Source organism: Paenibacillus sp. 01T443, from assembly GCF_056398325.1.
This window is the reverse complement of record NZ_JBFTPE010000015.1, coordinates 57,672-145,098: the sequence shown is the minus strand read 5'-3', so window position 1 is coordinate 145,098 and position 87,427 is coordinate 57,672. Positions and strand designations below refer to the sequence as shown.

Annotated in this window: 77 protein-coding genes and 5 pseudogenes (1 of these 82 running past the window's edge); 61 read left to right on the top strand and 21 right to left on the bottom strand. The window is 46.3% G+C overall.

Annotated features, from left to right (window positions below; genetic code table 11):
- A partial coding sequence (locus tag AC1DLI_RS25115) for a phosphoenolpyruvate synthase (protein WP_477607203.1) occupies positions 1-1,364 on the top strand: 1,364 nt, incomplete at its 5' end.
- A gap of 94 nt (positions 1,365-1,458) precedes the next feature.
- Here the strand turns inward: AC1DLI_RS25115 and AC1DLI_RS25110 are convergent.
- Positions 1,459-1,839, bottom strand: coding sequence for a hypothetical protein (locus AC1DLI_RS25110; RefSeq protein WP_477607202.1), 381 nt, complete (start codon positions 1,837-1,839; stop codon positions 1,459-1,461).
- A gap of 247 nt (positions 1,840-2,086) precedes the next feature.
- On the opposite strand from AC1DLI_RS25110, the gene AC1DLI_RS25105 reads away from it, so the two are divergent.
- Together AC1DLI_RS25105 and AC1DLI_RS25100 are read left to right on the top strand one after the other, a co-directional pair.
- Positions 2,087-2,521, top strand: a complete 435-nt coding sequence (locus AC1DLI_RS25105) for a hypothetical protein (RefSeq protein ID WP_477607201.1) — start codon at positions 2,087-2,089, stop codon at positions 2,519-2,521.
- Between the two features lie 540 nt (positions 2,522-3,061).
- Positions 3,062-4,045, top strand: coding sequence for a phosphotransferase (locus AC1DLI_RS25100; protein WP_477607200.1), 984 nt, complete (start codon positions 3,062-3,064; stop codon positions 4,043-4,045).
- A gap of 297 nt (positions 4,046-4,342) precedes the next feature.
- Here the strand turns inward: AC1DLI_RS25100 and AC1DLI_RS25095 are convergent, their stop codons facing one another.
- The 3 genes from AC1DLI_RS25095 to AC1DLI_RS25085 are packed head-to-tail and all read right to left on the bottom strand — an operon-like array spanning position 4,343 to position 7,997.
- Positions 4,343-5,440 (bottom strand): GerAB/ArcD/ProY family transporter, encoded by a 1,098-nt coding sequence (locus AC1DLI_RS25095; RefSeq protein ID WP_477607199.1) that lies wholly within the window; start codon positions 5,438-5,440, stop codon positions 4,343-4,345.
- Positions 5,440-6,498 carry a Ger(x)C family spore germination protein gene (locus tag AC1DLI_RS25090; RefSeq protein WP_477607198.1) on the bottom strand — a complete coding sequence of 353 codons (1,059 nt, stop codon included), beginning with the start codon at positions 6,496-6,498 and terminating at the stop codon, positions 5,440-5,442. Before AC1DLI_RS25090 ends, AC1DLI_RS25095 begins: the two co-directional genes overlap by 1 nt.
- A 26-nt stretch (positions 6,499-6,524) precedes the next feature.
- Positions 6,525-7,997 carry a spore germination protein gene (locus AC1DLI_RS25085; protein WP_477607197.1) on the bottom strand — a complete coding sequence of 491 codons (1,473 nt, stop codon included), beginning with the start codon at positions 7,995-7,997 and terminating at the stop codon, positions 6,525-6,527.
- A 172-nt stretch (positions 7,998-8,169) separates the two neighbouring features.
- Between AC1DLI_RS25085 and AC1DLI_RS25080 the strand changes: the two are divergent.
- From AC1DLI_RS25080 to AC1DLI_RS24930, 31 genes and pseudogenes are all read left to right on the top strand, one after another.
- Positions 8,170-8,267 (top strand): annotated as a pseudogene (locus AC1DLI_RS25080) (CPCC family cysteine-rich protein); the annotation flags it as partial.
- A gap of 327 nt (positions 8,268-8,594) precedes the next feature.
- The gene (locus AC1DLI_RS25075; protein ID WP_477607196.1) at positions 8,595-9,305 is read left to right on the top strand and encodes a Crp/Fnr family transcriptional regulator; all 711 of its coding nucleotides are present in this window, start codon (positions 8,595-8,597) and stop codon (positions 9,303-9,305) included.
- Positions 9,306-9,448: 143 nt separating this feature from the next.
- Entirely contained in the window at positions 9,449-9,907 is a 459-nt protein-coding gene (locus AC1DLI_RS25070; protein ID WP_477607195.1) for a cupin domain-containing protein, read from the top strand.
- A 630-nt stretch (positions 9,908-10,537) separates the two neighbouring features.
- Positions 10,538-12,715: an alpha-glucan family phosphorylase gene (glgP, locus tag AC1DLI_RS25065; RefSeq protein WP_477607194.1), complete on the top strand. Its 2,178-nt coding sequence runs from the start codon at positions 10,538-10,540 to the stop codon at positions 12,713-12,715.
- Positions 12,716-13,260: 545 nt separating this feature from the next.
- Positions 13,261-13,719 carry a hypothetical protein gene (locus AC1DLI_RS25060; RefSeq protein ID WP_477607193.1) on the top strand — a complete coding sequence of 153 codons (459 nt, stop codon included), beginning with the start codon at positions 13,261-13,263 and terminating at the stop codon, positions 13,717-13,719.
- A 187-nt stretch (positions 13,720-13,906) separates the two neighbouring features.
- Positions 13,907-14,347: a GNAT family N-acetyltransferase gene (locus tag AC1DLI_RS25055; protein WP_477607192.1), complete on the top strand. Its 441-nt coding sequence runs from the start codon at positions 13,907-13,909 to the stop codon at positions 14,345-14,347.
- Positions 14,348-14,533: 186 nt separating this feature from the next.
- Entirely contained in the window at positions 14,534-15,001 is a 468-nt protein-coding gene (locus AC1DLI_RS25050; protein WP_477607191.1) for an AAA family ATPase, read from the top strand.
- A 61-nt stretch (positions 15,002-15,062) separates the two neighbouring features.
- Positions 15,063-15,161, top strand: a pseudogene (locus AC1DLI_RS25045) (WYL domain-containing protein); the annotation flags it as partial.
- Positions 15,162-15,248: 87 nt separating this feature from the next.
- Complete coding sequence (locus tag AC1DLI_RS25040; protein ID WP_477607190.1) at positions 15,249-15,638, top strand: GNAT family N-acetyltransferase; 390 nt, start codon at positions 15,249-15,251, stop codon at positions 15,636-15,638.
- Positions 15,639-15,756: 118 nt separating this feature from the next.
- Positions 15,757-16,197, top strand: a complete 441-nt coding sequence (locus AC1DLI_RS25035) for a ParB N-terminal domain-containing protein (protein WP_477607189.1) — start codon at positions 15,757-15,759, stop codon at positions 16,195-16,197.
- 529 nt (positions 16,198-16,726) lie between these two features.
- Positions 16,727-17,032 (top strand): PadR family transcriptional regulator, encoded by a 306-nt coding sequence (locus AC1DLI_RS25030; RefSeq protein WP_477607208.1) that lies wholly within the window; start codon positions 16,727-16,729, stop codon positions 17,030-17,032.
- Positions 17,032-17,379 carry a DUF1048 domain-containing protein gene (locus tag AC1DLI_RS25025; protein ID WP_477607188.1) on the top strand — a complete coding sequence of 116 codons (348 nt, stop codon included), beginning with the start codon at positions 17,032-17,034 and terminating at the stop codon, positions 17,377-17,379. Before AC1DLI_RS25030 ends, AC1DLI_RS25025 begins: the two co-directional genes overlap by 1 nt.
- A 9-nt stretch (positions 17,380-17,388) precedes the next feature.
- Positions 17,389-17,739, top strand: a complete 351-nt coding sequence (locus tag AC1DLI_RS25020) for a DUF1048 domain-containing protein (protein ID WP_477607187.1) — start codon at positions 17,389-17,391, stop codon at positions 17,737-17,739.
- A gap of 27 nt (positions 17,740-17,766) precedes the next feature.
- A pseudogene (locus tag AC1DLI_RS25015) lies at positions 17,767-18,276 on the top strand (ABC transporter ATP-binding protein); the annotation flags it as partial.
- A gap of 788 nt (positions 18,277-19,064) precedes the next feature.
- Positions 19,065-19,394, top strand: coding sequence for a PadR family transcriptional regulator (locus AC1DLI_RS25010; RefSeq protein WP_477607186.1), 330 nt, complete (start codon positions 19,065-19,067; stop codon positions 19,392-19,394).
- A gap of 14 nt (positions 19,395-19,408) precedes the next feature.
- The gene (locus AC1DLI_RS25005) at positions 19,409-20,275 is read left to right on the top strand and encodes a pentapeptide repeat-containing protein (protein WP_477607207.1); all 867 of its coding nucleotides are present in this window, start codon (positions 19,409-19,411) and stop codon (positions 20,273-20,275) included.
- Between the two features lie 13 nt (positions 20,276-20,288).
- Positions 20,289-20,498, top strand: a complete 210-nt coding sequence (locus tag AC1DLI_RS25000) for a hypothetical protein (RefSeq protein WP_477607185.1) — start codon at positions 20,289-20,291, stop codon at positions 20,496-20,498.
- Between the two features lie 329 nt (positions 20,499-20,827).
- Positions 20,828-21,940, top strand: a complete 1,113-nt coding sequence (locus AC1DLI_RS24995) for a Gfo/Idh/MocA family protein (protein ID WP_477607184.1) — start codon at positions 20,828-20,830, stop codon at positions 21,938-21,940.
- Between the two features lie 78 nt (positions 21,941-22,018).
- Positions 22,019-22,777 carry a sugar phosphate isomerase/epimerase family protein gene (locus AC1DLI_RS24990; RefSeq protein WP_477607183.1) on the top strand — a complete coding sequence of 253 codons (759 nt, stop codon included), beginning with the start codon at positions 22,019-22,021 and terminating at the stop codon, positions 22,775-22,777.
- Between the two features lie 23 nt (positions 22,778-22,800).
- Positions 22,801-23,697, top strand: coding sequence for an AraC family transcriptional regulator (locus tag AC1DLI_RS24985; protein ID WP_477607182.1), 897 nt, complete (start codon positions 22,801-22,803; stop codon positions 23,695-23,697).
- 85 nt (positions 23,698-23,782) lie between these two features.
- Positions 23,783-24,838, top strand: a complete 1,056-nt coding sequence (locus AC1DLI_RS24980; protein WP_477607181.1) for an oxidoreductase — start codon at positions 23,783-23,785, stop codon at positions 24,836-24,838.
- Between the two features lie 72 nt (positions 24,839-24,910).
- Positions 24,911-25,750, top strand: coding sequence for a sugar phosphate isomerase/epimerase family protein (locus AC1DLI_RS24975; RefSeq protein WP_477607180.1), 840 nt, complete (start codon positions 24,911-24,913; stop codon positions 25,748-25,750).
- On the top strand, positions 25,686-27,110 hold the full coding sequence (locus AC1DLI_RS24970) for an MATE family efflux transporter (RefSeq protein ID WP_477607179.1): 1,425 nt from the start codon (positions 25,686-25,688) through the stop codon (positions 27,108-27,110). The genes AC1DLI_RS24975 and AC1DLI_RS24970 overlap by 65 nt, the downstream gene beginning before the upstream one ends.
- Positions 27,111-27,543: 433 nt before the next feature.
- Complete coding sequence (locus AC1DLI_RS24965) at positions 27,544-28,248, top strand: response regulator (RefSeq protein ID WP_477607178.1); 705 nt, start codon at positions 27,544-27,546, stop codon at positions 28,246-28,248.
- Positions 28,245-29,231 (top strand): sensor histidine kinase, encoded by a 987-nt coding sequence (locus tag AC1DLI_RS24960; protein WP_477607177.1) that lies wholly within the window; start codon positions 28,245-28,247, stop codon positions 29,229-29,231. The genes AC1DLI_RS24965 and AC1DLI_RS24960 overlap by 4 nt, the downstream gene beginning before the upstream one ends.
- Before the next feature lie 135 nt (positions 29,232-29,366).
- Positions 29,367-30,125, top strand: coding sequence for an ABC transporter ATP-binding protein (locus AC1DLI_RS24955; protein WP_477607176.1), 759 nt, complete (start codon positions 29,367-29,369; stop codon positions 30,123-30,125).
- Entirely contained in the window at positions 30,112-32,022 is a 1,911-nt protein-coding gene (locus AC1DLI_RS24950) for an FtsX-like permease family protein (RefSeq protein WP_477607175.1), read from the top strand. The genes AC1DLI_RS24955 and AC1DLI_RS24950 overlap by 14 nt, the downstream gene beginning before the upstream one ends.
- 33 nt (positions 32,023-32,055) lie before the next feature.
- On the top strand, positions 32,056-32,754 hold the full coding sequence (locus AC1DLI_RS24945; protein WP_477607174.1) for a lipoprotein BA_5634 family protein: 699 nt from the start codon (positions 32,056-32,058) through the stop codon (positions 32,752-32,754).
- Between the two features lie 144 nt (positions 32,755-32,898).
- Positions 32,899-34,164 carry an acyltransferase gene (locus tag AC1DLI_RS24940; protein WP_477607173.1) on the top strand — a complete coding sequence of 422 codons (1,266 nt, stop codon included), beginning with the start codon at positions 32,899-32,901 and terminating at the stop codon, positions 34,162-34,164.
- A 155-nt stretch (positions 34,165-34,319) separates the two neighbouring features.
- Positions 34,320-34,658 (top strand): DUF4190 domain-containing protein, encoded by a 339-nt coding sequence (locus AC1DLI_RS24935; RefSeq protein WP_477607172.1) that lies wholly within the window; start codon positions 34,320-34,322, stop codon positions 34,656-34,658.
- 224 nt (positions 34,659-34,882) lie between these two features.
- Entirely contained in the window at positions 34,883-35,638 is a 756-nt protein-coding gene (locus AC1DLI_RS24930) for a class I SAM-dependent methyltransferase (protein WP_477607171.1), read from the top strand.
- Positions 35,639-35,858: 220 nt separating this feature from the next.
- On the opposite strand, the gene AC1DLI_RS24925 is transcribed toward AC1DLI_RS24930, so the two are convergent.
- A complete protein-coding gene (locus tag AC1DLI_RS24925) occupies positions 35,859-36,491 on the bottom strand; it encodes a hypothetical protein (RefSeq protein ID WP_477607170.1) in 633 nt (210 codons plus the stop codon).
- 160 nt (positions 36,492-36,651) lie between these two features.
- On the opposite strand from AC1DLI_RS24925, the gene AC1DLI_RS24920 reads away from it, so the two are divergent.
- From AC1DLI_RS24920 to AC1DLI_RS24805, 24 genes and pseudogenes are all read left to right on the top strand, one after another.
- A complete protein-coding gene (locus AC1DLI_RS24920; protein ID WP_477607169.1) occupies positions 36,652-37,545 on the top strand; it encodes a LysR family transcriptional regulator in 894 nt (297 codons plus the stop codon).
- 411 nt (positions 37,546-37,956) lie between these two features.
- Complete coding sequence (locus AC1DLI_RS24915; RefSeq protein WP_477607168.1) at positions 37,957-38,640, top strand: response regulator transcription factor; 684 nt, start codon at positions 37,957-37,959, stop codon at positions 38,638-38,640.
- Positions 38,637-40,451 carry a sensor histidine kinase gene (locus AC1DLI_RS24910; protein WP_477607167.1) on the top strand — a complete coding sequence of 605 codons (1,815 nt, stop codon included), beginning with the start codon at positions 38,637-38,639 and terminating at the stop codon, positions 40,449-40,451. Before AC1DLI_RS24915 ends, AC1DLI_RS24910 begins: the two co-directional genes overlap by 4 nt.
- A gap of 285 nt (positions 40,452-40,736) precedes the next feature.
- Positions 40,737-41,285 carry an N-acetylmuramoyl-L-alanine amidase family protein gene (locus AC1DLI_RS24905; protein ID WP_477607166.1) on the top strand — a complete coding sequence of 183 codons (549 nt, stop codon included), beginning with the start codon at positions 40,737-40,739 and terminating at the stop codon, positions 41,283-41,285.
- Between the two features lie 276 nt (positions 41,286-41,561).
- The gene (locus tag AC1DLI_RS24900; protein WP_477607165.1) at positions 41,562-42,200 is read left to right on the top strand and encodes a GOLPH3/VPS74 family protein; all 639 of its coding nucleotides are present in this window, start codon (positions 41,562-41,564) and stop codon (positions 42,198-42,200) included.
- A gap of 34 nt (positions 42,201-42,234) precedes the next feature.
- The gene (locus AC1DLI_RS24895; RefSeq protein ID WP_477607164.1) at positions 42,235-42,489 is read left to right on the top strand and encodes a MerR family transcriptional regulator; all 255 of its coding nucleotides are present in this window, start codon (positions 42,235-42,237) and stop codon (positions 42,487-42,489) included.
- A gap of 708 nt (positions 42,490-43,197) precedes the next feature.
- Positions 43,198-43,974 (top strand): Cof-type HAD-IIB family hydrolase, encoded by a 777-nt coding sequence (locus AC1DLI_RS24890; protein ID WP_477607163.1) that lies wholly within the window; start codon positions 43,198-43,200, stop codon positions 43,972-43,974.
- Between the two features lie 173 nt (positions 43,975-44,147).
- The gene (locus AC1DLI_RS24885) at positions 44,148-44,960 is read left to right on the top strand and encodes a class I SAM-dependent methyltransferase (protein WP_477607162.1); all 813 of its coding nucleotides are present in this window, start codon (positions 44,148-44,150) and stop codon (positions 44,958-44,960) included.
- An 82-nt stretch (positions 44,961-45,042) separates the two neighbouring features.
- A complete protein-coding gene (locus AC1DLI_RS24880) occupies positions 45,043-45,282 on the top strand; it encodes a hypothetical protein (RefSeq protein ID WP_477607161.1) in 240 nt (79 codons plus the stop codon).
- Positions 45,239-45,952 (top strand): ABC transporter ATP-binding protein, encoded by a 714-nt coding sequence (locus AC1DLI_RS24875; protein ID WP_477607160.1) that lies wholly within the window; start codon positions 45,239-45,241, stop codon positions 45,950-45,952. The genes AC1DLI_RS24880 and AC1DLI_RS24875 overlap by 44 nt, the downstream gene beginning before the upstream one ends.
- The gene (locus tag AC1DLI_RS24870) at positions 45,936-47,540 is read left to right on the top strand and encodes a hypothetical protein (protein ID WP_477607159.1); all 1,605 of its coding nucleotides are present in this window, start codon (positions 45,936-45,938) and stop codon (positions 47,538-47,540) included. Before AC1DLI_RS24875 ends, AC1DLI_RS24870 begins: the two co-directional genes overlap by 17 nt.
- Before the next feature lie 974 nt (positions 47,541-48,514).
- Positions 48,515-48,961 carry an SRPBCC family protein gene (locus tag AC1DLI_RS24865; protein ID WP_477607158.1) on the top strand — a complete coding sequence of 149 codons (447 nt, stop codon included), beginning with the start codon at positions 48,515-48,517 and terminating at the stop codon, positions 48,959-48,961.
- Between the two features lie 189 nt (positions 48,962-49,150).
- Positions 49,151-49,699: a VanZ family protein gene (locus AC1DLI_RS24860; protein ID WP_477607157.1), complete on the top strand. Its 549-nt coding sequence runs from the start codon at positions 49,151-49,153 to the stop codon at positions 49,697-49,699.
- 220 nt (positions 49,700-49,919) lie between these two features.
- Positions 49,920-50,234 (top strand): HAD-IA family hydrolase, encoded by a 315-nt coding sequence (locus AC1DLI_RS24855; protein ID WP_477607156.1) that lies wholly within the window; start codon positions 49,920-49,922, stop codon positions 50,232-50,234.
- A 227-nt stretch (positions 50,235-50,461) separates the two neighbouring features.
- The gene (locus tag AC1DLI_RS24850) at positions 50,462-50,980 is read left to right on the top strand and encodes a GNAT family N-acetyltransferase (RefSeq protein WP_477607155.1); all 519 of its coding nucleotides are present in this window, start codon (positions 50,462-50,464) and stop codon (positions 50,978-50,980) included.
- A 142-nt stretch (positions 50,981-51,122) separates the two neighbouring features.
- A pseudogene (locus tag AC1DLI_RS24845) lies at positions 51,123-51,322 on the top strand (cell wall hydrolase); the annotation flags it as partial.
- A 245-nt stretch (positions 51,323-51,567) separates the two neighbouring features.
- Positions 51,568-51,774, top strand: a pseudogene (locus AC1DLI_RS24840) (transposase); the annotation flags it as partial.
- 210 nt (positions 51,775-51,984) lie between these two features.
- Positions 51,985-52,347 (top strand): GntR family transcriptional regulator, encoded by a 363-nt coding sequence (locus AC1DLI_RS24835; protein WP_169086672.1) that lies wholly within the window; start codon positions 51,985-51,987, stop codon positions 52,345-52,347.
- On the top strand, positions 52,347-53,222 hold the full coding sequence (locus tag AC1DLI_RS24830; RefSeq protein ID WP_477607154.1) for an ABC transporter ATP-binding protein: 876 nt from the start codon (positions 52,347-52,349) through the stop codon (positions 53,220-53,222). The genes AC1DLI_RS24835 and AC1DLI_RS24830 overlap by 1 nt, the downstream gene beginning before the upstream one ends.
- Entirely contained in the window at positions 53,219-53,935 is a 717-nt protein-coding gene (locus AC1DLI_RS24825; protein WP_477607153.1) for a hypothetical protein, read from the top strand. Before AC1DLI_RS24830 ends, AC1DLI_RS24825 begins: the two co-directional genes overlap by 4 nt.
- 329 nt (positions 53,936-54,264) lie before the next feature.
- A complete protein-coding gene (locus tag AC1DLI_RS24820) occupies positions 54,265-55,023 on the top strand; it encodes a hypothetical protein (RefSeq protein WP_477607152.1) in 759 nt (252 codons plus the stop codon).
- A gap of 189 nt (positions 55,024-55,212) precedes the next feature.
- On the top strand, positions 55,213-55,821 hold the full coding sequence (locus tag AC1DLI_RS24815; protein ID WP_477607151.1) for a hypothetical protein: 609 nt from the start codon (positions 55,213-55,215) through the stop codon (positions 55,819-55,821).
- A 261-nt stretch (positions 55,822-56,082) separates the two neighbouring features.
- Positions 56,083-58,641, top strand: coding sequence for a rhamnogalacturonan lyase (locus AC1DLI_RS24810; protein WP_477607150.1), 2,559 nt, complete (start codon positions 56,083-56,085; stop codon positions 58,639-58,641).
- A gap of 270 nt (positions 58,642-58,911) precedes the next feature.
- Positions 58,912-59,340 (top strand): hypothetical protein, encoded by a 429-nt coding sequence (locus AC1DLI_RS24805; protein ID WP_477607149.1) that lies wholly within the window; start codon positions 58,912-58,914, stop codon positions 59,338-59,340.
- A 537-nt stretch (positions 59,341-59,877) separates the two neighbouring features.
- On the opposite strand, the gene AC1DLI_RS24800 is transcribed toward AC1DLI_RS24805, so the two are convergent.
- From AC1DLI_RS24800 to AC1DLI_RS24750, 11 genes are all read right to left on the bottom strand, one after another.
- On the bottom strand, positions 59,878-60,570 hold the full coding sequence (locus AC1DLI_RS24800; protein ID WP_477607148.1) for a hypothetical protein: 693 nt from the start codon (positions 60,568-60,570) through the stop codon (positions 59,878-59,880).
- A complete protein-coding gene (locus tag AC1DLI_RS24795; protein ID WP_477607147.1) occupies positions 60,560-61,114 on the bottom strand; it encodes a sigma-70 family RNA polymerase sigma factor in 555 nt (184 codons plus the stop codon). The genes AC1DLI_RS24800 and AC1DLI_RS24795 overlap by 11 nt, the downstream gene beginning before the upstream one ends.
- A gap of 440 nt (positions 61,115-61,554) precedes the next feature.
- Positions 61,555-62,208 (bottom strand): DUF3885 domain-containing protein, encoded by a 654-nt coding sequence (locus AC1DLI_RS24790; protein ID WP_477607146.1) that lies wholly within the window; start codon positions 62,206-62,208, stop codon positions 61,555-61,557.
- Between the two features lie 1,210 nt (positions 62,209-63,418).
- A complete protein-coding gene (locus AC1DLI_RS24785) occupies positions 63,419-64,996 on the bottom strand; it encodes a response regulator (protein ID WP_477607206.1) in 1,578 nt (525 codons plus the stop codon).
- A gap of 5 nt (positions 64,997-65,001) precedes the next feature.
- The gene (locus AC1DLI_RS24780; RefSeq protein WP_477607145.1) at positions 65,002-66,834 is read right to left on the bottom strand and encodes a cache domain-containing sensor histidine kinase; all 1,833 of its coding nucleotides are present in this window, start codon (positions 66,832-66,834) and stop codon (positions 65,002-65,004) included.
- Positions 66,835-67,005: 171 nt separating this feature from the next.
- Positions 67,006-68,556, bottom strand: a complete 1,551-nt coding sequence (locus AC1DLI_RS24775) for an extracellular solute-binding protein (protein ID WP_477607144.1) — start codon at positions 68,554-68,556, stop codon at positions 67,006-67,008.
- A 33-nt stretch (positions 68,557-68,589) separates the two neighbouring features.
- Positions 68,590-69,471: a carbohydrate ABC transporter permease gene (locus AC1DLI_RS24770; protein ID WP_477607143.1), complete on the bottom strand. Its 882-nt coding sequence runs from the start codon at positions 69,469-69,471 to the stop codon at positions 68,590-68,592.
- A 16-nt stretch (positions 69,472-69,487) separates the two neighbouring features.
- Positions 69,488-70,450 (bottom strand): ABC transporter permease, encoded by a 963-nt coding sequence (locus tag AC1DLI_RS24765; RefSeq protein WP_477607142.1) that lies wholly within the window; start codon positions 70,448-70,450, stop codon positions 69,488-69,490.
- A gap of 224 nt (positions 70,451-70,674) precedes the next feature.
- Complete coding sequence (locus tag AC1DLI_RS24760) at positions 70,675-73,839, bottom strand: beta-xylosidase family glycoside hydrolase (protein WP_477607141.1); 3,165 nt, start codon at positions 73,837-73,839, stop codon at positions 70,675-70,677.
- Positions 73,840-73,908: 69 nt separating this feature from the next.
- Entirely contained in the window at positions 73,909-75,027 is a 1,119-nt protein-coding gene (locus tag AC1DLI_RS24755; RefSeq protein WP_477607140.1) for a SurA N-terminal domain-containing protein, read from the bottom strand.
- Between the two features lie 120 nt (positions 75,028-75,147).
- Positions 75,148-76,191, bottom strand: coding sequence for a substrate-binding domain-containing protein (locus tag AC1DLI_RS24750; protein ID WP_477607139.1), 1,044 nt, complete (start codon positions 76,189-76,191; stop codon positions 75,148-75,150).
- A 149-nt stretch (positions 76,192-76,340) separates the two neighbouring features.
- On the opposite strand from AC1DLI_RS24750, the gene AC1DLI_RS24745 reads away from it, so the two are divergent.
- The 3 genes from AC1DLI_RS24745 to AC1DLI_RS24735 all read left to right on the top strand — a co-directional run bounded on the left by AC1DLI_RS24745 (position 76,341) and on the right by AC1DLI_RS24735 (position 82,022).
- Positions 76,341-77,591, top strand: coding sequence for an FAD-dependent oxidoreductase (locus AC1DLI_RS24745; RefSeq protein ID WP_477607138.1), 1,251 nt, complete (start codon positions 76,341-76,343; stop codon positions 77,589-77,591).
- Between the two features lie 1,027 nt (positions 77,592-78,618).
- Positions 78,619-80,409 carry a sensor histidine kinase gene (locus AC1DLI_RS24740; RefSeq protein ID WP_477607137.1) on the top strand — a complete coding sequence of 597 codons (1,791 nt, stop codon included), beginning with the start codon at positions 78,619-78,621 and terminating at the stop codon, positions 80,407-80,409.
- Positions 80,406-82,022, top strand: a complete 1,617-nt coding sequence (locus tag AC1DLI_RS24735; RefSeq protein WP_477607136.1) for a response regulator transcription factor — start codon at positions 80,406-80,408, stop codon at positions 82,020-82,022. The genes AC1DLI_RS24740 and AC1DLI_RS24735 overlap by 4 nt, the downstream gene beginning before the upstream one ends.
- A gap of 44 nt (positions 82,023-82,066) precedes the next feature.
- Here AC1DLI_RS24735 and AC1DLI_RS24730 read toward each other — a convergent pair whose 3' ends face one another.
- The 5 genes in view from AC1DLI_RS24730 to AC1DLI_RS24710 are tightly spaced (at most 56 nt apart) and all read right to left on the bottom strand, a layout consistent with a single transcriptional unit that may run on beyond the window.
- Positions 82,067-83,650: an extracellular solute-binding protein gene (locus tag AC1DLI_RS24730; protein WP_477607135.1), complete on the bottom strand. Its 1,584-nt coding sequence runs from the start codon at positions 83,648-83,650 to the stop codon at positions 82,067-82,069.
- Positions 83,651-83,706: 56 nt separating this feature from the next.
- On the bottom strand, positions 83,707-84,588 hold the full coding sequence (locus AC1DLI_RS24725; RefSeq protein WP_477607134.1) for a carbohydrate ABC transporter permease: 882 nt from the start codon (positions 84,586-84,588) through the stop codon (positions 83,707-83,709).
- A 9-nt stretch (positions 84,589-84,597) separates the two neighbouring features.
- Entirely contained in the window at positions 84,598-85,551 is a 954-nt protein-coding gene (locus AC1DLI_RS24720; protein WP_477607133.1) for an ABC transporter permease, read from the bottom strand.
- A 16-nt stretch (positions 85,552-85,567) separates the two neighbouring features.
- Positions 85,568-87,208, bottom strand: coding sequence for a pectate lyase family protein (locus AC1DLI_RS24715; protein ID WP_477607132.1), 1,641 nt, complete (start codon positions 87,206-87,208; stop codon positions 85,568-85,570).
- 20 nt (positions 87,209-87,228) lie between these two features.
- On the bottom strand, positions 87,229-87,427 hold the end of the coding sequence (locus tag AC1DLI_RS24710; RefSeq protein WP_477607131.1) for a glycoside hydrolase family 97 protein. The gene runs 1,670 nt beyond the window's last position; only the last 199 of its 1,869 coding nucleotides appear in the window; its start codon lies beyond the right edge, outside the window — the gene reads right to left on this strand; the stop codon is at positions 87,229-87,231.

Here is an 87,427-nt window from a genome sequence, read left to right as displayed (position 1 = left end):
GTCCAGGTAATAGCAGTAAAGGTATGTCGTCTGCAGGTTTTCAAGCACAAATCGAAAACGATCCGGCAATCGTTTCTGATTTGATTAAGAACAGTCAAACATCGATAGAAGAATTAAAACAAAACATCCAAACGAAATCAGGAGCAGATTTATTTGATTTTATTCTGGAAGATATCCAAGAATTAAAGAAGATCTTATTTGACCCACAAAGTTCAAAGGTTTTTATGACTGCTATGAATGCTTCGTCATGGATCAATGAAAAAATGTACGAGTGGTTAGGTGAAAAAAACGCAGCAGATACGCTTTCTCAATCTGTACCAAACAACATTACTTCGGAAATGGGTCTGGCGCTATTGGATGTCGCAGATGTGATTCGTCCTTATCCGGAAGTAATTGATTATTTACAACATGTAAAAGATGATAATTTTTTGGATGAACTGGTTAAGTTTGATGGTGGACAGGAAACTCAAGACGCTATCTATGCTTATCTCAACAAATACGGAATGCGATGTGCCGGTGAAATCGATATTTCGAGAACTCGTTGGAGTGAAAAACCAATTACACTTGTCCCCATGATTCTCAGTAATATCAAAAACTTTGAGCCTAATGCTGGCAATCGGAGATTTGAGCAAGGGCGACAGGAAGCTTTAGAAAAAGAACAAGAGTTATTAGATCAATTGAAGCAATTACCGGATGGTGAACAAAAAGCTGAAGAGACAAAACGAGTGATCAGCTTAATCCGGAATTTCATCGGTTATCGTGAATATCCAAAATACGGCATGATTAATCGCTACTTCGTTTATAAGCAGGCTTTACTGAAAGAAGCCGAACAACTCGTACAAGCTAGCGTTATTCTTGAAAAAGAAGATATATTCTATCTCACTTTTGAAGAACTTCACGAAGTCGTACGCACAAATAAACTGGATTATCAGATCATCAGTAAACGAAAAGACGATTACAAATTTTTTGAAAAACTAACTCCCCCACGTGTAATCACGTCTGATGGTGAAATCATTGCGGGTGAGTACAAACGAGAAAATCTGCCAGACAAAGCGATTGTAGGTATACCTGTTTCTACCGGAGTTATAGAGGGACGAGCACGTGTCATCTTAAACATGGAAGATGCTGATCTGGAAGTTGGAGATATATTAGTCACCGCCTTTACTGACCCTGGCTGGACATCATTGTTTGTATCCATTAAAGGCCTGGTCACCGAAGTTGGCGGACTGATGACCCATGGAGCCGTTATCGCTCGTGAATATGGCTTACCAGCAGTTGTCGGAGTGGAGAATGCTACCAAACTGATAAAAGATGGGCAACTTATTCGCGTGCACGGAACAGAAGGGTATGTCGAAATATTATAATGTCTGAGGCTAGCTGAAAATAACTTTCAAATTGCTAAGGATCTGTTTTGACGCAATGAAAAAACAAGCCGGCTTAGTGCCGGCTTGCCTTTGATCAGTCGTGATAAATTAATCTTGTAGGAGTACCTTTATAATTTGTTTTTTTTACGTAAAGTTCTGCTTGACCGCCTCCGTCAGTAAATCCGCTAACATCAAATACATCATTCTCACCAGGGCAGACAGAGCGCTTTCCTATATAGTCATCTGGATCATAAGGATCATATTCCCAAAGCTCATAGTTTACGCAGACTGTATTGTATGGGTCACTTGTTACTTTCCAGCTACCTCCACCAGAATCCCAACTGCTACCATACTCGTAAACAGTTTCTTCACCAATATAATCCCATGATCCGGCTCCTGCTGATGCAGATGGAACGGCAGTAGACATGGCAAAAGCGAATGTAACTGGCAAAATTAATTTTTTAAACTTGTTCATTATTCCACCTCCCCCCATTGAGAATACTTTAAGACATTTTACAAAATTTTGGAATATAGATTGCTCTTGATGAAAGAATTCTAATCCCACAGTTCACGTCCCTAAATCCCAAGCGACTTCAGTTACTAATCACCAGAACGAGGCTACCCGCATGAAACGGCAGCCTCGTTTAGCTAACGGGCAGGATTGTGCAACAATAAATCTTTATTTTCGTCTGATTAAATGAAGAAACAAGGGGGGGGATAGTTTGAGAAAATCTCTGTATTTGATGATTCCGCTCTGGCTGGCAAGCACTTTTTTTGCAATATGGCCAATTCATGCGGATTGGGCATACAATTTTGTTGTAAACGACGGTAAATCCTATATCATTTCTGACAATCGAGTGGAAAAGGAACAAATCGGTTCAATAATCGGCAAAGTTACATCATTTTCAGACAAGGAAGGCACATACTCAGGTAATTTTTCGAATCACTATCCGAAGGGCACTGAATATTACGATATCAAAGGCGTTGACAAAAATGAGGCAATTGCGATAAAGATAAAAGATGGGTCATTCATTAAAGCGAATTATGAGGGTGAATATGCCGGTTCCACATTTGATTGGGGAAAAGTTTTATGGTATATTGCCGGCTTATTCTTGCTAGTTCTTGTCATTGTCATTGTGAAAAATAATTGGAAATGAATCTAATAGATAACGGGGAACGATAGTTCAACAAATGAGGAGCAGTTTGCTGCGGCAGCTAATCCTTTCTTCGCTAAGCTAACGAGCAGGATAGCGTAATAACAAAGGAGAAATTGATTGAAAGCATCATAAAAACGAGGACCCCGCGAATTAAATCGCAGAGTCCTCTTATAGTGGGAAGCGGTTTACAAATATGCTTCTAAAACTACGTCTTACTCAAAAAGTATCGAAGCAGAAATCTCGAACTTTTTATCCTTCTTCGTGTTTTCATGGTGAATCAACAACCTTTCGGAAACTAAAATTGAGTTCCAGTTTTCGCTGTTTTTCAATACCACTTCCCACTTATCGTATGTTTACCCTTTTCCTAATGTTTTGAATCAATTAGGATATTATGGCTCTAACAAAATAAAGTTTTAGATTGACGATGCTTGATTATGCTAACGGGCAGTATAAAGTAACGATGTATATAATTAAACTATACCTTTTTCGAGAGTATGGTCTGTTATATGATTAAGATAAAAGGTTTAAGGGGTTTATATTATGTACACTCAACCGATTGCCTTACGTTCAGTCTTAGATCCAAAATACTTGGAGTACTTCCTTAGCAAACATTATGATATTGGAGAATGGGATGAGTGTTTGTACTGGTTACGTGGATTAAACGATACTTACAGGGTTCGTACATCCAGTGGTTTCTACATACTTCGTGTTTATCGCCTTTCAATTGATGAGAGTGATGTTGCTTATGAGTTATCCTTATTAACTCAATTAAAAAACGAATTGAGCTCAGTAGCTACTAAGGTATCGGAACCCATTGTCAAAAAAGACAACAGCTTATACACCACTATAGATGCACCAGAAGGGAAAAGAATTGCCGTGATTTTCCGCTATTTGAAAGGCACTGAGAACGTGCTTCAAGACGAAAAATCATGCTTTTCTTTTGGGAGATCTGCTGCCGAATTACATGCAGCGATGGACCAGATTACCTTAAACCAACCCAGGTATAATCTGGATACAGACTTTCTCATCAGTCAATCACTAGATCGTATTGTGAACTACATTGGAGAGAAAAATGGTGCAACACCTTTTCTACGTGAATTTGCGAAAGCACTAATTGATCGTATTAACATAGCAGCTAGCCATGGTTTGGATTGGGGTATTTGCCACGGAGATATGCATGGAAACAACAATGCATTCCATGAGAGTGACCATTTCACTCATTTTGATTTTGAATGGTCGGCGAAAGGTTGGCGAGCCTATGACTTGGCACAAGTTCGGGGTAGAAAACGTCAATTAGAGGATAGGAAAGAGTCGCTGTGGAATGCGTTAATCTCGGGCTATCGATCCGTCAGAGACTTCTCCGATCAAGACGAATTGGCGGTTGAATTGTTTATGAAAGCTCGTCGATTTTGGGTGATGGGTCTTGAAGTTACTTTCATCCCTAATGATTTTGGAGTTCTTGATTATTCAGAAGATTGGCTTGAACAATTTATTAAAGAATTTCAAATGTACAATAATATATAATAAGAGCTTTATAAATACTTTATTTATTCAACACCCTCGATATGATAAGGGCAACTATGAAGGAAAAGACATGGATAGTTACCGGGATGCAAAGAATTAATTGACATGATGTGTGCTTAGAACGAAAACTAGTCACTATGTTTAGTGTGATGTGACACAATTATAGCCTACCTGAACTTGTATATCGTTCAGGCAGGCTATTTTTTTGATAATCAGCCGCTCACACATTGAGCTAAAGGGCATGTATAACAAAGGTTTTTACCAACTTACATACATATATACAAAATACAATGTATATTAATTTTTAACAACATTGGATTTAGACTTTAATGCAACGCTAGTGATTATAAATAGTAACGGGATATAGACAAAGATGAAATAAAATCCTAACTCATTTATGAATTTTTCAAATGCATCGATTTTCGTTCGTTCGTTAAACGTAAGCGCGGCGATGAAAAGGGTTGCCAGTAATATAGGTAAAGAAAGTCGAGGTTTAAGCGTAGTAACTCTTTTCATAATTCTTGTACAGCACCAAATAGGGATACAAACCGTCGGGATGATAACCAAAAGCCACATAAAAATATAAAGATATTCGAACCTTGCCATGAAGGATAACTCAATGATTTTCGACATCGCCAAAGTTGGCCATAGAGTATGTTTCAGGAGTCCCTGACTAAAATATATTAGGGTTACAATAATTATTGCCGTATATTTGAATGTAGTAAAGAGTAAGGCGAAATGCGCCCATTTCACATTTTTTTCGGGTAATTTTAAGAAAGGAAAGTAAATAAGCAAAGATTCAAGTCCGAAGAAAATGAAACTGGAAGATCTAGAACCTTTAAGCAAATCAAGAAAAGAATGATTGAGAACAGGCAATAAATGATGGAGATTGCCTTGTCGAATCGGAAAGTAAAGCAAAAAGAGTAGAGGGATCAGAGCCATGTAAAAAAAGCTAAACCCGGCAACAACCCTGAACCCGCCGGATACGACATAATATATCATACAAATTAAGAGCCCTGCCATAGCCCATGTTCTAACGGTTGGAAATACCCACACTTGAATGATTTCAATATAAGCTCGTAAGTAAAATAGAGCCATTATGAAATAGTATCCAACTAATAACAGAGAAGCGGCATTGCCCATGAATTTGCCGAAAATCATTCGATGTAAGTCAATTACGTCTTTAGCTGGATTACCGAGCATCTTATAAACCATCCAGATGATGAGATGCAGGCTCAAACCCACTAGAATAATCGATATCCAAGAATCTTGACCGGCATCCCGAAGGACAAGACTTTGAAAATTTAAAATGCCAGCGGCAGCTTGGGGAACGCCGATTAAGAAAAATACAAAGTATCCGGATATCGTGTAATTTTCCTTTACCTGATTCTGCACTATTGCCCAACCCCTGAGTGTAAAATAATAATCTTCGTTTTAACTGCAAAATCCAAATTAGGATAGATTTTTCCATAAAAATCTTTCTCGCTATACTTTCTATGCTGCCACCTATATTGCTCTCCGAAGCCGATAGGATCGACGTTGTTCTTTTGTAAGCGGATTAGCATCGTTTTGATTTCCGAGGATAATTTTTCTTCGATTTTCTTCTTTACTTCATACGAATCGTCTTTATTGTGAATGTTAATTTTTTTCGGAATTTCCCTAAGCGCTATGGATAATTCAAGGGATATCGTTGTATTTCCGTTTTGCGCGATGGCTATTTTGCTCTTTCCGCGCAGAATGTAAAAAGAATACATCTCTTTTGGACCGGTCATGAAATCATATGCGCCTGTCAGTGCTTTGTCTTTAAGAAACTTTAAATATAATCCTTCTTCGTTGGTTAACCAAAGCTTTAATTCGTCTCCATTAAAGACGCCGACACCATCCATATGTAATAAGCCCTGATCTTCATTGATAACGGGTAAATAAACATCCTGGCCTTCTCCATAATACTGATTTACGAATGAATGATAATTTGTCATCGGCGTATTCCCATGGTTCATGTTTTGTTCGATAAGCTCCGACAAGAAAAAGGGTGTTTTTTTTGAGGTTTCGGATATGATCGAGCTTGCATGTTGTTTAGTTATAACAATGGTAGCATTGCTGCTTTTAATGAATTCTCGATTGATGATGTCGGCTAGCTCAGAGATGGCTTCTCTTGCGAATTTTTCGCTAATTACCAATGTGCGCATTTGTCCCAATTCGACAGGTTGAGAAGACTTGGTAGTTAGGTCTGTGAAAATCCCGTACATAATTTTCGACTCCGCGGTTATCGGGGATACGGATTGTTTATGGGAAGCTTTTATATACGTAGGATAAGAAGCGCTCATTTTAATCGTCTCTCCTTCGATGTCTACGCCCATGCTTTGGATGATATTAATCCGGTCGACTGTCCTCGCTTGCGCGCAACCGGATAATAGGCAGCAACAGAAGAGAACTAAGATATGCCCTTTCATTATTTGATCCTCCTATCTATACAAAACTATTCATTATTATAGTCGTCGCCGATATCTTTATTTTTTTGGACTGAAAATCTTTTTGTCGAGAGTGGACGAGTAAATAAAAATCGTTTAGAAAGAAGGGTAAAGGAAGAGCGAATAAAACTGTCGTTGAAACTTTTGTGGCGGAAAGGGAACAGGGGCACGATATACGGCGAACCCAACGATTTCAAACGCAATAAATGGCCTAAAATAAACATTAACCCAATCATTATGCCTAAACCGCCCCACAAGGATGCTAAGACAATCAATGGAAAACGCAAAAACCGTATCGTGTTGGACATTTTAAAGATAGGTGTGGTAAAGGAAGCCAATGCCGAAAGAGAAACGATGATGAGCAAAATATTACTGGTTAAAGCGGCTTGCACCGCTGCTTGCCCAAGTATGATACCTCCTACAATGCCCAACGTTTGACTGATTTTTGTAGGCAATCTGGACCCGGCTTCGCGCAACAGCTCGATGGTTATTTCCAAGAACAGGACTTCAAGTAATGGAGGAAAGGGAACATTCGTTCTGGATTCAATAATCGGACCTAAAAGATCCCTGGGAATGACGGTGTAATGAAAAGTAAGAATCGCAACATAAATGGAGGTAGCCAGAATTGAAAACGCAATTCCAAAATAACGAATGAGACGAAAGAACGAACCCAAAATCCATGGCAAATAGTAATCTTCAGGAGAAATGATAAAGCTAAATAAGTTGACGGGTCCCGTTATTACAATAGGAGAACCGTCGCATAGAAGGGCTATTTCCCCGTTTATCAAAGAATACATGATTCTATCCAGGCGTTCACTGGACATAAATAACGGGAAGGGAGAATTCGAGTTGTCGGTAATAAGTTGTTCCAGAAGAGAAGTTTCAAACACCACGTCAAAATCTAGATCCAAGAGCCTCTGCCTTACCGTATTTATATATTGAAGATTGGTAATACCCTCCATATAAGCGATAACGATTCTCGTTTTTGAAAGTGAACCAACGATGTGCTCCTCAAAAATAAGTTTTTCGGTTATAAGCCCTCTTCGAAGTAAAGACAAATTGGTATCTATATTTTCGACAAAACCGATTTTCGGACCGATTACGCTGTATTCATTTTCGGTATCATTATAACCGCGATGGCCCCGTTTTAAATCCGCGATGTCCACAATAAGTCCTTCATTTAGATGGGGATCCATTTGAATAAAGATTGAACCGTGAGCCAAGCTATGTAAAATTTCTTCCAGGTTTGAAATAACTTTGATTCCTTCAATGGGAATCAAGGCTTTTAAATCATGCAAATTTTTAATTTCACAATTCGAGATTTGAAAAAAAGAGAGTAAATCATGGTGAAATTGTTCATGGTTTATAAGCGTTTTATAGTAAGAAAAGTGAATATGTTTATCTTTTATATTTATGGTTGTTTGTAAAAAATCAACTGATTTTGAGATCTCTTTTAAAGCCTTATGTATATTTGGGAGCATACGACGTACCACCTGTCTAAGAAAAATAATTCGTCTTATTATGATCACTGATGAAAAAGTTATACCCTTTATATCGAGGGGGAAAGTATAAAACAATTGATATCACAATTTAAAAAAGTGCGAGCCTAAGCTAATGGGACACGATAGCAACATAATAAAGGGCCTTATAACTATGAGGAAATACACTTGTCGTGCTGTGGGTATAAAACCTTAGACGAGGAACCGCCTGGTACTTATGTCATTTGTGGAATTTGTTTTTGGGAAGATAACGGAGGAAAGGTGTATATAGTACGTGAGGATGGTTTCAAATAAGGACATACGCGACTTGAACGGATACCATTAATCTAAAGATTAACAAAAGTTAAGGGGCTTGCTTAGCGGCAGCTCCTATTTTGTTTATTAAATTAGCGGGTAGGTTTGCTTAACAAATATTGTAGGAAACAATCACTTCCTTTCCTACGTCTTATAATAGCGCAAAGTGTTTCAGCATAGGGATGATGAAACTTAAACCTATTATATGCCAATCAAAATAATTGATTGGATTCCATTAGAAAACATTTATTAATTATTAAATTGAGGAGCTGCTAAATACTAGACATGAACAAGCCATGGAGTTTGTCGAGATTTAAATTATTTGAATCACTCCCACAAGAAGATTTAGAGAAAATTGATCAAATGGCACCCATTACAAATTTTAATGCTTTGCCTAAGAGATCTTTAGTACAAACACCTGAGATTAAAAGTGATGGTTTGTTTTTTGTTATTGCAGGAAAGCTTCGTTTGTTTAAAACAAATTCGTCTGGAAAGCAATATACCGTAGGTATTTTGGGGCCAGGTAGCATGTATGGCGAAATCAGTTCATTCTCGTTTGGAACCAATGGAAATTATATGGAAACGTTGGAAGATACGCTTATCTGCTCCATTCAAAAGGACCAATTCGAGCAATTTTTGAGCAAGCGTCCAGAACTCGCTCTGAAATTCTTAAAGGAGTTGAGCAATCGATTGCTTGACCGGGACGAAGTATTGGAAACACTGGCGTTAAGTGATCTTCGTGGTAAGGTTCTTTTTTTTCTCACCAAACTATCCAAAAAATTCGGTGTTGATGTAAATGGTTACCAAAAAATTGAAATGACGCTGACTCACCAGGAATTGGCAAATATGATTGGTGCTACAAGAGAATCGGTTTCTTTAGTTTTGCAGAAGCTTTCCAATGAAGGTGTTATTATTAATGTTAGAAAAACCATCCTGGTTCAGGTAGAGAAGGCGATAGAACGACTGGAACAAATCAATAATCCCTCTTGCTTTTGAGCCGAGTTGCTGAACACGTTTAAAGTATCGAACGTAATTGTAAAATAGATTACAGAAAAAAATGAATGGTTAACCCTATAATAAGGTTGCAAGCGGAGAGTGGAAGTGGGCTGCTAAATTACAAGTTATGGAGGCTAATATTTATGTCAACATTTTTGGATGTAATGGGACCACGTATTCAACTCTTAACGGAGTTGTCGGAAAATAGGGATTATTCCATTATGAAGGCTGAAGTTCCACCAGGTGTTATTGTTCCTGTTCACAGTCATGGAGATCGCGAAACCTTTGTTGTTCTCTCAGGTGAACTCGAAGCTTTCACGGAAGACAGCTGGAAAGTTGTTAAGGCTGGTGATACTGTTGATATTCCGGAAAACGTAAAGCACGCTTGGAGAAATTCCTCTAACGAAATAGTAACATTGATAGTCGTATCGACTGTGAGAATGGGAGAATTTTTTAATGAAATTGGCCGTCCCGTTGATACTGTGCCACCGGGCCCTCCTGCGCCAGATGTTTTACAACATTTTGTTGAAGTAGCCATAGCTTATGGCTATTGGCTCGGTACCCCCGACGATAATGCTTCAATTGGAATCTCGCTGGGCTAACACTTTTTATCTGAAAAGAGCTTTTGCAAAATGCTCGACGCTGATAAGCACCTACTTTTGGTTATTATGTCAGTTGGGGTTATCAAAGAGGGCAAAGATCGCTCTCTATAGTTTCTCTGTTCAAGGCAGAGCAACAACAGATAAACATTGAACCGCTTGCAAGAGTAACCAAAACGAAGGAATCCGCTCTAAAAAGCGGGTTTCTTTTTTTGTCGTGTTCTCGATTCTCCATGTCCAATGTAAAGTCTAGCAGCACACGAAGTAGACATCGAGGTTGAAGAAAGTTTTAACCGGACGGAGCAGATATGGACACCCATTGCTTAGAGTATGGGAAGTCCATTTTTTTGTGTTTGAAATAGAAATTGATTACGATTACATTCATCGAAATGGAGAGAGAGCTCAGTTTTGATGTACTTACGCAAATCCCCCGCAAAAGAACTATATATTTCGGTTAACGCCAAAGGGAACTGTATGAAAAATGGGTTTCCTATATACCCGGCTTGCCGGGGTTTACCACACCGTGGCTCCCGCTTGCTATAGGCACGTGTACTGCAAACCGGCATATAGTATAAAGGCATCAAGTCAGGCGCTTACAAGGCGAAGCGCAATTTTTAGTGAAAATGAGGTGGAATGATGTCAAACGGCGGTGTAGCATATTTCTCGGCAGAATTTGGACTTGACGAAACTTTACCGATTTACTCGGGAGGCCTTGGCATATTGGCAGGCGACCATATCAAGGCGGCCTCAGACATGAATGTTCAGCTTACGGGCGTTGGCATATTTTACAGTAATGGTTACTTCCAGCAGCACATCGATGAGGGCGGATCGCAGCAGCATCTGTATCACAAAATCGACCCAGAGGCGAGCTCCTACCCAGTTCGTCTCGTGCGGGATGCCGAAAGGCGGCCTCTCGTCGTCGACATGATGGTGGGCGGCAGGCAGGTGTATGTGAAAGCGTGGTCCGTTCAGTTGGGCTCGGTCACTTTGTACCTGCTCAATACCGACGTTGAATCGAATAGCGACGCGGACCGCCGCTTGACCGACACACTCTATCCGAGCGACCAAGACGTTCGCATAAGCCAGGAAATGATCCTCGGCATCGGCGGAGCGAGACTGCTTGCAAAGCTGGGCATCCGGCCGGACGTCTGGCATATGAACGAAGGGCACCCAGCGTTCCTGACGCTCGAGCGCATCCGCATGCTGTCCGCCGAAGGAGTGCTGTTCGAGACGGCACTCGAAACGGTCAAGGCGAGCACTGTATTCACGACGCACACACCGGTTCCGGCTGGGCATGATGTCTTCTCTATCGACATGATGGACCGTTATTTCGGCGACTATTACTGGCAGTTCGGGACGGACAGGGAGCGAGTGCTGTCGCTCGGACGAGTGGGCGATGCGTTCAACATGACACGGCTTGCCGTCAGCACGTCGTCAAAGGTGAACGGGGTGAGCAAGCTGCACGGCGAGGTGACCCAGGACTTGTTCCACCGGTGGATGCCGCATATTCCGAGACAGGACATTCCAGTCGATTCAGTCACGAATGGCGTCCATATCGGGACGTGGCTAGCCACCGGCATGAAGGAGCTGTTCGATCGGCACCTCCCGCCTGACTGGGCCGTCCGCACTGCGGAACCGGACGTATGGGCTGCTGTTCGGGATATCCCACACATAGAGCTGTGGGAGGAGCATCAGCGGGCGAAATCTGAGATGGTCCGGGAGTTGGGCCTGCCGCTTGCCTCATCCGGTGAAGGACCGTTGATCGTCGGCTTCGCCAGGCGGTTTGCGACGTATAAGCGGGCACTGCTCATCTTCCGCGACCTAGAAAGGCTCGCGCACATTTTGGGCGATCCGCAGCGCCCCGTGTGCCTAGTTTTCGCCGGAAAAGCGCATCCCGCGGACGGACCGGGACAGGAACTTATCCGCAGAATAGTGGAGCTATCCCGGGAGGAAAGGTTCAAGGGCAGGGTTTACATTGTGGAGAACTATGCGATGGATAAGGCGAAGAAGCTGGTCCAAGGCGTCGACGTTTGGCTCAACACGCCCGTGAAGCCGATGGAAGCGAGCGGTACAAGTGGGCAAAAGGCGGCCATGAACGGCGTACTCAACTGCAGCGTACTGGACGGCTGGTGGGTGGAAGGCTACAACGGGCGGAACGGCTGGGCCATCGAAGGCGCGACGGACGGCGACTTCGAGTATCAGGTGCAGCAGGACAGCGAAGCGCTTTACCGGCTGCTCGAGGAAGAGATAATTCCGCTGTTCTACAAGCGGGGTGATGGCGCGGTTCCGACGGAATGGGTCAACCTGATGAAAGAGTCGATCTGCTCAATCGCGCCCGTCTTCAACACCCACAGAATGGTAAGCGATTACTGGCACAAGTTGTATGTACCTACGACCGTAAGGGGGAAGCGGTTCGCCGCTGATAACTTCGAGGTCGCATCAAGGGTTGCCACCTACAAGCAATTCATCCGAGACAACTGGTCCGGCGTCTGCGTCAAGAAAGCGGACATTCTGGCCGACCACAGCAGCAGGATCGGGCTGAACAAGACGGCCTTCCGTGCCGAAATTCAACTCGGCGCAATCTGGCACAAGGACGTCCGCGTGGAGGCGGTCGGCTCCGACGGCCGTCGTGGCATCTGGAAGGCAAAGCTAGAGCTGGTACAGCAGCAGGCCAAGGGACTGTACGTCTACGAGGGCGCTTTACCCGATTTCTCAATCAACATCTGGAAGGCTAACGTGAACGTGCGCGTCACTCCGATCAGCCCAGATTTCACGACCGATTTCGAGATGGAGCTGGCTGCTTGGGGATAACGGAAGAACGGCATATAAGACGGCGGAGCCTTGAAGGACACCGTCGTCTTGCATTCCCTTAAATGTACCGGATGTCGCCAGTCTCCTCTATCGGTATTTCTGATCGGCGTACCGTTGCTGGCTGCGACGTTGTACTTAGATTCTGAGCATCTCGGGCCCAGAGCCCGTGCGCCGTCCTAACCCGGAAGGAACTCATACCGGCGGAAAGTTTGCCTTCGCCATGGAAACCAATGAGGTCAGGTCTTTCCATTCAGAACGAGGCGTTCCGCCTTTCGGCTAAAGGGTCAGCGAATCAGATCTTTCAGTCCATAACTGCGGCTTTTCTATCTTCCAAGACAAAATTGTGGCAAGAACACTCACATTGGATTACGGTAGGCCATTAAACTAACGTGACACTGTAGTTTAACAATCACCAGGATGAGGCTGCCGGCATAAAACGGCAGCCTCGTTGAGCTAACGGGCAGGATAGTTTAATCACTTTTAATCCTGAAATTGAGCAACAAATTTAATAAGTTGTTCGTTAAAGTATGACGAGGTGATATGAAGTGACAAAAATGAGAAGTTACTTGTTAATATTAGTATTAGTGGTGTCTATGGTATTTGCCGGGTGTTCAACTACAAAAACATTAAATTTGTCCGAACCAATACACAAAGAAACTAATACCACTACGAGTAAACCATCAGATTCAAACAGTAATACTGTTCAATCTGATTTAGTTGGTTTCGTCACGGTAGAAGACATAGGTTCAGATACAAATGTAACTTATACTTTCAAAAATGACAGTGGAAAAAGAGTGACAGTTATTGGTGGAGCAAGTTATAAGTTGCTAAGCGACAACAATATAGTAGAAGAAGGCGGGGTCCCAATAAAAGACTACATTGATTTGGAGCCTGGTGAAAAATATACAGATACAAAGACTTTTTCTAATTTGCAGACAGGCTCATACAGTATAAATGTGACTTGGAATAAAACTATGGTAACAGCTAATTTTGTTCGGAACTAAAAATTATAAATTTTGCTTCGTTATGCTAACGAGTAACGATAATTGAATAAATAACACAATGAGTAGGCGCAGCGGTGGCCTGCTCATTTTATTAAGCTAACGGGCAAGTTAATACAGAATTATCTGTTCTATTGAATTTTAGAAGAAGGGTATGCAGAATAAAATTAAAACGATGGGATGTCTTTATGTGATTAGATTATTTGATATTAAAGATCTAGACAAATGTACAAAGTTATTTTGCGAAGTTTTTAATGGAGAACCTTGGAATGATCAATGGTTGGATCATAAAGCAAGAGAATATTTATTGGATTTTGTATACACGCCAGGGTTTATGGGTCTGGTCGCGATTCAAGAAGAAGAAATGATTGGTTTTATTTGTGGATACCGTAAGAAGTGGTGGGAAAATGATGAGTTCTTTGTAAATGAAATGTGTGTACATCCTACGTTTCAAGGACAAGGTATTGGTTCGAAAATGTTTGAAAGTCTAGAAAGAGAATTACTAGAAAGAAATATAAAAGTGATAACATTACTAACAGATAGAGATGTACCAGCAGAAAAGTTTTATAAGAAAAATGGTTTTTTCGAAATCAATAGAATCGTCTTCTTTGCTAAAAATATAAAAGAATAATGTATTGAAGCACACGGATGGCACACCAATCACTAATGGGGAACGATAGTGCAATAACAACAGGCTGCCGATAATTCGACAGCCTGTTCATCTAACGGGCAGGACAGCACAATGATTTCGCGAATACTTAAAAGAATAATAATTGCGAGCATTCTTATATTGTTTGCAGGTGAATTAGGAGGGAAAATGCTGAGAATACTGGTCACCGGAATGTCCGGAACTGGAAAGTCGACAGCCTTGGAGAAACTTGGTGAACGAGGTCACCGCGTTGTGGATACCGACAGTGACGTTTGGAGCCATTGGGTACATTTTCCAGACGGCTCCACCGACTGGGTCTGGCGTGAAGAGGCAATTATTGAACTTCTGACCAATCACCAGGAAGGTAAACTCTTCGTTGCTGGTTGCAAGTCAAATCAGGGAAAGTTCTACCCATTCTTCGAACATGTGGTTTTGCTTAGCGCGCCTGCCGATGTAATACTCGCGCGGATAGCCGGCCGGGAGAACAACAACTACGGGAAAAAACCCGAAGAGCGAGAGCTTATCTTATGTCATCTCGCTGAAGTCGAACCCCTATTAAGGGCTAGAGTAACTACTGAGGTTGACGCTTCTAGACCATTAGACGAGGTCGTTCTGCAGCTCGAATTACTGGATTAAGTCGAGGCTGAGTAAGCTGCTGTTCAACTAAACAGGGGACGATAGTTGAACAAAGCATGGCATCGATCAAGCCATCAAAGAGGGTCAGAAGATCAGCATTACGTATCGAGAAGGGGAAGAAGAATATACAGTTGTTGTTCATCCATATCGAATGTACTCTCAGTCGTCACGAGTCGCAAAGCGATCACTTGAGAAATCCATTCCAGAAGTGAATATACCTAGCTGTGTCGAGGTTTGTCATTACCCGATGGAAACAAAAGAGGAACGAGTTAAATACACCAAAGTTGAAAATCAATATCATCAAGGTGTTCTATATAGAAGCGTCAACATGCTGGAATGGATGATGGGTGGTCCAGAACTATATACCATCTCAGCGTATGAAGGCGATGAGCTAGTTGGAAGCGTTATGAGTTGGCAGACAGGTGCTGTTGAAAGATTATTCGTCGTTCCACGTTGGCGGAATAAAGGACTAGGTGAGTATCTCGTTGCTAAGGCTTTTGAATATCACCATAAAAATGGACGAACCGATGTTGAGACGTTAGTAAATGAACAAGATAAGGAAGGCAAACTTTTGTTGGAGTCTATGGGTTACAGGTTTCCTGTAAAACTTGAACTCTTGGCATTGGACTTTCAATAGTTAAGCTATCTCGAGAGTCCGGTTTCGGTTTCCTTTACTTACTGTAAATGAATATTTGCATTTGATCGTTAAGCTAACGGGAAACGATAGCACAATTAAGACAGAGGGGGATTGCCGCTTGCTGCCTTTATCATTTACAACCGAAGAGGCGATCGAATTTGCCAAGCACGGCTGCATCGAAGAGTGGGTACACCTTTTTCTGAAGACGGCGGGGGGCAACGAGCCGTTTTCTGAAGGGCTTAAGCTACAGCCGAGATTTTGGGCGGGGCCTGTGCGTTTACCGCTTCAGGAGTTTATCCGCTGCTGCGGACCGGAAGCGGAGATGGAATATTTTGTTTCGCAGGACAACTGGGACCTGCACGTAGCAGAGCTGATGGAGCTTTATCGCAAAGACTGGTCATACCCGCCATTGATCGTTCAGTTCGTGGGCGGTCAGCTGTCGATTCGTGATGGCAATCATCGTCACGAAGCTATGCGGCGTCTGAATTTCACGGAATGCTGGGTTGTTCTGTGGGCCAGCGACAGTCAGGAGAATTTGGCTCATTATGCTGAGATCTAGCCTGTACAAAAAAAGGCTGCGGAGAGATTGAACTGCAATTCTCCGTCCCCGATGATAAAGAGTTTTTATTAGATTACATAAATTATGAATCATTCAACTAACGGATACTATAGTTGAACAATCATTTGCTACTGACTGGTTATATCGGAGATACTCCTCATTGATTCTTAATGCTGTAGATCACATTATAGGAAATCGTGAATTAGAAATAACCTTTCGTTTTTCCGAGGGCTCTATCAATACAGACCGAATAACAATAGAACATTAGTTCAATGAAGGACTCTATACAAACGATGAAGGAGTTGCCGCGGCAGCTCCTTTTTTATCTTCGCAAAATAGGGTATTTGGTACAGATGTACTGCTAGGCATTATGCTAAGGGGCAGGATAGTTGAAAACGTAAAATCCGTGTCAGAATAAACACTATTGACAAACTAACTACTGCGTGATACTTTATAGAGGTAGTAAGTAATACAACATACCAGTCATACAGAATAGCAAGGAGTGATTGTGCTGGAAAACCTAACGGAAATGCTCAAAGGGGCGCTTGAGGGCTGTGTCCTTGAAATAATAAGCCGCAAAGAAACCTACGGCTACGAAATCACGCGGCGGCTGAACGCCCTTGGCTTCACAGATGTTGTGGAGGGAACGGTATACACGATCCTGATCCGGCTTGAAAAAAACAAATTAGTGGAGATCACCAAGAAGCCCTCCGAGATGGGACCGCCGCGCAAGTTTTTCGTGCTCAACGACGCGGGGCGTGAGGAGCTGCGGAAGTTCTGGGAAAAATGGGAGTTCGTATCATCAAAAATTAACGAGTTAAAGGAGAGAAAATAATGAATTTTTGGGAAAAAATCACCGGCAGTGATATGACGAAAGAAATGAAAACTTTTGAATCGCGAGCCAAAAAACTGCCGGCTGATTATCAAGCGGCATGGGAAAAAATTAATGCCAATCTTTGGCCGCACTCAGATTTTACCGGTCGCAACCTCATGCCAATTCTTGACGGTGTGCTTGGCCTGCTCGAAGAAACGGCGGCGGACGGTCAGCGTGTCCATGAGGTTTTGGGTGACGATATCAAAGGCTTCTGTTCAGCGCTGGCCGGCGAAGAAGGGGCAAAGACTTTTCGCGACAAGTGGCGTGAGCAACTTAACCATAATATCGCTAAAAAATTAGGTAAATAGGAGGATAACATGAGAATAAAAGATATCATCGAAGGCAAAAAAGAATGGCGAGCGCACATAGCGCGTGTCAAAGCGCTCCCGCAAGATTATCAGATTGTTTATAAAGAGATTCAAAAATATTTCTTTAAGGTCGGCCCTGTTGAGCTAACTGACGGGACGGGTTTGCTCTCAGGGATTGTCGATCTTTTTGAAGAAGGCGCGGCCTTGGGGAAAGGCGTGCTCGAAGTGACGGGCAGAGACGTAGCCGCTTTCTGCGACGATCTAATCAAAGATTCAAAAACTTACGCTGACATCTATCAAGAATCTGTTGACCAAGCAGGTAACAAGGCTATGAAAAAGGTTACGGATAAAAAGAAGTAAAAGGGGAAATCGGGATGGAAAAAAGCAATTGAAGTGAAAGGTCTGCGAAAGTCTTTCAAGGACACAGATGTCCTAAAAGGCGTCGATTTGGAAGTGAAGCGAGGCGAGATTTTCGCCCTGCTCGGTTCCAATGGCGCGGGCAAGACAACCGCGGTCAAAATCCTCACTACGCTGCTCAAACCAGACAGCGGATCCGTTACCGTAAATGGATTCGACGTTACTTCCAGCCCCGACCATGTGCGGCAGGCGATCAGTCTGACCGGGCAATTAGCCGCCGTGGATGAAGTTTTAACCGGACGGGAAAATCTGATCATGATTGCAAAGCTAAGATACCTTAAAAATCCGCGTCAGGTTGCAGACAACTTGCTTAAGCGCTTTGGTCTGACAGAGGCTGCCGACCGCAAGGCGTCTACTTATTCAGGTGGTATGCGCCGCAGGCTCGACATCGCCTTGAGTATCGTGGGAATACCGCAGATCGTTTTCCTTGACGAGCCGTCAACGGGACTGGACCCCGAGGAGGATCAGCAGGCTTACAAGCAGGAGGGCTGGCCGAACCTGCCCAAGTCGTACTACCGCACGGCGTATGCGTGGATTCGCAGGGCAGTCTATGTCGCCGAGTGGATCTTTGACGGCAGGATTACGAAGCTTGTCCGGCGGCGGTAAACATATATCGCATAGCGCAGGCAGCTCCCGGGAGGGGGCTGTTTCTTTTCAACCAAAATCCTCCAAACCTGATGTTGAAAGATAATTAAGTATTAGACTGAAAATGATCGAGAGCTAAACTTAAAAAAATCAAATAAAATAAAGGGTTCTACATATTACACATGACTAATATGTGGAACCCTTTATGTTTAATTATTGTTCGCCGTTAGGTTAATGATAAAACCTGGAAAGCCGATGGTAGCAATGGACAGACGATTAATCTCCATATCACGGGTGATGTCTTTCAATCTAATCATGCCCACTGATTATTAAAGAGTTCGACGAGCGTCTGTGGGCGGTGACGGTTGATACAGTCGCAGTCATGTTGGAAAGCAAGCTGGTATTCAGGTTTAAGGATTTGCTCAGCAGTTGAGGGTTAAATTGCGCGGATTACTACATTCATACCGATGCCTGCACCGATGTATAAGTCGGAGTGGACATCGGTATATTTATGTTCTTTACACTGGCTGGTTTCATGATTGGATTAAGCTCGAAAAAGAGAATGAATCCGTGAGATACCGTTATGAATTTATAACTTACATTTCAAATAAGGTACCTAACTCAAAATATTACCTTGACAATCATGGTAGTATGTCGTAATATACAAATACAGAGGTGATTATATGAGCGAGAACAAAATCACATCCGACCTGCTTCGCGGACATACTGATACGATGATTTTGCGACTCCTATCCGAAGCTGACCGCTATGGGTACGAAATTGTCAAGTTGATTGCGGAGCGCTCGGGCGGTGAGTATGAATTAAAGGAAGCCACGATGTACTCCAGCGTCAGACGTCTTGAGACAGACGGCGATATCGAGTGGTATTGGGGCGATGAATCTCAAGGCGGACGGCGCAAGTATTTTAGAATCACCGAGAAGGGCAAGGATACTTACACCCGCAACAAAAGCAACTGGGAGTATGCACAGCGAGTGTTAGAAAACTTACTATGAGGGGATTTGATATGATGAATCAGAAATTGACGAACTATTTGAACGGCGTATTTACGCCTTACGATGGGGTAAAAAGCGTCAACGAATTAAAAGAGGACCTGCTCTCCGATTTACAGGAGAGGTACCGTGAACTTAAAGCCGAGGGCAAAGACGATGAAACAGCGTTTAATATGACCATTGAGGGCATCGGCGATATCGAGGAAACGATACTGGAGGTCGCCAATCTCTCCCGCTCGTTGGAGAGGCAAGTGGTAACAAACTTTAGCGCGAGCAACTTGCCAAAGAGCGACTTTGCGGGCGTTATTGCGCATAAAGGGAATTTTACATCGAGTGCGTTACGCGGTTCCGACTTTGCGGGCGCAGACTTGACCGGCAGTTCGTTTAAGTCCAGCGACGTACGTGAAGCCAATTTTGACGGCGCGAATCTGACTGACTGTAGCCTATCAGCCCTAGACCTTTCGGATGCGAGCTTCAATGAAACGATCCTTGTACGCACCAACTTCAGCATTTCGGGGATGGACGGAGCAAAATTCACAGGCGTAAAACTGACCGACGTCACGCTAACCAAGACCGACCTTAGAAAAACAATCTTTGAAGGTTGTATCTTTGACGGTGTGAACTTTATATATTCCGACCTGAGCGGGTTGCGTCTTGACGGGCAAACCTTTATCGGCGTTAAGTTTGACAAGTCTGCATTAAACGGAGTTTCGTTTAGGGGCGCTACACTCAAGAATGTGTCTTTTCAGGCGTTTTTTTCGTTGACCAATAAGTATTACCGTTCCATCAAAACCATCTGCTTTGACGACGCAGTTATGGATAAGCTGACCTATGCTGCGCTTAAAGGCATGGGGGCCGATTTGTCCAAGGTTACTGTTCGATAAGGAGGGGGAAGTTATGCAAAATAATTCGATTCAAGTCGTTGGACTGCAAAAATCCTACAAGCAGCATCAAGTCGTAAGAGGCGTTGATCTCGAGGTGGAAAAGGGCAGTAACGCCGAAACGGATTATTTGATGGACAAAGGCGTTGCCGGCTACTGGATTAATGTCCAGAACAAATTGAAGACTCCTGCCCGAGATATTGAGGCGGAGTCTTTTTTTCGTTAGCTTTGCCGCTGAGGATGTCGGCAGCCGTTTACGCTTGTTTCATCGCGAAACGAGTCGGTGCCGCCAAAGGGCAGAACGGAAACGAGCATTGTATATGCCTCTGACGGTAGGGCGAAGCTCCAGTCGTTTCCGCATCGACAATGTCAAATATGTCGTGCTATCTCAGTAGGCAAACATAAATTAGGGATATGAAAGCGTGTCCATGGTAAGTGAGGATATCAAATTTGTCCAGTTTATATTCGGGATCATCCATTGAGATCGGAGCATTCGTACGCCATAATAGGAACATGCAAGTCCAAGTCCATTACCAGTCGGAGAGGAAGATCCATATGCGCAAAATAAAGATCGGTGTTATTGGTGCGGGAGTTATCAGCAACATTTATTTAAAAAACTGTACGGGAATGTTCGATAACATTCTGGAGGTTAAGGCGGTTGCTGATCTGGTACCGGAGCTGGCCCGGAAACGGGCGGAGGAGTATAATATCCCGCACGTATATACGGTGGACGAATTGTTGGACGATCCGGAGATTGAAATCGTGCTTAACCTGACCGCGCCGGCCGCGCACGCGCCGCTTAATTTGAGAGCGCTGCATGCCGGCAAACATGTCTATACGGAGAAGCCGTTCGCGCTGAACCGCGCGGATGCGGACGAGGTGCTTGCTTTAGCCGAGCAGAAGGGCCTGCTCGTTGGCTGCGCGCCCGACACCTTCCTTGGCGCCGGCATCCAGACGTGCATCAAGCTGATCGACGACGGCTGGATCGGTACGCCGTACGCGGCCAACGGTACAATCATTATGGGCAATGCGTCCGGCGGTATGCATCCGAACTTCCAGAACTTCCTGAAGCTTGGCGGAGATCCGATTATGGATATGGGACCTTATTATCTGACCGCGCTGGTCGCGCTTCTTGGACCGGTTCGCCGCGTTACGGGCTCCGCCCAGCAGTTGAATAAGGAAATTACAATAAAAAATCCGAAGTCGCACGCGTTCGGCCGGACGGTTCCGGTAGAGGCTCCGACAAACGTTACGGCGGTGCTGGATTTCGCAAGCGGCGCCGTTGCCAGCCTGCAGGCAGCCAAAGAAAGCTTCGGCTACACGCCTCGGCTTGAAATATACGGCACGGAAGGGAACCTAATCGTGCCCGATCCGAATTTCTTCGGAGGCACGGTATCGATTAAGTTTGCGAACGGCGAGCTGAAGGAGGTTCCGCATTCGCATCCTTACGCCGAGGAAGGCCGCGGCATGGGCGTAGCAGATATGGCATACGCGATACAGTCGGGCCGCGCGAACCGCGCAAGCGGACGTCTGGCTAGCCATATCCTCGATATTTCACTTGGTATTTTTGAAGCATCCGATAGGGAGAAGCATGTGCATCTCGAGTCGACCGTCGAACGTCCGAAGCCTCTGCCGCTTGGTCTCAAATACAACATGCTTGATTTATAACCGCTTACAGGCGAAGCATATCCATAAAAGCAGTGTCATGCAGGATCAAATAACCGAAAGGATCAGGTGAATCCGACTATGAAGCAATTTCCGGTTGCCGTGCAGCCATATACGATTCGTGAAGCGCTCTCGCAGGATTATGAAGGAGCGCTTGAAAGAGTAGCCGCGATCGGCTACAAAGGAATTGAGCTTGGCCGTCCGCCGCAAGGCATGACGGTTGGCCGTCAGAAAGCGCTGTTGGACCGCCTTGGGCTGAAGGTTGTCGGCACACATGCCGGCTTCGATAGCTTCGATTTTGACGCAAATGCAATCGCCGAATATCTCGACGAGGTGGATGGCGGACGCTTTGTCGCGATCTCTCTGCGCTTCTCTTCCCGCGAAGACGTCTTGGAGAAGGCGAAGAAAATGAATGAAACGGGCGAGATTTTCCGTAAGCGCGGCATTACGTTCCTCTACCATAACCACGACTGGGAGTTCGAGAAATTCGGCGGCGAATACGCGCTTGATATCCTGCTGCGCGAGACGGATCCGGAATTGGTACAGACTGAGCTGGACACCTACTGGATCAAAAAGGGCGGCGAGGACCCGGCCGCTTATCTCCGGAAGTTGAAAGGCCGCGCACCGATGCTTCATATCAAGGATGTGGAGAAGGGTGAAGAGCAGTTTTTTGCCGAGATCGGCGAGGGCGTGCTCGACTTTAAGGAAATCGCCGGCGTTGCAGAGGAAATCGGCGTGAAATGGCTTGTTGTGGAGCAGGACCAGAGCCGCCGCGATCCGTTCGAGAGCTTGCGTATCAGCTACGAGAATTTGACTAAGCTCGGCATTATGAAGCCGTAACTTGGAGGAGGAGATCGGTTCCAGTGCAGATCCATGATTATTTGCCTGTTATTCACGTCGCTGGCGATATCGTGAAAAAACCCGGGACCGGTCTTGGCCCCCGGGTTCTTGACGACTATGAGCTGCTGTTTTTTCCGGACGGCTCAGACAGCGTGTACAAGGTCGGAGACGAGGCCTACGTCCTGCGCGAGCCTAGCTTCATCATCACGCGACCGGGCGAGCGCCATCTCTACGAATATGACCCGAACCAGCCGGCCAGACATTTGTTCATCCATTTCGGCTTCGAGCGGAACCCGGCTATGCTGCCCGGTCTAGAACTTCTGAAGCAGGGCGGACCGCCGTGCGTGCCCGAAGGCAACGAGCTGTTGGTAGGGATGATGAAACAAATTCTATATATCATGTATTTAAAATCAGATCGGATGCATCAGAGGGCTGGGACGCTTCTGCTGGCGCTGTTACAAGAGATCAACGGCCTAGTCGAAGACGGACCCATGGCTTCGCAAGCCAGCCGGATTCCTCCGCAGTTGGTGAAAGCGCTCGATTATATCGAGAAGCATTTGGAGGAGCCGCTGTCCGTGGAAACGCTTGCGCAGACGGCCGRCTGGACGCATGAGCATTTCTCGCGTTCATTTGTGAAGCATCTTGGACGGACGCCGCGCGAGGCCATTATTCATAAGCGGGTTGACCGCGCCTGCCAGCTGCTGCTCCATGAAGAGCGGAGCGTGAAGGAAGTGGCTTACGCAGTCGGCTTTGCCGATGAGAATTACTTCAGCCGGGTATTTAAGTCGGTTAAGGGGATTACTGCAACGGAGTATCGCAAGAAGCATTCTAATCCGATCTACAAGGATCTCGTTCCGATCAGCGACGGCGATTCGCTGTATCCGTTGAACCGGATTTTATACAACATGTGGGCGCCTTGACCACTTGAGACTAGCGGTGGGAAAGAACAACGACGGGATTGAAGCAGTTCCCGCTCCAAAAGAATGCGAAGGGGGGATATAAGTTTTGGATCAAGTAATCAACGTAGGACTGATCGGCTACGGCTTCGCCGGAAGAACCTTTCACGCGCCTGTCATCGCTTCGGTGCCTGAGCTGAAGCTTACCGCCGTTGTGCAGCGTAGCGGGGACAGCGCCAAGGAAAGATACCCATGGGTGCAGATCGTCCGGGATATGGAGTCGCTCTACGCCGATCCGTCGATCGATCTGGTTGTCGTTACTACGCCAAGCACGGACCATTATTCATTCACTAAGGCTGCGCTGCTGGCGGGCAAACACGTTGTCGTCGAAAAACCTTTCACGGCGACGGCTGCCGAAGCCGATGAGCTGATCGGGCTGGCCCGCGAGAGTGGACTTGTGCTCAGTGTCTTCCATAACCGCCGCTGGGACGGCGACTTTCTCACGCTTAGTCAGGTTGTCCGGCAGGGAATTGTTGGACGGCTGACGGATGCTGAATTCCGCTGGGAACGATTTAGCCCGATTGCAAATCCGGATCGCTGGCGCGACAGCGGCGGTCCGGGAACAGGCGTGTTTTACGACCTAGGGGTACACTTCCTTGATCAGGCACTGTCGTTGTTCGGAACTCCGCTGCTGATTAAGGCGGATATTCGAACGATTCGCGACGGTGCCGTGTCCGACGATGCGTTCGACGTGACGCTGACCTATGAGAACGGCTTACGGCTGGCGCTTCGGTCGATGCTGCTTGCTAGACAGCCGGGACCACGCTATACGCTGCATGGCACGGCCGGTACATTCGTCAAATACGGCGAGGATCCTCAGGAAAATGCGCTCAAAGCAGGCCTTTCGCCCGGAACGCCCGGATGGGGCGCAGAGCCGGAGGAAAGCTGGGGTACGCTTGAGGCGGATCTGGGCGGCTTGCGCTTCAGCGGCCGGATTCAGACGCTGCCCGGCAGCTACCACTCCTATTATCGCAATGTAGCCGGAGCGATCAAAGGCACGGCGGAGCTGGCAGTGAAGCCGGAGGAGGCGCGTATGGCGGTACGGCTCATCGAGCTCGGCATACAGAGTGCGAGAGAGCAGCGCACGGTAGAGGTGACGCCTTAGCGGCGGAATTATGATATTTTCTCTTATTAGTTAATTCGAGTGCAAACTTGTAAAGAAAGAAGGCGTATCTAAATGACATTTCCATTCAAGCTGTCCCTTAACTCCTCGACGCTGTTTCCTTATAAGCTTGGCGTTGAAGAGCAAATCTCCGTCGCCGCGGAAGCCGGATATGCCGGCATCGAGCTGTGGGTGCGCGACATTGAAACGTATCTGGAAGCCGGAGGCAGGCTGTCAGAGCTGCGTCGCCGGATCGAAGGATCAGGCGTTTCCGTAGTGAACGCAATCGCCTTCTGGACGTGGGCTGACTCGGATTCGTCGGCCCGCAGCACTGGCTTCGAGCACGCTAAACGAGAGCTGGAGCTGCTCGCCGAGCTGGGCTGCGCTGCCGCAGCGGCTCCGCCGTTCGGCAGCGTCGCAAGCGTGTCACTCGACGATATGGCTGAGCAGTTCGCGAAGCTAGCAGAGCTGTCGCGCGGCATCGGCGTCGAGCCGTATCTCGAGTTCTGGGGCCGGGCAAGCAAGCTGAACCGGCTGAGCGAAGCGGTGTACGTCGCGATGCAGAGCGGCGTCAAGGACGCCAAGCTGCTGCTTGATCCGTTCCATATGTACACGGGCGGCAGCGACTTTGAAGGGATCGGTTTCCTGAACGGCGACCGAATTGGGATCGTACATGTGAACGATTATCCGGCGGAACCGGCACGCGCCGTAATCGCCGACAAAGACCGGGTTTTCCCGGGTGAGGGCATTGCCCCGTCCAGACGCATCGCACAACTGCTGCATGCCTCTGGTTATGAGGAATATTTATCGCTGGAGCTGTTCATCGAAGATTTCGGCGGACGGTCTGCGCTTGAGATTGCAAAGCTTGGACTGGAGAAGGCTAAAGCTGCTTATTCGGTCCATACTGCCGGTTAAGCCGATGGCGAAGGGAAGCAGGACGACTGCCCATTTAACTCTATTTGCGCTGACTTGGCCAATCTTCGTAGAGTCCGCGCTGCAGATGTTCCTGCGTGTCTCCGACACGTTCATGCTAAGCAGAGTGTCGGACGAGGCGGTCGCTGCCGTCGGCGTAGCGAACCAGATTATTATGTTCGGCGTGCTTCTGTTCAACGTCATCGCGGTAGGGTCGGCGGTCGTCATCACCCAATACCTTGGCGCGCGGCGCAATCAGGAGATCGGTCGTCTGGCATCGGCATCGGTGGCGATCAATTTTTTGTTCGGCATTCTCATAAGCGCGTTAATCGTCAGCTTCAGCGTTCCGCTTCTGAACATTTTTATCCTGGACCAGGAAGTGTTCGAAATCGGACAGAGCTTCCTCCAAATTGCCGGAGCGGCGCTTGTCATTCAAGGCGTGTTGACCGTCGTGACGGCCATTATCCAGTCGCACGGATTTACACGGCATACGATGGTGGTCACCATCGGCATGAATGTGCTGAATTTGCTCGGCAACTACTTGGTTATCTACGGGCCGTTCGGCTTTCCGAAGCTTGGCGTGACCGGCGTTGCTTGCTCCACTGCAATCGCCCAGCTGATCGGCTTGGCCGTCAATGTTATTATTCTGCGCAAGGTAGTCGGCGTTCATATTACCTGGGCGCATATGACGCACTGGACGAAGGAGCATGTCGATAAGGTGCTGCGCATCGGCTTGCCTTCATCGGTTAACAACTGCTCGTATTCCGCAAGCCAGTTCGTAACGACCGCGCTCATCGCAACATTGGGGACGGAGGCGCTCACAACGCGGGTCTATACGATGAATCTCGTGTTTCTTGTTATGATTCTGGCGATTTCCATCGGCCGGGGCGGGCAGATCATCATAGGACATATGATTGGGGCCGGAGAGCGGGAGGAGGCCTATCGGGCCGTCTATCGCCATCTGCGCGCAAGCATGATGATTACGCTTGGCGCCGCGGCCGTCATCGCGATATTCCGCGTGCCGCTTCTGGGGCTGTTTACGGATGATGAGTCGATCATCAAAATGGGGGCCACGCTTCTGCTGCTCGGATTGCTGCTTGAGCCGGGCCGCAACTTCAACATCATTATCGAACGGTCGCTTGCAGCCGCGGGAGATGCGAGGTTCGCCATGATCGGAGCCGTATCCGTCAGTTGGCTGTTCAGTGTTCCGATGGCGTATTTGCTCGGCATTCATTTGGGCTTCGGCCTGCTTGGCTTTTGGGCCGCGTTTATTATGGACGAATGGCTGCGCGGATTGATCCTGTTATTGCGAGTGCGCTGGCGAAGCAAAGAGATTAGTTTAATAACAGGGACTCCGAACTAATTCGGAGATGTGTAACCTATAAATACGAACTATTTAAGTTTATTTTGAGGTAAGCTTTATTGAAGTTCGTATTTAATTGATACTATACAATACAGCATCAACGATGAACCAACAATATGATCATGTACTTTGCAGGAACTTATTTTTAAAATTGCTAGGTAATCAGTTATATAATGTGTAACAATGTATAAATGTCGGAAGTCAAAAACATTGTCCCATTAAAGGTCGCGAAAATCGCGGCTTTTTTCAGTTATGTGATCAAGTTCTTGACTTCCGACATCAGCTTTAGATATAAGGGTTTTATAACTAATTAAGTAAAGCCCACCAGGGCTTGCTCTATAAGGCGAAGAGGGGCGGGCGTTTTTGATCACGTAAGTGGAGCGGGGTACAATAAACAGTAAAGAAAACCTATTAGAACAGGAGGCCTGTTTCTTTGCATAAGATCATGATCGTGGAAGACGACCCCAAAATAGCCGAGCTCCTTGGATCTCATATTGATAAGTATGGGGATGAGAACATTCTGGTGAAAGATTTCGAGAATGTTCTGGATTTGTTCAAGCAAATTGATCCCCATCTTGTTCTCATTGATATTAATCTCCCCAGTTATGACGGCTATTATTGGTGCAGGCAGATCCGTTCCGTCTCCACTTGTCCCATCATCTGCATTTCCGCGAGAAGCGGTACCATGGATCAGATAAGGGCGCTCGAACACGGGGCAGATGATTACATCACCAAACCATTTTCTTACGAAATGGTCATTGCCAAGATTCGCAGCCAACTGCGGCGGGTCTATGGAGACTATGCGCCCAAGACGGAGGAGCGGCAGGTAAAGCTGGAGGGGCTTGTACTGTATCCGGAGCGGTTGGAGCTTAGACTGGACTCCCTGAGCGTAATGCTGACCAAAAAAGAGGCCGTTTTGCTCGAATTGCTGCTTGTCCGCAGTCCGCGCCTGGTGAGCAGAGAAATTATTTTGGAGAAGCTGTGGGATGATCAGACCTATGTGGACGAGAATACGCTCAGCGTCAATATTACCCGCACACGCAAGAAGCTGCAGGAGCTGGGCATCGTCGATGCGCTGGAGACGGTTCGGGGCGCAGGCTACCGATTGTTGCCGATATGGAAGGATGAGACTAGATGAAGCTGTTTCTGCGGTCRCACTTCTTGCTCATCGGATTTTTACTTGTACAATTGGCCGTGGTCCTGATGGTATTCTGGTTTGACGGCTACAATCATCTGCGCATCGCCTTGTATGCCGCCTTTCTGGGCATCATGATTATGTCTGTCTATCTGACCGTTCAGTATTTCACGCATCGCGATTTCTATAGACGATTGTCAGCGCCGAGCGCGGATATCTTCGATACGCCGGGACAGGCTGGTTCCACAGCCTTAACCTGTGCACTGGATGAACTGCTGGATCACCACTACCGAAAGTCCCGGCAGCAGTTGAGGAACTGGGAAAGCGAGCAGGTGGAACGCCTTGAATTTATGAATCAATGGATTCACCAGATGAAGACTCCTCTGTCTGTTATTGAGCTGCTGACCCAGGAATCTGACAACGAGGAAATGGACAGTATATCTGAAGAGGCCGAACGGATAAGGAAAGGTCTGGAGATGGTCCTGTACATGTCCCGGCTGGAGACGTTTGAACAGGACTTCCATGTGGAACAAGTGGAGCTTTACAAGACGGTAGACGAAGTGGTGACGGATTATAAACGTCTGTTTATCCGAAGTCAGGTTTATCCGGAGAACCTTGTGGACGCCGGATTAACCGTGGAAACAGACGCCAAATGGCTCCGCTTCATCCTGCAGCAGCTGTTATCCAATGCCATTAAGTTTTCTGCGGGCAGCCACCAAACCGTGAGGATTTCGGCCTTCAAGTCTGACCGATCCATCGTTCTCGAGGTCAAAGACAGCGGGGTGGGAATTCCGAAACAGGATATCGGCCGGGTATTTCGGCCCTTTTTTACCGGAGAGAACGGCAGAAGCTTTAAGGAATCAACAGGAATGGGCCTCTATCTGGTCCAAAAGGTTGTGCAAAAGCTGAATCACCAAATTCATATGGAATCGGAAGCGGGAACGGGCACCACGGTGTATCTTACCTTTCCTTATGCTTCGGACTAGCGGATGAATACGATAAACGTATTCATCTTTTTTTTGTCATCTTACAAGAATGTAAGTTTAGTGAAAGACTTAACGATACTTTGCAAGAGAATACTGATATAGACTTGAGACACATCGAGAAAGGAGAATGCCTTTATGGAAGTGCTTCATGTGAAGGAGCTCAGCAAGATTTATAAGGGGAAAGTAAGCCACGAGGCTCTTACAGATATTGATCTAACGATAGGTAAGGGAGAAATTGTAGGGGTGATGGGGCCTTCAGGCAGCGGAAAGACGACGCTCTTAAACGTCATCTCGACTATTGATTCCCCGACTACGGGAAGCGTATGGATTGAAGGAGAGCAGCCGCTTCTGCTGGATGCGGAGCGACTGGCGCTGTTCCGCCGCCGCAAGCTCGGCTTTGTCTTTCAGTTCTTTAACCTACTGAATACTTTGACTGTCGCGGAGAACATGGCGCTGCCACTTGCCCTCGACGGAGTTGATCCCGATGAGATTGGAGAACGGGTCGAACAGATGGCGAAGAAGCTAGGAATTCAGTCCATCTTAAACAACCGCACCTACGAAATCTCAGGCGGGCAGGCACAACGGACGGCGGTCGGCCGTGCGCTGATCCACAGGCCGGCGCTGATTCTGGCCGACGAACCAACGGGCAACCTGGATTCCAAGGCCGCCCGGGATGTTATGGGTTTGCTGACCGAACTGAACAAAAAACAAGACACGACCATGATGCTCGTCACCCATGACGCCATGGCGGCAAGCTATTGCGATCGGGTCATTTTCATTAAAGACGGCAAGCTCTATAACGAAATTCATACGGGAGAGAACCGTACCGTATTTTATCAAAATATTATCAATGTGCTGTCGCTGTTGGGAGGACACCGGTATGACCTTTCGTAAGCTCGCCTTCCATAACGTTTTTCGCAACAAACGTTTGTATATCGGCCATTTTTTGAGCAGCGCGTTTTCGGTCATGATTTTCTTTACTTATGCCCTGCTCTTGTTTCATCCTCAGCTTCAAGGGGAACTGGCGTCAACCAGTGCAGCGATCAGCGACTTGACCAAGAAGGGCTTTACGACATCTCAGATACTCATTTTTGTATTCTCGTTTCTGTTTCTGCTTTATTCAGTCGGCTCATTTCTGAAGATGCGCAAGAAGGAATTCGGCATTCTGATGATCCATGGGCTTTCTCCCAAACAGCAAATCCGGATGGTCATTAAGGAGAATATGGTGATCGGGATTATCTCAATTGCCGCAGGTATTGCGGTCGGCCTTGTGTTCTCCAAGCTGATCCTGTTGATCAGCGCTAGCATGCTGGCCATTGAGAGTGGCTTAGACTTCTATTTTCCGTCGAAAGCTATCGGTCTGACCGCCGTTGTATATTTGTTGCTGTTTCTGCTCATTTCCTTATTCACTTCCCGTTTGGTCAAAACCAAAGAACTTGTGGAGCTGCTAAAGGCGGAGGATAAGCCGAAGCCGGAACCGAGAGCGTCCAAAGGGTTGTCGGGGCTGGCAGTTTTGCTATTAGCATCCGGTTACGGGCTTGCCTTTTACTTTTTCCTCGAGAGCGATTTTTCATTCCCTCTGCTGCTTTTGGTTGCCGCCTTATCGGTGACGGGCACTTATTTTCTGTTCACCCAGCTCAGCGTGTATGGGATTGGGGCCTTGAGGGGGAAGCGCCGGTTCTTCTTCAAAAAGACGAATATCATTACACTGTCCGAGCTGGCGTACCGGATGAAAGACAATGCGACGATGTTTTTTATGGTAACCATCATTTCGGCTGTCGCGTTTACGGGAATGGCAACCACGATAGCTTATGGCGATCCAAGCCTGTCGGAGTCGACCAACCCGTTTGCATTTCGCTACTATTCCAGTTCTGGAAACGAACGGAAGGTAGAGCGCCAGCACCTTAAACTCATTGAGGCGGAGCTGACCCAAGCAGGCTTCTCTTACCGGACCGGCAGCTATTCCAGTAAAAATACCGAGCTCGGCCTAACCGTGATTCGCCTGAGCGATTACAACAGTCTACTCAAGGCACTCGGTTATCCCGTTGCTACCTTGGACAGTGATAAGCAGGCGATCGCCGTCCCTACAACAGGTCCGACTACCGAGATCGATGTGCTGGCTGGTGATGTTGATGAAAAGCTGCAAATCGTAAAACACATGCCTCATTTGTTGGCGCCTTTTCTAGGAAGTGCCGCTATCGTGACGACCGACGCACTGTATGACCGTCTTCCTCTGCAGGACGGGGAGACAGGAGAGGGACGGCGATTCGTCTTTCAGGTAGACAATTGGCCGGATACAAGGGAGGTCGCAATCAAGCTGAAAGAAGCGTTTCCACAGCAGATTAACCAGCTAATTCTATTCTCTTTAGAGACGCCGCTTGTTCTGGAATGGCTCGAATTCAAGCAGCAGAACGGCCTTATTCTGATCATAAGCGTACTGGTGGGAATCGTGTTTTTCACCTTCGCAGCAAGCTTTCTCTATCTGCGGCTCTTTACGGATCTGGAGCGGGACCGGGCTCAGTATCAGATGATCGCCAAGGTTGGTCTGAGCCGCAAAGAGCTGGGCAGGATCGTCACCCGCCAGCTGTCGGTTTTGTTTTTCGTACCGCTGCTAATGGCCCTCACTCATAGTACGGTGGCACTTATCGCGCTGGAGCAGCGGGTGGACTTTCCCGTCTTAAAGGGAGCGGCTACCATCTTCATATCGTTCACACTCGTGCAGATCGTGTATTTTCTGGTGGCCCGCTGGCGTTATTTAAATCATATGGTGAATGGGCAGCTGAGGGAATAGTCACCATCTATAAGAAAGGGGGAGAAGATCGTTATGAAAAAAGGGACTATACTGTTGGTCGCGCTAATAAGCATTGTGCTTCTCGGGGCTTGTTCCAAGTCTGACAAAATAGATGCTCCGAGAAACGGTTTGCTGCTGGTGGGGGAGAAAAAGGAGCTTGAATCTGTGATCCAGGAGCATGGGAACGAGATCAAGGAGATGCATACGTACACCGTTAAAGAGGCAAAAGTTAAGTTAGACCGTGAAGGGGGGACACTGATTCTGAATCAGACAATTGCTGAAGAAATGGTGAGCCTGGGGCTGTTCAGAGAAGCTCGCAATACGGACGACATTTACGTTTCCGATCCGCTGCCGGCGCTGCCGAAAATCGAGAAAGGAAAGGGAATGCTCTCCGCTATTAGCAAGTACAAGGATTTATCCAGTGTCGATATCGGAGGACGGACGTTGCCAGTACACTACGAAACCAACAGCTGGCTTGGTTATACCCGTTATATAGAGCACAGATTTATTATTATCGTAGATGATGAGACCTTCGGGCAGCTTACGACAGCCCAGGATAAGACGATGACGATCGTACGGTTTAATAAGGATTATGGTCAACTTACGGATGTTGAAGATAACGGCGTCGAAGCTGTCCAGAGCAATACAGATTGGTACAGAGTAACTAAAAAGATGGAGAAACGTGTTCAATATTTATGGCCGATTTCCTTCAAAGGTAGTAAAGAAGGATAAGAGTAGGCTGTACCGAACTCTTGTTTCAAACAACTAGGGATAAGAACACCGGAAAGCGTTAATATGTGCCAATATTAATCTTCCTCTAATAATTGTCCTCTATAATCAGTTTATCTTTTGCCAACTGAGAATAGAGGTGACATCATGGAAAATATGCAAGCGGAAATGGAAGGGCAAGCGCCTCGGCCGGAGGTTCGTCAGAAAAAAGAGCGGATCGAAGAAGTGACGCTGCTTCGCGCGTTTGCCTTTTTGGCGGTGGCGCTTCAGCACTGCATTGCGGAGTATATTTATCGGCCCGACATCCTGCCGGCTGACTCGATCATGCTGGCGATGCTGTTTCATTTCACCCGGTTCGGGACACCGACGTTCGTATTTCTGTCCGGTCTGATTTTGTTTTACAATTACAGCGGGAAGCTGCATTACCGTTCGTTTATCAGAAAAAGGTTCGGCGATATTTTTATTCCTTTTATAAGCTGGACGATCATTTACTGGATAGCGGTGGAAGGGGTAATCGGCGGAAAGCTCATGCAGCCATCGGCTTGGACGAGTATCTTTCAGCAGCTGATCAAGCCGACATACGGCTACCATCTGTGGTTTATCCTTATGATTTTTCAGTTTTATTTGTTATTCCCGTTGTTTTCCCGGATGGTCGGAACAATCCGATCACGGCTGCGGCCTAATTCGGAAGATGAATTATTTCCTAAGGTTGCGGGGATATYCCTGGCGCTTGGTCTGCTGCATGGAGCGCTGATGTGGCTRTCCTACTATAAAATGCCTGACTGGGCCGCTTCCGTAGGCGGTTTTTGGGCGGAGYTGATCGCGAACCGTTCCTATTATTTTGCCATGTACTTATTTTACTTCCTGATGGGGAGCGTATGCGCCTTCGGCTTGAACCGGTTTCGGAAGTTCGTAGGAGATGTTATGGGCTGGACGATGATTGCGTTCATCGGGGCATATATTTGGCTCGGCTATGATGTTTTGCGCTTCTCATCGGAGCGGATCAATTTGAATCTTTCCACCTATTTGAAGCCTTCTACTTTTGCGATTATCGTCTCCCAGCTGCTTTTGCTGTACGGAACCGCGCTGCTGCTGCAGAAAAGGAAAGGCGCGCTTTACCGCATCCTGCTGTTTATCGGACGGCATTCGTTCGGCGGTTTTCTGGCTCACGCGTTTGTGCTCATGCTGGCGAGCGGGGTAACACGGCCCCTGCATCTCACCGGGTATCATCTGCCGGCGGCGTTGATTACATTTATATTGGTTGCAGCAGGAGCGATCGGATTAGCCAGTTTACTGGAAAAGCTGCCGTTCGGACGATGGCTGATCGGCCCAACGGGCCGACGAAAGCCGAAGGCGTCTGAGGCAAGCCGTTCTGTTATGCAAAACAAACGCCGGCTGAATTTGGAGAAATAGTCAAATGTTGAAGGGACGTCACTTCGTGATGTCCCTTTTTTGACGATATTAAATCTGTTACTTTCTTACTATTAAGTGTGATTTTTGCTGGATGCTCATCTTGTGGGAAAAGATAATGACTGGTAAAATACGGTTAGACCGAAAGGAGGACTCCAATGGATCAGATTCCGAACGAGCCGCATAATCAATATTATCAACCGATGCAGCAGCTGCCGAAAACAAATAGTAAATCGATTGTGGCGCTTGTTCTTGGTATTCTCGCTATAGTTGTGCCCTATCTTGGATTTTTTATCGGTATTGTTTCTATCGTGTATGCAAGTTTATCTTTTAAGGAAATCAAAAAAAACGGTGAACAAGGCCGCGGCTTGGCGATTGCCGGACTTGTATGCGGAATTATTGGTACTGCTTTCTATGCCATTATTTTACTAATCGCCATAATTGCTTTAATCTTTCTTGGAAGCACCGGTACAGATCTGAATTATTCATCGATCTAGCCAACTTATTAGAACGGCGGACCGGCCAGATAGACACTTTTAAAAAATGTGCCCGTCTGACCGGTCTTTTGCATTCATACGGAAGGTCCAAACGACTCGTTGAGTTGAGCGACGGTTTTAAATTTCTTCCAGTCCGCATGAGCGCTCTGTACTCTTTTCCAAAATTAGTCCCTGTCTAGGCTCAATAATCCATTTTTAATGAAATACTGGGAGAGTGACGAGAGATGAACAGTAGAGAAAGATTTTCGAACCGGGTCGATTCATATTTGAAGTACCGCCCGAGCTATCCGAAAGAGGCTGTTGATTATTTGTACGACTTCGTCGGTTTACGTTCGAACAGTAAAATAGCAGACATCGGTTCCGGTACAGGGATCTTTTCAAAGTTACTTCTGGAACGCGGAAGCAATGTGATCGCGGTCGAGCCGAATCAGGCAATGCGGGTAGCCGTCGAGCAAATGTTAGAAAGCAATCCGAACTTTCAGACTATATCAGGTTCTGCAGAATCTACTGGATTACCTGATCAGTCGGTTGAGTTTATTGTCTGCGCACAAGCGTTTCATTGGTTTGATCGCTTAGCAGCGCAAACCGAGTTCCGTAGAATTCTACAGCCGGGTGGGAGAGTAATACTAATCTGGAATTCCCGTCTTACAAACGGTACTTCATTTCGTGAAGAGTACGATCAACTGCTTCATACATACGGAACCGACTACGAAAAAGTCAATCATAAAAATATTTCTCAGACGATGCTTCTCTCTTTTTTCAAGGAAGGTACGATGCGTGAAGTGCGATTCAGAATGAGTCAGGAGTTCGATTTCGAGGGCTTGAGAGGCCGGTTGCTATCATCTTCCTACAGCCCTGAGCCCGGGCAACCGAATTACAATCCGATGATGACGGAACTGCGAAATTTATTTGATAGGAATAATCAGGATGGTTTTGTTCTATTCGATTATGAAACTGAGATATTTTGGGGAGAAGTATAGATCAAGCTTCGATTATAGAGAATCATTATTCTAACGGGTAACGTTAGTTGAATCAGCAAAGCGGCAGCCTAGGACTTTATTTACGAGTCCAAGGCTGCCGCTACTTATTTTTAGAACCTAGCGCTTGGAGTGATAATCCGTATGGGATCAACACCATGAATTTAAAGGTGAATTTCCTCATTCTGATTCATATCGATTTTAGTCAATTTCACCTGCTGCATTACGATATCTTTCGTTTCTGAAGCTGTCTTGCAGCCATTTGACCTTTTGATTCAAGGCCAAGCTTCTGACGGTTGAGCAGCGGATACTCATAAAGCGGTCCTTCATAAACAATTTGAAATTGAGGCTGCTTTAGAATATCGTTAGGCGTGACCAGCGACGATGGACGGTCCCACATCTGAATTCCGCTTAAACGCATCGTTTCTGCGACGAATTGTGAGCAAAAATAGGAATGGACGGGATGTAGGTCCAGCTCAAACAGCACCCCGATCAGACCTATTAAATTATAACGGTAAAGATGCTTATCTTTTTCAAAATTGCGAATAATACGTATCAGTTCAGCTTTCTGCTCTGCCGTTACAGCTAGCCGCAGCAGCGCGCAGCGCGTACCTGGAAAGTGGCGGAAGGTTCCATCATACACATCCTCCCTGACAAAGCCGGCAACTAATGGGTTATTTGCTTTTTTTCGACCGAAGCTAAACACATCTTGCAGCTCCTCATCCAGCACGATGGATGCGTGATTATACGGTGCGCTGGTAAATCCTTTAATCAGTCTCGTAAACAAAGTACCTGTATCAGTAAGCAAAATATAGATGCTCTCGGTCATTCCGTTATCGATATTAGACTGTCTCATGCTGTACACCTCTCATTCTCAGGGCTGATTGTATCGTTTACAGTAGCCTATCGATGACTAATACCTTGTGTAATTTGAGTATAGTGAATGCAGTAACATTGATCAATACTATTGTTTCTATTATTATAATAGCAAATGACTATTATAAGGAGACCAGTCGATGGATAGCCGCCATATTCAATATTTTTTGGCTGTATGCGAGCATCTTCACTTTACTAAAGCGGCCGAATATCTCGGTATCAGCCAGCCTACCCTAAGCCAGCAAATTCATGTGCTTGAAGGCGAACTCGGTATGCCGCTCTTCGATCGAATCGGCAAAAAAATTATGTTGACGGAAGCCGGCGAGCTGCTGCGGTTACACGGCGGGAAAATGATTCAAGCGGAAAAAGACGCTAAAAACGCGATTTTTGAACTGTTTGCGGGAGAAAGAGGCAGCATCCGCCTAGGTGTTTTTCCTTCGGATTTGGATTTCCAGCTCGTCCCGTTGTTAATTTATTTTCACCAAAAATATCCCAAAATCCAGCTTCAAGCCTTATCCACGATCCACGTTCAAGAAGAGGTTCTGAGCAACAACGTAGATATCGGCATCGGTTTAAAAAGCCCTCCCGACACAAGACTTGTGCAAGAGCCGCTCGGATCAGAGCCCTACAATTTGCTTGTTAACCGTACAAATCCTCTTGCCGACAAAACACAAATTGAGCTTCTGGATTTAGAGCATATTCCGCTTGTCATGTATCCTGTTGGCTTTCTGGGCCGGGATCTGGTGGAGGATGCTTGTAGAGAACATGGTTTTTCGCTAACTACTGTCATGGAAACAAGCACGGCAACCTCGCTGCTGCAGCTCGTTCGTGCTGGAATTGGGGGAACTGTACAGCCCGAGCACCTGATCAGAGGACTACCTGACAACTCAGACCTCGTATCCATTCCGATTGTTGGGCACACGCCATTCCGTCATCTGGTACTTGTCTACCGTTCTGACCGCTTTATTAGCCACGCACAGAAGGAGCTGGCAGCGCGGCTCGCTGCTTTCTTTCTCAAGGAGGAGGGCCATTAAACACATATGACCCGCATGAAAGGCACTTTTTGATGAATAGTCCTTCTTGCGGGTCAAAGTTAAGTAAAACGCTAAAGATTTTTATATGAGTTAACAAGGTAAATTGCTTACTTTTAATGCCAGAGAAATCTGGCTTATTTGTGTTGTTGCGATGTTGCTCCTTAGTGGCAGAATAGCGGAACAATTATAGTGGTATGCTTTTAATTGGGGTATGTTAACAGTGCATACATTTATGGTGGATATTAATAATTCATTCATTAAGAAATAAATCATATTCTCATTTTTAATTACTTCATCTCATCTTTACATCATCTAAATTTAATCTTGATATGCTTTCCGTACAATAAAGAAGGAATGAAAAGAAGCTACTAGGATTCCTCCTATAGAATACCGCGAAACAGGAGCACCAGAATGAAAACCATTTTGCTCGTAGAAGACGAAGAAATACTACGTGAAATTAGTAAAGATTACTTTTTAAGCGAAGGATATGAGGTGATTGAAGCGGCCGACGGAAAGGCGGCTCTTATGATGTTTCAAGAGCATGAAGTGGATCTAATTGTTCTCGACATTATGCTGCCGGGGTTAGATGGATGGTCGGTTTGCCGCCGAATTCGAAAAGTCTCAAACGTCCCGATCATAATGCTGACTGCACGCGTCGATGAAGATGATACGCTGCTCGGATTTGAGCTAGGAGCTGACGATTATGTGACGAAACCTTTTAGCCCGCTGGTGCTCCTTGCGAGAGCGAAGCGTCTGCTCGAAAGCCGCAACCGAATCGGCAAATTGACGAAGCCTGAGGACTCCTTAGGCATAAATGGAATCAAGGTTCATTTTCCATCGCGAACCGTCACGATTGAAGGGAATGTAGTTAATTTCACACATACCGAATTCGAAATTCTCACTTACCTCATGGAGAATCAGGGTATTGTGATTACGCGAGAGCAACTGATCACAAAAATATGGGGCTATGAGTATTCAGGAGATGATCGCACGGTGAATACTCATATCCGCAACTTGCGCACGAAGCTCGGAGATAAGGCGACAAAGATCGTCACTGTCGTTCGGACAGGCTATAAGTTCGAGGCCAATGGATGAAAAACTCCATTGTACTAAAATTGTTCATCCTGACAACAACCTTATGTATGCTCATATTAGCGACCATCTACATTGGACAGACGATTTTTTTCAAAGAGTATTATGCGAACCGGAAAGTAAACGACTTACAAGCTAAGATGGAGACCTTTAAGTCGGAATATAGGAGTGCCGGGGGTAATTCGCGCACCATTCAGACTCTCGAGCAAGATYTTTACCGGAATAACAACGCATCGATTACAAGCCTCGATCATAATGGTAACTTGAAGTATATGAATGATTTTTACGTGGAATTCAAATTGCTAAAACCTGTAACAAAAGCGGAGGAAAAGGAGCGAATTAAGGTTCCTCTCTATAACGTCATGAGCATGGAGGGAGCCACTTCAGGCCAACCGTTGCTTACGATTGGCGACGATTTATTATTTAGCGGGATAAAGAACAACTCCATGTTAATTCCAATCGCGCTGCAACAACAGTCGGGGGGTGTCATATACTCTAACGAACTATTCATGCGACAATCTTTCGTCGGCAGCGAGAAACAGTTAAAATATAAAACGAAGAAGGAATGGATCACCTCCAATAAATCGTCAGTTGTCACTCTTTTTGGAGAAATCACTGACATCCGGCTTCCAAAAAGCGGAGGATCATCGGATTTTATCTATTCCAATAAGCTGTTCCTAGAACAAATCAACTCATTTCAAGCGAAGCTGCTGTTTAATGAAATCCAAAAGACGGAATCGCTATCCATACAAGATTACGAGCTAAATAACGTGAAGTACAAGGTGTTCATACTGCCGATACATTTTGACAATGGTACAACAAACTACATCTTCGCCATGGCATCGCTGCAGCCGGTAGACGAAGCCGTACAGATGGTGAAGGACTACTACGTCTATATCGTGTTGTTTGTCATTGTGCTCATTCTGTTTGCGTCGCTCTACTTTTCCATAAAAATCGCAAGGCCATTACTAAAGATCAATCAAACAACGAAAAAAATAGCAAATCTCGATTTCTCAGAAAAGATTACTGTTCATTCTAAGGACGAAATCGGGGACCTGTCGCATAATATTAATCAATTGTCTGCTACGCTGCATTCTTACATCGGCAAGCTGCGGGAAGATATCGAAAAAGAAAAGCAGCTTGAACGCACGAGAAAAGAATTCATCTCAGGCGTATCCCACGAGTTGAAAACGCCGTTGAGTGTCATGAAGAGCTGCATTTCGATTCTTAAGGATGGTGTGGCCGTGCAGAAGAAGGACTATTACTTCGAAGCGATGGAGAAAGAAGTCGACAAGATGGACCTTCTGATTGTAGATATGCTCGAGCTTGCGAAATACGAGTCCGGCACGTACAAGATGCAGATGGACGAGTTCTATATCGACAAGTCGATCGAATCCATCTGTGGGCAGTTGGCACCCGAAATTAGCGGTAAACATTTGCGGTTAAGCGTTCAACTTATACCACTCGAAGTCATTGCAAATCAACACCGTATCGAACAAGTCATCACGAATTTCATGACGAACGCAATTCGATACACACCGGAGAACCAAGAAATCATTATCTCGACGATCGAGGAAACGAATCAAGCCGTGGTTTGTATAGAAAACAAAGGAGCTCATATCCCTGAGGAGCAACTGGATAAAGTTTGGGATCGGTTCTATCGGGGAGATATGTCACGGCAGCGATCCGATGGGGGAACTGGGCTTGGCCTCGCCATCTCCAAAAATATATTAGAGCTGCACGGAGTCGAATACGGCGTAGCCAATACGAAGGATGGCGTCGTTTTTTACTTTAGCCTGAAAAAGAAAAGATAATACGATTTTGTCTTTAACCGCTTGCTAAGAAGGTGAACTTCGCCTCCTTGACGAGTGGTTTTTTTATGGGCATAAATCTTTATCTCATCTTAATATTAGCTCCATTTCGTCTTAATAGGTTCTAATTATGATGTGCTTATGAAAAAAACAACGAAATATTTAACACTAGCAGTCGTCGGAGTCGTATTGTCAACAGGTCTTTTCCAAATTCTCTCTGAAGGAGCGACAAAAATAGGTGCGGTCCAAATAGAGACCATTATAACAAATAATGAGGTGAACTYGCCTTTGAACGGAAAAACAATCGTTCTCGATCCCGGCCATGGAGGAAAGGATGTAGGTTCCACTGGCAGTCTAGGGACGTATGAGAAAGATGTCACGCTGCTCACAGCGCTAAACGTGAGAAGAGAATTAGTCAAACAAGGTGCAACTGTTGTCATGACGAGAGAAGCCGATACTACTATCTCACTGGAAGCAAGAACGGAATTGGCGCTGGCCAAGAACGCTGATTTGTTCATTAGCATCCACTTCGATGCCTTCCAAACCAATGATGTATACGGGATGACGACTTACTATAACAAACCACAGGATCAGGAGATAGCTTGGCAGATACATGACCAATTATTCAAACAGGGCATTGATACGAAGGATAGAGGTGTAAAGCTCGGCGATTATCATGTAATTCGTGAAAACACGAAGCCCGCTATTCTGTTAGAGCTCGGATACATTTCAAATAAGAACGAAGAAGCGAGAATGCAATCCAAATTGTTTCAAGACCAAATTTCGATGGCGATCGTCAGTGGCGTTATGTCGCTGCACAATAAATGGATTATATAAAAAGGAACGTTTACTAGACAGTTTGCCTGTAAATGTTCCTTTTTTATGAATATAGATCATTTAATGATCTTCGCTGCGCTAGCAGAAAGCATTTTAAAGAAGGTTCAATTCCGCTGAAGTGAACAAAAAGTTAATACGTAATAAGATGACAAAGTATCTAAACCCTTTGACTTTTTGTATTTAGTACAATATCATAAGTAGTAAGTAGTAAGTAGTAAGTAGTAAGTAGTAAGTGGTAAGTGGTAAGTTAAAAGTCTTCGAAAGGGTGATACTACCATGTTAAAAAATTTATCAATTCCCCAAGAGTTTGTCTTACTTGCATTAGATCGTGAAACCAATAAATTAAAGTCTATTTTTCGTATGCATGTTGCCTTGTATACAATAATGGCTTGTATAGTGGAACTTTCTATAAATGGCAACGTTACATTTGAAGGCGATGATACTGTCAGAATTTCTAACTCAGCATCCACAGGTGAAAAATATCTTGACAGATTACTCGAAATTATGACTGCTGAGAAACCTAAGAAGCTAAAGGAGTGGGTTTCTTACTTTTATTATAGACAAAGAGAAATTTATAAAATGGTTGTAGAAAGCCTTGTAGATAAAGGAGTTCTAGAGATTGAAAATACGGAAGTTTTATTTGTTGTTCCAGTAAAAAAATATTCGGATGTAGCAAATACAAGGAACCACATCGTAGAGAAAATTCGAGCTGAGTTATTAGAACATGGGAATGTAGAAGAACATACATTAGCCTTAGTGTTATTTTTAAACATTAAAAATATGCTAAACGATTATTTTTCTGATTACGAACAAAAAACTTTAAAGCAAAAACTAGAGATATTGCGTAAAGAGGACATTAATAAAAAAATTAGAACGATTGATAAAGCTATCCAAAATATTGAATCTGGATTATAGCTTCAAGTGTTGCAGCAACATAAGGGAGAAAAATATGGGAAGAAAAAGAAGTTTAGATAAAATTTTATCATCAGAGTATGTGAGTATCAGTGAGTTAGTAGAACTTTCTGGAGTTCGATACAGTACCATTAAATATTACACGGAAGAGGATATGATCTCATTTGAGCAAGAGGATATAAGACTGACAAGAAGATACCCACGTGAATTAGCACTAAAGCGACTTGAGGAAATTCGTGTAATGAAAGAAGAAGAAGGATTGACTATAAAACAAATTAAAGAAAAATTATAATTAATCCCTGCTGCTGTGAGCGTCTTCCCTGACGAGCTTTATCAAGCGTCGGAGAGCTGGACGAAGAAGGCGTATCCTAAGCTTATTCATTACAACAAGGTCAAAAAGGGCGGACATTTCGCGGCGTGGGAACAGCCGGAAATTTTCGTTGAAGAACTCCGCGCGGCGTTCAAGTCTGTACGCTAATTGGAGTCAGATGGGATGACAGGCTGCCGAAATTCGGCAGCCTGTCGAGTTTATGGGCAGAGCATGTTAGCGCGTGAAACACTTTTACCATTTAATGCTTGATGAGGTGGACGCTTCTATGATAAAGGGCGGAATTGAAAAAACAGGTAAGCTACGCTGGAAGACAAACCCTAAGTGAAGAACATTATAAAGTGGTAAGAACATTAACTTCATTAAAGACCGCGTGTATTGCGGCTTTTTTGATTAGGCTTAGACAGTCACCTTTCCATAGAGGTGGCTTTTTTTATTCTTAAAACAATGACATGAATTTGCTAAGAATGTCTTATATGTATCTTAAAGTCGTATACTTATCCTTAAGCTATCACCAGCTTAGAGGAGGCAGCCGCGGCAGCCGGCCAAATACGATTGGCTGCCTTTTTTGTTGAGCTAACGTGCAGAGTAGCTCAGTTGGTCGTGGAATTCCTTTGGTGCTTAACGTATAGTAAAATTAAGTGTTTTCAAATATAGGGGGATTCTAGCGCGGTGTACGAAATAGTGTTTTTTGATGTTGATGGTACTTTATACAGTGAAGTAGATAGAGGTATCCCTGAAAGTACAAAAGTGGCTATTAAGAGGCTTCATGAAGAAGGTATTAAGGTCGTAGTTGCAACAGGGAGACCACATAATTTGTGCGAAGAACTAATTGCACTAGGCATTGATACTTTAATATCATCAAATGGAGCACTTGTTAAAACCCAATGTGATGTTATTTATAAGTCAGTACTTTCTCCAGCGACTGTTCGTGAACTATCAAGTTTTGCCGAGTTAAACGGACACAGTATTTCTTATTTTACAGATTCGATTTCAATGAATGGTATCGGAGAAGAAGAAGAACGTGTTAGAACTGCACTAGTAGAGACCCTTGCTCTTAGCGATTATCCGAACAAATTAGACATACTCCCAGAAGAGATTTACTGTATGTGTTTGTACGCTGATGAGAGTGAAGCAATAAAATTTATTGATAACTTTCCGCAACTTCAGTTTGTACGTTTCCATAGTTATGTAATGAACATCCTTGAAACTCAAGTGGTCTCTAAATCGGAAGCAATCAAAAAAGTACTGGATTATTACAAGATTGACGTTTGCAATTCTATCGCTTTTGGTGATGGTGGAAATGACTTGGATATGGTAGAGTTCGTTGGCCTTGGTATTGCTATGGGCAACGGTGAGGAACGTCTTAAACAAAAGGCAGATTTCGTTACCAAAAAAGCAAGTGAAGATGGCATATACTATGCCTTAACAAAATTTGGCGTTATTTGATACTGAAGGCTCCATCATTGAACTAAAGGGTAACGATAGTTGAATAACACTCTGGGATGAGCAGGCGCTGCGGTGGTCTGCTCATTTTATTAAGCTAACAGGCAGTCACTCGTAACAACGCATTCGTTCAAAATTGTGGTATTATCTAGTAAATGGTTTAGGAGAGTGTTTCCATGGATGATAGCGTTGAAATCGTAAAAAAATTTTATGATGAAACCGTACATTACGAATGGGACCGGTTGGACCGCCATAAAGTGGAGTTTGAACTTAGCAAACGCTACATGAACCGTTACATTAAGCCGAACGACATCGTATTAGACCTCGGAGGCGGTCCAGGGAAATATTCACTCTACCTCTCTGAGCTTGGCTGCGATGTAACACTTGCCGACCTTTCACAAAACAACGTAGATTTTGCGATGAATAAGGCACAAGAACTTGAGCTTCCTCTTAATTCCATTTGCGTAGATAGCCGTGATTTATCAGCTTTTGAAGATGGATATTTTGACCACTTGTTATGCATGGGACCGATGTATCATCTAAAAGAAGAGAACGACAGGGTAAAAACGATAAACGAATGTTTGAAAAAACTAAAACCAAATGGAACTCTTTTCGTGGCATTCGTCTCGTCTTTTTCATTCGTTTGGGATTATCTCATCAGCAATCCAGGTATGATTCTCACGGATGAAAGAAAATCAGAACTCAATATTATTCTTGACGATGTGAATTTTTCTGGACATGGATTTACGGATAATTTTTTTATACGTCCAAAGGATGTACTTCCATTTTTCGAAAAATTTGAACTTAAAAAACTACATTTGGTTAATTGCGAAAGCTTTTTATATTTGCGTGAGCCGGAACTTCTTAAGCAATCACCTGAAGTAATAACAGCTTGGTTGGACTTGGCAGAGCAAGTATGTGAACGTGAGGACCTAATGAGTTTAGCTGAACATTTCATGTATATTGGAAGAAAAAACAAAGATAAATGAAATTACCATTATTAAGCTAACTTTTCTTACTCAAGGAGTTCTTGGAATGGAGTGATAAATATGCGAGGTGAAGAAAATGGGGATGAATTTTACAGCTTTCTTAGGTCATAAGTTAAATAAAGATGATATTCAATTATTATGTCATGCTCTAAATTCTAGATCTTTAAAGCACGTCGAGGAATTCATTACTCACTTACTCCCATATAATCCTGAAGATGTGGGGAAGCCATGGAAGGTTCGTGATGGGATTGGTGGCACTATGAAATGGGGGAAAAGACATGGAATTGATCCTACAAGGGATTACCAAAAGCTTTGGGGATAAAAAAGTGCTCCAGGGCGCAGGGTTCCATTTTCATAAGGGTAAAATATACGGTCTGCTGGGTCGCAACGGCGCCGGGAAAACGACATTGTTCAACTGTTTAAGCGGTGAAACCAGGATAGATAGCGGACATGCTTGGTTGAAAGACGAGGGAGGAGAGAGAAAACTGGCCGAGGAGGACATCGGTTATGTGTATTCGTTGCCGATCCTGCCCGAATTTCTGACCGGTTATGAATTCGTCAAGTTCTTCCTCGATATTAACCGGGACAAGCAGCCGAACTCCAATATTGACACTTACTTCGATAGGATGAGCATGTCGCAGGAAGACAGACACCGGCTTATTAAAAACTACTCCCATGGGATGAAAAACAAAATTCAGATGCTGCTTTTTCTCATTTCAAAACCGCCGGTCATTCTGCTTGACGAACCGCTGACTTCCTTCGATGTGATTGTGGCACTCGAGATGAAGAATAGGCTGCGCGAGATGAAACGCGATCATATTCTCATTTTCTCCACCCATATTTTGCAATTGGCCGCCGATTTGTGCGATGAGCTTGTCGTGCTGAACAACGGTCAATTGTCCGCTGTACCGACCGAATTGCTGCATAGTCTGGAGTTTGAACAGAGTATTATTTCTTTGCTGAAGGATGAAAGTCATGCTGAGAACAGTTAGCACGCTGTTTTCTATTCGGACTTCCTCAGCCGTCAATCGATTGATTTATTACGCTCAGAAGCTGCCGTTGGTTGGCCGAGCAGTTAAGGATCCTCTATACGCCAATCTGGATGGGAAAAAGGCGATTGCTATCATCGCATTCCTTCTGCACATCATTTGGGGCTTCGGATCCAAGCTGGCTTATCTAGGGCTAATGGTTTACGTGCCGGCCGTCGTATGGAACGAGACCCTGTCTCAGGAGGATCAGCTTTCGCTGTTCATGCATATTTTCTTGCTGCTGAGCTTTGGGACGGCGGGTGTCATCAGTGCATCGGTTATGGAGACGAAACGTGAGAAGTACATTGCAGTCAAGCTCATGCGGATGAAGCCTGCCGCTTATATGCAAGCGTCGCTGGGATATCGTTATTTCTCATACTTTATCTACTATATTCCGGCAATGCTGCTCTTCACCTCCTTCCTGAATGTCCCGGTTCTTCAGGGGATGGCGCTGGCCGTGTCGGTCACGCTTTGGCGGGTGTTCTGCGAATATCTCCATCTGAAACTTTTTCAAAAAACGGGCATCGTACTCATCAAAAATACTGTGGTTGTGTGGCTTGCGATTGGACTTGGCTACGGTGCTGCTTATGCGCCGATATTACTAAAATGGACTCCTTCCATCGGCAATCTGTTGCTCCTTTGGCCCGTTACGATGGTCATTGCGGTGTTTGGCGCGAGTGCCGCGGTGCAGTTAAAACGATATTCTGACTATCGAACGGCAGTGGATGCTGCGACGAAGCGGGATGATCCGCTGCTCGATCTTGGGCAAATGTTCAATGAAGCCAATCAAAAACAGGTGAAATTGAAGGACATCGACTTTACGCCTACCGTCGGGCAGACGGACCAATTGAAGAGTCGGGAAGGTTATGCGTATCTGAATGCATTGTTTTTCGCCAGGCATCGCAGTCTAATCGTACGACCCCTGTGGAACAGAATGGCGATTATCGGCGCCTTAGGGGTGATCGGCGTAACGTTCTCTGTCATCGATACCGAAAGGGCCTCCTCCCTGGCTGCAAACTGGACAATGGGAATCCCTTATTTGATTTGGATCATGAACTTCCTGTCCATAGGAGAAAGAGCGTGTAAGGCCATATTCTATAACTGTGATCTCAGCCTTATGCGGTACAGCTTCTACCGAAAAGCGGCCGACCGTCATTTCCGTCAACGGTTATCCCGCATCTGCGGGCTTAATCTGGCGCTTGCCGCCGCGCTTGGAGCCGCATTGACCGGATTTGCTCTGGCTGCCGGGGGAGTTCCGACAGAAGAATTGCTCCTGACGTTGCTCTTCGTGTTTGCGCTTTCTGTGTTTTTCTCCATTCACCACCTGTTCCTATATTACATCCTGCAGCCTTATTCGACCGAGCTAAATATGAAAAATCCTTTTTTCTTTATCGTAAACGTTGTTGTTTCTATGGCGTTCGTATTGGTCATCATCCTGAAAGTCGATACCGCGGCACTCACGATAGCCATAGTCGCCATCACGGTCGTTTACTTCATGACGGCGTTGATCCTTGTTAGAAGATGGGGACCTCGCACTTTCAGAGTGAAATGAGCGATTTGCTGCACCCCAGAATAGGTCAGGCCCTGCAGCAAGCCATCATTCCGAACGGATCATGGCTTGCTGCAGGGCCTTTTTATTCGCATAGGGTTGGGCACATGAACGGCTTTGGCACTTTTTCCATGGTTACCTAAGTAGCCATCAATGCCTCTACGCAGCACTAAAAAAAAAAGAAAATTTAGCTCTTCAAGGAAATGTGAATACACACCAGCGGTTAATGCTTAAAACGATGATTGGGCATATCGATTTTTTGGATGAGCAAATTGAAGCTATTTATTTCCGCAGTTAGTGCATTCCCGCACCTTCTGACGGATGAAGATTTATATATCGCTGTAAGCAATATGTATTCAAAAGTTAAAAATGACCTATCAGACAAACCATTTTTTAATACAAGAAATTAATGGACAATGGATAACAAAACATAATAAACGAGATACCGAGCTTTATTAAGAGATGAATTTAGTCATATTTTGAGTACAACTGGATTCTCTGATATCGAGTGGTGTATGCCATCAGAATCGGGTTATTACCAGCCCATTGTAACTGCTCGAAAAAAATGTAGTTTAAGCTAACGGGTACGATAGCTCAATAATGACATGGAGGCAGCCGATCACAACGATCGGCTGCCTCTTTTAAGATATCGGGCAATATAGCTTAGCAATAATTAATTTTTGCCAGTCATGATCTCCTACAGTTTGTTATTATATGTGATAGAACATTTTTCTAGATATGTATAAGGGAGATATTATAAGTCCAGGTGTATACCATTTCAAATCTTTTGGGCATTTTAGATGGTATAATATCGATTCCAGATTACGCACAGCAAAAGCCCAATGGCGGACCCTGACGATGCGCACTTGGCCTCTCGATGAGGCATCGGCCTGGGTCGAGAAGCACCGCCGCGAGTGGAACCAGCACTTTGGCGCTCTGGAATTGCACCTCAAGTCCATGACCCAAAAGGAGGAACAATGAACATGACCACATCTGCACCAGAGTTCACCATTACCCGCACCCTGAATGCCCGCCGCGAGCTTGTATGGCGTGCCTGGACCGAGAAGAAGGAACTCGCCGCCTGGCTGCCTTCGACACCTCTGGAGTCAATCTCCTTCGACGTCCGCGAAGGCGGATGCTATCGCTACACAATGGTCAATAAGGAAACCGGCCAGGAGTATCTAACCGGAGGTGTGTTCCTTGATGTCATTCCTTATGAACGGCTCGTCTTCACCTGGGGTTACCCCGATGCTCCCATCGAGGACTCCCCTGTGGTAACCCTAACCCTCACCGCACAAGGCGATTGCACCGAGATGATCTTCCAACTACGCGGTTTCGCTGGTCACCCCGGCGATCAGTATGTGTACGACGGCTGGTCTAATACGCTCGACAATCTATCGAAGCACCTTCCTGAACAGAAGTAATACACCTCAGCAAGAGCCTCACGGCAACCCGCAAGTTATGATTCTGCTAACGGAATGAAAGAGTACAGCTTGGAACAGAACCATGGCTTCTTTCGTTCAACCTTGCCATTGAACAAACGGGGGACGCTAATTAGACTATACTTAATTTAGTTTTATTAAGCACGTAAAAATGATGAAAAAGGAGGTATTATGAATAAACGAGAACGAATTAAAACAATCTTTTTATATGGTGTCTTCATTTGTTACATAGTTTTTTTAATTAAATTATTGTTCTTATCAAGAATTTCACTTTTGGAGATGTTTAATAGTCAAAGGACTTTAAATAGGTCAATCAATCTTATTCCATTTTATAGTATAAAGGAATATATACTTGGCGGTTCTACGACTATAAAAAAATTCGCTTTTAGTAATGTGGTTGGTAATATAGTTATTCTTATTCCTCTTGGTACTTATTTGTCATTATTCAAAAAGGACAAAAGAGTAATAATCAATCTGTTGTTTATATTCTTTGTGAGTTTATCTGTTGAAATCACTCAGGGGCTTTTAGGCATCGGAACATCAGACATTGATGACATAATTTTAAATTGTTTGGGTGGATTGATTGGTATTTTAGGGTATAAGTTTTTAGCGTTTATATTACGATATGAGAAAAAAGTACGCACCGTAATCACAATAATATCTGCTATAGGATTACCTGTTATATTATATTTATTATACATGGTGACATTGAGACTCTGAATTGCACTAACGGGGACTATAGTTTAACTATCACCAGAACGAGACTGCCGACATGAAACGGCAGCCTCGTTGAGCTAACGGGAAGAATAGTTTAATTGTACATTTACAAAATAAAACCCCGTATTTTATTAAAAGACCTGGTGTGGAGGGATATTTAAAATCTGCCAAGGATTTAGGTCTAAAAGTCGGCTTAGCATCAAGTGCACCAAAAGATTAGGTTATGGGGTATCTTAATACGCTTAACTTGGTACACTATTTCGATTGCATTCGTGTTCGGGAGGATGCAAAGAAAGTAAAACCCGACCCGGACCTATACCTTCAAGTAATAAAAAATTTCTGTATTGAACCTAAAGAGGCTATTGCTTTTGAGGATTCCCCAAATGGTGCATTAGCTGCGAAAAGAGCGGGCATGTATTGCGTTATTGTTCCAAATGATGTTACTAAGGATTTATCATTTTGTGATATTGATTTACGTTTGGTATCGATGGAACAAATAAACCTGGAGTTACTTATTGAACAACTTAACCAAATCTGAAGTTGTTAGTGGTACATGCTACATGCTACATCTAAGTTCGTGGAGTAGATTCTATTGTATATTCTCATTACGTTAACGAGACACGATAGTTGAACGGAAAATGGAGCAGTTTGCCGCGGCAGCTGCTCCATTTATTATTAAGCTAAGGGGCAGGTTAGTTTGGTTATATGCATACTTGACCACCAGTCTTATGGTAAAATACCCCAAGTAGTTAAGGAGGGTATGCGATGAATATTGAAATAACACTGGTCCCGTATGAAGAGAAGACAGTACTTTACAATCTCATTCAGCTATATCGTTACGACAGTAGCGAATTTGACGGACACGTATTAAACAACCATGGGCTGTACTTATACAAATACTTCGATCATCAGTGGACAGATGAGTATCGACGTCCTTTTTTAGTCAAAGTGGATGGGGAGATTGCTGGCTTTGTTCTGATTAGCCTCGATGTTCCAAAAGAATATATGAAACTGAGTACTGCTGAAAAAACAAACACGATAAGTGAATTCTTTATTATGAGGAAATACAGGCGCAAAGGAGTAGGTAGGAAAGTTGCTTACTCACTGTTTGAACAGTACTGTGGTGTATGGGAGGTGCGACAGACATTTGCTAATAAGAGAGCGTATGAATTTTGGAAGCAGGTAATTACACAATACAAAGAAACTAATTTTTATAATGAGCAGCTTATACAAAATGATAAGTGGAATGGTCCTGTCTTTGTATTTGATTCAATAAAAAGCTGAACTAACGGGTAAGGATAGTTGAACATACAAGGAGCAGTTTGCTGCGGCAGCTGCTCCATTTCTTTGTTAAGCTAACTGGCAGAAGGTGGAATGGTTATTTATTATCACTCTCTCTTTTGCCAGAGTAACACATCCGCTTCACCGTCTGGCGCAACGGGCTGTGAATGGGGAGCGGAATTGGCCAGCCAAATTCTCCCTATGGTATTTCCGACCAGGATCGTTCGAAAATCCCGGCCATGTCCGCCGACTTGGTATAATCAGCCGTTCGTAGGACGATGGAAGAAGCACTGTTTTTATGAACCGACCGCGAAAGAATGTGAAAATGTATATAATACGTTTTAACGAAAAGAGCTCATTAGGATCTCTTAACCTGACTTGTCACAGCCATGTTCTACTTGACGGGGTGCAGTTCATGGTGTGGCTGCCGTCTTCTCAACTAACGGGCAGGATAGTGTAATCACTGCGCGAACACTTCAGATAGGGGTCCCGCGAACAAAACGCGAAAAACGTACGCTAAGGAATCCGGCTAATGTGCAAAGTAATACGGGAATCAACTTTTAGGGTAATACCGTCGAAGCTATTATATTGATGCATCCGAGCAAAACAAAATTGAGAGCAAATTCGGTGAGACCAAGCGAAGGTTCGGGATTGGTCGTATTCAAGCACGCCTTGCGAAGACCAGCCAAACCGTAATTGTTCAACTGGTCATGAATTTGGAGCGCAACCTCCTGATTCATTTTTGCTTCATTCTAGGATGGTTTCAAATCTACCAATACAAACGCAAGGTGTGTTGAATTGATCATTAAGTAAGGTCTAATATATCACATCGCCGATTTTGCGGCGGGCGCATTTGCTAACCTTCTGCCTCTTCATGAGGTAGAGGTTTTTTTCGCTTATTTGGTCCACGGCGGTTATAGACAATTAGTTCAAATCCATGTATAGTTGTATGCACGAGTAACCAACCGTTCAACATCGTAATCGTTCTTAGAGAAAAGAGGTCCTTGATGAAACCGACATTGGATGAATCCCAACCAATCTTTCAACAGATTGCCCAAATGATCATGGACGAGATTGTGGGGGGCGAATTGAACGAAGAGGAACAAATTCCTTCCGAAAATGAATTGTCGCGCTTCTATAACATCAATCGGGCGACAGTACGCAAGGGTCTCCAGGCTTTGGTGGATGCAGGAATTATTTATAAACAGCGAGGGATAGGCATGTTTGTAGAGAGTGGAGCGAAGCTGCAATTGTTGAAGGAACGTCAGCGTCACTATCGCGAACAATTCGTCCTTCCCTTGTTGGAAGAAGCGAAGAGAATCGGATTAAGCAAGGAATCGGTCGTTCAGTTGATTCTGGAGGAGGAGTAATGATGATAGACGTAAACGAAGTGGCGTATTCGTACGACAACGTTCCCGTTCTCGATAAAGTATCGTTCGAGGAGAAGGAGCCGGTGATCACTGGGCTGTGGGGGCGCAACGGGGCCGGCAAAACAACGCTGATGAGACTACTGGCCGGTCATCAACGGCCTCACGGCGGAACGGTTCAAGTTATGGGCTCGGCACCTTACGGTAACCCGGCGGCAGTTCGGCATGTTTGCTACATGCAGGAGGATCATCCGTTCAGCACGATCTGGACGGTACAGGATGCGCTTCGTTTCGGTCGATATTTCAATGCCAACTGGGATCAAGCTACGGCAGACCGTCTGGTCGAAACTTTCAGATTGGACCGCAAGAAGAAAGTATCCAAACTGTCCAAAGGGATGAAATCTGCGCTACAGTTTATTATCGGGTTATCTAGTCATGCCGACGTAACGATACTCGATGAGCCGACGAACGGCCTGGATGCCGGGATACGGAGAAAGCTGTATGAGGCATTAAGGGAAAGCCATGAACAATTGCCTCGTCTCATTCTGATTTCGACGCATCATATTGAAGAAGTCCAAACGCTCTGCGAATCATTGATCGTTATGCACAAGGGCAAGTTGCTGCATCATAAACCGATCGACGAGTTCCGCGAGCAAGGTATATGGTTGGTTGGCGAACGGAGCGCGGTGATAAACGTTATTGACGGTCATAAAGTGCTGGAGAAAAGCGCGATGGGATCGAAAATCAGGGTGATGCTCGACGCCCCATATTCGAAGCAATGGAAAGAGCAAGCACAAGCCTATGGACTTTCCATTGAGAAAGCAAACTTGCAAAATTATTTGCTTAATATAACTGAAGATGCGGAGGTAAACATATGAACGCACAGAGCGCGGTATTCCGATTGATGTACCATGATGTGAGCTGGTATTTTGCCAAACTTATGCTGCTGTCCATTACCGTTCCGTTGACGATCGTATGGATCATCGCGGGCTTGGTCTTTGACCTCGATCGGGAAACGATTGCCGCGATATCAGGGCCTGCATACTTCTTTCTCGCCGGATTCGGGCTCTTCGGATTCAAGTCCCTCTTTCCAATAACGATCGGAATGGGAAGTACGCGCGAGCAATTCCTTAAAGCTTACTACGGCATGGGCATAGGGGGCGTTATTTTCAGCGTCTTGTGTCTGAACATCTGCCAATACGCGCTAGTCACGATCTATCAATGGAATTCGGTAGAAGCCGGCATTCTTCATGCTGCAAGGTTGTTTCTGGCAGAGTACCATTTCTTCGACTATTTGTGGATCGATCTGATGGTGGGCATGACATGCTTCGGTCTTACATTTTTCGGCAACGCCATCGTGTATCGGGTAGGATTTATGCGCAGCGTTATTATATTAATGATCGTAACGGTCGCAGGCATATTTCTTTATTATGGAGGCATTATTTCCGCCTTGTTCGACTTGACGTCGAATTTCAAGATGAGTGCGATGGCGATCGCTTCATGCATCGGGGCGGTGAGTCTGGCTGCGTTGTTCGCCACGTATCCTATGCTGCGCCATGCGCCATTGCATCCGATGCCGAGAAAAGGATAACGAATAAATGGTTGGACCGCTATCAACAACATATATCATCCGGATCGGGTGTACGAGCGGCATTCGACCGGACCGAAGTTGAAGCGGATTCGAGAAGAAATGGGCAGAAACATGGAAGTGGCATCAGCCGGATTTCGGCATCATCCATTAAGCTAACGGGACACGATAGCTGAATATTGACACCGAGGCAGCCAGTAGGACAATCGGCTGTCTTTTCCTCATTAACTTACGCTAACGGGTAGGATAGTGAAAAACTGGAACTCGGTTATTCGCAACATAATTACTTACATTCTCGTCTTAAAGGTAGCGCAGAATATGGGGTGGGAACTTTGAAAAAGTCAGTTTTAGGAGTAGCCTTGCTACTTTTCGTATGTGTGCTTGTTGGTTGTAGTGCCTCATCAGAAGCCAAAAAGGGCAATTACATTATTGCAAAGGAAGATAATCGAATCTTAGTGGCGAAGCAAGTTTCCCTAAAAGACGCAGAAAGTAAGTCCTTTGCTACACTCAAAAAGAATAATATTGAATTAATTTATTACATTGTTGAAGATTCTGAACTGTACAACGAACTTAGAGTAGGTGAGGAAGTTAATGTAAATCCCAAAACCAATGACAAAGGCAAATACGTTGTTATGCAATCCGATCCACCACAAATTGTTGCTGGTGTGATAGAAAGACATAACCAAAAACACGAAAGCATAATGCTAGACAATTTATTACAAGCAATGGAAAACCAAGGTTTAAAATTACTTCAAATTCAACCGAAGGGTGGCCCATCATATTTCGAAAAGCTCAACAATGTTAAGTCAGTGACTTATGCTATAGATACATATAGCATGGGTGATGTCACAGATGAAGTTGAAGTCAATTCATCACTTGTAGCAATTGTTAATATGTCGGTCTACGTGTTTGATTCTGTAGAGGCTCGAAATAAAGGACGTAAAGACTTAAATGATAAATTACAACTCGTTGACCTAGCAAGTCCGCCTAGTATTTATGAAAACAAAAATGTGCTTGTAGTCCATTTTAAGTATCCCGATGAACCAGTCAAGTACGATGAAATGATTCAACAGGCTGTTAAAGGGCTGTAATACGAAAGAGTTGGACATCTTCTGGTAATCAAACCAAGTGGCGTGTTACGCTAACGGGGAACTATAGCTTAACAATCACCAGAACGAGGCTGCCGGCATAGATCGGCAGCCTCGTTGAACTAACGGACAGTTTAGTTCAAAAAAGGTTTAGACCATTGTTGATTGGGAAAGGTGTAAAAAAGACGGACGGTGGTGATTCATCTGTACTTAGAGAAGGTTGAAGAGCATGAAGTACAGCTATTGGTCAAACAATTTGGAACATTAGCTGTTCATGAAGAGGAAAACCCCAATCATTTTTTCAATCATATAGGAGTTTTAGATGTTTTTGACCACTGCTTGACGGAGCAGGAAGCGTCAGAACTGCTGACTTCTTTTGAAGAGCATAATCTCGAATATGAAAAGAATTTTATTGATTTTTTTCAATTGGTATACAAAGAAAATAACACGACCCAAACAATATTTGTAGATGTTCGTTTTCCTTTTGAAGAGGGGTCTCCTTACAAAAAAGCAGTCATTAAAACAATTCTAAAGAGATTAAATGATTCGGAAACCCTAACATTCAGGGAATTGTTGAGTTACAAATCCACTTTATATAAAATAAATGATTTCAACACTCTAGCCTTCGTTGTAATGCTATCTACTAGGGAATTATGTTTTTCTAATTTCTATTTTTCTAATCTTGAAGCAGTATTTTTGGGGAACTATGATTTAAGCTTTCCATTATACTGCAAAGATAATGAAAACTTTGAAAAGTTCAAAAAGTTTGCACATAAAGCTGGACTTCACATTAGGCAATAAAAATTGAATGAGCAGGCGCTGTAGTGGCATGGAAAGGAGCCCTTTGCGGCTCTTTTTTTCTATGTCTATTTGTAAGATTAAGAATGTAACGAATGTCTCTTCATGATGAAAATCACTGTTTTTTAAACATATATATCGATTATTTGGGTGTTGATTACAGAATATTACAACTATAATGAGTCGTAGAAAGGGGGGGCAGCCTCTTTTAGACAAGCAGGTCGACAGGGATCTATCAACTAATTAATGGATGGTGATTAAGTAATGGGATTTAAGAGAAGTTCATTTGGCAGGAAGATACTGACAGGTGTTGTGGTTATTCCGCTTCTCCTTACGAGTATAGCGACGGCATCTGCATCCAGTACGGATATGCAAGTCAATGAAGGAAACGCACGCGGCATTCAGCTGGAATATTTGGACCGTGGCTTAACTGCGGCCTCTACATCGGAAGGTGTATTTCTTAGCTGGCGACTGCTCGCGAATGAGGTGACGGGATATTCGGAGACTGGTTTGACAGGAGCGAATTTCAACGTGTACCGCGACGGTGTTAAAATTGCGGTGATCGATAACAGCACCAATTACCTCGACAAAGACGGCTCCGCTGCTTCGCAATATTATGTAAGCGCTATTTTAAACGGCCGGGAGGTAGATCAAAGCGCCCAGGTTAAGCCTTGGGGAAATGCCTATTATGATCTGCCGCTACAAAAACCAGCAGACGGAATCACACCGGCAGGAGAAGCGTATACCTACTCCGCGAATGATTTGAGCGTAGGCGATGTCAACGGTGACGGACAGTATGAGTTATACGTCAAATGGGAGCCGTCCAATTCGAAGGATGTGTCACAAGTCGGATATACTGGCGTGACCTATATTGATTGCTACGAGATAGACGGAACACTGTTATACCGAATTGATCTGGGCGTGAATATTCGTTCCGGTGCTCATTACACGCAATTCATGGTTTACGATTTTGATGGAGATGGTAAGGCGGAAGCGATGCTGAAGACCGCTCCAGGAACTAAAATCATCACGTATGACCGGCAAGGCCAAGTCTCCTCCGAGAAATATATTACGATGCCGATTGAGGATGTAAATGCCGGCTACAGCAATAAGGATGATTACCGGATGAGCAGTGCTGATTATTATGAGCATCTGGTTGGTGTGTTTATGAACTGGTCAGAGCATGAGGAAGTGAAAAACGGCAGTTGGCCAGCTACGCTCGAAGAGAGCTTCGGAATCGAAAAGAAATACGACTATCCTTTATCCAAAGTGGATGCGGAGAGCATGGTCGATTACTTTATGGACGTATATGCGCCGAGCAGAAGCGCCCGTAACAATCTCCGGGCGTTCGAAGGCTTTATTGTGAAAGGGCCTGAGTATTTGACCGTCTTTAACGGTGCAACCGGCTCTGAGCTGGAGACGGTGCCCTATAAGCCCGGACGCGAGGATGACGGTCTTCTGTGGGGAGACTATGCGATGGCGAGAATCGAGCCGGGCAACCGGGTAGACCGTTTTCTGGCCGGGGTAGCCTACCTAGATGGCGAGAAGCCGTCAGCGGTGTTTGCAAGAGGCTATTATACGAGATCGACTCTAGTCGCTTATGACTGGGACGGCAAGCATCTTAAGGAGCAGTGGTTCGTTGACAGCGGATGGACGCCGATGACAAATCCTTTCAACGACGGACCGCACGGCCGAGATGGGACGGACCCCGAGTTCGGCACCTTAACGACGCAAGGAGCCCATTCCTTAAGCGCCGCAGATGTTGACGGTGACGGCAAACATGAAATCGTATATGGATCGGCTACGATTGATCATGACGGCACATTGTTGTATAGCTCGATGGATGTGATGCCGCCGCAGAGCGCTGCTCCAGGAACGACTGCCAGACTAGGCCACGGCGACGCGCTTCATGTAACGGATATCGATCCGAACAGGCCCGGGAAGGAAATCTTTATGGTTCATGAAGGTGGCGTCTGGGCGCCTTACGGCTATTCCTTGCGTGACGCAGAAACAGGCGAAGTGCTGAACGGCGGATATACCGGCAAAGATACGGGACGCGGAATAATCGGAGATGTTGAACCTGGTCATAGCGGTCTTGAAACATGGGCGGTCAGTCTGTGGACGGCGGACGGTACTCCGGTCAGCGCATCCGCGCCGGGCACCAATATGAATATAAAATGGTCAGCCGATATGACGACGCAGATTGTAAACGGAGCCATTGATGCCACTCCGACCATTGATGATTGGAAGAAAGGCAGACTGCTGACAGCCGAAGGGACAAGAACAAACAATTATACAAAAGGAAATCCGGGTCTGGTTGCGGATATACTCGGTGACTGGAGAGAAGAAATGCTCGTACGGACTGCAGACAGTTCGGCGATCCGGATATACCTCAGCACCGAGGTAACTGACCGTAAACTGTATACGCTCATGCATGATGCTCAGTACAGAGCGGAGGTGGCGAGACAGAATACGGCGTATAACCAGCCTGCGTACACGAGCTTTTATTTTGCCTCCGATACTGATTGGGCTGCCGTTCYGGTTCCATCTGTTCAGACCCCAGGGGTTTTGACAGCTCTGTCGAAACTTACGGACGATTATGTAGCATCCGGCGATTTGAATGGGCCGGTCGTGCCTCAGCTGAAAAATACGTTAAAACAGGCGCTACATCATCAAGAGAAAGATTCAATGAACAATGCAGTGAAGTCTTTGGAGAAATTCATTGCCCAGCTGGACAAAAAAACGAAGAAAGACGTAGTCTCCGATCGGGCGCAGAAGAACCTGACCTATCACGCGTCGAATCTCATAAAGATGTGGAAATAAGAAGGAAATGTAAGGAGAATTCGTGTAAAGCCGGCAGTTCGTAAAATAAGTTTTATACTGACCCCAATTAAAGAAACAGCGGTAGCCTTGGACGAGAAAATAAAGTCCTAGACTGCCGCTGTTTTATTAAACTACGTTTCCCGTTAGTTTAAAGAATTTTGAAATGGACCGAAGCGTGAATACGTTGTAATCTGAAGTTACTCTTCTCCAAATTAGCAAATCAATGATTCCATGTCGTTGACAAGTATTGGCTCGATGAGGGGGTGTGGAATGAAAAAATATTATTTCAAAATACTTGTATTGTTGCTATGTGTTTCTATGTTTGGTTGCAGTTCAAATGAAAAACAGTYACCTTTGCACTTTAACGAAATAATAAAGGAAAATATAGTGAAAATATCTTCACGAAATAGCGGCACTGGGTTGCTTTACTCAATCAAAGATAAGAAAGAAATAGACCAATTTGTTAAAACGATGGACTCTACAACATTTTCAAAGGTTAAGGCATACGAACCTGTAACAGGTAATACCAGTCTAAAGCTATATTCCGGAAATAATGTAGAGATATCGTTTATAACATCAATTGCTAGAGGTGTTTATCATATTGGAGATGGGTATTATAAAATGAACAAAGATATTAATGTAGAATTAAGCTCGTTTTATAAAGAACTTTATAGCAGTAAAAATCTAGTAAAAGAGTGAACTATAATTGAATTAACGGATAACGTTAAGCACAAATGCAGGACGTTCTGGCGGACTGCATTTATCATCTAACGGACATTATTATTTTTAGTGATTTTATTTTATTAGTAAGTGTTGATGACTGAGGGCAGAACTTACTCAACTAAAATGAAATGTATGATTGTGACACAAGCCATAGAAAGCCAGTAAACTAGGCATACCAAGGCTTTAGAACGATTATAGTACATATGTACAAAATACGAGTTTTGTGAAGTAGTAATATAGTTTGAATAAATCTCAACCTTCAACTTTCATATTACTGTTTACTGTCACACGGTTACACGCTCAGCAGGAAAAGCGATTGCAATCAAAAAAAAACCTTTTATCAAGGGCCTCCAGCAAGCAATCACAGTGTAGCCACGACCCGCAGTTACGCGAATTTTTAAACATATATGTTCTTACCATTCGACATGGTTAAACTCGATGGAAGAACTAGCTCGAAAAAGCAGCTGCCAGCATTGATGGTATCTGCTTTTTCGAGGTAAAAGCTTTTCTCACTTAAAGCGTTGCTGACAACGCCATCTTCATCGCTTCATCTCCCGCGATTGACCCGGTTACGCCAAAATGGATATCTTCCATCGTCCAGAACAATTCAGTCATGCCCTGTTGTTCGAATACGAATCCGTCCTCTTCGCCCACTTTCGTCCTCGTAAATAGCTCGGCCGGATAGACGGATGCCATGCGGCTGGCCGAGAACGTCACCGTATGCTCGCCCGACGTATACGTAAAAGTGATATCTCTAGCTGGTTGACCCGGCATCCCCACCGCTACCATCTCCGTCAAAGTGTAACCTTTCGGTACAAAGGACGGCAACAGCATGCCTTCTCCAAAAGCCGCCTTTGCTTCTTCGATCGAACCAAGCGTCGTGGTCGTCAATTCAGTTACATCTGAACCGGCGATGCCTCCGTTCATCTGTGCAGGAGATAAGTTCTCCGTCGTACTGTCCACAGGCGCCGGAGCGCTCGGTGGTTCTAGAAGCGGGATGGCCACAACGATTATGAGCGCTGCCACCAGCCCCACCACCGTCACCTTCCATGATTTCGCAATCGTCCATTTACGCCCTGCCTTCTCAGCGGCCGCTTCTTGACGAATCTTCCGCTTTAGTTGCTCACTCATCTCCATACTCGAAAATAACATTTCATCAGACTCCTTTCTAAACTGTTGACGCAGCTCATGATCCCTATCCATCATGAATGGTTCCCTCCTTACTTATCTCGCGGGCGAGCATTTCTCGCGCCCGATGCAGTCTGTTGCGTACTGTTCCTTCCGGCGTGCTCATTGCTTCTGATATCTCCCGCGTGTTGAGGTCCGCGTAATAATATAAGTACAACGCTTCCTGATACGGTAACGGTAGGCGAAGCACATGCTGCAGCACTTCGCTCTTCTTCAGCCGTTCGAGCGCCTCATCTTCCACGCTGATCGTTCGGCCGAGCTCCAACTTGCCTGGCTCGGTCGGCTGTTCCGTGAACATGCGAACGCTCATTTTGTCGCGGCATACGTTGACTGTGATCGTCGTCAGCCACGTCTTGACGGCACTGTCGCCTCGGAAGGTGTTCCACTTTCGGTACGCGCGCAGGAAGACCTCCTGGCTAATATCCTCGGCAAGATGAGCGTCGGCTGTATAGAAGAACGCGGTCCGTATGACAATCGTGCCGAATTCGTCCATGAGCTGCTCCAGTGCTTGCGTGGGGTCTTTTGCAAAATCATCCTTAAGTCGACTGCCGGTCGGCTTCACGTGATCACCACCTTCATCTTATTAGACGGTCCGAGTGCGAAATCCGCTGCAGATATAGTCATGGTTACGTATTTCGATATATGTTCTTGTCATTAGCTTTTGACAAGAACATATATCGTTATAACAAAAAAAAGTCGCTTTTCCGCGACTTTTAAGCATATATGTTCTTGTCAACCGACATTGACCATCCTGATGAAATTTTGAAGTACGTGTTCTATGACAAACTGCATTGCTGTCTACTCACCTTCTATTACATGCATGTGGAAAACACCGACATTTAATATTACTTGTGCGCATTCCTCTCGTGAAGCAAGCACATTAGTCAGTTTGGCTGCCTTGATGTTATTGAACTATCGTTCTCCATGAGCTTAATGATGCATGTTATTAGAAGTATCTTCGAAGCCGATACCCAAAACATGATTAGATGCTGTTGATGCTTCTTAGAAGACTTCATCAAATTTTTTATTAATGGACTCCCTATCATAATTCAATATCCAATCGTTGTATTCAAGAAAAATATCTTTAATTCCTGAAATTGAGTTTGAAATCACATCGCATCCACGATCATCATAAATATGATAAATTGTTCCTCTTCTAATATTAAGAAAAAAAACATCGTGATGAATTGCAGGCTTGACCCCTACATCTTGGTTACAAATAGCTTTAATTAAATTGAGATAATCTAGCTCTTTAACTTTACAATTGATCATATATCTAAAAGTATTGTCTATTTCGTCTGGTATTTCATCTTCATCAGCAAAGACATCGGGGATAACATTAAGCTTTAGATTTCTTAATAAGTGTTTACTCTTAATGTATTTTCGATATAAATTTACCCTTTTAATTTTGTTTTTTAGTTTATAAGCAAAAATTGCATTTGTAACAATAATAATTTCATCGTTTCTCTCATTGATAGCTTTGAATAACTCAATAGCTCGTTTATATACTCGTTCCATATAGAAATTCTTATCTAAATCATACGAATTTGAATCTCCAAGTTCAAATCGAATTCCTACATTCCAGTTGTAGAATAAAGGTGGCCTGAGAATCAAATTGGGAAAATGGTTACTCATAAATTGATCATACGTCGTCATTTTGATTTCACCCACTTGAAATATACTTTCCACCCATTGTATATAACGATTTTCAACTTCGCAATTCTCTATACCTGAAATAATTGCGGGATGATTAATCTATTCTGATCTTTAGTTGAGTACCGGCAACCGGCTTATTTTCCTTAAGCAACTGTAATGTGACCTCTCCAATGTCAAGATTACCAAGTACTCCTAATAGCAACCTTAGCTGTAAGGCATTTGCTTTTAATGTGTGTGGACTAAAATCCCTGAATCCGTTTTTCAGCTTCATACAGCTTCCATAATTCACTTATATTCATAAAGTAACCTCCCATTAGGCCTATTAAATCAAGGTTTACTTCTAATGGGAGGTTTTAATCGTTTCTATTGCACAAGCGTTACCCGTTAGTTCAACGTTTTATTACTCCCAGGGTACTCCTCTACTACTTCCCAGTTCTTATATTGATGGAGTCGGACTGCGCTAAATACAATAGAAAACAATCCTAATCCGCCACTAATAATATAAAGTATAGTTGTGTCAGTATCGCTTTCGAGTGACTGAAAACCCATATAAAACGATGGAATTGCTATAAGGGCACCAGCTAAAATAAACACATACCTTCTTGAACTAGACCTTTTAATTTTTCGTAAAAAGTGGTCATAACAGGTTTTACATATAACTGTTTTCCGACTGCCGACAAGCTTCAAACAATTAGAGCAATAATATTTACTACAAAATGGACAATTGGTTTCATGTTCAACCTGATTGTGAACGAAGCATGATTTCAAAATAACGACCCCTTGCGTATAAGTTAATTCTTTCTTAATCCTGGGAAGTAACTGCGTTATCCTGCCCGTTCGCTTAATGAGTTGCCTTGTTTACAAAGGCTTTAAGCATTGAGTATTACTCCAAAGGAAACTGATGATTTTTCCATTTTTCTTTATAAAACCGTCAATTCTGTTCTTTTGTAAAATCAAGTCCGGGGCGTAAAAGACAGCTTCTACAAATTCCACAAGTGAGCAAGTTTCGTTTATAACTAATATCTTCATTAGGGTATATACCCTCAATGATTTGATGCAAATTTTCAGAGAATGTTGGTCCTGGCATGGGACTGACCCGTTCAAAGTGAGGGGTCTTCATCGTTACCACTAGTCCGTGCGCTGCAACCAGAAGCTGAAGCAACGCAACCTTCCTTTCAAATACTTCTCGGGGCAGATCTGCTAGCGGCCTCTACTTTTTCAAATCGCTTGGCGCTACGCCCCAATATTTGCGAAACACCTTGGCAAAATAACTAAGATCGCGGTAGCCTACCGCGCTGGCTGCATCATACACCTTGGCATCGCCAAGCAGCAGCTCCTTGGCCCGCTCCATCCGCCTTGACAGCACGTAGCCCGAGAATGATTCTCCCGTTTCCTTCTTGAACAGACGGCTTAAATAAGACGAATTCACATACAGGCGCTCCGCAAGGGAGTGCAGACTGAGGTCCTCGGCCAACATCTGATCGACAGTCGCAAGAATACGTTTTATCAACTGATGGCTTGAGCTTCTCCGCTCCTGCTCCAGATAAGCGCCGATATGTCCAGTCACCCGCCTCGCCCACTCCATGATCTGACTGCGGGACACCAGCCCCTCCAGCGACAGGAAATAAGAATAATCATGTCCCAGCACCTTCTTCAGCGCCCAGCCCTGTGATTGAATAATCCGAATAAATACGCCGCTCAAAAAAAGCAAATGCTCATAAGCAAGATCGGATGAATCCGCCTCTGCAAAGGCGCTATCCACATACCGATCCATTAACTCGGATGCGTCCCCCGTATACAAAGCCATTTCCAGCTGCCGCTCGAACGCGGTGTCGAACTCGACCGGACGCTCGCTCTGCCTGACCTCTAGATAGGGAATGGCGATTTCATGTCCATAAATCGCTCTCTCCTGCAAAGCTCGGCAAGCCTGCTGATAGGAGCCAGGCACATCCTTTAAGCCGCTTACTGTCCCCATGCCTACGCTCGCCGTCAGCTTGAGACACTCCTTCACAACACTCAGCAGCCTGGTTATCCTTCCGTTCATTCGTTTTGACAGATCACCCTCGGGCTCACCTGGCTGGCTTGCGAACAGCAATACCGTTGAGCCATTGGCATCACCGAACACACGGCATTCCTCTGGCGGCATACATTCCTTAGCAATTCGGTCCAGCGAGAATTGCAGCAGCGGTATGTCTGCTGGGGAAAACCGCGATTCGCTCTCCGACAATGGATCAATCTCGCATACGGCAACTGCATAGCTACCGCCTACTTGCAGCGCCATATTCAGCTCCCGAACATGCTTATGCAGCTCCCATTCGGCATAGCGATTCGTCAACCAACTGCGCAGGAAATCCTCCTGCAGCTGAGGCAGCCTGCTCTTCCACATCCTCTGAAGCTCGCTCAGGCTATGCTTCTCCGATAGCTCTCGCCGAATATCCTCCGCAACCTCCACCACAGTATGTAGAATTTCTTCTTCGCCAGCCGGTTTAAGCAAGTATTTGCTCACGCCAAGCCCGATCGCGCGCTGCGCATATTGGAAGTCGTCATGTCCGCTTAGTATAATGATTCTAGTCTGCGGCTCCCGCTCAAGAAGCGTTTCAGCCAGAGTCAAGCCATCCATCTCCGGCATTTCTATGTCCAACAGCAGAATATCCGGCATACGCCGCCCTGCGATATCCAGCGCCTCCCTGCCATTTTCGGCCAAAGCAATAACCTCAATGCCATGGCGCTCCCAAGGTATGTTATTGGCCAAGCTGTTCAGAATTCGGATCTCATCCTCCACAATCATTAGATTCACGTCTCTCCGCCTCCCCATTCATGACTGCAGCGCTCAACCGGGAGCTTGAGGCGCGCGATCGTCCCTGCGCCCTCCTCGCTCTCAATCGTAAACTCGGCAGCTTCTCCATAATAAAGCTTCATTCTCGCTTTCACGTTCAACAACCCAAAAAAATCCATACTCCGATCCGATGCCGCATTCACGTCACAGCCTCCGCTCCGGCCAAGCGCTTCGCGAAGCCGCACCATCCGCTCCTCCCCGATCCCCTTGCCATTGTCGGACACCGTCAACACGAGCCATTCCTCTTCAACCTCCGTTGAAATACGCAAATCTCCGCCGGCCCTTCTCTTCTCCAGTCCATGCAGGATCGCATTCTCCACGAGCGGCTGCAGCAGCAGTTTAAGCACGTACAACCCGCTGCTATCTCCGATAGACTGGAAGCTCACGGTGAACTGATCCACGAAGCGCAGCTGCTGCACGCGAATGTAATATTGCAGATGAGAGAACGTCTCTTCCACGGTGAAGGCTTCCTGCCCCTTGCTTAAGCTAAGCCGGAAGAAGCGGGACAGGTTCAGCACCATCTCACTGATCTCGTCGGCGTCGTAATTTTTGGCGGACCAGTAGATCGAATCAAGCGTATTATACAAAAAGTGAGGGTTAATCTGCGATTGCAGAAACTTAAGCTCCGTCTTTGTCATCCGCAGCTGCTGCTCATAAATATCCCGAATCAGATAACGCTGCTGCTCGGCTGTCTGATTAAACGCATCGGTCAAATAACCGAGCTCGTCTTGCCTGTTATTTTCCAGCTTCGCATCGAGATTACCGATGCGAAGCTGCTTCATCCCGTATACCAATGAGGAGATCGGCGAGGAAATGCTGCTGTACACAAGCCAGGAAATCCACACCGCAAGCAGACAGCTAATCAAAATAATCCAGTAGGAGAAAATTTGCAGCGGACGCGATTTCTTATAGATCTCCTTCTCCGGCTGTACGAGCAGCACCGACCAGCCGCTGCTCGATTTTGCACGCAGCACCAGATGGTTCTCGGAGGAGCCCGGCGTCAACTGTATCATTGACTGCTCCTCCTTCCTATCCGACAGATCGACACGTTGCTCCTTGGGAGCATTGGTGACAATGAGGCGTCCCGCATCGTCCAGCAGATAGACCTGTGAAGCCTTGCTCGGAACCAGGCTCATCAGATAGCCGAGCAGCAGCCGCTTCGGAACCGAGAGCATCAGCACATTCGTGTCCCGATCCCGGCTGTAAAGATCCATTCGCTGCATTAGAACAATTTGCTCCTCGTTGTACACCGGGTCGGCCCAGCCCGTCAGAGCTTCCTCGTGGTGATCCGGCAAATAAAGGCTGTAAGCCCCGGAGGAGTGGACGACATCGGTATACCATTTTTCCGTTAACGCTTCCGGTCTGTACAGCGACCCTATTCTGCTCGACAGCATCCGTCTAGAGCTTCCATGATAGACTGTAACCCCCGACAAATTCGGATTAATAGCGGTAATATTAACAAGTTGCAGCATCACCTGCGAGAAATCATAGAGCGCATCCGGCGTAAGCTGTTCATCATTATGTTTCAAGTGCGAGGTGAGACTGCGATCTGTCGAGAGCAGCGTAGACAAATTTTTGAGTCCATCCATCGTCATATCCACATAATTCAGAGCCGAGCTCATGGCGCTCATCGTACGCTCCCCAAGCTCCTGCTCAAGAATGCGCTGCGAGCGTGCATTGGCATACATGCTGAACAAGATAAGCGGGAGCAATATGACGATAAAATAACAGGTCAGCCTCACCTGAATCGACCCGCTGAATTTATTCTGAAACGCCCTGAGCCATTTCATAGTTATCCCTCCGTGCCGTACTGGTAGCTCCATTATAGTGGTTTACCCACATAGCGGAAATAGCGCTCCCAAGGAGCGCTATTTCCGCTATGCTAGGCATGGCCCGGACACCGGTCCGCGACAATATGCTTAATTAGCAGTTTCGCTGACCGTGCCATATACCCTGCAGTTCTACTTATTTTCCGCGTACCAGGCGTTAACCTCTGCTGTAATCTCGTCTCCGCCCTTCTTCTTCCATTCCGCAACAAACTCGTCGAATGCATCAATTGGCAGCTTGCCTACAACAATTTTCGTGAAATATTCTTCCTCAAGCTTCTGCAGGTCGGCTTTGTATGTGCCCATGCCAGGCGTCGGGACGCCGAAGAATTGATCACGAATCGCCACTTTTTCAATACGGTCAATGTTATCGTTAAGTTTGAATTCCATGCCAAGCGAATCTAGGCGGTCCCGTTCCTCCTTGGCGCCATATGGTCGAATCGATTCACCCAGCGTTTGGCGGTAAATATGCTCGTTGTGCTTCTCGAAATCGGTTACGATCTTACCGTCCTTCATCGACCAGACCTCGTTCTCAAAACCAAGCAGCAGCGTACGGTAGCCATCGCCGTTCATGAAATTGAGCATACGTACAACGGCATCAGGGTTTTTGCTTGTAATCGGCACTACGTTGTAGCCGGAAATATACCCATGACCCATCGTGCCTTGCTTGCCCTCCGGGCCAACCGGGAATTCGAGTGGGATCCATTCGGCGTCTGGCTCATTGTTTTTGCTGGTTAGAATCGGACCGCGCGTGTCGTACCAGAAGGCAGAGAATAAGCCGACTTGCCCGCTGGCGATTTTCTCATTAAAGTTCGCTTCCTTGTTGAGCAGCCATTCTGGATCAAGCAGCTTATCCTTGTGCAAGCCAGCGACGAAAGCCAACGCTTCCTTCATTTCCGGAAGCGTACTCGAATTGACCAGCTTGCCGTCACGCTCCGTCCACATGCCCTTCTGAATGCCGAACGCACCGACAAGCGGAGCCATTCTTGCCAGGTTCTCTGCCATAATAAAGCCATAAGTATCGTTTTTGCTATCCCCGTCTGGATCATCCTGGGCGAAGGCTCTCATGACCTCGCGGTACTCCTCCAGCGTTTTGGGCGGCTGCAGGCCGAGATTATCCAGCCAATCCTTGCGAATATACATAATTTCGTTGCCCGGAACGGCATTCATCGATGGAATGGCATAGATTTTTCCGTCGATCGTGACCGTTTTCCAAGCATCCTCAGGTATGTTCGCTTTAAGATCCTGCCCATACTTGTCGATCCACTCATTCAATGGCTGGAGTGCATTCTGCTTCACATAATTCTCGAACCAGCTGGAATCGAATGTGTAGATCATATCCGGCAAATTGCCTGAAGCCATAATGACATTCAGTGCATCCTGATAGCCATCGGACGGCGGGATTTGCAGCGTAATATCCAGGTTCGTATTCTCTTTTACATAATCAATGTACGGATTCTTGTTCTCATCCATGCCATCTGGGAACTTGCGGCCTCCGTTGTTAAAGACGACGCGAATCGATTTTTTCTCCAGCTCCTCAGAGCCGACCTCACTCGGAGCAGCTGATGGACTACCCGGTGATGCGGAAGGATTCACAGGTGTATTCGTCGTCCCTGACGAGCAAGCCGTCAAGCCAACCATCGTGAAGAGCATGAGCACTGATACTGTCTGTTTCCATTTTTTCATCGTGTTTATTTCCCCTCTCGTTTTCTCTTTGGTTTAGCCTTTAACCGAGCCAAGCATAATGCCCTTCACAAAATATTTCTGTAAAAACGGATATACGATAAGAATCGGAATCGTGCTTGCGATAAGCGCCGCCGCTTTAAGCGATTCAAGCGCCAGCAAAGTGCTGTCCAGATTCGCCGAGTAGCCGGAGTTGTTATCGATGTTGGATTGGTTGAACATGACAAGCTCCCGCAAATACACTTGCAACGGGTACAGCTCCCGATTCGTGACATACAGCACCGTATCAAAAAAGGAATTCCAATGACCGACCGCATGGAACAGCGTAATCGTAGCAATGGCTGGCATGGATAGCGGAATGACAATTCTGAACAAAATGCCAAGATTCGTGCCGCCGTCCATTTTCGCCGATTCCTCTAGCTCCGCGGGTACGCTCTGGAAAAAGTTCTTCATAATAATGACGTTAAATGCGCTGATCGCGCCCGGAATAATGAACGCCCATAACGTATTCAGCAAGCCCGTTTCCTTGACAATCAGGAAGGTCGGAATCATGCCGCCACCGAACATCATGCTGAACACGATCAGAAACATGATCGCCGATCTGCCTTTAATGTACGTTTTGGAGATCGGGTACGCAAGCAAGCAGGTAAGAACTACGTTGACGATCGTTCCGGCAACTGTACGCAGCACGCTGACTTTGAACGCATTAAGAAAGGCATTTTCGCTAAGTACCCTGCTGTACGCCTCCAGCGAAAAATCAACTGGCCATAACGTTACCCGGCCTGACGTTATCGCTTGATGGCTGCTGAGCGATTGCGCCAGTACATGGACAAATGGCGCTAGCGCAAGCAGGGCGAATGCTCCCAGTAAGATATAGTTAATGGTCGATCCCAGACGCTCTCCTCTGGATAGTCTCATGTATTCGCCTCCCTCGCTACCATATTCCTTCTTGTCCAAGCTTCTTGGCGCCTTTGTTGGCGAGAATGACAAGGATTAAACCAATAACCGCTTTGAACAAGCCTACAGCCGTTGTAAAGCTGAACTTCGCCTGCTGGATGCCAACACGATACACATAGGTTTCAATGACATCCCCTACCTCAAACACCATCGAGTTATAGAGGACGAAGATTTGCTCGAAGCCTACGTCCAGCACATGCCCGAGCCGCAGTAGGAACAAGATGACGATGACGCCCATCATGGATGGCAGCGTAATGTGCAGAATCTGCTTCCATTTGCCTGCGCCATCTACGATCGCGGCTTCATAAAGCTGTGGATCTATGCCTGCAATAGCTGCTAAATAAATAATCGCTCCCCAGCCTACCTCCTTCCAGATGTCGCTGACTACGATAATGCTGCGAAACCAATCCTCGTTGGTAAGGAAGAAGATCGGTTCAAAGCCCAACATCTCAATCAGCTTGTTGACAATACCCGAGGACGGAGACAGCACGTTAACCATAATGCCCCCAAGGATGATCCACGATAGAAAATGCGGCAGGTACACGAGCGTCTGAATCGATCGCTTGTAGAACATGTGCCGGATTTCATTAAGCATGATCGCCAATATGATTGGGCCCGGAAACCCCCATATCAGCTTATAAATGCTAATCAGCAACGTATTGCGGAATATGGTGTAGAAATCATCAGCCATGAACATATTCTTGAAATGCAGCCAGCCGACCCATTCGCTCTCCCATATCCCGCTAAATACGCTGTAATTCTGAAAAGCGATGACAACCCCCCACATCGGAAAATACTTGTACACGACAAAATATAAAATGCCGGGTAGCATAATGAGATACAAATCCCAATATGATCGAATGGCCCGAAACCGTCGTTTCTCCGGCTTTAAGGTCCACTCTTGCTCCGCCTTCACTCCGGCGGCATCAGTAACAGACATACCTTTCATTCCCCCTCGCTCTGCGTCATTCCTATGATTGCTCCGGATAACTAAATTGTAAGGGAAGCGATTACAATACGTTAGGGGAGAGCGATGACCTTTATCGGTAAATTGATGACCTCCCCAGGCAAGAAGTCAGCAATAGCTGCTACTGTATCCAACGAGTCCAAAAAAAAAGAAGCCATGAACGTCAAGATCTCCGTTCAGTGGCTTCTCCATTTAGACTATGGCAAAATTGCTCCGCTGCCCATCCACACGTGATCGATGTCCATGTTAGCCGTAATGCCGGAGCTTGCGCTTCCGCCTAGCTTGAACAATGCGCTGCCCGAGCCGTTGCTTGTCGCGCCGCTCCAACCCAGCACTCCGTCCACGTATAGATCATACGTGCGGTTAGTATGAACAACGAGCCGATAATCATGGTAAACGGTCGTATTAAGCGTCATTTCGTTCACCGGATTCGTCTCGCGGTCCTGTGCCTTGCCCGTGACGCCGTAAGGCAGGAATAGCTGAATATTATATTGGCCGCTCCTTACGCTGATCTCATTGGTCGTACTAGCGGCATTGGCTTTGGCCCTGACTTCGAGCGTAAATGCTCCCGTCGGCGGTGTAAAGCCGGATTTGGTCATAAAGTAATAACCGGAGGCACCGTCTGTAACGTTCACATAACCCGACTGCTGAGTGACCGAGCCGCCGGAGCCTGTAGTGCTCCAACCTTCTGTGTAATCATCCATATCGTCTTCGATCAGATTCCATCCTTGGGCCGGCTCACCATCCTTAATGATTCGGAAATAATCAAAGTCCGCCACAAGACCAGTTCCGGCACATACGATCAAGCCGATTTTTGGATTAACGAGATCCGCCGTTTGCGTCGTCCAAACCTGATTATATTGCACGCCGTCCTCGGAATAGTATCCGCTGTACGTGTTGCCTTCTTTGACAATACGTAAATAAGCTTCAGTTGAAGCGATCGTATCCGGAACCTCCACATGCTGGCGCGCCGCATTAATCTGCTTCGTGAACTGGAACTGGTTCCCGCTGCCGTACAGACGGGTCAAGCGGAAGTAGGTCTGATCGTTCTCGTACACAATGAGGCCACCCTGCGACCATTGCGAGGTCGGCTTGCCGTCCATCTTCGTTTCGATCGTCCAGTTACCTTCAGGAGCTCCCGTCAACAGAATATTGCGCGCGGTAGCCTGTCCATCGACAATATCGCCTGCTTCGCTCGTAATTTTCATATATCCCGGACGGTCAGCGAGCGACCATTTCTGACTGTTCTGCCTGATCCAGTTCCACTGCGAGGATAGAGCTGTGGCATTAAATTCATCGCTTTCTCCCTCGGTAAATACCGGGGCTGGTGGCTGAGCGGTGGATGGACCAGGAACCTGCCCATATTCAATCAGCCGTAGATCATCGAACATAACCTCTCCCGATGCCCCGTGCTTATAGAGATAGACGATTGCACTCGTGCTGCTGCTGCTAGTCGTGAAATGAAGCTCCCGCCATCCATAAGCCGTACTGCTAAAAGCGACGTCCTTGAAGCCGCTGCCGAAATTTTTCGCCCCCAGCACGGCGGAGCCGCTGCTGGCGCCTTTGCCATAGCCTGAAAGACGATACATCGTATTCGGCTTTAATCCTGTAACCGTCTGCTCAATGCCGGACACTGCGGCTGTCAATTTGGCCGCGTACGTGCCGGAACGTGCTCCGCTATTGACGATTGCCGCTCCATTGTAGTGGTAGCCCCAGCCGCTGAAGTCGCCGCTCTCAAAGCCTTCATTGGCTAGCAGATTAGCTTCTGCCGGGGATGGCGGAAGCGGCGGAAGATTGTTCGGGTCCAGTCCCTGACCTTCATATGCGCCTATGTTCGGGCTAGAAGCGGCAGGTACAGAATTACCCCAGTAGTCCAGTCCCCCGTTAGAAGGAATGACGCGGCCTGCTCCAATAGCCGGCGAGCCTTGCAGCAATTGATAGCCTGCAACCGTTTCTCTGCCGATCGTAGCCGAGCCAGGCGATGCGAGCAGAGGATCGGCTGTTATTTTGTTAACGTCCATGGCTAGTATATCTGCAGGGTGATTTCCATAATACAAATTGCTATCGAAAACGTTGTTAGTGCTCTGACCAAACGTATAGCCGCCCGAGCCATGGTTCACGATGATGTTGTTGTAGAAGTAAGTATCCTTCGCCCAACCGTTCCAGGTTCCGCTGGCGAACACTCTTGCCGTGGAATGCTCCGGAATGTACACTGTGTTGTTATGCACAAGCGTATTCTCTACCGGCCCGCCAAAGGTGAAAATCGTGTGGCTGTCATTCTGGCTGACATTGTAGCGAATAATGGTGTCCTTATTGAAATTACTTGGATTCGTTCCGTCGTTGATCGTCAGCACAAAACCGCCTGCGTTATTATGACTGTAATTGTGCTGAATAATCGTGCCGCTGCTGTTGTAGTCTGAATCGTAGGCCATCGCATCCCCGCCCGGATACGTGTTGAACACCTCGTTATTCTGAATGACGGCGTCCTTCGTCCCCCACGTCCACAGCGGCACATGATAGCCGCCCGCACGCTTATGCGTATCAAAAGCTACATTGTTTTCTATAACGCCATCCGTTGTATTGAGCAGCACAGCTCCATCCGCGGAAATATCGTAAATCATGTTGTTCTCGATCCGGTTGCCGGACGAGAAGTCTCGCGTCGCTCCATTCAAATAAACGCCAACGCTGTCAAGCGAATAGATTTTGTTGTTGCGTATAACGACATCCGATACGGCATAATTCCAGGCCGGACCCCAGACAATGATGCCGCCGCTGTGCCAGCCGCCGCCTTGCTGCCCTTTGACGCTGTGAATATCCAGATTTTCAAACAGGAAGTGCTTGTACTCGCGCATATTGTTCCAGTCATTGCCGCTGTTTCCCGAGACGTGAATGCCGCGCCGCTGCCCCGGCAGCTCCGCCTGGTTTGTAATCTCCAGATCACGGACCTCCCAGTACTCCTGGTTATAGAAGTAAATGGCTGCATCGGCCCCATCGCCCGCAATCAGCGGTTTGGCACCTTCGCCGTATTGACCGATGCTGATGGGCTCGCCATCGCTGCCCGACCCTTGCGGGCTCAGCGTACCTGACCAAGTCCCTCCTGCTTTGAACAGGATGGCGTCTCCCGGCTCAAATGTCGTTCCGCTTAATTTGGATAGCGTTTTCCATGCAGTCGTAGCGCTTGTCCCTGCGAAAGTATCGTTGCCATTTAAATGATCGACGTAATAGACCGTTCCAGTAAAGCTTGCAGCAGGTGTTTCCTCCGCATATACGACAGATCCGTACCATGCAGGCGCCATGCAGGCGATTGTCATGGCCCAGATTAACATCAAGCCAAGCAGTCGTGAACGATTCCCTTTCTTCATTACCGTGCCTCCCTTGAAATGACGGAATATACACAAATAACCGCTTCGAATTGCAACTCCGACTATCCTTTAGAAATAATCTTGAACCTTGATTTGATCAAAAACTTCATCCCGGATCGTAACGTCAGCTTCCTCCCTCAGCGTATCCAAATACGCATTCAGTTTGGTATTCAAATAATGGCTGCGCACCGTTTCCCTCTGCTCTGCAAAGCTTTTGTAGCCGCCCGCTTCACTGCTGGTAACGTAAGCCGCAACGTATTCGCCAGTTGACAGATTATCCATAAGCGGGCTAATGGCTGCAGCCTCCGGTTGGTCGGCCAGCCATTCGTATAGCTGCGGAAGCGATTTATAATATTGCCTAGCCGTATGGCTATCAAATACCTCGGTTACCAGTCGTGCATCGAGGCCTGCTCCGATCTCTTCTAGCTGCAGCAAAGCGGTTTCTGCTGGACCGCCTGCTTGCCAGTCATCCATAATCACTCCCATAGCCTGTTCAGCTTCCTGCTTTAAACCACTGTACTTGAGCTGTCCATCGTCACGGTACGAGATGGTAACAGAAGTAAAATGCACGGTACCTTCCAACTTGAAAAATTCGTCCTTGATCTGTTCATAATGCCGCAATAATTGTTCATCATTAAACGCAAGCTCCTGCTCGGCTACAATATCCTTTAGCCTCGACCCGATGCGGCTAACATAGAATTCGACAAAACCCTTCTCCTCGAACTGGACAGGTCCATAAATAGGCTGGTCAGCCTTAACGGCTGCACTTCTACGCGCGTTCTCGCGCTCCATCTCGTTGAGCAAGCCTTCATAGGATGCATCAGAAATCACACCCTTCGCTGCTGCTAGCTCAAGCTGAAGCCGCAAGCGAACAGCCGCTTCAAGCGCCCATTCTTTGGCCTTGTCCGCTGGTGTTTCACCATGATAGTCCTTCTGCCAGAAATCAGCGTCAACCTTTGCGCCGTAGGTCCGTTTGAAGTAATCGATAACGGCAGACCGCTGCTGCTGCAGCGAGCGCTTAAATTCAGCTTCGGCGACAGGCTCCCCATTCACCTCCGCCACCACGCGGTTGCCGGATGAAGCCGCCCCACCGGACATGAGCATCATAGAGCCTAAAACCACAATCGTCAGGACAATACCTGCACCGAGGGCAGCCTTCAGCAGCCGACTAATTGAGAAATTCATCATTTCCCCTCCCTTTCTTCGGTTTGTGAGCAAGGATGTTTTGCAGCATCCACTCAAATTGTAACCGCTTTCCATTGTGGACGTTAGGGGAGAATGATGACTTATTTTGGTATTTCTATGACTTCAGGAATTTATGCCGAGAAGGGTCTGCCCCTTATAAAATGATCCTCTGAGCCTAACATGCTCGTAAGGCAGCAACGGGTTGGCGATACGTCGCAGCATTAGCTCGGCTGCCCGCTCCCCGGCCTCCCTTACTAGCAGGAGTGGTCTTGTCATCCCGGGAAAATACGCATTTTCCTCATTCTCCATCGCTACGAGCGAGAAATGCTCTGGAATATTTAATTGGAGAAAGGTTGCGGCGACATAAATCCATTCGGCCACGCCCGGAATTGCGCCAATAACAGCCGTATATTGACCGGAGCTTAACCGGTCGCGCAGTAAAGACATCCACGCGGCACGATCCGAAGCGGAAATTGTAATATGGTTAGCCGGATCTGCCAAGCCGGCCAACCCCAGCCTGTCCGCTGCTGCTCCGAAAGCCTGCCATCTTAAGTGAAAGCCGCGCTGCGGTTCGATTTCCCCTACGTACAGAATACGACGATGACCGCAGCGGTACAGCTCCTCCACTGTCCGATGAATCGCGTATTCCACATCCCAGATTACGCTGTCTACTTCAGCCATATCGGAAGGATAATTCAACAGCACCTTTGGCATGTTCAGCTTTAAGAGCGCCGCTTCCATCCACTCTGGTATGGCGGCAGTCAGAAACAGACCATCCGCAAAAGATAAGCCGTTCTGCTCCAGCCACTCAGCCAATTCCGATTCATTCGTCAGGGCGGCTGGCACCAGTAGCGGATATAGGGAATGTCCGAGCTCATTCATCCGAAATTGTACACCTTCAAGCTGCAGCCGATGAAAGAGCGAATCCCCGATCAGCAGCATCGCAAAGCGCCGCGGATTCGTATTCGCCCAGGAAATACGCTCCGCGAACATGCCCGATTCCTGCTCCTTTGTGCGGTAGCCATGCTTCCGCGCGCAATCCGCGACCGCTTTACGCGTCATCTCGGACATGCCCGGCAAACCACGTAGCGCTTTAGAAACCGTATGGATCGTCAAGCCCAGTTCATCGGCAATCGTAAGCAGGGTGACGGTTTTTTTTCGCGGCATAAAAGAGCCCCCTCGAACGTTTAGTTRAGTTAATTGTAACAAAAATGAAACTATAAAATACTGTTATTTTCTCCTACACTGAAGGCAAATACAAACGGCCGGAGCCGCACAAAGCGTCTCCAGCGCCTTAACGAGAGGGGAAATACTACATGTCCAACAAGGAAATTACGATGCAGCGCACCGTTGCAGTGCACGCTTCAGCCGATGTTATTGTCGTTGGAGGAGGCCCGGCTGGAACGGCAGCCGCAATCAGCGCTGCCCGCAGCGGATGCAAAACGATTCTACTGGAGCATTCCGGTCAATTAGGCGGCATGGGCACGCTGGGTAATGTGAGCGTCTTCATGGGCGTAGGCAATGTAACAGGTATTTATCGCGAAATGATCGCGGAGTTTCTGCCAGCGGCGCTGCCGAACTCCCATCATGAGTCGATTTGGCCGCAATACTCGCCTTTTGAGCTGCGCCATTATCTTAATCAGAAACTGGAGAAGGAAGGCATCAACGTCTACTATCACACCAGTTTCGTGTCTGCGATTTTATCGGACAGCAAGGTTGCCGGCGTCATCGCCAATACACGCGAAGGGCTCCGCGCCTTCGAAGGCCGCGTCGTCATTGACTGTACGGGTGATGCGAGAGTTGCCGCCGAGGCAGGCGTGCCGACTCACTCGGGGCGAAGCGAAGACGGCCTAACGCAGCCGATGACATTGATGTTCATGATGCAGGATACGGGCAAGCCCGTAGCACCATATTTGCCGGAGGATTGCTATAAATATGAATCCGTTGAGGATCTGCCGCAAGGCCGTCATCTGCATTGGGGCGGCATGGGCGATGGCACGCTGCTAGTGAACATGACCAGGGTCAGAGGCAATGGAGCAAAGATCGAGGATATTAACTATGCGGAGAAGGAAGCGCTGCGGCAGGTGTTCTCCGTGGCCAATTACTTGCAGCGGACTAACCATCCGAACCATATTTTGTCCCATGTGCCCGGTCAGGTAGGCGTGCGCGAGACAAACCAGATTGAGGGCCGCTATACGCTGACAGAGGACGATCTGACTAGTGGACGCCGCTTCGAGGATGTAGTCGCACAAACCAACTACGAAATCGATATTCACAATCCAACCGGCGGAGCGAACACGGATGAGCGGAAGCTGGAGGGTTATGACATTCCTTATCGCTGCATGCTTCCTGTGAATGTGGAAGGCTTGATTGTCGCTGGCCGCAGCATATCCGCGACCCACGTCGCTATGTCATCCATGCGCGTACAGGCGACCTGCTATGCACTCGGTCAGGCAGCTGGCGTTGCCGCCTCTCTCGCCATCGGCGACAATGTTCCTGTTGCTGACATTTCGATTCCGCAGCTCCATGAGAAACTGGCCGCACAAGGCGTCGTTTTTATCCAATAGTCAGTCTGCCTTGAGCCGTTTAACGAATCAAAGCCCCGAAGCCCTCTCTGTATCAGAGAAGTGACTTCGGGGCTTTCTCTCCCACTAACCCACGCTATAGTAGGCAAATACCTGCTCCACCGGCTTGAAGACGTACCCTTTGCTGTAATTAAGGAGCTTTTTCATCTGCTCGTTCGCAAATGCAACCGAGAAACGAGACGAAATCTAGCATTTCTATAGAGTTGTTGCTCATTGACTCCACCACCAAGACGGTAGGAAAAACATGCTTACCTTGGGCTCCCTATCATTGAAAGCGAGCTGCTGTTAAGTTTCTTATGAGGTATTAAGATGTTACTTCAAGCTGCTCCTTGTTTGTTCATCTATAGTGTCCCGTTAGCTCAGAATGAGAAGCTACACTATCACGTATGTACTCTTAGTCTTCTTTCACGATTTTCTATTTCTTATTATTTTTGTTCAGGAAGTGGTCGGCCTCCGACCATACTAAGTAAAGGATACCGGTAACTAAAGAAATTGCGGCTAACCGAGTTTGTCCTTTACATGCTATCGAGTATTCCTTTAAATAGAGCTTCCACCTTACCATTTGATCAGATGGTCTCATATGATGCAGCCATGGTGAGTAAATAAAGACCTAGGCTTCCGCTGTTTTATTGAACTATAGTTTCCCCTGCCTCAGATGCCGCGACCTCTTACTCCCCTGATTTGAACTGATTTCCTTTAATTGTTCGACCTTGAATAGTATATGGTGCGACAATAATCCCCCTTTATACCCGTGCGCCTTCATGTTGCCGAAGTCTAATCGTTATAGTATTTTTTAAAAGCTTTCGAAAACGTGAACGCGTCGGGATAACCGAGAAAGCCGGCGATCTGTTGGAAACTTCGCAATTCTTGCCCAACTCTAACCCTCACTATATTCACAACCTTACTTAGCTTCACTATTCGTCGAAAACTTCAAGTATCTCGCTTTTTTATGCCAGTTCGCGAAAATATTTATTATAATGAGCTTACCAACGAATAAGGAGAAGGCCGGATGATAAACCCGAAATTTAGATGGTTCAAAAGGCTGCAAATTACGCCCAAGGTCTTTCTCATCACATTCTTTTGTTTGGAATCGCTCATATTGACTTTAGGTTACTCTTATCACAGGTACTCGTCCTCCATCTTAATTGAATCTCAGATGAATTACGCGCAGCAAATGGTTGAAAAGTCGGATCGTTACCTGGAGATGAATCTACAGCATATCCAAACCTACCTGCTTTCCATCGCCCATGACAGCCGCTTCGGGAATGAAGAGCATGAACAAATCGATCAATGGATGAATGATAAATTGATTTATTACATTCCGAATGTCAGCAACATTCACTTGCTGTCCGGAAGGACTATCCTATCGAGCACGTCGCTCCACAGCTGGGATTTGCTCGAGGACTCGTATCTTATGCTTCAGCTGGAGCGGCTGACGGAATACAACCGCATCTATTGGCTCGGTCCGTATTTTTCCAATGTATCCACTCATACGCTGACGGCAGCCATCAAGATCCCTTCCTCTACCGGTAACCAGAGAATCCTTCTGTTCGACATCGATCTTGAAAGCTTATATCGCGCGCTGCTGCCTAACAATACGCCATCCGAGATCGGAAAGCTAATTCTGCTGGACAGCGAGCTGGAGGCCGTGTACGGGAGCGTACCCTATACCGAGTATCTTCACCGCGAGCATCGGTTCGTCTTAGACGGTATTCCCCCGGGCTTGCTCAAGAAGGACTGGCTTCAGACCGAATCGCTCGATACGTCCGGCAAAGAAATCATTCTAACACGGGGTCTGAACGATATTACGAATTGGCAAATGATCTGGATTATGGATAAGAGCGATCTGCTGCAGCCGTTAAATTCTACGATCCGTTTGTCGTGGTGGCTGGCGTTCGCCTCCCTTCTGCTGTCAACCGTTTTATCCATGCTGATATCCAGCTTCATCACCCGTCCGATCCGGAAGATCGCCTCCTCCATTAAGGAAGTGAGCGCAGGCAACTTTAATACGGAGGTTCATATGGACCGGCAGGACGAAATCGGGTTCCTTGCTTTGCATTTCAATAAAATGACCAAAAAAATCGGTGATCTCATCCATGAGTTAAAAGAAACGGAGGAGCTAAAAAAACAGTCCGATTTCAAAGCGCTTCATACCCAGATCAAGCCTCACTTTCTCTACAACACGCTGAATACGATCAGCATGCTGGGCCGCCAAGGACAAGCCGAGCACATGGATCGGCTCATCTCGGCATTGACCAGCCAGCTGCACTATACGCTTGATGCATCGCCTGCGCCCGTTACGTTGTGGGAGGAGCTGAAGGCGGTCGATAATTACGTCCAGCTCATGAAAAGCAGATATCCGGGCAAATTCAACTTCGATATGGATATCGATCCTTTGACGCTTGATAAAATGGTACCTAAATTCATACTCCAGCCGCTTGTCGAAAATTGTATCTTCCACGGTCTTGTGCCAAAGAGTGTGACCGGCACGTTATTCATCAGTTCGGTCGCAGAGGAGCGGTACTGGGAATTGCTTATCGAAGATAATGGCATCGGCATGCGCAGTGAAACGCTTGAAGAGCTTTCCCGTCGCCTTCAAATGCCGGGAGACATGAAATCAACGAATGAGCATATTGGATTAATGAACGTTCACGAAAGATTGCGTCTCATGTTCGGAAGCGAATATCATATGGAAATCCGCAGCGAGGAAGAACGGGGCACATTCATCACAATTAAATTACCGTTTCCGGATTCGACGGAATCCGAAAAACAGCAAGATGCGAAGGAGAATCCCCTATGAAACGAATCATTCTTGTGGATGACGAGCCCATGTCAAGGCAGCATATAAGGGAAAGTTTCCCGTGGTTGGATTGGGGTTATCGAATAGTGGGAGAAGCCCAAAACGGGGCCGAGGCGCTTGAATTATGCATGCAGCTGAAGCCTGACCTTGCTTTAATCGACATTACCATGCCGGTAATGGACGGATTCACGCTGCTCGATCATATGACGGCGGCATATCCGGGTACAAAATGTATTATTCTGACCGCCCACCGTGATTTCACCTACGCTCAGAAGGCGGTTCAGAAGGGTGCTTACGGATACATTTTGAAATCGCCGGTCGATTTGTCGGAAACTATGGCCGCCTTGACCCGGGCCTCCAGCGAGCTGGAGAAGGAATACGACCGCGAGCTGGCGCAACATCACCAAAGAAGGCTCGTCGAAGCCAATCAATATCCGCTCCGCAAACATTTTTTCCATCAGCTGTTGACTTCCGTATTGACGAAGGACCAGGAAATCGTGCAGCGCAGCTCCGCGATCGGCATCAATCTGGATGCGGATTATTTCCAGCTGCTGATCTGTGAGTCCGATCCGCTCCAAGCATTCCTGTCCAGCTACCCGGAAACGGATCAGTCTCTGGTCGAATTCAGCATGCTGGAAATCGTTCGAGAATCTTTGCAGGCCGCTTTTCCCGGTCAATTCGAGATATTACCCGTTTATTTCGGCCGCTTCCTCATTCTGATTACTTATCGAGGGCCGATACCGAACAAGGAAACGTATAAGCAGGCCTGCCGGCAGATTGAAAGCAGAATTGGAGATCCGTTATGGAGCTACTTAAAGCTCCGGCTCAATCTTGCGGCAAGTCCTCCATTTGCAAGCCCGCACAAGCTGAAAGCCGTTTATCAGAAGACAGCGGCCGGTCTTCCATACCGTTACTACCAGGAAAACCCCCGAATCATTTACGCGGATGAATGTCTTCCCTTTCAGCCGTTGACAGAGGAAGGCTTGGCATGGTTGCTCGAGCTGGCAGGGCAATCCCTCGCCGCCCCGTCAACCAAGTCCTTTCAAAAATTTCAAGGCCGAATCAAATCTTATTTTTTGCAAATGACGCCTCCTCCCGATGAAGCAGCGAGGTGGTTTCAGGAGCTGAAGCGCATCTTCGCAAACGATAGCCATTTGCCGGCCTGGCCAGACTTCCATGAAGCGGCCAGTGTATTCGATGCTCTGCGAATGCTCGATAAGTGGTTTCAACGGCTGCTCCGCTTCCAGAGCAGCCTGCTATCCATCCGACCCGAGATAGCCAGAGCGATGCAATACATTCAGCAGCATCTCCCGGATGAGCTGACGCTTGATTCCATTGCGCTTGAGGTCGAGCTCAGTCCTTCTCATCTGGGGCATTTGTTCAAAAAGGAGATAGGCACCTCCGTAATCGATTTCGTCCTAGAGCAGCGGATTGAGCTGGCCAAAAAATATTTGGCCGAGGGTCGATACCGGAATTACGAGCTTGCCGAACGGGTCGGCTTCCGCCATTATTCTTACTTCTCCACAATGTTCAAGAAGATGACTGGCATGAGCCCGAATGAATACAGGCGCTCGGTCAAAACCTCCATTCTGCATCCCAATTATGAAAAATAAAAGTAAAGGGAAGGGTGATGACTCATCACCCTTCCCTTCCACGCTTATTCGCCCTTGTCTGTTTTCTGAATAAACTCGTTCATTTCCTTCACGTACTCCTCGCCGCCGTTCTTGTACCATCCGTCCAGCAACGAATCAAATGCATCCACCGGGGTAACGCCAAGATTAATCTTCATGATCGTCTGATCCCATACTTTTTTGTAGTCCATAAAATTCGGCTTCTTTGACGCTTCTGGCATAAAATCCAAATGCTTGGACTGCACAACCGAATCAACCGATTTATCCAGCCAAGGGGTACTCAATTCGATAATTTCTTTTGGCGTCGTAATCGTGAAATAAATTTCGGTATCGCCTGCACGGCGCATCGTATTTCTGCGAATCGGCGCTTCCTCCTTGTCCTCGGTTTGGACCTTGCTGCCGTTCTCTTCCTTGTAGTCAATGCCTTCGTATCCAATCAGCACCGTCGGATAAGCTTCATCCGATAAGAAATAATCGAGTACATCGATCACTTTCTGCGGATTTTTCGCCTCTTTCGTCAGCGCCCAGAATCCCCAAAGGCCGACACCGTATCCGACGCCTTTGACAACGTCCTCCTGCTCATCCTTAACGAATACGTACGTAATTTCCGCGTCCGGATTTATCTTCTTCAGCTCTTCGTCATGCCAGCCGTAATGGCCCGCAAAGCCGGGCATCACACCTGTAATGCCGCGATAAAACCGCTCCCGCGCGGTCGTCGAGTTGTTCACCGCCGCATCCGGGTCAAGCAGCCCATCCTTAGTCAGCTTGGCTGTATAGCCAAGCGCCTTCTTGAACGAATCGCTGTTCCGGTCATACATCGCATCCATATAACCATAATCGCCACCGTCTGCTTTCTGCCAGCCGAGCACGCCGAATTGACTCGTCAGGATCGGTTGCAGCACCTTGTTGCCGTCGGCAAACGCCGCGTAACCGTATGTGTCATCCTGATTGTTGCCGTCCGGGTCATCCTTCGTGAATTTCGTCAATATATCTGTAAATTGGTCGAGCGTAATTTCCGAGTTGTCCGGGATAGTAATGCCGAGCTTATCCAGCCAGTCCTTGCGCATCCAGTAGGCGTCATTGCGGATAACCGTCGTTCTCGGAATGCCGTAGATGTTCTCATCCTGCTGAATCTTCAGCGCGTTCCACGATACATCATACGTATATTTCGTCAGATTTTCCGTGTTTGCAATGTATTCGTTCACCGGGACTACGAGTCCGTCCCTTACGGCGTTCAGGAAGCTTTGGTCGTTGGTTTGAGGAAAATAGACCAAATCCGGGTATTCCCCCGACGCCAGCATAAGCTGTACCCTTTCCTGGTATCCGGTCACAGGAGGGATTTCAAATTCAAGCTTTACGTTTAGGTCCTTCTCGACTTGCTCCACCCACTTGCGATCCGTTGCCGATAGATTGGCTTGCTCGTGGTTGGCCATGATTTTGATCGTGACCGGTTCTTCGTCTTTGCCGTTCGCTGCGGTCTGATCGCTGCCCCCTTTATTCACATTGCCGACTTTGCCGCTGTTTCCGTTATCGCGGCCGCTGCATGCCGCTGCGAACAGCAGCATCAATACGACTAGCCCGATGAACGTTCCTCTCCAAGTTCTGCTCATTTGTTTTCCCCTTTCAATGTTGTGGACCGATTTATATAATAAAGGGATTTCCCTTATTACCCTTTGACAGACCCGAGCATAATGCCCTTAACGAAATACTTTTGCACAAAGGGATATACGCACAGTATCGGAATCATCACGATCATCAACGTCGCGTACTTCAGCGTTTCCGGAACGACCGCACTCTGCCCCGATTCTGCTATGTTGCCGCCGCCGGAAATTTCCTGCATCCGGGCTCCTTCGATAATTTCCCGCATAAACAGCATCAACGGCCAGTTCTCTACGCTGCGGATATAAATAATGCCGTTGAAAAAGTTGTTCCAATAGCCAACTGCGGCAAACAAACACAAGGTCGCTATGATCGGCTTGGACAGCGGGACCACAATTCGGAATAAGAGGTACGGATCGGATGCCCCGTCGATTTTGGCCGCTTCCTCAAGCTCTTCTGGAATGCTTTCCATAAAGTTTTTCATCAGGATCAGGCTGAAGCCTGACAGCAGCATAGGCAGAATCAGCGCCAGAAGCGTATCCAGCAGTCCCAGTTCGCGCATGAGATAAAAGTTTGGAATGAGTCCGCCGTTAAACAGCATGGTGAATACAACAAGAAGCAAAAAGAAATTTCTTCCCTTCAAATGCTTTTTCGATAACGGATAGGCCGTGATGATGTAGAGAAATATCCCTAGCGTTACTCCGCTGACAGTGACGATAATCGTGTTCAAGTAGCTGCTTAACAGGATCGGATGCGATAATATTTGAACGTAGGCGGCAGCATTAAAATCCTTCGGCCAAATCATCATCGGATTTTCAACGAATGCGCTGTAAGAGCTGAGCGAGACCGCGGCCACATTCACGAAAGGATACAGCATGATCAGGCACACGGCCGAGATTAAGAAGTAATTGATCGCATCGAACAGTTCAATGCGTTTAAGGTTGCGCATATCATTCACCTACCATATCTGATTACCGAATATGCGCGCTATCCGGTTAGCGATTAGAATTAGCGCAAATCCGACTATCGATTTAAACAAGCCGACCGCAGCCGCGAACGACAACCGTCCGTCAATCAATCCGATCCGGTAGGTGTACGTCTCAAATACGTCGGCTACTTCATAGGTTAGAGGATTGTATAACAGAAACACCTGTTCAAAGCCGTTGTCCAACATATTGCCGATCCGAAGGATCAGAAGTACGATGATCGTTGTCGCAATTCCCGGAAGGGTAATGAAACGGATTTGCTGCAGTCGGCTGGCCCCGTCGATCTTAGCCGATTCGTACAGCGTCGGATCGATTCCCGTCATGGCCGCCAAGTAAATAATCGTTCCCCAGCCAACGCCCTTCCACACCTCCGCCGAAATGATGATCGAACGGAAATAATCGGGGTCGAGCAGAAAGTTGACAGGCTCCATATCAAGCGATTTGATTACGGCGTTGACCATACCGGTCGAAGGTGACAGAAAGTTGATAATCATGCCCGCCAATACGACCCAGGATATAAAATGAGGCAGGTACATGATTGTCTGGGAGATCCGCTTGAACACCATCCCCCGGACCTCGTTAAGCATGAGCGCGAGTAGAATCGGCGCGGGAAATTCCCATACCATCTGGTAAACGCTAAGGAGAAGCGAATTCCTCAGCACCTTGTAGAAGTCTCTGGCTTGAAACAAATAGTCGAAATGCTCGAAGCCGACCCATGGGCTTGCCATAATTCCCTTGACCAGGCTCAGCTCCTTGAAAGCGATGACGATGCCGACCATCGGGACATACTTGAATATCAATAAATAGAGCAAGCCAGGTATTAGAAAAAGGTAAAGCCATTTATTGCGTAATAAATATTTTTTTGATCCATTCAGCCTGGAATGGCCCGGTTTCACATTCAATCCGTTTTCTGCGCTGACCTGCATAGGCTGAACCTACCTTTCATTCTATCATTTCGTATTCGAGATCCAGCTGGGATGTCGTATGTGCATCGACTCTGAATCTTGCCTGAACTGCCTCGAAACGGTTTCCCCGCATAGTTACCCGCTTCGCGTCACTAATATCGACAGCTAGCTTGAGGTTACGGAACAAACAATCCTCTATGGTGATTCCTTCCATATATAAGCCTTCTAACCCTTCCGCATTGATGCCGATAGCTCCTGAAGCCTTCATTCTCGGCGTGCCGCCGCAATTTTCGAAGATGCATTGCCCGATTTCGACGTTTCTCGGATGCCCCGCCTCCAGGAAGCCCGTATGCTCACAGCCGATGAATATTCCCTGATTCATCAGGTTTATATAGCGGACATTGCGAATCTTCACATTGTCATACCTCACCACATGCCCGCAGCCGGCCACATTTTTGAACAGACCGCCATCCATGTCATAGGAGCTTAAGCTCCAGCACATCGGCACGACCAACGTTTCTTGGGACAGCGGCTCCGGCAGCTTCTCCTCAAAGGTAACCGAGTATATGTTAGCCCCTTCACTATATCCTTCATGCCGCCAGGAGCGGATGGTTCGCCTTGCCGTATCCGTTCCGTTCCAGAACTCCACATCCGTCCGGTCCTTCAATGGGGCATAATTCCATTTGGCTTGAAGCAAGACCGTCCGTTCATCGACAACCCGCACCAACGTCAAAAACGTGCTGTGCATATTTTGACCATCCATTCGGACGCCTTCCACAACCATCTCGCGAATGGTAAAATCGCCACTGCATTTATAAATCTTCCAGGCGTCCCGGGGTGCCGTAAACAGCAGATTCCCTTCCGGCTTAAACACGACACGCGTCGCCGTGACGTCCGAGCAGCATTCGGTCTGCATCGCAAAGCCATTTGCGCTGACCGTATGAATGTTCTCGATAGTCAACTGACTGCAATGCTCGAATTGAAGCTGAAAGTCGGTCAAAGACCCGAAGTGCCAGGACAATCCTTCGCCCACTGACACTTGGGCTGCGACGGCGCTGCTGTCCAGCCGCATCCTCCTGTCTGAACCGCCGCCGATCCGGCGCCAGCTCGCGCCGGCGCCCTCACCGTAGGTCAAGCTTTCGCCGAGCAGCGCACCGGCCGAGAGGTCGAAACGGTTGGCGCAATAACAGGCCATGCCGTCGACGAGAGGATTGCTCTCGAAGACATCCACGATAATATGCCGCTCGCCTTTCTCGGTCACGATGCCTGCGCTCGAGTAGGGCATGCTTCTTGTAAACTTCATATTTTTTAACGTAAAGCCGTCGCATCCGCTAATCCAAAGAATGGAGGGCAAATAGGCCTGGTTTTTTCCGTCGTTTCGCCCCTCAAGCACCGTTGCAGGTTTGCCCTGCTCATCCGCTTGGCCCTCCAGCGTCAATCCGTCATACCCGCTAATAAAGAGATGGTTCTCACTCCATCCATGGTCTGCAAATACCGTATTCGATACGGAGCTCGTTAGCGTGTAAGTACCTTCATCGAAAATGACCTTCGCACACCGATTGGCAATCGCATGTCTAATGGCTGACAGAATCGCTTCCGCTTGATCGGAGCGATCATTAACTGCAGCTCCAAAGTCGCGGACATACACGTCTTCTGTCGCAGAGGATAACGGTTCCATTTTGCAGCCTCCCTTTCCCATTACACCCGCGCGAATCTTGCGACAAATCCGCCTGCCGGACTGAGCGGAATTCGCAGAGAAGCGCTTCCTCCCTTCAAACGCTCCGAGCTGCGCACAAGCTTAGTTCCCGTTTCCTGATCTGAACTCTGTTCCCTATCGGAAATGTATTCCGCCTCGTATTCTTCCTCGCCTAGGAACGATAGATCAACGGAGCTGAGC

Excerpts from the sequence above, each read along its gene's own strand:
- AC1DLI_RS24865 (WP_477607158.1), top strand. The coding sequence starts at position 48,515 with ATGAACATGACCACATCTGCACCAGAGTTCACCATTACCCGCACCCTG.
- AC1DLI_RS25040 (WP_477607190.1), top strand. The coding sequence starts at position 15,249 with ATGGAAACAAAAGAGGAACGAGTTAAATACACCAAAGTTGAAAATCAA.
- AC1DLI_RS24780 (WP_477607145.1), bottom strand. The coding sequence starts at position 66,834 with ATGAAATGGCTCAGGGCGTTTCAGAATAAATTCAGCGGGTCGATTCAG.
- AC1DLI_RS24800 (WP_477607148.1), bottom strand. The coding sequence starts at position 60,570 with ATGATGGATAGGGATCATGAGCTGCGTCAACAGTTTAGAAAGGAGTCT.
- AC1DLI_RS24900 (WP_477607165.1), top strand. The coding sequence starts at position 41,562 with ATGTTAAAAAATTTATCAATTCCCCAAGAGTTTGTCTTACTTGCATTA.
- AC1DLI_RS24770 (WP_477607143.1), bottom strand. The coding sequence starts at position 69,471 with ATGAGACTATCCAGAGGAGAGCGTCTGGGATCGACCATTAACTATATC.
- AC1DLI_RS24720 (WP_477607133.1), bottom strand. The coding sequence starts at position 85,551 with ATGCAGGTCAGCGCAGAAAACGGATTGAATGTGAAACCGGGCCATTCC.
- AC1DLI_RS24945 (WP_477607174.1), top strand. The coding sequence starts at position 32,056 with ATGAAAAAAGGGACTATACTGTTGGTCGCGCTAATAAGCATTGTGCTT.
- AC1DLI_RS24755 (WP_477607140.1), bottom strand. The coding sequence starts at position 75,027 with ATGATGAATTTCTCAATTAGTCGGCTGCTGAAGGCTGCCCTCGGTGCA.
- AC1DLI_RS24760 (WP_477607141.1), bottom strand. The coding sequence starts at position 73,839 with ATGAAGAAAGGGAATCGTTCACGACTGCTTGGCTTGATGTTAATCTGG.
- AC1DLI_RS25100 (WP_477607200.1), top strand. The coding sequence starts at position 3,062 with ATGTACACTCAACCGATTGCCTTACGTTCAGTCTTAGATCCAAAATAC.
- AC1DLI_RS24790 (WP_477607146.1), bottom strand. The coding sequence starts at position 62,208 with ATGACGACGTATGATCAATTTATGAGTAACCATTTTCCCAATTTGATT.
- AC1DLI_RS25005 (WP_477607207.1), top strand. The coding sequence starts at position 19,409 with ATGAATCAGAAATTGACGAACTATTTGAACGGCGTATTTACGCCTTAC.
- AC1DLI_RS24740 (WP_477607137.1), top strand. The coding sequence starts at position 78,619 with ATGATAAACCCGAAATTTAGATGGTTCAAAAGGCTGCAAATTACGCCC.
- AC1DLI_RS24990 (WP_477607183.1), top strand. The coding sequence starts at position 22,019 with ATGAAGCAATTTCCGGTTGCCGTGCAGCCATATACGATTCGTGAAGCG.
- AC1DLI_RS25110 (WP_477607202.1), bottom strand. The coding sequence starts at position 1,839 with ATGAACAAGTTTAAAAAATTAATTTTGCCAGTTACATTCGCTTTTGCC.
- AC1DLI_RS24935 (WP_477607172.1), top strand. The coding sequence starts at position 34,320 with ATGGATCAGATTCCGAACGAGCCGCATAATCAATATTATCAACCGATG.
- AC1DLI_RS24745 (WP_477607138.1), top strand. The coding sequence starts at position 76,341 with ATGTCCAACAAGGAAATTACGATGCAGCGCACCGTTGCAGTGCACGCT.
- AC1DLI_RS24750 (WP_477607139.1), bottom strand. The coding sequence starts at position 76,191 with ATGCCGCGAAAAAAAACCGTCACCCTGCTTACGATTGCCGATGAACTG.
- AC1DLI_RS25075 (WP_477607196.1), top strand. The coding sequence starts at position 8,595 with ATGAACAAGCCATGGAGTTTGTCGAGATTTAAATTATTTGAATCACTC.
- AC1DLI_RS25050 (WP_477607191.1), top strand. The coding sequence starts at position 14,534 with ATGCTGAGAATACTGGTCACCGGAATGTCCGGAACTGGAAAGTCGACA.
- AC1DLI_RS24835 (WP_169086672.1), top strand. The coding sequence starts at position 51,985 with ATGAAACCGACATTGGATGAATCCCAACCAATCTTTCAACAGATTGCC.
- AC1DLI_RS25090 (WP_477607198.1), bottom strand. The coding sequence starts at position 6,498 with ATGAAAGGGCATATCTTAGTTCTCTTCTGTTGCTGCCTATTATCCGGT.
- glgP (WP_477607194.1), top strand. The coding sequence starts at position 10,538 with ATGATGTCAAACGGCGGTGTAGCATATTTCTCGGCAGAATTTGGACTT.
- AC1DLI_RS24880 (WP_477607161.1), top strand. The coding sequence starts at position 45,043 with ATGAATTTTACAGCTTTCTTAGGTCATAAGTTAAATAAAGATGATATT.
- AC1DLI_RS24885 (WP_477607162.1), top strand. The coding sequence starts at position 44,148 with ATGGATGATAGCGTTGAAATCGTAAAAAAATTTTATGATGAAACCGTA.
- AC1DLI_RS24775 (WP_477607144.1), bottom strand. The coding sequence starts at position 68,556 with ATGAAAAAATGGAAACAGACAGTATCAGTGCTCATGCTCTTCACGATG.
- AC1DLI_RS24715 (WP_477607132.1), bottom strand. The coding sequence starts at position 87,208 with ATGGAACCGTTATCCTCTGCGACAGAAGACGTGTATGTCCGCGACTTT.
- AC1DLI_RS25025 (WP_477607188.1), top strand. The coding sequence starts at position 17,032 with ATGAATTTTTGGGAAAAAATCACCGGCAGTGATATGACGAAAGAAATG.
- AC1DLI_RS24895 (WP_477607164.1), top strand. The coding sequence starts at position 42,235 with ATGGGAAGAAAAAGAAGTTTAGATAAAATTTTATCATCAGAGTATGTG.
- AC1DLI_RS24870 (WP_477607159.1), top strand. The coding sequence starts at position 45,936 with ATGCTGAGAACAGTTAGCACGCTGTTTTCTATTCGGACTTCCTCAGCC.
- AC1DLI_RS24825 (WP_477607153.1), top strand. The coding sequence starts at position 53,219 with ATGAACGCACAGAGCGCGGTATTCCGATTGATGTACCATGATGTGAGC.
- AC1DLI_RS24730 (WP_477607135.1), bottom strand. The coding sequence starts at position 83,650 with ATGAGCAGAACTTGGAGAGGAACGTTCATCGGGCTAGTCGTATTGATG.
- AC1DLI_RS25000 (WP_477607185.1), top strand. The coding sequence starts at position 20,289 with ATGCAAAATAATTCGATTCAAGTCGTTGGACTGCAAAAATCCTACAAG.
- AC1DLI_RS24725 (WP_477607134.1), bottom strand. The coding sequence starts at position 84,588 with ATGCGCAACCTTAAACGCATTGAACTGTTCGATGCGATCAATTACTTC.
- AC1DLI_RS24975 (WP_477607180.1), top strand. The coding sequence starts at position 24,911 with ATGACATTTCCATTCAAGCTGTCCCTTAACTCCTCGACGCTGTTTCCT.
- AC1DLI_RS25070 (WP_477607195.1), top strand. The coding sequence starts at position 9,449 with ATGTCAACATTTTTGGATGTAATGGGACCACGTATTCAACTCTTAACG.
- AC1DLI_RS24950 (WP_477607175.1), top strand. The coding sequence starts at position 30,112 with ATGACCTTTCGTAAGCTCGCCTTCCATAACGTTTTTCGCAACAAACGT.
- AC1DLI_RS24925 (WP_477607170.1), bottom strand. The coding sequence starts at position 36,491 with ATGAGACAGTCTAATATCGATAACGGAATGACCGAGAGCATCTATATT.
- AC1DLI_RS25020 (WP_477607187.1), top strand. The coding sequence starts at position 17,389 with ATGAGAATAAAAGATATCATCGAAGGCAAAAAAGAATGGCGAGCGCAC.
- AC1DLI_RS24955 (WP_477607176.1), top strand. The coding sequence starts at position 29,367 with ATGGAAGTGCTTCATGTGAAGGAGCTCAGCAAGATTTATAAGGGGAAA.
- AC1DLI_RS24920 (WP_477607169.1), top strand. The coding sequence starts at position 36,652 with ATGGATAGCCGCCATATTCAATATTTTTTGGCTGTATGCGAGCATCTT.
- AC1DLI_RS25085 (WP_477607197.1), bottom strand. The coding sequence starts at position 7,997 with ATGCTCCCAAATATACATAAGGCTTTAAAAGAGATCTCAAAATCAGTT.
- AC1DLI_RS24850 (WP_477607155.1), top strand. The coding sequence starts at position 50,462 with ATGAATATTGAAATAACACTGGTCCCGTATGAAGAGAAGACAGTACTT.
- AC1DLI_RS24855 (WP_477607156.1), top strand. The coding sequence starts at position 49,920 with ATGGGGTATCTTAATACGCTTAACTTGGTACACTATTTCGATTGCATT.
- AC1DLI_RS24785 (WP_477607206.1), bottom strand. The coding sequence starts at position 64,996 with ATGATTGTGGAGGATGAGATCCGAATTCTGAACAGCTTGGCCAATAAC.
- AC1DLI_RS24915 (WP_477607168.1), top strand. The coding sequence starts at position 37,957 with ATGAAAACCATTTTGCTCGTAGAAGACGAAGAAATACTACGTGAAATT.
- AC1DLI_RS24860 (WP_477607157.1), top strand. The coding sequence starts at position 49,151 with ATGAATAAACGAGAACGAATTAAAACAATCTTTTTATATGGTGTCTTC.
- AC1DLI_RS24765 (WP_477607142.1), bottom strand. The coding sequence starts at position 70,450 with ATGTCTGTTACTGATGCCGCCGGAGTGAAGGCGGAGCAAGAGTGGACC.
- AC1DLI_RS25030 (WP_477607208.1), top strand. The coding sequence starts at position 16,727 with ATGCTCAAAGGGGCGCTTGAGGGCTGTGTCCTTGAAATAATAAGCCGC.
- AC1DLI_RS24830 (WP_477607154.1), top strand. The coding sequence starts at position 52,347 with ATGATGATAGACGTAAACGAAGTGGCGTATTCGTACGACAACGTTCCC.
- AC1DLI_RS24995 (WP_477607184.1), top strand. The coding sequence starts at position 20,828 with ATGCGCAAAATAAAGATCGGTGTTATTGGTGCGGGAGTTATCAGCAAC.
- AC1DLI_RS24735 (WP_477607136.1), top strand. The coding sequence starts at position 80,406 with ATGAAACGAATCATTCTTGTGGATGACGAGCCCATGTCAAGGCAGCAT.
- AC1DLI_RS25010 (WP_477607186.1), top strand. The coding sequence starts at position 19,065 with ATGAGCGAGAACAAAATCACATCCGACCTGCTTCGCGGACATACTGAT.
- AC1DLI_RS24875 (WP_477607160.1), top strand. The coding sequence starts at position 45,239 with ATGGAATTGATCCTACAAGGGATTACCAAAAGCTTTGGGGATAAAAAA.
- AC1DLI_RS24930 (WP_477607171.1), top strand. The coding sequence starts at position 34,883 with ATGAACAGTAGAGAAAGATTTTCGAACCGGGTCGATTCATATTTGAAG.